This window comes from Klebsiella sp. S69 (assembly GCF_016516145.1).
GTDB classification, from domain to species: Bacteria; Pseudomonadota; Gammaproteobacteria; order Enterobacterales; family Enterobacteriaceae; genus Klebsiella; species Klebsiella oxytoca.
The window spans coordinates 57,672-173,014 of the sequence record NZ_JACVUU010000010.1 but is presented as its reverse complement, the minus strand read 5'-3'; the positions used below and the strand labels follow the sequence as shown (position 1 = coordinate 173,014).

Below are 115,343 nucleotides of genomic sequence, written 5' to 3'. Positions count from 1 at the left end.
CGAAGCGATCGCCGCAGGCCTTGGGGAGGGCGCATAAATGAGCAGACGTGTCGCAACGATTACTTTAAACCCGGCCTATGACCTGGTGGGTTTTACCCCGGAAATTGAACGCGGTGAGGTTAACCTTGTTCGCACGACCGGCTTGCACGCCGCAGGGAAGGGGATCAACGTTGCAAAAGTGCTGAAAGATCTCGGTATCGACGTCACCGTGGGCGGTTTTCTCGGTAAAGATAATCAGGATGGCTTTCAGCAACTGTTCAGTGAGCTGGGTATCGCTAACCGTTTTCAGGTCGTTCAGGGCCGTACCCGTATTAACGTCAAGCTGACAGAAAAAGATGGCGAAGTGACCGACTTCAACTTCTCCGGCTTTGAAGTCACGCCGGGTGACTGGGAGCGTTTTGTTAACGACTCCCTGAGCTGGCTGGGCCAGTTCGATATGGTCTGCGTGAGCGGCAGCTTACCTTCCGGCGTAAGTCCGGAAGCGTTCACCGACTGGATGACCCGCTTGCGCAGCCAGTGCCCGTGCATCATTTTTGACAGCAGCCGCGAAGCGCTGGTTGCCGGTCTTAAAGCGGCGCCGTGGCTGGTTAAACCTAACCGTCGTGAGCTGGAAATCTGGGCGGGTCGCAAGTTACCTGAAATGAAGGATGTGATTGAGGCCGCTCATGCGCTGCGCGAGCAGGGGATTGCCCACGTGGTGATCTCCCTTGGCGAAGAAGGCGCCCTGTGGGTTAACGCCTCCGGCGAGTGGATTGCCAAGCCGCCTTCAGTGGAAGTGGTTAGCACCGTTGGCGCGGGCGATTCAATGGTTGGCGGCCTCATTTACGGACTGCTGATGCGTGAGTCCAGCGAGCATACGCTGCGCCTGGCAACGGCCGTCGCCGCGCTGGCGGTGAGTCAGAGCAATGTCGGTATTACCGATCGTACCCAGTTGGCCGCAATGATGGCGCGCGTCGACTTACAACCCTTTAATTAACAGCAGGAGAGGCATAATGAAAACGCTGCTGATTATTGATGCCGGGCTCGGACAGGCCCGCGCCTATATGGCGAAGACCCTGTTAAGCACCGCGGCGCAAAAAGCGCAACTTGAACTGATTGATAACCCAAACGACGCTGAGCTGGCGATTGTGCTGGGCGCGACGCTGCCAACTGACAGCGCGCTGAACGGCAAAAAGGTTTATCTCGGCGATATTAATCGCGCCGTTGCTCACCCGGAACTATTCCTCGGGGAAGCCAGGAGCCATGCCACGCCATATGCCGCTCCGGCTGCTACAGCTTTACCGGCGGCAACTCATGGCCCGAAACGCATTGTGGCGGTCACTGCCTGCCCGACCGGCGTCGCGCACACCTTTATGGCGGCGGAAGCGATTGAAACCGAAGCCAAAAAACGCGGCTGGTGGGTGAAAGTTGAAACTCGCGGCTCCGTGGGTGCGGGTAATGCCATCACTCCTGAAGAGGTTGAGCAGGCGGATCTGGTGGTTGTCGCGGCTGATATCGAAGTGGATCTGGCGAAATTTGCCGGCAAGCCGATGTATCGCACCACTACCGGTCTGGCGCTGAAGAAAACCGCTCAGGAGCTGGATAAAGCCGTTGTTGAAGCGAAACCATATCAGCCTGCGGGTAAATCCCAGGCCGCGGCAGAAGGCAAAAAAGAGTCCGCGGGCGCCTATCGTCACCTGCTGACTGGCGTATCGTATATGTTGCCGATGGTGGTAGCGGGCGGCCTGTGTATCGCGCTCTCCTTCGCTTTTGGTATCAAAGCCTTTGAAGTAAAAGACACTCTGGCCGCCGCGCTGATGCAAATCGGCGGGGGATCAGCCTTCGCGCTGATGGTACCGGTACTGGCGGGCTTTATTGCCTTCTCCATCGCTGACCGCCCTGGCCTGACGCCAGGTCTTATCGGCGGTATGCTGGCGGTTAGCACCGGATCTGGCTTTATCGGCGGTATTATCGCCGGCTTCCTTGCTGGTTATGTGGCGAAAGCGATCAGTACCAGGCTGAAACTGCCGCAAAGTATGGAAGCGCTGAAACCGATCCTCATCATTCCGCTGGTTTCCAGCCTGATCGTGGGTCTGGCAATGATTTACCTGATTGGTAAACCCGTTGCCGGAATTCTCGAAGGCCTGACCCACTGGCTACAAACTATGGGGACGGCGAACGCGGTTCTGCTCGGTGCAATTCTCGGCGGTATGATGTGTACCGACATGGGCGGCCCGGTGAACAAAGCAGCTTACGCCTTTGGTGTTGGTCTTCTGAGTACCCAAACCTATGCCCCGATGGCGGCCATTATGGCGGCAGGTATGGTTCCACCGCTGGCGCTGGGTCTGGCGACGCTGATTGCGCGTAAAAAGTTTGACAAAGCGCAGCAGGAAGGCGGTAAAGCCGCACTGGTTCTCGGCCTGTGCTTTATCACCGAAGGAGCAATTCCTTTTGCCGCTCGCGATCCGATGCGCGTCCTGCCTTGCTGTATCGTTGGCGGCGCGGTGACCGGTGCGATGTCCATGTGGGTTGGCGCGAAACTGATGGCGCCGCACGGCGGTCTGTTCGTCCTGCTGATCCCTGGCGCGATTACCCCGGTGCTGGGATATCTGATGGCGATTGTGGTCGGTACGCTGGTCGCAGGCCTTTCCTACGCGGTGCTGAAACGTCCTGAAGTTCAGGTGGAAGAAAAAGTCGCCTGATCGACGATGTTACACGCAAAAGGGCAGAGTCTTCTCTGCCCTTTTTTTATGCCGTATCCGCCCTCTGCTTAACCCGCCATATGTGCTCTCCTTCGCATTTTTAAGCTGTTTAAAAACCATACTAGCCAAATTTTGTGATTCTCTTCATGTTCATATGAAATCCCTCTGGCGGACCCCTTTACTTTAAAACCAATCCGCTTAACATAAACATATGTTCACATTCAAACATGTGTTTAATGAGAGGGTGCTGAATGGGCGTATGATTATTTACTGATATTCAAACATTCCACTGCCAAAGCGTTTTTGTATGCTGGAGGGTATTTTTATGCCTGAAAATGATTACGTTGTAATTATTGGATCGGCAAATATGGATGTTGCTGGTTATTCCCATGTATCGTTGAACTATGCTGATTCTAACCCCGGAAAAATAAAATACACTCCCGGTGGAGTGGGGCGGAATATTGCGCAGAATATTGCTTTATTGAGTAAACCATCCTGGCTACTGTCGGTTGTCGGAGATGATTTCTATGGCCACTCCCTATTAAAACAAACGGCTCAGTCCGGCGTTCATGTCGATAAATGTCAGATCGTCCACGGCGAGGGGACATCGAGCTATTTATCGCTGCTCGATAATACCGGTGAAATGCTGGTGGCGATTAATGATATGAGTATCACCGAGCATATTACGCCAGCCTTTTTAAGCCAGCACCGGGATTTTATTCGCAGCGCTGCGGTCATCGTCGTTGACTGTAATATCAGCGAATCGGCGCTGGCCTGGTTGATGGAAAATAGCGGCCCGACACCCATTTTTGTTGACCCGGTCTCTGCCTGGAAGTGCGTGAAAATCAGCCAGCATCTGGGGCGTATCCACACTCTGAAACCGAACCGAATTGAAGCTGAAACGCTGAGCGGAATTGCGCTTTCCGGCACTGATGACGTCACGCGCGTTGCCGACTGGTTTCACCAGCGTGGCCTGCGGCGCCTGGTGCTGAGCATGGGGGGGGACGGGGTTTACTTCAGCGAGAAAGACGGCGAGCGCGGCTGGTCGGCGCCGTTAAAAACCCAGGTAGTCAACGTCACCGGCGCCGGTGACGCCATGATGGCCGGTTTGGCCTGCTGCTGGCTCGACGGCTGTTCATTTTCGCAAGCGGTGAAGTTTGCTCAGGGATGCTCTTCTCTGGCGCTCTCATCGGAATTCACCAATAACCCTGAATTATCTTACGCCAACGTAAAAAAGGTAGTGGAGAACGAACATGTCTGAATTAAATATTTCCTCTGAATTATTACAGGTTTCTGCGGAAGTTCAGCAGGCATTAAAGAATAACCAACCCATAGTCGCGCTGGAGTCGACTATTATTTCTCACGGAATGCCGTTTCCAGAAAATGCGCAGACCGCGCTGGAAGTCGAAGAAACGATTCGCCGTCAGGGAGCGGTTCCGGCAACAATTGCGATTATTCATGGCGTTATGAAAGTTGGCCTGAGCCGCGAAGAAATTGAATTGCTCGGTCGTGAAGGACATAACGTTACCAAAGTCAGTCGCCGTGATTTACCTTTCGTTGTCGCCGCAGGATTAAATGGCGCGACCACCGTGGCTTCTACCATGATTATTGCCGCCATGGCCGGGATAAAAGTCTTCGCGACCGGCGGTATTGGCGGTGTGCACCGCGGAGCAGAGCATACTTTTGATATTTCCGCCGATTTACAGGAGCTGGCCAATACCAATGTTACCGTAGTTTGTGCCGGCGCAAAATCTATTCTCGACCTTGGATTAACCACCGAATATTTAGAAACGTTTGGCGTTCCGCTTATTGGCTATCAAACTTCGGCGCTCCCGGCATTTTTCTGTCGAACCAGTCCGTTTGACGTCAGTATTCGCCTGAATAGCGCTAAAGAAATCGCTAAAGCGATGGCGGTGAAATGGCAGTCGGGCCTGAACGGGGGGATGGTGGTGGCGAACCCGATACCGGAACAGTTTGCGATGCCGGAAGCGAAAATCAACGCCGCCATCGACCAGGCGGTGAAGGAAGCGGAAGAGCAGGGTGTGGTGGGTAAGGAGAGTACGCCGTTCCTGCTGGCTCGCGTTGCGGAGCTGACCGGCGGGGATAGCCTGAAATCCAATATTCAGCTGGTCTTCAATAATGCCGTGCTGGCCTGCGAGATTGCCAAAGAGTATCAGCAGATCGCCTGACGACAGTAGCGGGCTGTTTGCGGTTGCCCGCCCCGATATCAAATATACCGAAAGCCTGGCCTGACGCCGGGTTTTCCTCCAGGTAAGGATATCATTATGGACATCATGAGAAGTCTTTTGGGGATGGTGGTATTGCTGGCCATCGCCTTTGCGCTGTCAGTAAATAAAAAACGCATCAGTATCAGAACCGTAGGGGCCGCGCTGCTGCTGCAGATCGTGATTGGCGGAGTGATGCTCTATTTCCCGCCGGGCAAGTGGCTGGTGGAACAGGCGGCGCTCGGGGTACATAAAGTCATGTCCTACAGCGACGCCGGAAGCGCGTTTATTTTTGGATCGCTTGTCGGTCCGAAAATGGATGTGCTGTTTGACGGCGCGGGTTTTATCTTCGCCTTCCGCGTGCTGCCCGCCATCATTTTTGTCACCGCGCTGATAAGCCTGCTTTACTACCTCGGCGTGATGGGGCTGCTGATCCGGATTCTCGGCGGTATCTTCCAGAAAGCGCTGAATATCAGCAAGATTGAGTCCTTTGTCGCCGTGACCACCATCTTTCTTGGCCAAAATGAGATCCCGGCGATCGTCAAACCCTTTATCGACCGTCTCAACCGCAATGAGCTGTTTACCGCCATTTGTAGCGGGATGGCGTCGATCGCCGGGTCGATGATGATCGGCTATGCCGGCATGGGCGTACCGATCGATTATCTGCTGGCTGCTTCACTGATGGCTATTCCCGGCGGGATTCTATTTGCTCGTATGCTGAGCCCGGCAACCGAAGCCTCCCGGGTCACTTTCGATAATCTCTCCTTCACCGAGACGCCGCCGAAAAGCATTATCGAGGCGGCAGCATCCGGGGCGATGACAGGGCTGAAAATTGCCGCCGGGGTGGCAACGGTGGTGATGGCGTTTGTGGCGATCATCGCGTTGCTGAACGGTATTATCGGCGGCATTGGCGGCTGGTTTGGCTACGGTCACGCCACGCTGGAGGGTATTTTCGGTTTCCTGCTCGCGCCTCTGGCGTGGATTATGGGCGTTGACTGGAGCGATGCGACGCTGGCGGGAAGCCTGATTGGCCAAAAGCTGGCGATAAACGAATTCGTCGCCTACCTCAACTTTTCGCCTTATCTGCAAACCGGCGGTACCCTGGACGTGAAAACCGTTGCGATTATCTCGTTTGCGCTGTGCGGTTTCGCCAACTTTGGCTCAATAGGTGTGGTTGTCGGGGCATTTTCGGCTATTTCACCGCAGCGCGCGCCGGAAATTGCTCAGCTTGGGCTGCGCGCTCTGGCGGCGGCCACGCTCTCTAACCTGATGAGCGCCACCATTGCCGGGTTCTTTATCGGTCTGGCATAAAACAGCGCGCGCACCGCGCCTGCGGTGCGCGATGCTATAGGCTGGGAAGTAAATTGAGCGCGTTATCAACGGATAAAGAAGGGTTGTTGATGCTGTCGCTGGCGCGGGTAATGGCGGTGCAGGCCATGGCGAAAGCGACGCTCTCTTTGAAATCGCTGCCGTCAAGATAGCTATAAAGCAGCCCGGCCATCAGCGCATCGTCGGCGCCAAAGCTGTCTATCGTGGTATGGCCCGGTAGCTTCATCTGAAAACGTTCACCGCCGGCTTCGCTACAGAAAACGGAATCGTCTTCCGAGCAAATTACCACGCGCCGCGTTCCCCTTTCGTGCAGCCAGGCTAACGCGCGATCGCGATCGGCCTCGTTTTCAATGGGTTCTCCCCAGAGGATCTGCAGTTCGCGCAGCGTCGGCTTGAGGGTATGGATCTTTCCCAGCCACGGGCGAATGCGGTGCGCTTTAAACTCCGACACGGTATCAACAAATACCGGAATAGCGTTGGCCAGCGTAAATACCCACTCCAGCAACGGCTCCGTTAAATTACAATCGACCAGGATGACGCCGGCATGGGTCAGCAGATCCCGATATTGATTCAGCAGCTGCGGGGTGAGCGACTGTAAGATATGCGTATCGTTAATCGCCAGCACCGTCTCTTCCTGCGGATTGGCGATGGAGAGATAGGTGGCGGTATTGTGACCGTGCAGGCGGATACAGCTTTGCACGTTAACCCCGGCTTGTCGGGTCTGCTCAAGCAACGTTTCGCCGTAAAAGTCGCTGCCGACGGCGGAAATCAGATGCACATCGCGGCCCAGCAGCGCCAGATTATGCGCGATGTTCCGCGCCACTCCGCCGGCGGAGCACTGGATATTGCCCGGGTTGGAGACCGGTTGGGGATAATGAATATCGGCAATGCCGCGGATATCCATATTCACCGCGCCCAGCGAGACGCAATACTCCTGCTCGGTAAGGATGTAGCCTTTGCCCTTGATAGCCCCCTTACGCGTGAGGTCCATAATATGCGCGGCTACGCGGGAGCGGCTAATCTGCAGAATATCGGCAATCTCATGCTGCTGAATCAGCGGATTGCGCCGCAAAATTTTGAGGATCTGCTTTTCCCTGTCGTTCATATCAGACCACGGCCTCTTCCGTCTGCTGCGCCCGCAGCCAGGCGATCTCTTCCGCCCAGATATCAGGATTGATCGTTTCCAGGATCAGCGGGATACCGTCAAAGCGGCTATCCTGCATTATCCAGCGGAAGGCATCGTGGCCGATATTGCCTTCACCCAGGCTGTGGTGGCGGTCAACGCGGCTGCCGAACGTGCTTTTCGCATCGTTCAGATGCATACCGCGCAGATACTGAAAACCGACAATCCGTTCAAAATCAGCGAAGGTTTTTTCACACTCTTCGGCGCTACGCAGGTCGTAGCCGGCGGCGAAGGCGTGGCAGGTATCAATGCACACGCCGACGCGCGATTTATCTTCCACGCCATCGATGATGGCTGCCAGATGTTCAAACTTAAACCCCAGGTTACTGCCCTGGCCGGCGGTGTTTTCAATGACCGCCGTCACGCCTTCGGTTTTGGCCAGCGCGATGTTAATGGACTCGGCAATGCGCGCCAGGCATTCGTCTTCTGGAATTTGCTGCAGATGACTACCCGGATGAAAATTGAGCAGCGTCAGGCCGAGCTGCTGGCAGCGGGAGAGTTCATCAATAAAGGCATCGCGGGATTTTTCCAGCGCGTCCGCAACCGGATGGCCGAGGTTAATCAGATAGCTGTCGTGCGGCAGAATTTGTCCCGGGCCGAAATGATGCTTCTCGCAGGCGGCTTTAAATTCAGCAATGGTGTCGTCGCTCAAAGGCGCGGCGCGCCACTGGCGCTGGTTTTTGGTGAAGAGGGCAAATGCGGTTGCGCCGATTTCGGCTGCGCGAATGGCGGCATTGGCTACACCGCCGGAGGCGCTGACGTGCGCTCCAATGTATTTCATAAAAAAACTCCAGTTAAGCCGCTGGGGGGAGGGTAATGATAGCGGCTTAGCCGGAGAGTTACATCATCCTTAATACAACCTGAGTATTGAGGAGACTCAGGCCATCAGACTGTGGATAGCAAGGTTAATCGCGCCGCCGCCGACAATCAGCCAGACAAAGAGCATCAGCGCCATCAGCAGCGGTTTAGCGCCGGCTTTTTTCAGCGCGCTGACGTGGGTGGTCAGGCCGAGGGCCGCCATCGCCATCGCCAGCAGCACGGTATCCAGGGTCACCAGCATATCAACTACCGCTTTCGGCAGCAGGTGGAAGGAGTTAAATACCGCCACCAGAATAAACAGGATCGCAAACCACGGAATGGTGATTTTGCTTTTCTCGCCGCCGTTTGCCGGGGCTAATTGCTTCACGCGAGCGGCAAGGAACAGCAGGAACGGAGCCAGCATCATCACGCGCAGCATTTTTGCAATCACCGCCGCGTTTTCCGCATCCGGACTTACGGCGTGGCCGGCGGCGACAACCTGGGCAACCTCATGCATCGTCGAACCCATATAGATGCCGTAGGCCTCCGGCGTAAACCAGTGCGCCAGGAAAGGATAAACCGCCGGGTACAGGAAGATAGCAATGGTACCGAAAATCACCACCGTGGCCACGGCGACCGTCACTTTGCTGGCCTCCGCTTTGACGACCGGTTCCGTCGCCAGGACCGCTGCCGCGCCGCAAATGCTGCTACCGGCGCCAATCAGCCAACTGGTATGTTTATCGAGGCCGAAAACCTTTTGCCCAAGAAAACAGGCGATAAAAAAGGTGCTGGAAAGCGTCAGTACATCAATCACGATACCGCTGACGCCAACGTCAGCAATCTGGGCGAACGTCAGGCGAAAGCCGTATAGAATGATGCCGAGGCGCAGCAGGTGCTGTTTGGCAAAGAGTACGCCGCCGTCGCAGGGCTGCCAGATTTTCGGGTAAACCGTGTTACCGATGACCATGCCGAACAAAATGGCCAACGTAAGGGCGCTGAAGCCCGCGCCAGCGATTGCCGGAAAACTACCGGCCCACAGCGCTGCGCCGGTGAGCAGGGCGGTCAGCGCCAGTCCAGGTGCAAAGTGCCGCAATGGGCGATGTTTAGTCGGTAAAGTGAGTGCTGTCATAACCTTCTCCTTTGTCTGGGAAAAGCATACGACGCGCTGGTTTAAATATAAAATTGATTATATATTTATAATTAATCGTAATAAGTGGTAAACGAGCGGTTTCGCGGTTTGAGCATGATGTGCATAAGCCTTAGCCGCGGATGCCGGGTCGTCTATAAAGGCAGGAAAAATCATGCATATCACGCTACGGCAGCTGGAAGTTTTTGCTGAAGTTCTGAAAAGCGGGTCGACGACCCAGGCCTCACAAATGCTGGCGCTGTCGCAGTCGGCGGTCAGCGCCGCGCTGACCGATCTTGAAGGGCAGTTGGGAGTGCAGCTGTTTGACCGCGTCGGGAAAAGGCTGGTGGTCAACGAACACGGCAGGCTGCTCTATCCGCGGGCGCTGGCGCTGCTGGAGCGGGCGCTGGAGATAGAGCAGCTGTTTCGCGGCGACAACGGCGCGATTCGCGTCTACGCCAGCAGCACCATCGGCAACTATATCTTGCCGGAGATCATTGCGCGCTATCGACGCGACCTGCCGGATTTACCGCTGGAGCTGAGTGTGGGCAATAGCCAGGACGTGATCAACGCGGTGGCCGATCTGCGGGTGGATATCGGGTTGATTGAAGGTCCCTGCCACGCGGCGGATATTATCGCCGAACCCTGGCTGGAAGATGAACTGGTGGTCTTTGCCGCGCCAGATTCACCGCTGCTGGAACGGGAGGTGACGCTGCAACGGCTGGCGGAGGCGCCGTGGATTCTACGCGAGCACGGCTCCGGGACCCGGGAAATTGTCGACTATTTATTATTATCGCATCTACCGGCATTTCATCTTGGAATGGAACTGGGTAATTCGGAAGCCATCAAGCACGCGGTGCGCCATGGTCTGGGCATTAGCTGCCTGTCGCGACGCGTGGTTGCGGAGCAGCTTGAAGTGGGATCGCTGGTGGCGCTGAAGATTCCACTGCCGCGCTTAATCCGCACCCTGTGGCGTATTCATCACCGCCAGAAGCATATTTCCAAGGCATTACAGCGTTTCCTGAGCTATTGCGAGATCGCAACCTGATACGCGAGGTTTTGCACCGGCGCCAGCCCGTGTTGAACGCAAATATCCGCTGTTTTCGCGTAATACCATGTTCCCCATGGATAAGGTTCCCAGCAGCGAATATAGCGGTCAGGGCTAAAAAGGGTGAAATGTAAAACCAGAATCAGCGTATTTGCGGTGAGCAGCAATAGCGGCGTCAGGTAAAGGCAAGACCTGACGATGGGGGTTGCAAAAGGTAGCGGCGCAGCCTGGGGGAAAAAGAGTTTTTTATTTCCCTCTATGCTCAATATCAGCAGCGCAGGCCCCAGGCAGACAAAGTTTGCTTTTAAAATATTCTGCGAACAGAAATCCGGCGCCCGTGGCAGCCTGAGTAGCGTGAAATAGTCGCCTGCCAGGTAAAGAGAGCACAAAGCAAGCAGAGGGCAAATCAGCGAAACGCCGACCCAGACCGGCCAGTCATACTGAGGCGGCGGTTGCACTTTGCGCATCAATTGCTCCCTCGCTCATCCGGCGATGGCCTGATAATGGTGTAGCCAAAATGCTGGCACCAGCGGCTATTCCTGACGTACATATACGTGGCCCCATGGCCGCCTTTGCTGATACACACGCCAAACTGTGGGCTTTTATAGTGCTCAATAGTGACGTATTGCAGGACATAAAGGCTGACAGACCACACCGGCCCCATCGCAATAAAGAACAAAAACAGGAGCGTGGCGTAGCGCTCGCCAGGCGTACCGCTGGCGGTGCAGGCGGCAATCAGCGCCATCAGCAGTGCCAGACCGAGAAAGAGGATGCCGGAGAAGAGCGAGTCGGCGCTGTCGACAATATAATCCGGACGGAAGTACCACTCTTCAATAATCTTGATGCTTTGATAGAAGCCAATGATAAAAAGAATGAAGCAAAAGCAAGCTGCGTAGACTCCCTCAGCGAGCGACATGGTGCGGCGTTTGCGCTTGTTCTTGCGTTTCATCGTCGGTTCCTTCCGTGGAATTTCGCGGAAGTTTGCCCGATATCCCTCTGGTTTGTGCATTTATTTGTGCTAATGGCGGATTTGTTCTTTACTAATAATCGGCAGTCGATCATGAAGCTCTCTTATAACTTTGCATTTGTATCGGATGGATCACAGACTCTCTGCTACAATCTCGCCTCGTTTTTTGGATGGATAGCATTTTCACATGGTTTCGGATACTAAAACCACAGAAGCGCCCGGTTTACGTCGTGAACTGAAGGCGCGCCACTTGACCATGATCGCTATTGGCGGTTCCATAGGTACAGGTCTTTTTGTTGCCTCTGGCGCAACGATTTCTCAGGCAGGCCCAGGCGGGGCGCTGCTCTCCTATATTCTCATCGGCCTGATGGTTTATTTCCTGATGACCAGCCTCGGCGAGCTGGCGGCGTTTATGCCGGTCTCCGGCTCTTTTGCTACCTATGGGCAAAATTACGTCGAGGAAGGTTTTGGCTTCGCGCTGGGCTGGAACTACTGGTACAACTGGGCGGTGACCATCGCCGTTGACCTCGTTGCCGCTCAGCTGGTGATGACCTACTGGTTCCCGGACGCGCCCGGCTGGATCTGGAGCGCGCTGTTCCTCGGGATCATGTTCCTGCTGAACTGGATTTCGGTAAAAGGCTTTGGCGAGGCGGAATACTGGTTTTCGCTGATCAAAGTCGCCACCGTCATTATCTTCATTATTGTCGGCGTGATGATGATCTTCGGCATCTTCAAAGGCGCACAGCCTGCGGGCTGGAGCAACTGGGTTGTCGACGATGCGCCGTTCGCGGGCGGCTTTGCGGCGATGATTGGCGTGGCGATGATTGTCGGCTTCTCATTTCAGGGAACCGAGCTTATCGGCATCGCGGCCGGCGAATCGGAAAACCCGGAGAAGAACATCCCGCGCGCGGTGCGTCAGGTGTTCTGGCGTATCCTGCTGTTCTATGTGTTCGCCATCCTGATCATCAGTCTGATTATTCCTTATACCGACCCGAGCCTGCTGCGTAACGACGTGAAAGATATTTCCGTCAGTCCGTTTACGCTGGTATTCCAGCACGCAGGGCTGTTGTCAGCGGCGGCGATTATGAACGCGGTTATTCTGACTGCAGTATTGTCGGCGGGTAACTCCGGGATGTATGCGTCCACCCGCATGCTCTATACCCTGGCCTGCGATGGCAAAGCGCCGCGTATTTTCTCTAAGCTGTCAAAAGGCGGCGTGCCGCGTAATGCGCTGTATGCCACCACGGTGATTGCTGCGCTGTGCTTCCTGAGCTCAATGTTCGGTAACCAGACCGTTTACCTGTGGCTGCTGAACACCTCGGGGATGACCGGCTTTATTGCCTGGCTGGGGATTGCCATCAGCCACTATCGCTTCCGTCGCGGCTACGTCATGCAGGGGAACGATCTGAATAACCTGCCGTACCGTTCAGGCTTCTTCCCGCTGGGGCCGATCTTCGCGTTCGTCCTGTGTCTGATCATTACCCTGGGGCAGAACTACGAAGCGTTCCTCAAAGACACCATCGACTGGGGCGGCGTTGCGGCAACCTATATCGGCATTCCGCTGTTCCTGGTCATCTGGTTTGGCTACAAGCTGGCGAAAGGAACGCGCTTTGTGCGCTACAGTGAAATGAAGTTCCCGGATCGCTTCAAAGGCTAAGGTTAGCTTGCTCGGTCAGCTAAAACCCTCTCAACGAGAGGGTTTTTTTATGTCTCCAGTTCTTACAAATTGATACAGATCTCCATAATTGTATTGATAATTGTAATCATTATCTTTATCATTTTCGCCAAATTCAGGATGAAGCCAATCCCCGTATCTTGCAGACACTCAAACTGACAAGGGGCGACCAGCCACATCTACTGTAAAAAATTGCGCGCACGCCGCCGTTAGAGCGGTATGCCGACAGTACCTGTGAGCAGCACCTTTTTTGTTTGTTTTGTTGTACACCTCATGGAGATATGGAATGTTCAGGCTAAACCCTTTTGTCCGGGCCGGATTATGCGCGTCCGTCGTATCCTTAGCGTTTCCGGCGCTGGCCGACGTTAATGAAGAAACGCTGGTCGTCACCGCTGCGGCAACTGAACAGAGCGTCAAAGATGCGCCCGCCAGTATTAGCGTTATCACCCAACAGGATCTGCAGCGTAGACCGGTACAAAACCTGAAGGATGTACTGCGGGAAGTGCCGGGCGTGCAGCTCACCAACGAAGGGGATAACCGCAAGGGGGTGAGTATTCGCGGCCTCAGCAGCGGCTATACGCTGATCCTCGTTGATGGCAAACGCGTTAACTCGCGCAACGCCGTTTTCCGCCACAATGATTTTGACCTTAACTGGATCCCGGTTGATGCCATTGAGCGTATCGAAGTCGTGCGCGGGCCGATGTCTTCCCTCTATGGTTCCGACGCCCTCGGCGGCGTAGTGAATATCATCACTAAAAAAGTCGGCCAGCAGTGGACCGGCACCCTCAGCGCGGACACCACCATTCAGGAACACCGCGATCGCGGCGATACGTACAATGGTCAGTTCTTTACCAGCGGCCCGCTGATTGACGGTGTGCTCGGAATGAAGGCCTACGGCAGCCTGGCAAAGCGCGCCAAGGACGATCAGCAGGCTTCCAGCAACGCAGCTGGCGAAACGCCGCGTATTGAAGGCTTCACCAGCCGCGACGGCAATGTCGAATTCGCCTGGACGCCCAATGATAATCAGGACATTACCGCAGGCTACGGTTTTGATCGCCAGGATCGTGATTCCGACTCTCTCGACCGCAACCGCCTTGAACGGCAGAACTACTCCCTGAGCCACAACGGCCGCTGGGATGTCGGCAATAGCGAGCTGAAATTCTACGGCGAGAAAGTGGATAATAAAAATCCCGGACAGGCCGGCACCATCACTTCTGAGAGTAACGCGGTGGATGGCAAATACGTTCTGCCGCTGGGAATGATTAACCAGCTGCTGACCTTCGGCGGCGAATGGCGCCACGATAAGTTGAAGGATCCGGTCAACCTGAGCAGCGGCGGTAAATCCACTTCCGCCAGCCAGTATGCGCTGTTCCTGGAAGATGAATGGCGGATAATCGAACCTCTGGCCTTAACCACCGGCATCCGTATGGACGATCACCAGACCTATGGCGATCACTGGAGCCCGCGTGCTTATCTGGTCTATAACGCTACCGATACCGTGACCGTGAAGGGCGGCTGGGCGACGGCATTTAAAGCGCCATCGCTGCTGCAGCTGAACCCGGACTGGACCACCAACTCCTGCCGCGGTTCGTGCAGCATTATCGGTAACCCGGATCTGAAGCCGGAAACCAGCGAAAGCTTCGAGCTGGGTTTGTACTATCGCGGCGAAGAGGGCTGGCTTGAAGGCGTGGAAGGAAGCGTCACCACCTTCCAGAACAACGTTGACGATATGATCGATATTCTGCGTACCTCCAGCGCCAGCGAAGCGCCGGGCTATCCGAACTTTGTCGGCTGGAAAACGGTGAACGGGAAACGCGTGCCGGTCTTCCGCTACTTCAACGTCAATAAGGCGCGAATCAAAGGGGTAGAAACGGAATTGAAAGTACCGTTTGGCGATGAATGGAAGCTGACGGTGAACTACACCTATAACGATGGTCGCGACCTGAGTAACGGCGGCGATAAACCGCTGCAGACGCTGCCGTTCCATACGGCTAACGGCACACTCGACTGGAAACCGCTGGATGACTGGTCCTTCTACGTCACCGCCAACTATACCGGCGAACAGCGTTCGGTCAGCACGACGGGCAAAACGCCCGGCGGCTACACCATGTTTGATATCGGCGCGGCCTGGAATGTCACCAAAAACGTCAAGCTGCGCTCCGGGGTGCTTAACGTCGGCGATAAGGATCTGAGCCGCGACGACTACAGCTATACAGAAGAAGGTCGCCGCTACTTTATGGCCGTCGATTACCGCTTCTAACCGGGGCGAATAATGGCACGAATACTGCCGCAATTATTTCTAATGTACCCTAAATAATTCGAGTTGCAGGAAGGCGGCGACGCAGGGAGTCCCCAGGAGCTTACTTAAGTAAGTGACTGGGGTGAGCGAGGAAAGCCAACGCACATGCAACTTGAAGTATGACGGGTATACACACGATGAGCAGACACCAGATCGGGACGTTGGGCGTTACCTTCATGGTTTGTTCTCCTTGCCTTTCGGCGGGTAAGAGACTAACCTGATGTTGTCTAAGCATGCAGATAGCCTCGTGGGTGATTACATTACCTTCGGGGCTTTCTTCTTTCTGCCTCAGCACAACGGTAAAACTCAATCCTGCCCTGAGGCGAAAGCCTCAAGCGCCGCCAAAAATCATACCCACCGACGACGGAAAATACACTATCTCTCTGTATATATTAGTTTTTATGACTATTGGATGCTGAGGCATTTTGCGTATCAATGCGCCGGGAAGGGGCTTCACGACGCATTGAAGGATCAGGAGAAGAGGTGCCGGGCATGGAAACGCAGGTGGTCCTCAATAAATGAGGCGATAAAGTAGTAGCTGTGATCGTACCCGGGCTGAATACGTAGTGTTAACGGCCAGCTTTTCTGACGCGCGGTTTCCGCCAGCACCGCCGGCTGCAGCTGTTCGGCGAGGAATGCATCGTTATCGCCCTGGTCAATCAAGGTTGGGATCGCATCTGACTCGCTGCTGGCCTGCATTAACGCGCAGCTGTCCCAGGCCTGCCAGTCTGCTTCATTCGCTCCCAGATAGGCGGTAAAGGCTTTTTTGCCCCAGGGAACCTGGGTCGGGTTAACGATAGGCGCAATGGCGGATACGCTGACGAAGCGGCCCGGATTTTTCAGCGCCATCACCAGCGCACCGTGGCCGCCCATGGAATGCCCGCTGATGGCGCAGCGATCGCTGAGCGTAAACTCGCGGGCAATCAGCTGCGGCAGCTCGTCGCGAAGGTAATCGTACATGCGGAAATGTGCTGACCACGGCGCCTGGGTGGCATTGAGATAAAAGCCCGCGCCTTTGCCCAGATCGTAAGCGCTATCGTCGGCAACGTTATCACCGCGCGGACTGGTGTCCGGCATCACCAGCGCAATGCCGAGCTCGGCGGCGACGCGCTGAGCGCCCGCTTTGGTGGTGAAGTTTTCATCGTTGCAGGTCAGGCCGGAGAGCCAGTAGACAACCGGCGGCGGCGCGTCTGCGGTCTCGGGGGGGAGAAAGATGCTGAAGGTCATTGCGCAGTTCAGCGTGGCGGAGTCGTGCCGCCAGCGTTGCTGCCGACCTTCAAAACAGCGGTGCTCTTCGAGCAGTTCCATGCAGGGCTCCTTAAGTGTCTCAGGCGTAATTTTCCATAATACAGATATTTCATGCGCTGGTGAGTAACTTTCACTTCCTCCTTTTCGGAACGTATTGCATCATTAATGCAACTTTTAACCAACATGCTGACGTTGTCGTAGCGCCGGAATCGCGCTATCGGCGGCGATTAAGTTGGTTGCGGCAAGGTGAGCAGGGCGTTGCGTGACGCATCGTAGTGCGCTGGTCTGGCAGCGTGGAACGAAAGGTGACGCCAATTTCAACAATTATCGATGCGGCTACTGGATTCTGTGCGTCACCTCACGCACAATGAATACAAACTTTGCCCTCAGAAGAGCAAAGAGCGCCACACCTGCAGGAGAATAAAAATGTCATCACTGAGTAAAGAAGCCATACTCGTTCATGAAGCGCTGGTCGCTCGTGGGCTGGAGACGCCGCTGCGTCCGCCAGTGCAAGAAATTGATAATGAAACTCGCAAGCGTCTGATCGCCGGACACATGACCGAGATTATGCAGCTGTTAAACCTTGATCTAAGTGATGACAGCCTGATGGAGACTCCGCATCGCATCGCCAAAATGTACGTCGATGAGATTTTCTCCGGCCTGGACTACGCCCGGTTCCCTAAAATCACCGTCATCGAAAACAAGATGCAGGTTGATGAAATGGTCACCGTGCGTGATATCACCCTGACCAGCACCTGCGAACACCACTTTGTTACGATTGATGGTAAAGCGACGGTGGCCTATATCCCGAAAGATTCGGTGATTGGTCTGTCTAAAATCAACCGTATCGTGCAGTTCTTCTCCCAGCGCCCGCAGGTGCAGGAGCGACTGACGCAGCAGATCCTTACCGCGCTGCAGACCCTGCTGGGAACCAGCAACGTCGCGGTTTCCATCGATGCGGTTCACTACTGCGTAAAAGCGCGCGGTATTCGCGATGCAACCAGCGCCACCACCACCACATCGCTGGGCGGCCTGTTTAAATCCAGCCAGAATACTCGCCAGGAGTTCCTGCGCGCCGTACGTCACCACAACTAAAACGGAGCAGGGTACATGGAGAGAAATGTCACGCTGGACTTCGTCCGCGGCGTCGCCATCCTCGGTATCCTGCTACTGAATATCAGCGCCTTCGGTTTACCGAAGGCCGCCTACCTTAACCCGGCGTGGTCCGGGAGCATCTCCGATAGCGACGCCTGGACCTGGGCGATTCTCGATCTGCTGGCGCAGGTCAAATTCCTGACTCTGTTCGCCCTGTTGTTTGGCGCCGGGCTTCAGCTTTTGCTGCCGCGCGGCAAGCGCTGGATCCAGTCGCGTCTGACGCTGCTGGCGCTGCTGGGCTTTATCCACGGTCTCTTTTTCTGGGACGGCGATATTTTGCTGGCCTATGCGCTGGTAGGACTGGTGGGCTGGCGGATGATACGCGATGCTCACGATGTTAAATCGCTATTTAATACCGGCGTGGTGCTGTATGTCATCGGCGTGGCGGTACTGCTATTGCTGGGATTAATCTCCGGCAATTCGCCTAATCGTTCGTGGGTGCCGGACGCGGCGAATTTACAGTACGAACAGTACTGGAAGCTGAAAGGCGGCTTTGAAGCGGTGAGTAATCGTGCGGATATGCTGTCGGATAACCTGCTGGCGCTGGGCGCGCAATACGGCTGGCAGCTGGCCGGGATGATGCTGATGGGGGCCGCGCTGATGCGCAGCGGCTGGCTGAAAGGGCAGTTCAGTCTTCGCCACTACCGGCGCACCGGCGCGCTGCTCATCGCTGGCGGTATGGCGGTTAATTTACCCTCTATTTTCGCCCAGTGGCATCTCGGTTGGGATCCTCGCTGGTGCGCATTTCTTCTACAGGCGCCGCGCGAGCTGGGCGCGCCGCTGCAGACTATCGGCTACGCGGCGCTGGCCTGGGGCTTCTGGCCGCAGCTGGCGAAATTTCGTCTGGTGGGGGCCATTGCCTGCGTCGGGCGCACGGCGTTGAGCAACTATCTGCTGCAAACCCTGATTTGCACCACTCTGTTTTACCGCTTCGGCCTGTTTATGAAGTACGACCGCCTACAGCTGCTGTCCTTCGTACCGGCCGTGTGGGCGATTAATCTTCTCTTTTCGTGGCTTTGGCTACGTCATTTTCGTCAGGGTCCCGTTGAGTGGCTATGGCGTCAATTAACCCTGCGTGCGTCGGGGACATCATTAAAAGATACATCCAGATAACGATCTGGATCACAATCATTAACAAAATGGATGTAACCGTTTCCATCCCTGTGACTTCACTCACGTAGCGTGCGGCGCGTCGCTGCCAGAATAGCCACCTTGCTGAACACAGGAGGTGAGTGTGACGTACTGCAATTCCCTAAAGGTCGGTGAGCATGATCACCATTCGTGATGTCGCCCGTCAGGCGGGGGTTTCCGTGGCTACGGTTTCGCGCGTGCTGAATAACAGCGCGCTGGTGAGCCCGGATACGCGAGAAGCGGTAATGAAGGCGGTAACGCTGCTGGGCTATCGGCCCAACGCCAACGCGCAGGCGCTGGCGACCCAGGTCAGCGATACCATCGGCGTGGTCGTGATGGACGTGTCGGACGCCTTTTTTGGCGCGCTGGTCAAAGCGGTAGATACCGTCGCCCAGCAGCATCAAAAATATGTGCTTATCGGCAATAGCTATCATGAAGCGGAAAAAGAGCGTAACGCCATTGAAGTACTGATTCGCCAGCGCTGTTCGGCGCTGATCGTTCACTCCAAAGCGTTGAGCGATGCGGAGCTGGGGGATTTTATGGAGCACATGCCGGGAATGGTGCTGATTAACCGCATCGTGCCGGGATACGCCCACCGCTGCGTCGGGCTGGATAACGTCAGCGGCGCGCTGATGGCGACCCGCATGCTGCTCAATCATGGCCACCAGCGCATCGGCTACCTCTCTTCTAATCACGGTATTGAAGATGATGATTTACGTCGGGAAGGGTGGAGCAGGGCGTTACATGAGCAAGGCATTATCGCTCCCGACGGCTGGATAGGCTCAGGTTCGCCGGATATGCAGGGCGGGGAAGCGGCGATGGTAGAGCTGCTGGGGCGTAACCTCGGCCTGACCGCGATCTTTGCCTATAACGACAGCATGGCGGCCGGGGCGCTAACGACGCTTAAAGATAACGGTATTGCCGTGCCGCAGCACCTTTCACTGATTGGTTTTGATGATATTCCCATTTCGCGCTACACCGACCCGCAGTTGACCACGGTGCGCTACCCGATCATGTCGATGGCAAAACTGGCGACAGAGCTGGCGCTGCAGGGGGCTGCCGGGAAGCTGGATCGCGAAGCCAGCCACTGCTTTATGCCGACGCTGGTGCGTCGACATTCGGTGGCGCAGAGGCAAATTGTGGGGCCGATCACTAACTAATTATCTGGCTGATGTAACCGCTTTCAATATGTGAGTGATTTCACAGTTTGTTAACATTAAGCTGACTATGATTGCTGCGTTTACAAGTCTGAACATACTATGTCACGGTGATTAATCACTTTTACAGCAGTAATCGGCGGTTAAACGATTAATTAAGCCGTTTTTCAGGAGCGTTACCCTACACGGAAGACAGAATTAAAGTCGTGAATGTCGCTGTGCGGTAACATCAATGTAACACTCGCCAGCCGTTTTCACTCCAAAGACCCTGCATAATAAAACCGGAGATTCCATGAATAAGAAGGTGTTAACCCTGTCTGCTGTAATGGCTAGCATGTTATTCGGCGCCGCCGCTCACGCCGCAGATACGCGTATCGGCGTGACGATTTATAAATACGACGACAACTTTATGTCGGTAGTGCGTAAGGCAATCGAAAAAGACGGTAAATCAGCGCCGGATGTTCAGCTGCTGATGAATGACTCGCAGAACGACCAGTCCAAACAGAACGATCAGATTGACGTCCTGCTGGCAAAAGGGGTGAAGGCGCTGGCGATTAACCTGGTTGACCCCGCAGCGGCGGGTACGGTAATCGATAAAGCCCGTGGCCAGAATGTGCCGGTGGTATTCTTTAACAAAGAACCTTCCCGCAAGGCGCTGGATAGCTACGATAAAGCATACTACGTCGGGACTGATTCAAAAGAGTCCGGCGTAATTCAGGGCGATCTGATTGCCAAGCACTGGAAAGCGAACCCGAACTGGGACCTGAATAAAGATGGCCAGATTCAGTTTGTCCTGCTGAAAGGTGAGCCGGGCCATCCGGATGCCGAAGCGCGCACCACCTACGTGATTAAAGAGCTGAATGATAAAGGGCTGAAAACCCAGCAGCTGGCGTTAGATACCGCCATGTGGGATACCGCGCAGGCGAAGGATAAGATGGATGCCTGGCTCTCCGGCCCGAACGCGAACAAAATTGAAGTCGTTATCGCCAATAACGACGCGATGGCCATGGGCGCGGTAGAAGCGCTGAAAGCGCACAATAAGAGCAGCATCCCGGTATTCGGCGTCGATGCTCTGCCTGAAGCCTTAGCGCTGGTGAAATCCGGCGCCATGGCGGGAACCGTACTGAACGATGCTAACAACCAGGCGAAAGCGACCTTCGATCTGGCGAAAAACCTCGCCGATGGTAAAGAACCGGCTGCCGGTACTAACTGGAAAATTGATAATAAGATTGTCCGCGTACCGTACGTGGGCGTTGATAAAGATAATCTGAGCGAGTTTATTGGTAAGTAACAGCTTAATAAGCCGCGGGCGTACGCGCTGTACGCCCGATTATTCCTGATACCGAATCCGTCCCGGCCCGTCGTTAATTCGACGGCTGGGGTATGCATGCACGCAGCCAGGTATAACTATGGTCAGCAATAATAGCGAACGGTCAGGCGAATATTTGTTGGAAATGACCAACATCAACAAATCGTTTCCTGGCGTCAAGGCTCTCGATAATGTGAACCTCAAGGTTCGTCCCCACTCTATTCATGCATTAATGGGGGAGAACGGTGCGGGCAAATCAACATTATTAAAATGCCTTTTTGGGATCTATCAAAAAGATTCCGGCAGTATTCTTTTTCAGGGACAAGAGATCGATTTCCATTCGGCAAAAGAGGCCCTGGAAAACGGTATTTCAATGGTTCATCAGGAATTAAACCTGGTATTGCAACGTTCGGTGATGGACAACATGTGGCTGGGGCGTTATCCCACCAAAGGTATGTTTGTCGATCAGGACAAAATGTATGGTGATACCAAAGCGATTTTTGACGAGCTGGATATTGATATCGACCCACGCGCTCGCGTCGGGACGCTATCGGTATCGCAAATGCAGATGATTGAAATTGCGAAGGCATTTTCCTATAACGCCAAAATTGTGATTATGGATGAGCCGACGTCTTCGTTAACCGAAAAAGAGGTCAATCATCTGTTTACCATTATCCGCAAGCTGAAAGAGCGCGGCTGCGGCATTGTCTACATTTCCCACAAAATGGAAGAGATCTTCCAGCTATGCGATGAAATTACCGTTCTGCGCGACGGCCAGTGGATCGCCACCCAGCCGCTGGAAGGGCTGGATATGGATAAGATTATCGCGATGATGGTGGGCCGTTCCCTCACTCAGCGCTTCCCGACCCGGGAAAATAAGCCGGGCGAGATAATTCTTGAGGTGCGTAATTTAACCTCGCTGCGTCAGCCGTCAATCCGCGATGTCTCGTTCGACCTGCACAAAGGCGAAATCCTCGGTATCGCCGGGCTGGTAGGGGCGAAACGTACCGATATCGTCGAGACGTTATTTGGTATTCGCGAGAAGTCTGGCGGGACAATCAAGCTGCACGGTAAGAAGATTAATAACCATAACGCCAATGAAGCCATCAACCATGGTTTTGCGCTGGTGACCGAAGAGCGTCGCTCGACGGGGATTTATGCGTATCTGGATATCGGTTTTAACTCGCTGATCTCCAATATTAAGAAGTACAAAAATAAGGTCGGCTTGCTGGATAATTCACGCATGAAAAGCGATACCCAATGGGTCATCGATTCAATGCGCGTGAAAACTCCGGGGCAGCATACGCAAATTGGTTCGTTATCCGGTGGTAACCAGCAAAAAGTGATTATTGGTCGCTGGCTATTAACTCAGCCGGAAATTCTGATGCTCGATGAACCGACGCGCGGCATTGACGTTGGCGCCAAGTTCGAAATTTATCAGCTGATCGCCGAACTGGCCAAAAAAGATAAAGGCATCATTATTATCTCCTCCGAGATGCCGGAGCTGCTGGGTATTACCGACCGTATTCTGGTGATGAGCAATGGTCTTGTTGCCGGAATTGTTGAGACTAAAACTACCACGCAAAACGAAATTCTCCGTCTTGCGTCGTTGCACCTTTAAGATCAGGGGCTTCTCATGAGTGCGTTAAATAAAAAGAGTTTTCTCACCTGGTTGAAAGAGGGTGGGATTTACGTCGTTCTTTTAGTATTGCTGGCCATCATTATTTTCCAGGACCCGACTTTCTTAAGTTTGCTGAATTTAAGTAATATTCTGACCCAGTCCTCGGTGCGTATTATCATCGCGCTCGGGGTTGCCGGACTTATCGTCACTCAGGGGACCGACCTTTCGGCCGGGCGTCAGGTCGGCCTGGCGGCGGTTATCGCCGCCACAATGCTACAGGCGGTGGACAACGCCAACAAAGTGTTCCCGGAAATGGCCACGATGCCGATTCCGCTGGTTATCCTGCTGGTTTGTGCGATCGGCGCGGTGATTGGGCTTATCAACGGTATTATTATTGCCTACCTGAACGTGACGCCATTTATCACCACCCTCGGTACGATGATCATCGTTTACGGTATTAACTCGCTGTATTACGACTTCGTTGGCGCGTCGCCGATTTCCGGCTTTGATAGTCACTTTTCGCAATTTGCCCAAGGGTTCGTAGCGCTGGGCTCGTTCCGTCTGTCGTATATCACCTTCTACGCGCTGATTGCCGTTTTCTTCGTGTGGATCCTGTGGAACAAGACCCGCTTTGGTAAAAACATCTTTGCTATCGGCGGCAACCCGGAAGCAGCGAAGGTCTCCGGGGTGAACGTTGCGCTGAATCTGCTGATGATTTACGCGCTCTCCGGCGTGTTCTACGCGTTCGGCGGGCTGCTGGAGGCCGGGCGCATCGGGTCGGCGACCAACAACCTCGGCTTTATGTATGAACTGGATGCGATTGCCGCGTGCGTGGTCGGCGGAGTCTCGTTCAGCGGCGGCGTCGGCACCGTGTTCGGCGTGGTGACCGGGGTGATTATCTTCACCGTCATTAACTACGGTCTGACCTATATCGGCGTCAACCCGTACTGGCAGTACATTATCAAAGGGGCCATTATTATTTTCGCCGTGGCGCTGGATTCACTGAAGTACGCGCGTAAGAAATAAGATTAGTGAATGAAGGCAGGCGTCAGTTCAGGCGTCTGCCTTTTGCTTTTTCGGAATGATAATTTGCCGCCTTCCTGCAACCTGAATCAGGTAGGGTATATATCCTCAGTATCCCGATATTCACTCGCGTAATCAGAAAAGTATTCCCGCTCGGTAAGACGCCAGTTTTCACGTTCGCTTATGGCGGCTTCACTTCTCTTTTTTCTGCAGATCCATCAGCTGCTGCGGCGTGACCGCCGGGTAGGACTGGGCGCCGTCCGGGACTTCCTGCAGCGCGGGGATCGGGATGAGCGGACCCAGGAATCGCGGTTCGCGTTTAAAAATATAGAGATCGGCCAGCGCGCCGAAACGAGCGCCAAACTCGCGCAGGCGCACGCTCCACATATCCTTCGGCGACGGCACCGCGTAGCACTGCGCCTGAATACCCATATGCAGGGCAATAAACAGCGCCCGCTCGCAGTGGAAGCGTTGGGTAATGATAATAAAATCATTCGTGTCGAAGACTTTACGGGTGCGAACAATCGAATCAAGGGTACGGAAACCCGCATAGTCCAGCACGATATCCGCCGGATCGACGCCAGCTTTAATTAAATCGCGGCGCATGGTCATCGGTTCGTTATAGCTCTGCAGCGCGTTATCGCCGCTGAGCAGCAGATAGTTCACCTTACCGCTGTTGTAGGCGTTCAGCGCGCCCTGAATTCGGTAGCGATAATATTGGTTGATGACGCCGGTACGATAGTACTTAGCGGTGCCGAGTACCACGCCGACCTGACGATAGGGCAGGTCCTGTAGCTCATCGTAGATATAAGGAGAGGTCTTCCAGCTCATCCAGCGGTCAAGCCCCAGCACGGTTAACAGCAGCAAGCCGAACAGGACTAACAGGCTGTATAACGCACGCTTTAACATGAACCGGGCTCAATAGTGGACGAGGGAAGCTTCAGGCTACTTTACCCGCCGGGCAAGCGCAAGAAACCGTCGTTTAATTGCGGGGATTTTCAACAATGCGGGCCGTTTGGCCCGCAGAATGTGACTAACCTAACAGGACGCGATCGATGTTATGACAGCCCAGCGCCTTCAGCGTCGCGGCGGTTGCGTCCCACTGGATGAGCGCCGCGTCGGCCTTCTCGGCAAGAACAGCGCGCTGGATATCCGGGTAATCGTAACCATTGAGGCTCAGCAGATTCAGCGCGCCCTGCAGCGGCGGCAGCGTCGGGTTATAGGCGGCGTTTTCTGCATAGCTACCGGTGAAAATAGTCCCGTCTTTCAGCTCCAGCGCGACGCCGGAGGGCGAATGGCTGTACGGCATATGGCAGCGGTTGGCTGCCTGAATCGCCGCCTGGGCCAGCGCATCGCCGCTGAGCGGGAAGCCGTGGTTCTGTTCATCCATCAGCAGGGTTTTGATATTCAGATCTTTCGGGCCGAAAGCGTCCGGTAAATAGTGTTGCAGCGAATGGGCTTCGCGGCCCGGAAGATGGATGCGCAGCGCCAGTCCGCTGTTCAGTTCGTTCATAAACTGACGACAGTGGCCGCAGGGGGTGTAGTTCACGGTAATCGCCAGCAGGGATTTTTCGCCGCGCAGCCAGGCATGGCTGATGGCGCTTTGCTCAGCGTGCACGGTCTGCTGCATGGTGGCGCCGAGGAATTCCATATTGCCGCCGAAGTACCAGGTACCGCTGATGCCGCGGGCAATGGCGCCGACGTTAAAGTGGGAGAGGTCGGTACGCGCACAGGCCGCCGCCAGCGGCAGCAGAGCAAAGGCCAGCGCGTCTTCGTCCAGCCCCGTCGCGCTTTGCAGCGCAGCGACCTGATCTGCATTGAGCAGGGCCGGAAAATGCGGGTCGGCCAGCATCGGGGCGATGGCCGCTTGCAGGTCCGCCGCCAGTTGGGGAAGAACAGCTTGAAAACGTGGGTGCATGGCGTTGCCTCATAACAATGTAATGGGAATCTAGTGTACGGGTGCTTATAGCCGACATATGTGATTAACATCTCATTGTTAATGTAATTCTATCTCGTTGCATTTTAAATTGTGATTCAAATCACAACTATCCGGCTATTGCCAGGATCAGCGGAAACAAAAACGGGGCAACCAGCGAGGTAATAATCCCGCAAAGTACCAGCGCCAGCGAACTGAACGCGCCCTCCTGATAGTCGAGTTCAGCGCAACGGGCGGTACCCAGTGCGTGTGAGGCGGTACCCATCGATAAGCCGCGCGAAGCTTTGGTACGAATGCGCATCACATTCAACAGCGTATGGCCGAAGACCGCGCCGAGAATGCCGACAAAAATAACGCATACCGCGCTGATCGCCGGAATGCCGCCAATGCTGCTGCTCACCGCCATCGCAATCGGGGTCGTGACCGATTTCGGCAGAATAGAGGCGGCAATCTGCGGCGTTGCGCCCATCAGTAAGGCAACGGTGGTACCGGTGACCATCGCCACCACGCTGCCGATAAAGCAGATAGTGATGATTGATTTCCAGCGAGCGCGGATTTGGTGTAGCTGCTCATATAAAGGAAAGGCCAGCGCAACCACCGCCGGCTGCAGCAGATCGTTAAGAATTTTGCTGCCCTGAAAATAGCGCTCGTAGGAGATGCCGGTGATCAACAAAAAGGGGATCAGCACCACCATGGCCACCAGTAACGGATTAAGCAGCGGAAACTTGAATCGCGCCGCCAGCATGCGGGCGAGGAAAAAGACGATAAGGGTTAGCGGCAGCGACCACCAGATTTCATGGATCATTTTTCACTTCCTTTTTGACCAACCACTTTGCGCTCGCCGTGAACCAGGTGTGAGCTCCAGCTGACTACTAAAAAAACCACCAGCGTGCTTATCGCGCAGGAAACCACTACCGGGCCAAACTGCGCACGGAGTAAATCCCAATACTGCATAACGCCCACGCCGATAGGCACAAACAGCAGCGCCATATAGCGAATCAGGATATTGCAGCCGGGGTTAACCCACTGCGGCGGCAGGATCTGCAGCGCCAGGAGAAAGAACAAAATCAGCATGCCAATAATACTGCCGGGAATGGCGATCGGCAGGAGTGAAGAGAGAAAAATGCCCGCATACAAGCAGGCGTAGATCAGCACGAAAGCGCGCACATACTGCCAGACAATAATCAGTGATTTACTCATGGTAATAACCCTTGATGAACCGCATTCATCATACAATTAAAGCCAAAAATGTGCTACCGATCACATCATGAATTCTACGCATACCTGCAATAGAGACGGGGAACAGCAAAACGGACGGCTATCAGTGTGTCGATTGCAGCGACAGACAGTGCAGAAATCGGCTCAACGCCAGCGACGGCGCTTCACTTATTCGCCAGAAAACCCCAACGCTACCTTTTTGTTCAATGCGCGGCAAATTAAGAATCGCCAGCTGGTGCTGGGCCGCATAGCGCTGCGCCAGGCGCAGTGAGAGTATCGACACCATATCGCTACTCTGTAACAGGTTGCTGGTGACGTTCATCGAGGCGGACTCAATGGTGTTCTCCGGCAGCATGACGCCGTTATCCACCAGCGCGTTGTCGATGCTCAGGCGAATCGGTGTGCCGGTGGGCCAGACAATCCAGCGCCACGGAGAGAGGTCAGCCCAGCTTAACTGCGATTTTTGCGCCAGAGGATGATCGGGGCGGGCGACAAAGCAGACCGGCTCGGTGTAGAGCACCCGGTAGCTCAGCGGCAGCTCCAGCGCCCGCCCGCCGACTCGCCCGACCACGACATCAATCACCCCGGCGAGCAGATCGTTAAGCAGCGGCGTCATGACTTTCTCTTCGATATTAAGATGCAGGGTCGGCATCTCTTTAAGCAGTTCGAGGATCGCCTGCGAAACGCAGTCGGTGGCCACCGGTGAACAGCCGATCATCAGACTCCCCACCTGTCCGCCCTGTTTGAAACGCTCGATTTCATACTGCGAACGCGACATATCGTTAATCAGCCGCTGGGCGTGTTGAAGCAGCAGCTTTCCGCCTTCTGTCGGGCGCAGGCCTTTGCTGTGACGTTCAAACAGGGGCATGCCGACTTCATCTTCAAACTGGCTCAGCCATTTGGAGAGCGCCGGCTGAGTAATATTCATCATTTTAGCCACTTGCGTGAGGTTGCCTTGTTCCCCCAGCGCGACCAGCATCTGTAAATGGTGCAGCTTCAGTTTCTGCGTCCAGCCTGCCATCAGCGATAACCTCCAGGTTATGTCTATGCCCGAAATACCATTGTACATTTCATTGCTTGGGTTACAAACTCGCAACATAAAAGAAATAAATACAACATCTTCCCCTACCTGCACTGAGGCATAACGATGACTCAACGACTCGAACTACAGAAACTGCTTAATGCCGCGCCGGTCGGCGCCCGGCAGTGGCGCGTGATTATCTGCTGTTTCCTGGTGGTCATGCTCGACGGTTTCGATACTGCGGCAATTGGTTTTATCGCCCCGGATATTCGTCACCACTGGCAATTAACCGCAGGCGATCTCGCGCCGTTATTTGGCGCAGGATTGCTGGGCTTAACCGCCGGGGCGCTGCTCTGCGGTCCGCTCTCCGACCGCTTTGGCCGTAAACGGGTCATCGAGTTCTGCGTCGCGCTATTCGGCCTGTTTAGCCTGCTTTCCGCGTTTTCCCCTGACCTGGAGACGCTGGTGATCCTGCGCTTCCTGACGGGGCTGGGATTGGGCGGCGCGATGCCTAACACCATTACGATGACTTCGGAATATCTGCCTGCCCGGCGGCGCGGAGCGCTGGTGACCCTGATGTTCTGTGGATTCACCCTCGGCTCGGCATTCGGCGGCGTGGTCAGCGCGCAGCTGGTGCCGCTGATTGGCTGGCCCGGTATCCTGGTGCTGGGGGGCGTGCTACCGCTGATGCTGGCGGCGGCGCTAATCCCGCTGCTTCCCGAATCTCCGCGCTGGCAGATCCGTCGTCAGCTGCCACAAGCGATGATTGCCAAAACCGTTGGCGCGATAACCGGCGAACGCTATACCGATACCCATTTCTGGCTTGATGAGCCTGCCGCCGGCGCGAAAGGCAGCATCCGCCAGCTATTTGCCGGGCGTCAGCTGCCCATCACCTTGATGTTGTGGGTCGTGTTCTTTATGAGCCTGCTGATTATCTATCTCCTCTCCAGCTGGATGCCGACGCTGCTTAACCATCGTGGAATTGATTTACAGCATGCTTCCTGGGTGACCGCGGCCTTCCAGATTGGCGGGACCTTTGGCGCACTGCTGCTCGGTGTGCTGATGGACCGTTTCAACCCTTTCCGGGTGCTGGCGCTGAGTTACGCCCTGGGGTCGGTCTGTATCGTCATGATTGGCCTGAGCGAGAACGGTCTGTGGCTCATGGCGCTGGCGATTTTCGGCACCGGTATCGGCATCAGCGGCTCGCAGGTGGGGCTGAATGCTCTGACCGCGACGCTGTATCCCACCCAAAGCCGCGCGACCGGCGTGAGCTGGTCAAACGCGATTGGCCGCTGCGGAGCCATTGTTGGTTCGCTCTCCGGCGGCGTGATGATGGCGATGAATTTCTCTTTTGACACCCTGTTTTTTGTTATCGCAGTACCGGCTGTGGTTAGCGCCGTGATGCTTGTCCTGCTGACGCTTGCCGTTCGCAACCCAACATCTGTACCTGCCGCGCTGCCTTCTGCGGGCATCGTGAATAAATAAGGAGAATGCTCATGTCCCAATCTTCCATGGAAATCAACAACGATCGTCAGAACTACTATCAGCATATTTCCGGGCAAAACCTGACGCCGCTTTGGGAATCGCTGCACCATCTGGTCCCGAAAACGCCGAACCCTACCTGTGCGCCGGCTTACTGGAACTATCAGGAGATTCGTCCGCTGCTGCTGAAAAGCGGCGAGCTGATTGGCGCGAAAGAGGCGATACGCCGCGTACTGGTGCTGGAGAACCCGGCGCTGCGCGGACAGTCATCGATTACTTCATCGCTGTATGCCGGTTTACAGCTGATCATGCCCGGAGAAGTGGCGCCGAGCCACCGTCATAACCAGTCGGCGCTGCGCTTTGTGGTTGAAGGTGAAGGGGCATTTACCGCCGTCGATGGCGAACGCACGCAAATGCGGGCCGGTGACTTTATTCTGACGCCGCAGTGGCGCTGGCACGACCACGGCAACCAGGGCAATGAGCCGGTTGTCTGGGTGGATGGCCTCGATCTGCCGCTGGTGAACTATCTGGGCTGTGGTTTCGCGGAAGACTATCCGGAGGATCAGCAGCCGGTGACCCGCAAAGAGGGGGATTATCTGCCGCGCTACGCCGCCAATATGCTGCCGCTGCGCCATCAGGTCGGTAACTCTTCGCCCATCTTTAACTATCGCTACGACCGCAGCCGCGAAGCGCTGCACGATCTGACGCGTATGGGGGATGCCGACGAGTGGGACGGCTATAAGATGCGTTACGTCAACCCGGTCACCGGTGGCTACCCGATGCCATCGATGGGCGCCTTTCTCCAGCTGCTGCCGAAAGGGTTTACCTCGCGAGCGGCAAAAACCACCGATAGCTCCATCTATCACGTGGTAGAGGGCAGCGGCCAGGTGACTATCGGCGAGCAGACATTTTCTTTCCAGGCAAAGGATATCTTCGTGGTGCCCACCTGGCACGCCGTCTCTTTTATCTCCGCCGAAGATACCGTGTTATTCAGCTTTTCGGACCGTCCCGTGCAGGAAGCGCTCGGCCTGTTCCGCGAAGCGCGTTATTAAAAAATACGAATAAGGACTCCATCATGACTCAATACGTTTTTGCTCCCCAGGCCCCAATTAGCGTTCCGGTTGTCGGCAGCGATGAGCAGTTTCCGGTACGCCGCGTTTACTGCGTGGGCCGCAACTACGCCGCTCACGCGCGTGAAATGGGCTTTGATCCGGATCGCGAACCACCGTTTTTCTTCTGCAAGCCTGCCGATGCGGTGGTGCCCGTCGCTGCGGGAGAGACGCTGAACCTGCCGTATCCCGCGCAAACCGACAACTATCACTATGAAATTGAGCTGGTGGTGGCGATTGGCAAACGGGGAAGCGATATCCCGCTGGAGCAGGCCCATGAGTATATCTGGGGCTATGCCACCGGTCTGGATATGACCCGCCGCGATCGCCAGATGGAGATGCGCCAGATGGGCCGTCCCTGGGAAATCGGCAAAGCCTTCGATCTCTCCGCGCCGATAGCGCCGCTGCACAAAGCAGATACGGTTGACGTCAACGAGGCGGGAATTTGGCTGCAGGTGAATGGGGAAGATCATCAGCGCAGCGATATTCGCCACCTGATCTGGTCGGTTAATGAAACTATCAGCTATCTTTCCGGCTTCTTTGAGCTGCAGCCCGGTGACCTGATTTTTACCGGGACTCCAGAAGGCGTTGGCGCGGTGGTGAAAGGCGATGTTATCACCGGCAACGTAGATGGACTGACGCCAATCGCCGTGCGCGTGGTGTGAGGTGAATGATGAAGCTGTACAGTTTTTTTAATAGCTCTGCCTCTTACCGCGTGCGCATCGCGCTGGCGCTGAAAGGCATCGACTACCAGAGCGTGGGCGTCAATATCCGCATCGGCCAGCAGAATGCGCTGGAGTACCGGCGGCTGAACCCGGTCGGCCTGGTGCCGACGCTCATTACCGACGAAGGTGAATCTCTCGGCCAGTCGCTGGCGATAGCGGACTGGCTGGATCGGCACTATCCGCAGCCGCTGCTGCTGCCTGAGGAAGACAGCGCGCGCATGCGGGTGCTGGAGATCGTATACGCCATCGCCTGCGATATTCATCCCATTAATAACATGCGCGTTTTACGCTACCTTGGCGACGAGCTTAAGGTGAGCGAAGAGGAGAAAAAACGCTGGTATGCGCACTGGATCCAGCAGGGGTTCAGCGCCGTTGAACAGCTATTGCGCCACGCGAAATCCGGCGATTTTTGCGTGGGCGATGCCCCCACCCTGGCGGACTGCTGTCTGGTGCCGCAGTGGGCCAACGCGCTGAGGATGGGCTGCGATCTCAGCCACTATCCACGCTGCCAGGCGGTTTATGACGCCTGTACCCGGCTGCCGGCGTTTATCGCCGCCGCGCCGGAAAACCAACAAGATAAGATCCCGGCTTAGGAGGCAACATGGCAAAAGTGATGCGAGCAATCATTGTCGGCGGCGGTATTGGCGGGGCAGCCACGGCGCTTTCGCTGGCGCGCCAGGGTATCAAGGTGATGCTGCTGGAAAAGGCGCATGAAATCGGCGAAATTGGCGCCGGGATCCAGCTTGGCCCAAACGCGTTCTCGGCGCTGGACAGCCTCGGCGTCGGCGAAGTCGCCCGTCAGCGGGCGGTCTTTACCGACCATATCACCATGATGGATGCGGTAAACGGCGAAGAGGTCGTGCACATTGAGACAGGACAGGCGTTCCGCGACCATTTTGGCGGGCCGTATGCGGTGATCCACCGGGTGGATATCCACGCCACCGTCTGGGAGGCGGCGCTGACCCATCCGGCCGTCGAGTATCGTACTTCGACGCAGGTAGTGGATATCCGCCAGACCGCCGATGACGTGACGGTGTTTGATGATAAAGGCAATAGCTGGACGGCGGATATTCTGATCGGCTGCGACGGCGGTAAATCGGTGGTGCGCCAAAGCCTGCTGGGCGATTCGCCGCGGGTAACCGGCCACGTGGTCTATCGCGCGGTCGTCGATGCCGCCGATATGCCGGACGATTTACGCATCAATGCGCCGGTGCTGTGGGCGGGTCCGCACTGCCACCTGGTGCATTATCCGCTGCGCGGCGGTAAGCAGTACAACCTGGTGGTGACCTTTCATAGTCGGCAGCAGGAAGAGTGGGGCGTGCGCGACGGCAGTAAAGAAGAGGTGCTCTCCTACTTTAAAGGTATCCACCCGCGTCCCCGGCAGATGCTCGATAAACCGACCTCCTGGCGCCGCTGGTCCACAGCCGATCGCGAGCCGGTAGAAAAATGGGGCAACGATCGTATTACGCTGGTCGGCGATGCCGCGCATCCGGTGGCGCAGTATATGGCGCAGGGGGCCTGTATGGCGCTGGAAGATGCGGTGACCCTGGGTAAAGCGCTGGCCCAGTGCGACGGCGACGCCGCCCGCGCTTTCGCGCTGTATGAATCGGTGCGTATTCCGCGTACCGCGCGGATCGTCTGGTCGACGCGTGAAATGGGGCGGGTCTATCACGCTGCCGGGGTTGAGCGCCAGGTGCGCAATCTGCTGTGGAAAGGCAAAACCCAGAGCGAGTTTTATCGCGGCATTGAGTGGCTGTACGGCTGGAAAGAGGATAACTGCCTGCAACCACGTTAAGCGGCCGTACATTTCCCGGCCCGCAGACAGAGGCGACCTTGTCGCCCGGCTAAGCGCAGCGCAAGCCGGGAAGCAGCAGCGCCGCCGGTAAAACCGATATTCACCCCTTTCAACCCGCATCCAGAGGCGCTACCATAGCGCCTCTTTTTTTCGGGCAATGATAAACAATATGCGTGTACTACTGGCGCCGATGGAAGGCGTGCTCGATTCGCTGGTGCGCGAGCTGCTGACCGAAGTCAATGATTACGATCTCTGCATCACCGAGTTCTTGCGCGTGGTGGATCAGCTCCTGCCGGTAAAATCGTTCTACAAACTGTGCCCGGAACTGCATAACAACAGCCTGACGCCCTCCGGCACCCGCGTGCGCGTGCAGCTGCTCGGGCAGTATCCGCAGTGGCTGGCGGAAAACGCCGCTCGCGCGGTCGAACTCGGTTCCTGGGGGGTTGACCTGAACTGCGGCTGCCCGTCAAAGCTGGTGAACGGCAGCGGCGGCGGGGCAACGCTGCTCAAAGATCCTGAGCTTATCTATCGCGGCGCGAAAGCGATGCGCGAGGCGGTTCCCGACGAACTACCGGTCACGGTAAAAGTTCGGCTTGGCTGGGACAGCGGCGAACGGCGATTTGAAATAGCCGATGCGGTCCAGCAGGCGGGGGCCAGCGAGCTGGTGGTTCACGGCCGCACCAAAGAGGATGGCTATAAAGCGGAGCGCATTGACTGGCAGGCTATTGGCGAAATCCGTCAGCGCCTGACTATCCCGGTGGTGGCCAACGGTGAAATCTGGGACTGGCAAAGCGCTCAGGATTGCCTGGCCGCGACTGGCTGCGACTCGGTAATGATTGGCCGCGGCGCGCTGAACGTGCCGAACTTAAGCCGGGTAATAAAATATAACGAACCGCGTATGCCCTGGCCCCAGGTCGTCGGGCTGCTGCAAAAATATACCCGTCTGGAAAAGCAGGGCGATACCGGCCTTTATCACGTCGCGCGTATCAAACAGTGGTTGAGCTATTTGCGTAAAGAATACCTCGAAGCTTCTGATCTGTTCAGCGCGGTGCGCACTCTACAGGATTCAACCAGTATTGCGCGCACGATTAACGACTGGCGTAGCTAAACTATCTGACCTGCATCACATTTTTTTGCTTGTCCCATTGAGATTACCCGGCGGACAGTGAAATACTCACTACCGATTGTTACTGCTCCGGCAGGCAAAACCTGATTTCCTGGCATCTGTCGGGGTCAGGTTTTTTTGTTTTTGGGGTTCATATGCAAATCGCCAAAGTACTTAATAATAATGTAGTGGTGGTTGTCGATGAGCAGCAGCGCGAACAGGTGGTCATGGGCCGAGGACTTGCCTTCCAAAAACGCGTTGGTGACTCTCTTGATGAAAGTAAAATTGAAAAAGTCTTCGCGCTGCAGAGCGATGAACTGATTGGTCGTTTAGGCGAATTACTCAGTCAGATACCGTTAGAAGTGATGACCACCTGCGATCGGATTATCGATCTGGCGCGCGGTCGTCTCGGTAAGTTACAGGACAGCTTGTACATTACCCTGACCGATCACTGCCACTTTGCGATCGAGCGGCAGAAGAAGGGCCTCGCCATTCGTAATGTGCTGCTGTGGGAAATAAAACGGCTGTATCCGAAGGAGTTTGAGTTAGGGCAGGAAGCGCGGGCGATTATCGCCAAACGGCTTGGCGTTGAACTGGCCGAAGATGAGGCGGGTTTTATTGCCCTGCATCTGGTGACGGCGCAGCTCAACAGCGAAATGCCGGAGGTGATGCACGTTACCCGGGTCATGCAGGAGATTCTGCAGCTGGTGAAATATCAGCTGACCCTTAACTACGACGAAGAGTCGCTGAGCTACCAGCGTTTCGTTACGCATCTTAAGTTTTTCGCCCAGCGTATGCTGACGCGAACGGTGGTCGAAGATGATGATGTGACGCTGCACAGCGCGGTAAAGGATAACTACCCAAAAGCGTGGAAGTGTGCGGAAACCGTCGCCCGGCACCTGCAAAAGAGCTACCAGCGGCCGCTGACGACGGAAGAAATTATGTTTCTCGCCATTCATATTGAACGGGTGAGAAAAGAGGGACGCTAAGCGCCGATCGGGCCTGGCGCCAGGCTCCCACTCTACAACTGGATTGTTACTGCATTATGCAGGCAAAACCTGAGCGCAACGCTTACACGGCGTTGTTCTCGGGTTTTTTTATTTTTAATACTCAGTTAACGATGCCTGCGGGCAGCGGAAGTAAGGAAAAACAGCATGGAATATAAAGCACTCGCGCAGGATATTCTTAGCCGGGTAGGCGGCAAAGAGAATATTGTGAGTCTGGTTCACTGCGCAACGCGGCTGCGTTTTAAGCTTAAAGATAGCAAGAAGGCGGATGCCGAAGGACTGAAGGCGAATCCTGGCGTCATCATGGTGGTGGAAAGCGGCGGCCAGTTTCAGGTGGTCATCGGTAACCACGTACATGATGTCTGGCTGGCGGTGCGCAGCGAAGCCGGCCTGACGGACGACAGTGAGCCGGTTGCGGTGAAGGGCGAAAAAGTGTCGATTATCGGCCAGATTATCGACGTGGTTTCCGGTATTTTTACCCCGTTTATCGGCGTCCTGGCGGCCTCGGGGATCCTCAAAGGACTGCTGGCGCTGGCTGTCGTTTGCGGCTGGTTAACGACGCAACAGGCGACCTATAAAATCTGGTTTGCCGCCAGCGATGCGCTGTTCTTCTTTTTCCCGTTATTTCTCGGCTACACCGCCGGCAAGAAATTTGGCGGTAACGCCTTTATTACGATGGTGATCGGCGGCGCGTTAACTCATCCGCTGATGATTCAATCTTTCGAAGCCAGTATGGCGCCTGACGCCGCGGCGGAATATTTCCTTGGCATTCCGGTGACCTTTATCAATTACAGCTCGTCGGTCATCCCGATTATCCTCGCCTCGTGGGTGAGCTGCTGGATTGAGCGGCGAAGCAACGCAATACTGCCCTCGTCGATGAAGAACTTCTTTACCCCGGCGATTTGCCTGGCCGTGGTTGTCCCGCTCACGTTTCTGATTATCGGCCCGGTTGCGACCTGGCTGAGCCAGCAGCTGGCCAATGGCTATCTGCTTATCTATCAGGTTGCGCCCTGGCTTGCCGGGGCGGCGATGGGCGCGCTGTGGCAGGTGTGCGTCATCTTCGGTTTACACTGGGGCCTGATACCGTTGATGATTAACAACCTTACCGTGCTTGGCCATGATTCGATGATGCCGATGCTGTTGCCGGCGGTAATGGGTCAGGTTGGCGCCGCGCTGGGGATTTTCCTGCGCACTCGCGATGCCCGGCAAAAAGTGCTGGCGGGCTCGGCGGTATCCGCCGGGATCTTCGGCGTGACCGAGCCGGCGATTTATGGGCTGAATTTGCCGCTCCGCCGTCCCTTTATCTTCGGCTGCGTCGCTGGCGCTATCGGCGGCGCGATTGTCGGCTTCAGCGACAGCCACGTTTATTCTTTCGGTTTCGGTAATATTTTCACCCTGGCGCAGATGATCCCGCCGCAGGGCATTGACGCCACGGTGTGGGGCGGCGCGCTGGGAACGATTAGCGCATTAATCATCGCCTGCGTGCTCACGTTAGTCGCCGGGCTGCCGCGCAGCGCCGCCGAACAGGCGGCCGTTGTCGTGGCCCCGGCCTCGGAAAACGATATTCTGGCGCCGATGACCGGCAGCGTGCTGGCGCTCGATCAGGTTCCAGATAGCACCTTCGCCAGCGGTTTACTTGGCCAGGGTGTGGCGATTATCCCTTCAGTAGGCAAAGTTATTGCGCCGTTCTCGGGGGAAGTCGCCTCGATTTTCCAGACGAAACATGCTATCGGCCTGCTGAGCGATAGCGGAATTGAACTGCTTATCCATGTGGGTATCGACACCGTCAAGCTCGATGGCGCGCCGTTCACCGCCCATGTTAAAGAGGGCGACAAAATTAAAGCGGGCGATCTGCTGCTGGAGTTTGACCGTCAGGCGATTCTGAACGCCGGTTACGATCTGGCGACGCCCATTATTATCAGCAACAGCGACGATTACCGTGCTCTCGACATTGTTTCCGCCAGCGCGGTGGATGCCGGTCAGCCGCTGTTGTCCGTAAGCCGTTAATCACAGGAGAGAGATGAATGAAGACATTCCCACAGGCGTTTTTATGGGGCGGCGCGACCGCGGCAAACCAGGTCGAAGGCGCTTATCTGGAAGAGGGGAAAGGATTAACCACTTCTGACGTCCAACCGCGCGGCGTATTTGGCGATGTGGTAGAACGCGTACCTGGCGATAGCGGCATAAAAGACGTCGCCATCGATTTCTATCATCGTTACCCGGAAGATATCAGCCTCTTTGCCGAAATGGGTTTTAACTGCCTGCGCGTATCGATTGCCTGGGCGCGTATTTTCCCTGAGGGCGACGAAACGCAGCCCAACGAAGCCGGACTGGCCTTTTACGACAAGTTGTTTGACGAAATGGCGAAGCATAATATCACTCCGCTGGTGACGCTGTCGCACTATGAGATGCCGTGGGCGCTGGTGAAAAACTACGGCGGCTGGGGCAATCGCAAAGTGATTGGCTTCTTCGAACGCTATGCCCGTACGGTGTTTGAGCGCTACAAGACGAAGGTCAAGCTGTGGCTGACCTTCAATGAAATCAATATGTCCCTGCACGCGCCGATGACCGGCGTTGGTCTGCCGGCTGACAGCAGCAAAGCGGACGTTTACCAGGCCATTCACCATCAGCTGGTGGCGAGCGCGCTGGCGGTTAAAGCCTGCCATGACATCGTGCCTGAGGGCAAAATCGGCAATATGCTGCTCGGCGGCCTGATGTATCCGCTGAGCTGCAAACCGGACGATATTTTTGAAACGCTGCAGCAGAACCGCAGCTGGCAGTTCTTTGGCGATGTCCAGTGCCGCGGCGCTTATCCGGGCTATATGCTGCGCTATTTCCGCGACAACGGCATTAGCCTTAAGATCACCGATGCCGATCGCGAAGCCCTGAAAGAGACCGTCGATTTTATCTCTTTTAGCTACTATATGACCGGCTGCGTGACCGCCGACGAAGAGCTGAACAAAAAATCGCGCGGCAATATTCTCAGCATGGTGCCAAACCCGCATCTGGCAAGTTCGGAGTGGGGCTGGCAGATTGACCCGCTCGGTCTGCGCACGCTGCTGAACGTGCTGTGGGATCGCTATCAGAAGCCGCTGTTTATCGTGGAAAACGGTCTCGGCGCGAAAGATAAAGTGGAAGCTGACGGCAGCATCAACGACGATTACCGGATCAGCTACCTTAACGACCATCTGGTGCAGGTTCGTGAGGCAATTGAGGACGGCGTTGAGGTGATGGGCTACACCAGCTGGGGACCTATCGATCTGGTGAGTGCTTCGAAAGCGGAGATGTCCAAACGCTATGGCTTTATCTACGTCGATCGCGATGATGAAGGCAACGGCACCCTGGCGCGCAGCCGCAAGAAGAGCTTCTGGTGGTATAAAGAGGTGATTGCCACTAACGGCGGCAGCTTAAAAGAGTAATGCCCTGAGCACGAAAGTAACATCATCCATATGGCCCGGATAACCTCCGGGCCATTTTGCGTATTACGCCGGCTTGCGCGCGCGCAGCAGAAAAATCATCGGCCGCTCTTTTTCTTCATCCAGCGCTGGCTGGGCGGCAATCAGCTCCGCCGTTGGCCCCCATTCATCCAGATGCTCGATGATAAAACCGGCGGCCACCAGCAGGTTTATCCAGGTGGACAGCTTGCGGTGCTGCTTCTTCACCCCGTCGGCAAACCAGTTGCTGATACGTTCGCCCTCCTGCTGGTAGTGGCTCACCGGCCAGCGCTTCTGTCCGTTCTCATCTTCCAGCCAGCCCTGCTGCGGCGGGGCGGTATAGATGGGATGCTCGGCGGAGAACAGCAGCGTACCGCCGGGCGTCAGCGCCTGGTAAACGGTAGCGAACAGCGGCGCCACGTCGGGCAGATAGTGTAGCGCCAGCGAGCTATAGACCAGCTCGCAGCTATTTGCGGGCAGGGTCAGGTTCTCCAGGTTTTCACAGCGGTAGCGGATACCTTCGCCGCGGGTCATTTCGCGGGCACGCTCCAGCATCCGGCTGGAGAGATCCAGTCCCTCGACCTGCGCGGCGCCCCGATCGCGGGCCCAGCGGCAAAACCAGCCGTAGCCGCAGCCAAGATCGACGACGCGTAAACCGGATAACGGCGGAAGCATTTGCTGTATGGTTGGCCACTCAGGCGCGCCTTCCAGTCCCTTAACTGAACGGTCGAGGGTGGCGTATCCGGCAAAAAAAGCGGGATCGTCATAGATGTTCTGACTCATTTTCACTCCATGAGAAGTTTATTTTTAGCCTGCTAATAGTTACGGCACACGCTTTACTAAACGGCTATGATGCAATTAGCTTAATATACCCGACCTTATTTAATCATCTGACCGATTTCATGAACCTGACTTTGAGCAAACGCGCGTTGGCTGGCCTGCCACTGGCCATCGCGCTGGCGGGCTGCGCGCCATCGCACGATATTGGCAATCCGCTCCAGCAGCAAACCCCGGCATCCCACGTATCAATGGAACTGCCCGCCGCCGTGAAAAACGGCTGGCCGCAAAGCAACTGGTGGCAGGATTATCATGACCCTCAGCTCAATAGCCTGATTCAGCGTGCCTTAGCCAATGCGCCGGACATGCAGATTGCCGGGCAGCGCATCAAACTGGCGGAAGCGCAGGCGCGGATGTCGCAATCCACCCTGGGACCGAATCTGGATTTTTCCGCCGATCTTGAACGGCAGAAAATGTCTTCCGAGGGGCTGATGGGACCGTTTGCCACCGATACCGATGGCAATACCGGGCCGTGGTACACCAACGGTACCTTCGGGCTGACCGCCGGATGGGACCTGGATCTGTGGGGTAAAAACCGCGCGCTGTTACAAGGGCGAATCGGTGAAGTCAAAGCCCAGGTCGCTGAAGAAGCCCAGACCCGTGAACTGCTGGCCAGCAGCGTCGCCCGCCTTTACTGGCAGTGGCAGACCGAGGCGGCCATTAAAAACGTGCTGACGCAGATGAAGCGCGAACAGAATAACGTCGTTACCGTGGATACTGCGCTGTATCAACGTGGGATCACCAACTCGGCCGAAGGGGCGGAGAACGACATTAACGTCAGTAAAACCGATCAGCAGCTTGCCGACGTTGCCGGCAGTATGAAAGAGATTGAAGCGCGGCTGATGGCGCTGACCAACAATCAGAGCCAGGCGCTGAATCTGCATCCGGCGGATTTGCCTGCCGTCAGCGCGCAAATGCCCAATGAGCTGGGCTATGAGCTGCTGGCGCGACGTCCTGATCTGCAGGTCGCCCACTGGTATATCGAAGCTTCCTTAAGCGAAATTGATGCCGCGAAAGCCGCGTTTTATCCGGATATCAACCTGATGGCCTTCCTGCAACAGGATGCTCTGCATCTCAGCGATCTGTTCCGCCACTCAGCCCAGCAGATGGGCGTCACTGCCGGGCTGACCCTGCCGATCTTTGATAGCGGCCGCCTGAACGCGAATCTGGATATCGCCAGCGCGCAAAATGGCCTGTCGATAGCGAAGTACAACAAAGCGGTGGTCGATGCGGTTAATCAGGTGGCGAAAACCGCCAGCCAGGTTGAGACGCTGATGGCGAAAAATCAGCAGCAGCAGCAGGTTGAAAAGGATGCTCAGCGGATGGTCGCTCTGGCGCAGGCGCGGATGAATGCCGGGATTATTTCCGGTTCGCGCGTCAGCCTGGCGAAGCTGCCCGCTTTGCAGGAGCGCATTACCGCTCTGCGTCTGCGCGGCCAGTGGCTTGATGCCAGCATCCAGCTAACCTCCGCGCTGGGCGGCGGGTATCATCAGGCGGCGAAGTAGTTCGGTTTCCCCGTCTTGCGCTGCGCTTAGCCGGGCTGCAGATCGCATGGTTTGTGGATCTGTCGCCCGGATAAGGTGTTGATGCCGCCATCCGGGCACTCTCATCACTCTTTCTTCTTTGCCTCGCGGCGCTTTAGCCACCAGTGCGCCGCAACCACCAGCACCACCGCCAGAATCAGCCAGATCCAGTGTTTCAAATGCGCGTCCAGATGGTGCAGCCACGGGCCTATCGCTTCGCCGCCGAGATAGCCGAGCGTGGTAAAAATTAACGCCCAGATAATCGCGCCGAGAATATTCAGCGGCAGAAACACCTTCGGCGGCAGTCGACTGGCGCCAATCAGCAGCGGGCCGATAACCCGGAAGCCGTACATAAAGCGGGTGCCGATGACAAACAGGTAGGGGCGACGCTGGATCATGCGCTGGGCTTTCTGGATCCGCTTCTTCTGCCGGGAAAACCGGCGCAGGATGCGTCCGCCAAAGCGTCTGCCGAGCAAATAAAGCAATTGATCGCCAATCATTCCCCCGAGGGCGACCGAGATAACCACCAGCCAGAACTTCAATAATCCCTGATGTGCCGCCACGCCGCCGAGCAGCGTGATGGTTTCGCCTTCCGCCATGCTGCCAATGACCAGCGCCGCGTAGCCGTACTGGGTAATCAGGTTATTGATATCCATATAAAGATAAACTCCATAAAACGTCAGTCCCTTAATCATACACCCTGATGATAAAAATGCCGGGGAAGCGCATTTTTCTTGCTGTACACAAAATAATCTACAAGGTGAATTATACTTGGATCAGTGCTGTACCACGCCGTGACAAGGGGGACGCTATGAACCATGTCTGGGGGCTCTTCTCGCATCCTAATCAAGAGATGAGCGTTATTAAAAGCGAAAACGAAACCGTTTCGCATCACTACACGCATCATGTGCTGGTTATGGCAGCGGTTCCGGTTATCTGCGCCTTTATCGGCACCACGCAGCTGGGCTGGAACTTCGGCGACGGCACGGTGATAAAACTGTCGCTGATGACCGGCCTGGCGCTGGCGGTGCTGTTTTATGCCGTGATGCTCGCCGGGGTCGCGGTGATGGGGCGGGTTATCTGGTGGATGGCACGAAGCTATCCGCAGCGGCCTTCCCTTAAACGCTGTATGGTTTTCGCCGGCTATGTCGCCACGCCGCTATTCCTGAGCGGGATCGTGGCGCTCTATCCGCTGGTGTGGCTGTGCGCGCTGGTGGGAACCGTCGCGCTGCTCTATACCGGCTATCTGCTGTATCTCGGGATCCCGACTTTCCTTGGCATCAATAAAGAAGAGGGGCTAAGTTTCGCCAGCTCGACCCTGGCGATTGGCGTGCTGGTGCTGGAAGTGCTGCTCGCCATCACCGTGATCCTCTGGGGCTACGGCTATCGACTCTTCTGATTAACTCATTGCCGGCATAAATAGTTTTTTATGTCGGCAATGCAGCATTTGTTCACGATTCTTATTAGCCAGCGCGCGTTCTGACAGGGTATGATGATTTTTGCCAGCGGTGTTATCCCCAGCGCCGCGGCGTACGTTCATAACGTGCAAAAATACTTTTCAGAATGTTCACGATGACCAAATTTCGAGTTTCTTTGCTCAGCCTGACGTTGCTGCTGGCTGTGCCTTTTGCGCCCCAGGCGATGGCTAAATCCCCCGCGGCGGTGTCCGCTTCCCAGCCGGATATTGCGTCCGGCAGCGCGATGATCGTCGACCTTGCCAGCAAAAAGATCATCTATGCCAGCCAGCCGGATCTGGTTCGTCCGATGGCGTCGATCACCAAGGTGATGACTGCGATGGTGGTGCTGGATGCCCATCTGCCGCTTGATGAGATGCTGACCGTTGATATCAGCCAGACGCCTGAAATGAAAGGGATCTATTCACGCGTTCGCCTGAACAGCCAAATCAGCCGCCGCAATATGCTGCTGCTGGCGCTCATGTCGTCGGAAAACCGCGCCGCCGCCAGCCTGGCGCACCATTATCCCGGCGGCTATAACGCCTTTATTCGCGCGATGAACGCCAAAGCGCAGGCGCTGGGAATGACCCGCACCCGTTACGTTGAGCCCACTGGCCTGTCGATTCATAACGTTTCCACCGCGCGCGATCTGACTAAGCTGCTGATCGCCAGCGAGCAGTATCCGCTGATTGGCCAGCTGAGCACCACGAAGGAAGATATGGCGACTTTCGCCCATCCCGCCTACACGCTGCCGTTCCGTAACACCAATCATCTGGTCTATCGTGATAACTGGAATATTCAGCTGACCAAAACCGGTTTTACTAATGCTGCGGGCCACTGCCTGATTATGCGTACGGTGATTAATCAGCGCCCGGTAGCGCTGGTGGTGATGGATGCTTTTGGCAAATATACCCACTTTGCCGATGCCAGCCGTCTGAGAACGTGGATTGAAACCGGGAAAGTGATGCCGGTTCCGGCTTCCGCGCTCAGCTATAAAAAACAGCGCGAAGCGCAGATGGCCGATGCGATGCTGAAAGGCGGCGCGCAGACCGCGCAGAACGATTAACCCCCATTTCCCCGGATTACGGCGTAAACGCCTTATCCGGGCTACAGAACCGCGCTGAACCGTAGCCCGGCTAAGCGCAGCGCGAGCCGGGGGATTTTCCCGGAGGCGGCGCTGGCGCGCCTGTCCGGGCTACCGCTTACCCGCGACCCCGAGGGGTTACTCCGGCAGCGTCCAGTCGCCATCGCCGAGCGGGCGCTGCATAATCAAGGTGTCGCGCCAGTCGCCCATCTTATAACCAACGCTGCGCAGCTGGCCCGCCACGCTAAAACCGAACTTTTTATGAATTGCAATCGACGCGGCGTTACTGTGGCCGTCGCCGATAATGGCCAACATCTGTCGCCACGGTCCCTGTTCGCATTTCTCTATTAACCGGGAGAGCAGCGCGCTGCCGATGCCGCGTCCGCCCATTCCCGCCTCCACGTAAATGGACTCTTCGAGAGTGTAGCGGTAGGCCGGGCGAGGGCGATAAAACGTGGCGTAGCAGTAGCCGACGATGGTTCCGCGCCACAGGGCAACCAGCCACGGCAGCCCGCTATCGCGCACGGTTTTAATACGCTTGCGCATCTCGTCGACGGTCGGCGGGATCTCTTCAAAAGAGGCGCGTCCATTGAGCACGTGCCAGACGTACAGCGCGGCGATGGCGTGGGCGTCATCGGGCAGCGCCTCGCGGATCTCTAAGTCAGCGTCGTGTAATTTATCCACTGCGGACATGTTGGGTTCCTTAAGCGGGTTTGCCGGAGAGGAGATTTCTCCGGCGTGCAGCGTAATACAGAAGCCCCGCGGCTGAACAGCCCCTCGTGGGGATTATTGCGGGTCGGTAGGGCTTGCCGCGTTATCCGGCGTTTCTCCCCAGTATTTTTGCTTGCTGGTTTTGCCGATCCCCGGGTTCATACTGTTGGTTGGATCGTTCTCACGATAGAAACGTTTTAAGCTTTCCGGCGCCTCATAGAGATGGCCGACGTTATGCTCGGCGGGATACTGAGCGCCGCGCTCCTTCAGCAGCACCAGCATTTTCTCCTTCAGTTCGTGGGCATCGACGCCTTTTTTCACGATGTAATCCTGATGGAAAACGTGACACATAAAGTGACCGTAATAGAGCTTATGCACCAGTTGGCTGTCAATATCAGCGGGAAGATGCTCAAACCATTCGGTATCGTTACGGCGCAGGGCGATATCCAGCGCCAGAATATCTTCCACCTCATCGGCGTGAACCGCTTGATAGCGGATCGCCGCACCCGCAGCGGCAAAGCGGTGCAGGAAGGCTTTGCTGCCTTCTTCCGCGGTGCAGACGAAGAAATCCCCTTCGGCATTCTGGAAATACTCTCCAAGCCATGCCTGGGCTTCTTCGATGCCATCGCCCGCCATTTTCAGCAGCAGATGGTGTTCATATTTATCGCGCCAGGTTTTCATTCGCTCCGGCAGGTGCGCCGGGAAGACGTGACCCAGCTTCTGCATAAAGCGGTCGGTGAAGTGCGGCTTAAACAGAGAGACTTTCTCCAGCATCGCGTCGGTGCGGCCCTTCATGGTAAAGAAGAACGGCATTTTATCGGTGCCGAGCTTGTCGATCATCAGGAAGGTATCTTTCCCGTACTGCTCGGCGATGTCGTAAATATCGCGGTGCATGTACTCGCCCGCAACCGGCAGATGGCTGAATTCGGCGAGAATATGGCGGCGAATTTCGGTCAGCACTTCCGGCTGGTTGGTGCCGATGTAGAACACCTGCTGGCGTTTTTCCGCCGGGAAAGTATCGAGGCGCACGGCGAACACCGCCAGCTTGCCGGCGCAACCCGAGGATTCAAACAGGCGGTCCGGGTCGGCGTTGTAGCGCGCCGGGGAATCGGCATTCACGTCGCGCACGCGGGTGACGTAATCATGATCGTGAGCGTGGCGGCCATCGTGGCGGACATCTTCATCTTTAACCCGCTCGTCGTCGAGGCGGCTGAGGATCTGCTCCGGCGTGGTGCCGAGGTCGATGCCGAGGTGGTTCACCAGCGTCAGCTTGCCGTTTTCATCAATTTGCGCGTACAGCGACATTTCGGTATACGCCGGGCCACGCTGTACCAGCGAGCCGCCGGAGTTGTTGCAGATCCCGCCGACCACCGATGCCCCGATGCAGGATGAGCCAATGACGGAGTGCGGTTCGCGACCCAGCGGCTTCAGCGCTTTTTCCAGCGAATAGAGCGTTGTGCCGGGATAAGCCAGTACCTGTTCGCCTTTATCCAGCAGGTGCAGTTTATCCAGGCGCAGGGTGCTGATAATGACGATGTCGCGATCGTAATCATTGCCGTTCGGCGTTGAGCCTTCGGTCAGGCCGGTATTTGCCGCCTGCATCAGAATGATTTTATCGGCGTTGACGCAGGCGTTCAGCACGCGCCACAGCTCCAGCAGCGTGCCGGGAAAGACCACCGCCAGCGCTTCCCCCTGGCCGGAGCGGAAGCCTTTGCGATAGCGCTGGGTTTTGGCCGGGTCGGTCAACAGATGGGAGGTGCCAACCAGGCGAGCGAGTTCAGCCAGAAAAGCGTTGTTATGAGTTGTTGCAGATGACATGTTCCACTCCTTGTGGCGGTACAAAATTATCAAAAATAAGAATAGCCCTTTGTATGACAATTTGATGCATCAATGTTTCGAAAAATCAGAGAACAACGCGCGCTTTCTTCAGGCGTCTCGTTTATGTTTATGGCAGACTTCGATTTTTGCTATCTTTTCGCCGATCTGGCCGACTGGAACAATGAGGGATAAAAATGAAATGGCTTTGTACTGTAGGCGTCGCTGTGAGCCTGGCGTTGCAACCCGCGCTGGCGGATGAATTGTTCGGCAATCATCCCTTAACGCCGCAGGCGCGGGATGCGTTTGTGACCGAACTGCTGACGAAAATGACGGTGGACGAAAAAATCGGTCAGCTGCGCTTGATTAGCGTAGGTCCGGATAACCCGAAAGAAGCCATCCGCGAAATGATAAAAGAGGGGCAGGTAGGGGCGATTTTTAACACCGTGACCCGCCATGATATCCGCGCTATGCAGGATCAGGTGATGGCGCTCAGCCGCCTGAATATCCCGCTGTTTTTCGCTTTTGACGTGCTGCACGGCCAGCGCACGGTATTTCCGATATCTCTTGGCCTGGCTTCCTCTTTCAACCTCGATGCGGTGAATACCGTCGGGCGGATTTCAGCTTACGAAGCGGCCGACGATGGCCTGAACATGACCTGGGCGCCGATGGTCGACGTCTCCCGCGACCCGCGCTGGGGCCGCGCCTCGGAAGGCTTTGGCGAAGACACTTATCTCACCACCATCATGGGGGAAGAGATGGTGAAATCCATGCAGGGCAAAAGCCCGGCGGACCGCTACTCGGTGATGACCAGCGTTAAGCACTTTGCCGCCTACGGCGCGGTCGAAGGCGGCAAAGAGTACAACACCGTCGATATGAGCCCGCAGCGCCTGTTTAACGACTATATGCCGCCGTATAAAGCGGGGCTGGACGCAGGCAGCGGCGCGGTAATGGTCGCGCTCAACTCGCTTAACGGTACTCCGGCAACCTCGGATTCCTGGCTGCTGAAGGACGTGCTGCGCGACCAGTGGGGCTTCAAAGGCATCACCGTGTCCGACCATGGGGCCATAAAGGAGTTGATCAAACACGGCGTGGCCGCGGACCCGGAAGACGCGGTGCGCGTGGCGCTGAAGTCCGGTATCAACATGAGCATGAGCGATGAATACTACAGTAAGTATCTGCCCGGGCTGGTGAAGTCCGGCAAGGTGACGATGGCGGAGCTCGATGATGCAACCCGCCACGTGCTGAACGTCAAATACGATATGGGGCTGTTTAACGATCCCTATAGCCACCTGGGGCCGAAAGATTCCGATCCGCAGGATACCAATGCCGAAAGCCGTCTGCATCGTAAAGAAGCGCGTGAAGTGGCGCGCGAAAGCCTGGTGCTGCTGAAAAACCGTCTCGACACGCTGCCGCTGAAAAAATCGGGCACTATCGCGGTAATCGGCGCGCTGGCCGACAGCAAGCGCGACATGATGGGCAGCTGGTCAGCGGCGGGCGTGGCCGATCAGTCGGTCACCGTGCTGGCCGGAATGCAAAAGGCGCTGGGCGATCAGGGCAAAATCATCTATGCCAAAGGCGCCAACGTCACTGATGATAAAGGTATCGTCGACTTCCTTAATCTGTACGAGAAAGCGGTGCAGGTTGATCCACGCTCGCCGCAGGAGATGATTGATGAAGCGGTGGCGGCGGCGAAGCAGTCCGACGTGGTGGTTGCCGTGGTGGGTGAAGCGCAGGGTATGGCGCATGAAGCCTCCAGTCGCACCGACATCACCCTGCCGCAGAGCCAGCGCGCCCTCATTAGCGCGCTGAAAGCGACCGGTAAACCGCTGGTGCTGGTGCTGATGAACGGCCGTCCGCTGGCGCTGGTGAAAGAGGATCAGCAGGCCGATGCGATACTCGAAACCTGGTTCGCCGGTACCGAAGGCGGCAACGCCATTGCCGACGTGCTGTTCGGCGACTACAACCCGTCGGGCAAACTGCCGATGTCCTTCCCGCGTTCGGTCGGGCAGATCCCAACCTACTACAGCCATCTCAATACCGGTCGCCCGTACAATGCAGATAAGCCGAACAAGTACACCTCGCGCTACTTTGACGAGGCCAACGGCCCGCTCTATCCCTTTGGCTACGGCCTGAGCTATACCACCTTTAGCGTTTCCGATGTGAAAATGTCGGCGCCGACCCTGCAGCGTGACGGTAGCGTAACCGCCAGCGTGCAGGTGACCAATACCGGCAAGCGTGAAGGGGCGACGGTGATTCAGCTTTATCTGCAGGACGTCACCGCTTCCCTGAGCCGGCCGGTGAAAATGCTGCGCGGCTTTAAGAAGGTGATCCTCAAGCCGGGTGAGACGCAAACCGTCAGCTTCCCGATTGACATTGAGGCGCTGAAGTTCTGGAACCAGCAGATGAAGTACGACGCCGAGCCGGGCAAATTCAACGTCTTTATCGGCGTCGATTCCGCCCGCGTGAAGCAGGGCGAGTTCGAACTGCTGTAATTGCGCTTTGTCGCCCGGGTAAGGCTGTGGCCGCCGCACGGGAACACGCATTCCTTATCCCAAAGGCCGATTTATCGGCCTTTTCTTTTTCCGCTCCGCCCCAAATGAACTACGCTTTTTGCTTAAGCTCCTGTTAATGGAGCGCAAATTAAAGAGGGACGCGAGAATGATAAAGGCAAGTATGTGGTCCGGCACGCTGGCGCTGGCGGCCCTGATAAGTCTGCCGTTGCAGGCGGCGGAGCCGGTTAAAGTCGGCTCAAAAATCGATACCGAAGGGGCGCTGCTCGGCAATATTATTTTGCAGGTGCTGGAAAGCCACGGAGTGAAAACCGTCAATAAAATCCAGCTCGGCACCACGCCGGTGGTGCGCGGAGCGATAACCGCTGGTGAACTGGATATCTATCCGGAATATACCGGTAACGGCGCCTTCTTCTTTAAAGCGGAGAACGACCCGGCGTGGAAAAACGCGCAGCAGGGCTACGAGAAAGTCAAAAAGCTGGACGCGGAAAAGAATAAGCTCGTGTGGCTTACTCCGGCTCCGGCCAACAACACCTGGACCATCGCCGTTCGTCAGGATTTGGCGGAAAAAAATAACCTCGCCTCGTTAAGCGACCTTGCCGGCTATCTGCAAAAGGGCGGTGACTTTAAGCTGGCCGCTTCGGCGGAATTTATTGAACGGCCGGATGCGCTGCCGGCATTTGAAAAAGCCTACGACTTTACGCTCAAACAGAACCAGCTGCTGTCGCTGGCGGGCGGCGATACGGCGGTCACCATTAAAGCGGCGGCGCAGCAGACCTCCGGCGTAAATGCGGCGATGGCCTACGGCACCGATGGCCCGGTCGCCGCGCTGGGCCTGCAAACCCTGAGCGACCCGAAGGGCGTGCAGCCAATTTACGCCCCGGCCCCGGTCGTGCGTGAAGCGGTGCTGAAAGAATACCCGCAGATAGCCGACTGGCTACAGCCGGTCTTTGCCAGCCTGGATGAAAAGACCCTGCAAAAGCTGAACGCCAGTATTGCGGTAGAGGGCCTGGATGCGAAGAAAGTCGCCGCCGACTATCTGCAACAAAAAGGGCTGCTGAAGTAGAGTTCGCGTGACGATTCGTTGCTGTAACCGCGTTGCGCTGCTGCTGGCATTATTACTGCTGCTGGCGATGGCGCTGCCGTTTATCAATTATGCGCCTAACCGGCTGTTATCCGGCGAGGGACGCTGGCTATGGCAGGTCTGGCCATGGCTGGCGGGCGTGCAGGCGGGGGCGGCGCTGTTCATCGCGCTGCTGTGCTGGCGGCCGGGGCGCTTCCCGCTGCTGGTCATCTTCCTGCTGGCGGATCTGCTGCTGCCTGCGCTGCTTTGGGGGGCCGGCGGGGCGGCGGTGCAGCTGGCGCAGAACGGTTCGTCGCTGGCCCGTACCTCGCCGGGCAGCGGCCTGTGGCTGGCGCTGGCGCTCTGTCTGCTTATCGCCAGCGATGCCGTTCGCCGTCTGACTTCCCGTGCCCTGTGGCGCTGGTTGCTCAATGCGCAAATCTGGCTGCTGCCCGCGCTGCTGCTGGGACTGGGGAGCCTCGATGAACTCTCTCTGCTGAAAGAGTATTTCAATCGCCGGGAAGTGTTTGACGATGCGCTGTCGCAGCATGTGACTCTGCTGCTCGGTACCCTGCTGCCGGGGCTGCTGATTGGGCTGCCCATTGGCGTTTGGCTCTGGCGCTTCCCTCGCTGGCAATCGCCGGTTTTTGCGGTTCTCAATGTGATTCAGACCGTTCCCTCCGTGGCGCTGTTCGGCCTGCTTATTGCGCCGCTGGCGGGGCTGGCGCGCCAGTTTCCTTCGCTTGCCCAGCTCGGCGTTTCCGGAACCGGCATTACGCCTGCGCTGATTGCGCTGGTGCTGTATGCGCTGTTGCCGCTGGTACGCGGGGTGACGGTCGGCCTGCAGCAGGTTCCGCGTGAAGCGCTGGAGAGCGCGGTGGCGATGGGGATGAGCGGCGGACAGCGGTTTCGTCAGGTACAGCTGCCGCTGGCATTGCCCGTATTGTTGCGCAGCCTGCGGGTGGTTAGCGTACAAACCGTCGGTATGGCGGTCGTCGCAGCGCTGATTGGCGCAGGCGGCTTTGGCGCGCTGGTTTTCCAGGGCCTACTCAGCAGCGCGCTGGATCTGGTGCTGCTTGGGGTGATCCCGACCATCGCGCTGGCGGTGGTGGTGGATGCGCTATTCGCGCTGTGGGGCGCATTACTCAAAGGAGAGGTCCGTGATTGAGTTCGACGGCGTCAATAAAGCCTTTGCCGGACAGCCTGCGGTGAAAAACCTCAATCTGCATCTGCGCGAGGGGGCATTTTCGGTGCTGATTGGCACCTCAGGTTCGGGGAAATCGACCACGCTGAAGATGATCAATCGCCTGGTGGAGCATGATAGCGGGACGATCCGTTTCGCCGGGCAGGATATCCGCCAGCAGCCGGTGCTCGAACTGCGCCGCAGAATGGGCTACGCCATCCAGTCCATCGGCCTGTTTCCCCACTGGACGGTGGCGCAAAACATTGCCACCGTTCCGCAGCTGCAAAAGTGGTCGCGGCAAAAAACGCAGGCGCGGGTTGATGAATTGATGGCCTTGCTGGGGCTCGAGCCGGTGCTGCGCGAACGTTATCCCCATCAGCTTTCCGGCGGCCAGCAGCAGCGCGTCGGCGTGGCGCGCGCGCTGGCGGCGAATCCGCAGGTGTTGCTCATGGACGAACCCTTTGGCGCGCTCGATCCGGTGACGCGGGAAGCTCTGCAACAGGAGATGATCCGCATTCATCGCCTGCTGGGACGCACGATTGTGCTGGTGACCCACGATATCGATGAGGCGCTGCGGCTGGCGGATCATCTGGTGTTGATGGACGGCGGCGAAGTAGTGCAGCAGGGCGAGCCGCTGCAGATGCTGCTGGAGCCAAAAAATACCTTTGTGCAGACCTTCTTTGGCCGCAGCGAACTGGGCGTGCGCCTGCTGTCGCTGCGCGGCGTGAGTGATTATCTGCGCCGCGATGAGCGCCTGGCGGGAGATGCGTTAAACGTGGCGATGACCCTGCGCGAGGCGCTATCGCAGTTTATTGCTCATCGCTGCGAGGTATTGCCGGTAGTGGATGAGCGGGGAGAGTCCTGCGGGACGTTGCATTTTGCCGACCTGCTGCGCGAGGAGGCCCGGCGTGAAGGTGCTACGTGATCCGCTGCTGTGGCTGAGCGCAATGTTTGTCGCGCTGCTGCTGGCGTTGTCCTACAGCGCGCCGCTATTCAGCGCGCTGTTTCCCGAGCTGCCGCGCCCGGTTTATCAGCAGGAGAGTTTTATTTCGCTGACCCTGGCGCACTGTTGGCTGGTGGCACTCTCCAGCCTCGCGGCTACGGTGGTGGGCGTCGGGGCAGGGATTGCGGTCACCCGGCCTTCCGGCCATGAGTTTCGCCCCCTGGTAGAGACGATCGCCGCGATGGGACAGACGTTTCCACCGGTTGCGGTGCTGGCGATTGCGGTTCCGGTGATGGGATTCGGCTGGCAGCCCGCGCTGATCGCGCTGGCGCTGTACGGCATATTGCCGGTTTTACAGGGTACGCTGGCGGGATTGGGGGCGGTACCGTCCGGCGTATTATCTATCGCTCAGGGGATGGGAATGACCGGCTGGCAGAGATTGATAAAGGTGGAGCTGCCGCTGGCGGCGCCGGTGATGCTCGCCGGCATTCGTACCTCGACCATCGTGAATATGGGGACGGCGACCATTGCGTCAACCGTCGGCGCGAATACGCTCGGCACGCCGATTGTTATCGGCCTGAGCGGATTTAATACCGCTTATGTCATTCAGGGGGCGCTGCTGGTGGCGCTGGCAGCAATTATCGTCGATCGCGGCTTTGAACGGCTGACCCGGCTAATCAGCCGACACCGCCGCGAACAATAAATGAATAGCCGGCCAGCATCACGCCGCCAATGCCGCTGATGGCCATAAATAAGAACAGAGTAATAACCGCAATTTTCGCTGGCTTCATAATAGGCTCCTGATGTTAACGCAAGGATTATACGGTGAAGCGCAGGTGTTAATGAAACATTAATTGCGGTTTAGCTACGACAGCCCCCCGGCTTGCGCTGCGCTTAGCCGGGCCACGGTTCATCACCGTCTGCGGGCCGGTAGCCCGGGCAAGGCGTTTACGCCGCAACCCGGGGAATGTGCCGTGATGTGGTATTGCTGGGGCTTCTTCCCGGCTTGCGCTGCGCTTAGCCGGGCTACCGGGCCACAGATTGCCGGTAACCCGTAGCCCGGACAGGCGCCTCAGGCGCCGCCTCCGGGAGACGTTGCGGTCGCGTGATTCAGCCAGATAATCTGGCCCTGCTGCTCCCATTGACGCATTTGATTCACCTGGGCGCTACAGGGCGCCTCTCCGCACCAGACCATTAGCGTACTGTCGGGGAAAAGCTCCGGTCGGATCTGGTTCAGCGAATGGGCGAGAATATCCACCCGCCAGCCCTGTTCGCTGGCTATCCAGCCCTCCAGCCATAGCCGGGTGATATCGTTCACATTCCAGCCCATAATCAGCGCATGGTCGCCGGGATATTTTGCCGTCGAGGACAGGCATCGGGCGATATGATTAATCAGAATGCCGTCCAGGATGCCCCGCATTGCCAGCAACGTTGGCTGCGGGCTGAGCAGGCGCTGGCGTAAGGGGTTGATCAGGTGCTTCACCAGGGTTTGCGCAGAGTCGGTGTGGTTGCGCTCCTTCAGCCACATCCGCAGGCGATGATAACTTCCGTTTTGCAGATAGCCGAGCAGCATCTCCTGCCGATCGCACCAGCCGTCGACCCTCTCCTGCTCATTATCCATCAGCAGCGTTTTCACTTTCCCGACCTGCACGCCGGAGTCAATCCAGCGTTTGATTTCGCGAATACGGTCTATCTCATATTCATTAAACAGGCGGTGGCCGCCGTCGGTACGCTGAGGTTTCAGTAATCCGTAGCGCCGCTGCCAGGCGCGTAACGTCACGGGATTGATATCGCAAAGCTGGGCAACTTCGCCAATTGTATAAAGCGCCATTTTCTCCTCCCGCTGTGTTCTCCTCTATTAACTGTAGAAGCTGTTTGCCGAAGCGGAGATTTTTGTCTGTTTTTTGTACAAAAACGGATCGTCGAGGCGCTAAGAAGTGTGATCCTGAACATGAATTATCATTTTCATGTATTGCTTCAAAGAAAGTTATACGCAAGCAGTGTATGTTACGCGCTTTCAAATGAAGTGTGGTCTGCGGGTATGTACGAGTTTGATCTGGTGTTGCTGCTGCTTCAGCAGATGTGCGTGTTTTTGGTCATCGCGTGGCTGATGAGCAAAACGCGTCTGTTCATCCCGTTAATGCAGGTCACCGTCCGTTTGCCGCATAAGCTCTTGTGCTACGTAACCTTCTCTATTTTCTGCATCCTCGGCACCTACTTTGGCCTGCATATCGAAGATTCGATCGCCAATACGCGAGCCATCGGCGCGGTGATGGGCGGCCTGCTAGGCGGGCCGGTGGTCGGCGGCCTGGTGGGACTGACCGGCGGCCTTCATCGCTACTCGCTGGGCGGCATGACCGCGCTGAGCTGTATGGTTTCCACCATCGTTGAAGGACTGCTCGGCGGGCTGGTGCACAGCATTCTGGTTAAACGCGGGCGACCGGATAAAGTCTTCAGCCCGCTCACGGCCGGTGCGATTACCTTTTTTGCTGAAATGGTGCAGATGTTGATCATTTTGCTGATCGCTCGCCCGTTCGAAGATGCCCTGCATCTGGTACAAAGCATCGCTGCCCCCATGATGGTGACTAATACCGTCGGGGCGGCGCTGTTTATGCGTATCCTGCTGGATAAGCGGGCGATGTTTGAAAAATATACCTCGGCTTTCTCGGCCACCGCGCTGAAGGTGGCGGCGTCGACGGAGGGGATCCTGCGCCAGGGGTTTAACGAAGAGAACAGCATGAAGGTCGCGCAGGTACTGATCCAGGAGCTGGATATCGGCGCGGTGGCGATCACCGATCGCGACAAGCTGCTGGCGTTTACCGGGATCGGTGACGATCACCATCTGCCCGGTAAGCCTATTTCTTCGCTCTATACCCAAAAGGCGATCGATACCGGCGAGGTGGTCTATGCCGACGGTAACGAGGTGCCCTACCGCTGCTCGATTCATCCTAACTGTAAGCTGGGCTCCACGCTGGTTATTCCGCTGCGCGGCGAGAATCAGCGGGTGATTGGCACGATAAAACTTTATGAAGCGAAAAACCGCCTGTTCAGCTCCATCAACCGCACGCTGGGGGAGGGGATTGCCCAGCTGTTATCCGCGCAGATCCTGGCCGGACAGTATGAGCGGCAAAAGGCGTTGCTAACGCAGTCGGAAATCAAGCTGCTGCACGCCCAGGTGAATCCGCACTTCCTGTTCAACGCGCTGAATACCCTGAAAGCGGTGATTCGCCGCGATAGCGACCAGGCGGGGCAACTGGTGCAGTATCTGTCGACCTTTTTCCGCAAAAACCTGAAACGGCCAGCGGAGATCGTGACCCTGGCGGATGAGATCGAACATGTAAACGCCTATTTGCAGATTGAGAAAGCGCGCTTTCAGGCCAACCTACAGATCCACATGCTGGTGCCGGAAGCGTTGGCCCAGCATCAACTGCCGGCTTTTACCCTACAGCCGATAGTCGAAAACGCCATTAAGCACGGGACTTCGCAGCACCTTGGGGTGGGGGAAATCACCATTCGCGCCAGCCAGTACCAGCGCTGGCTGCAGCTGGATATTGAAGATAACGCCGGGTTATATCAGGACAAACCCAGCGCCAGCGGACTGGGCATGAATCTGGTTGATCGCCGTCTGCGGGCGCGCTTCGGCGCCGATTGCGGGATCACCGTCACCTGCGAGCCGGAATGTTTTACCCGCGTCACGCTGAGACTGCCTCTGGAGGAAAACGCATGTTAAAAGTATTAATTGTCGACGACGAGCCGCTGGCGCGTGAAAACCTGCGTATTTTGCTGGAGACCCAGCCGGATATCGAGATTGTGGGCGAATGCGGAAATGCCGTAGAGGCGATTGGCGCGGTACATAAGCTGCACCCGGACGTGCTGTTTCTGGATATCCAGATGCCGCGTATCAGCGGCCTGGAGATGGTTGGCATGCTTGACCCGGAGCATCGGCCCTATATCGTCTTTCTCACCGCATTTGACGAGTACGCGGTGAAAGCCTTTGAAGAGCACGCGTTTGATTATTTGCTGAAGCCAATAGAGTCCGCCAGGCTGGAAAAAACGCTGGCTCGACTGCGCCAGGAGCGCAGCCTGCAGGATATGACCGCCCTCGACGATACCCAGCAGGCGCTAAAGTATATTCCCTGCACCGGCCACAGCCGCATCTGGCTACTGCAGATGGAAGACGTGGCCTTCGTCAGCAGCCGGATGAGCGGGATTTACGTGACCGACCGCGAAGGAAAGGAGGGTTTTACCGAGCTCACCTTACGCACCCTCGAGAGCCGAACGCCGCTGCTGCGCTGCCATCGCCAGTACCTGGTTAACATGTCCCATCTCAAGGAGATCCGCTTTGAGGAAAACGGCCAGGCGGAGCTGCTGATGCGAGCCGGGCAAACGGTGCCGGTGAGCCGCCGTTATCTGAAAAGCCTGAAAGAGGCGATTGGTCTGTAAAACGGCGGAATCGTGATAAACTGTGCGGCAGAATTTTTCATCATGAAGGCAATATGATCAGTAACGATATTCTCCGTAGCCTGCGCTACACCCTGAAAACCAATAACAGCGGCCTGGTACGTATTTTTGCGCTGGCGGATGCGCCGGTCAGCGCCGAACAGCTGGTACCCTGGCTGAAAAAAGAAGACGAAGAGGGGTTTGTGCGCTGCCCGGATGTCGTGCTGTCGAATTTTCTCAACGGCCTGATTTACGACAAACGCGGTAAAGATGCGTCGGCGCCGCCGCTGGCGGTCGAACGCCGGGTGAATAATAATATCGTGCTGAAAAAACTGCGTATTGCCTTTTCCCTGAAGACGGATGACATTCTCGCTATCCTCACTCAGCAGAAATTCCGCGTCTCGATGCCGGAAATCACCGCCATGATGCGCGCTCCGGAGCATAAAAACTTCCGCGAATGCGGCGACCAGTTTCTGCGCTACTTCCTGCGCGGGCTGACCGAGCGCGAACACGCGAAATCCTGATATGCCTCCCCGGCTTGCGGCGTTAACGCCAGAGCCGGGCTCCCCGAATGTACGGCCCTGTAGCCTGACCGGGGTAGCCCGGCTAAGCGTAGCGTAAGCCGGGAGTTCTCCGCGCCAGTCTGGGTTATTTCACTTCTTTAAAACCCTGTGATTTCAACATTTTTTCCGACTCGCTCAGCGAAATAAACTTTTGGGAACAGTCGGTAAAGCTGGCCCCGGGTAATTGACACAGCTCGCTGATTTTAGCCTGATTAAAGTCGATGGAGAGGTGTTCCTGCGCGGCGCTCTCTTTATAGTCGACGCTGTGGGTGACGCCTTTGATTTTGCTGTAGGCCACGCCGATAGGATCGATGATCTTGCGCGCCTGCTCTTCGTTACTCACCCCGAGTGATGTATAGGGAATAGTATTCTCCGCGTCCTGGCGGGTAACGACATCGTCTTTGTAGTGATAGGTGTAGGTCAGGTCTACGCCGTTTATCGTGTTGTGAAACGTCTTGACCTCATCTTTGTTGCTATCGCAGCCGACGAGCGCGGCCATCATTAACGTTGCGCCCAGAGCGGCGGTAATCCTGCGGTTAAATTTCATTATCATTCCTTGTTAATCAATCATCATCTCTAATTGTATACAGAGTTGGGCGATAGCGCTGAGCGTATCCTCGGAAGTCGCCGTTTCGCGCTCGGCCAACTGGTGGAGCAGGCGCGCGAGATGATTAAATCCGCCGTTGGTTAAATCGTCGCTCAGCGTCATCGCTTCGCGAAAAAGGCCCTTTTGCTGATAGCGCAGGCCGTTGCGCATAATCTGGATCAGCAGCGCCCGGGTGCGCTGCAACAGCGTCAGGGCCAGCGACCGCGGCGGCAGGATATCGCCGGCAGGCAGTGGCCCAACGGGAAGCGGTTCCGCGTTCAGCGCCCAGCTGCGGGTGCGAGTCATCATTACCAGCGGCTCCAGGCTAAGCTGCCCGTGGCTAAAGGTGACCATCCCGGACACCATCACTACCGGATCGTCCGCCTGGCTGAGCAGCGCCGCCATTCGCTCAACGGCATAGGGCGCGCTGGCGGCGGCGGGAAGGGACAGCTGCAAAACGTTGTCTTGCCCTTCGCCGCTGAGAACCTGCGCATCCAGCGTTTGCCGGGCGGCGTCCCATCCGACGGCAAGACAGGCATCCACCGGCAAAATAAACAGATTATCCACCTGATTAAGCGGACGCACCCACGCCGGAGGGCGCTGGCGCAGATACTCATGCAGCGCCGCAACCCCCGGCTGGCGCAGCGGCGCGCTGAGCAAAAGCCAGGCCTCTTCACTGAGCGGAACGTTGCTGCTCAGGCGGTGGCGCGCGCTCAGCAGCAGTTCGCCGCTGGCGTTGCGGCTCGCTGATTGAGTAATTATCTGCCCGCCCGCCAGCGCGCCGGCCTGGAAGCTAAACAGGCGGCGCTGCCACAGCGGGCTTTGCGCCCGTTCCGCCAGCGGCCAGCTGCGCGACAGATGCATAATGCTGCCGGTATCCGGGTCGCTAAACCAGATGCGTAAACCGTAGCGGTGATTATCCTGCCAGCTGCGCATTCCCAGGGAGATAAGTCGCAAATGATCGAGCTGCGCTTCGCCGGCGATACCCTGGCCCACCACGGTGCGCCACGGCAGGGGCGGCGTCTGGTCGGCATCGGCAAGCTGCGCCATTCTGTCGGCGCTCTCAAGGCGGGCGTTAAGTCCTGCCAGCTGGCTGAGAAGCTGTTCAGGATGGTAATGGCTGGCGCGCTGCTGAAGGGCCTCGACGCCTTCGCGAAGCTGAGCAAGTGCGCCGACGACCCAGCGCCAGTTTACCGTCTGCGCCGCGCGCTGTGCCCGGGTGAACGCCGCCTCGAAGCCAATAGGCGGCTGGCTGACGCCGCTTTGCCACAGCAGTTGGCTGAGCTGGCGGAGGCTTTGTCGACAGGCCTCGCCGTCAGGGGTATCAAAGGGCCCTCCGCGGGCGGCGGCCTTGCGGCTGCGCGTTTGCCAGACCAGGTGCGTAAAGCCAGGCTGCTGGGCTTCGGCATCGGTAAAAGCCTGAACCGCCAGCGCCACGTGTTCGCACAGCGAGCCGTCGACGCAGTCGCAGCGGGCAAAACGGATGCTGCTGCGGGAATAAAAACGCACATCGCTCATCGGCAGCTTTGCCGAAGGCGTTTCGTTAGGTCGGCAGAATAGCTCCACCGCGACGCCTTTATCCGCCAGCTGCTGCGCCCGCTTCAGAACGGACTCGGGGAGAGCGGCCAGCTCCGCTTGCCACAGTCCCGGATGCCAGCGTTCGCCGCTCTCCGGTTCCCCTTCGGGACGCTCATCACCGGTATTGGCGCGCTGGTAGCTGAGGATCAGCATCACGCGATGACGACACATGCCGCTGGCGCCGCAGGTACAGCTGGATTCTTTGAGCGCCTGGCCTTTTGCCAGCCGGGTGCGGGTGCCGTCGTGAAATACGGCGGTCAGGGTGCCGTCTTCATCCTGCGCAAGCTCGGGGATATTGCCGTTATCCAGCTCTTTCTGGCTGCGTTTTACGAATCCGGCGTTGCTTAGCGCCATGAGCGCCTGTGGGGTGAGTTCCAGTAATTCGGGGCGTAAAGGCATCATGATTGTAAATTCTCCGCCAGCCAGGAGGCCAGTTCGCCGGGCGTCATGGCGGCGATTTGCGCCCCGACGTTAACCAGCGCCTGGGCCATATCGTGGTCATAACAGGGGGATGCCGAACTGTCTAACGCCGCCAGCCCGAGGACTTTAGCGCCGCTTTGCACGCTCAGCTTGACCTGATTAATCAGTAGCGAGTTCGCCCCGCCTTCGAAAAAGTCGCTCACCAGCACGATGACGCTTTTTTGCGGTTGTTCAATCAGCTGTCGCGCATATTCAACGGCCTGGGCGATATTGGTCCCGCCGCCGAGCTGAACTTTCATCAGCAGCTCTACCGGGTCGGCAACGTCGTCCGTGAGATCCACCACGCTGGTATCAAACGCCACGAGGTGCGTACGAATGCCGGGCAGCTGCCATAAGCAGGCCGCCATAACCGCCGAATGGATAACGGAATCCACCATCGAACCGCTCTGATCGACCAGCAAAATCAGCTGCCATTTTTCGCTGTGGCGTTTAATACGGCTGATAAACTTAGGCGATTCAATGTACAGCTTGCTGCGCTGCGGGTCCCAGTGCTTGAGGTTGGCGCGCAGGGTATTTTTGAAGTCGAAGTTGCGCGCCAGCGGGATACGCGAGGGGCGGCGCCGATCGCGCGCGCCGGAAAAAGCCTGGCGCACCTCTGTCGCCAGCCGGGCCATAATTTGCTCTACCACCTGGCGCACCAGCTTGCGGGCGGCGTTCAGCACGTCTGGATTCATCAGATGTTTAGTATGCAGTACCGCTCGCAGCAGGCTTTCGGAAGGCTCGATACGTTCAAGCACTTCCAGATTGGTCACCACCTCATCGATGCCGTAGCGCAGTACCGCATCGCTCTCCAGCCGCTCGATAACCGGCTGCGGAAAAAGCGAGTGGATAGCGTTGATCCATTCCGGCGTCGTCAGGCTGGAATCCTCCAGTCCACCCTGGCGCTCGCCTCGCCGTAGTCGCTCCGGATCGCGGCCGTAGAGCCACTCCAGCGCATGGTCTACCTGACGGGCATGCTCATCGAGGCCGCCGAGGCTGTTTTCGGCGGCCTCGCCCAGAATCAGCCGCCAGCGCTGGAGCTCCTGGGTTGTCAGAATATCGGATAACCTGTTCATTAGCGTACTCCCCAATGGCGTAGCGCGGCCAGCGCCTGCTGTTCCAGCTGCTGATGATAGAGTAACTGCTCCGGCGAGCAGGCAACCGGCGCCTGTAGCGCAGAGGTCGGTAGCATGGACATGTGATAGTGATCGAGCACCTGGCGGGCCAGCTCGCCGCGTTCCCGAGGCGGCAGCCACGCCATCGCCGCCCGCAGATCCGGCAGCGCGAGAATAAACTCATCGTCCGCCAGCCGGGCGAGCAGCGCGCTGAATCCCGCGATAAAAGCGGGCTGACAGGCGAGCTGATGGCGCGCCAGCGCCAGCATACCGTGGACCGCTTCTCCCAGACGCTGCGGAGAGAGCTGCGTCAGCAGGGTCAGCGCTGCTTCAGCGGTTGCCGTGGGATGCTCAAGACGAATCAGCGCGCCGAGCGCCGCGCCGCGGTCGAGCGGTGCGGCATCTGCGGCGTGAATTCGCCGTTCAAGCAGCGCCAGGGCGGCGCTGAGCGAAACTCCCGGTAAAACGCTGCCGCTGTGGAGATCGCGCAGGATGTGGCACAGGGTGCGCCAGCTATGCAGATGGGCGTGAAACTGCTGCTCTTCGGCAACGCCGCTGGATTCGCAAAGCCACAGCGTCCGGTCAAGCGCCGCGCAAAGCGTGATTTCCAGCACCGCGGCGTTTTGCATACCGCTGCTCTCATCTTGCTGCCAGAGGGCGTAAAGCACCTCCAGCGCTGGCCCCATTTCGGCAAACTGGCTCTCTTCGGCAATCAGCTGCGCCAGCTGTTCCAGCATCTGCTGGCTGAAGGTAGAGAGCCCCGCCAGCGCGGCCTGATTCAGGCTGGCGGCTAGGCTTTTGATCCCCCCGGAGGCCAGAATAGCCGCTTCCAGCCGCTGGCGCGCGGCCTCCGCCAGGGAAGCGCCGTAGCGGGAGGCCTCGATCAGGACCGCGTGCTGCTCCAGGGTTGGAAACAGTCGCCAGCGCTCTTCGCCATCGCCGGAAAGCGTCACCGCGCTGCCCGTTTGCTGCTGGAAACCGGGAATGTCGAGGATGGCCAACCGGTGTAAGACCTGACTTTTTGCTAATCCCTCGGGCGTATAGCGATTGATGTTCAGGTTTGCCGGTACGGCGATCCCGACGCGCGCCAGCTCGCGATCGACGTCCTGCGGCAGCGGCGGCAGCGGCGTTCCCTGAGCGAGCTTGCCGAAACCGGCTCCCGCCAGCGCATCCACGATGGTCAGCAGAATCGGATCGGTTTGCGGATGAATCACGCCGCGATAGCTCCACGGTAGCGGGGCATTGAGCGCTTCTTTGATTAACGAGCCCGCCAGCGCGTCAAGCCAGTCGCAGCGCAGCGGCTGGGTATGGCCGCGTATCTGCGCCAGCGCCATTGCGCGCAGGTGGGCGGCAGCGAAATCGGCCGTTGAGGCGGGAAGGCGATGCTGGCGCAGGCGGGCAAGGAAAGTTTTCAGCAGCCGTTCCCCGGCCTGACGCAGGCCCAACTGCCAGCACCAATTTTGCCAGACCGGCGCCGGCATCCCGGAAAGATAGCCCGCCAGAACGTCCAGCCGCTTTTCGCTGTAGGGGGTGAGGTAGCAGCCGGTGACGGCGTCGGGCGTCGGTGGTGGCGGGGATTCAGGTTCCTGCGCTGGCGCCCGGCAATTCCGCCACAGGGCTGCCAGCGCCGGGGCGTGCCAGCCGCCGCAGACCACCACGACCGGGCCGTCATTTTGCTGCATGGCCCATGCCACCCAGCGGGCCATCCAGGCTTCCCGCTGCCGGCTGTTTTCCCCGCCGCTGCTATCGCCGCGCAGCTGGATAAAGTACGTTTTCAGCGCCTGCTCCAGACCGGCGCGCTGGGTTTCATCTTCGAACAGATGGTCCCACAGCGCGTCAGTATTCTCCATTCCGCTGGCGGCAAACAGGCGCTGCTGGTCATCGGCGCGGCGAGCGTCAGAGGCATCGCTGTCATCCTCTCTTTGCGCCCAGACCGGTAAATCGATAAAGCGAATATGCGCGCCCGTCGCCCGGGCGCTCAGCAGCGCCTGCCACTCGGGGGAGAATTCGGCAAACGGCGTCCAGGCACCGCGTCCCGCCGCGCCGCCCTCCTGAGACTGGCAGTAGCTGTAGATGGCGATGGGCAATTGATGAGGTAAAAACAGCTCATCCAGGCGCTGATTAAAGTCCACCGGCCCTTCAATCAGAACGTAGCGCGGACGCGTTTGTTCGATGCGTTCTTTTACCAGCCTGGCGCAGGCCGGGCTGTGGTGTCGAACGCCGATAATTAACGGCTGCTCTGGCATGCGTGTTCCCTCACGGCAGGCGGTGGCGGGCCTGATAATAGGCCTGCCAGTGGGCTTCTTTATGCGTACCGACGCGCTGCTCAAAATAGCGGCGCAGGCGGGCGCGGTCGTCCTCGTTATCTTTGACGATTGTACCGGCGATGCAGTCTACCAGGTCGGCGGGCTCTCCGGCGCGAGCGGCCAGAAACCAGGCACGTACGCCGACGGCGTGGGCGACGTTAACCGCTTCGGCGGTGGACATAATCGCGTTGAGAGTATCCATTGAGGTTTTCTTTCCGCCCTCGGCGCGCAGATCGCGGAAGGTCTGGACCAGCAGTTCCAGTACGGCATCGGGCACTTTATGCGGAATGCCGCTAAGCGCCAGCAGGCGCGCCGACGCGTTAGCCACCAGCTCCAGCTCCTGCTGAAAATCCATGATTGGAAAGACGGTTTCGAAGTCGAAGCGACGTTTAAGCGCCGCGCTCATTTCGTTGACCCCGCGATCGCGGGTATTGGCGGTCGCAATGATATTAAACCCGGCGCGGGCATAGAGCAGGCTATCCTCACCGCTCAGCTCCGGGATCGCCATTACCCGGTCGGAAAGCATCCCCAGCAGGCAGTCCTGAACCTCCAGCGGCGTGCGGGTTATCTCTTCGAAGCGGACGATTTTCCCGTCGCGCATGCCTTGATACAGCGGTGCGGGCACCAGCGCCTGGGTCGAGGGTCCCTGGTTGATCAACAGCGCATAGTTCCAGGCGTACTTGATTTGATCTTCGGTAATCGACGCGCCGCCCTGAATGGTGAGCCCGGCATCGCCGCAGACGGCGGTGGCCAGCAGCTCTGAGAGCAGCGATTTTGCCGTGCCCGGCTCACCGACCAGCATCAGGCCGCGTCCGGTCGCCAGCGTGACCAGCATCCGCTCGACGGCGGCGGGGCTGATAACCACTTTACGGCTGATGTCGCGAGCGCTATCGCCGAGGATAAACGCGCGCGCCGCAGGCAGGCTTAACTGCCAGCCGGGCGGGCAGGGGAAAGGGTCATTCTGTTGCAGCCGCGCGAGTTCATCGGCGTAGAGCACGGCGGCTGAGGGGCGCTGAAGATGTTTTTCCTGTTGTATCATCGTTTCTTCCTTAAAGAGACAGCGGTAATCGTTAGACCTTATTTATGCGCAGCAGATTGCGTGAGGTGCTTTATTTCTGAGCTTGATATATCGGATTATATTTAACGCAACATCTTCCTGCGTATCTTGTAGTTAAAAAGGCACATTAGGTTCGTGGGGCTAAAAAGCCAATATTCGACTCATGCGGTGAGTCGAATATTGTTGCTAATTGACTCACCTCGTTTGTCGCACTAGCGGGAAATAATCTCTATTGTGCTTAGCGCTTCGCTGAGATCCTGAGGATCGAGCCGGGAAAACGCAACGGGTTGTTCGCCGTAATAGAGCGTTATCGCGCCAAACTGCTGAGGAGCTTTAGCGTCTATGCTGTAGTGAACAAATCCCGGCGTGATTTCCAGTATCAGCCGATGCTGAGCAACATCGTAACAGAAATAGCTTTCGCTACCTTGCCACCAGCCCCGGCGGCGGATGCCCAGCAGCTGTCCGCAGGTGGTTGATTTGCCCTGCCAGCGCGTTAGCTTGCTGACTGAAGTTTCTTCCGGCAGCAGCAGAAGAGTATGGCGGGTCAGCTGACGGAACGGCGGCAATAGCTGGTAATCGGCAAAGAGTTGTTCAAACGCCGCCCGCGTCAGGTCGTCCATTTCCAGCGGATGAACGATGCCGAATAGTGTATCTTCCGGCAGCGTGATGGGCTCATCCTGGCCGTCGCAGAACTCTCCCTCGGCCGCGATGCGAAAAGCGGCGAGCAGGCGACGAGGCTCATTAGCGGCGTATACTCCCCATACCAGGCGGCGGGTCACATTGTGGGTCAGCGGGTGGTCGACGAACAGCGACTGAAACTCCGCGCGCGTCCAGCGCCGCGCCAGCCGCAGGGCATTTTCCAGATGCGGTAGCAGGCGTTTCGCCACGCGAGCGGCATCTTTTTTCAATCCTTTCAGCCGGAGCAGCGCTTCCGCGGCTTTTGTCTGGTCATCTTCGGCGCGCAGGCGCGGGAGGCTCTTTTGCCGCGCTCCCTGCTGGTCATAAATTACCGGCTGCAGATTTTCATCAAAGCGCACGCTAAAGCTGCGGGTACCGAAATCAAAGGTCAGCGCACCGGGGTTATCCAGCCCCAGCGTCGGCGTAAGCCGATCCTGCAGCTGCTCTTCGCTCAAATCGCGCGCTTCGGCAATCTCTTGCAGACAACGTTCCGCGCTCTCGCGCAGCGGGCGGGATTTTGCCCGTTGCGAAATATGGTCCAGCTGCAGCAGCGACATATCGCTGCCGATGCGGGTCAGAAGATGCAGGCCGCTGGCGGCGCGGGCAGATTTCCCTTCCTGCGGCCAGGCGAGAATAAGCTGGGTTAAATCACGCACCGTGCTTTCATCGCCAAAGATCCCCAGCGTCTGAAAAGCCCAGTTCTCTTTGCCGGGCGCACCGGCATTCTGCCAGGCTTTGAAGAGATCCCAGGCGAAAGCGGCCAGCGATTGGGGCTGACAGGCGGCTTTGACTAAATCCAGTCCGCAGTAAAAGTGGCCGCCCTGGGCGAAGCGCAGCATATCGCCGAGAATTTCCAGCGCATCGTCGGTCAGCGGCTGGTCGTTGCTGAGAAGCCGCGGCCTGCGCCAGAGCGCGGGCTGCCAGAAATCCGGCGCTTTCGGCGTGCGGGCCGGATAATTATCCAGAGGATCTTGCGTCAGCAGCTGCTCCAGCGCTGGCCATAGCCTCGGTTCGTGCCAGCGTTGCGCCACCGTTTGCAGTAGCGCGTGATGGCCTTCCTGATACAGCAGACGCAGGGCGTTAATGGCCGCTTCGCGGCTATCGCCTGCTTTATCGAACGCCAGCGGAATTAACGCGGCGGCGGCGTGTTCCGGCCATTGCAGTAGCCACTGGCGGGCGAGATGGCTCTGCGCCTGAAAGCGCCGCCAGACGCGGGCCACCGGCAGCGCCAGCTCCGTTGCGCCGAGATGCATCAGCAGCGGAAAGATCTCTTTTGGCCGATGCCGGAGCGCCAGCAGCAGGCCGGACAGGGCGTCAGTCCCGAGGATGCTCAACAGGTATTCAGCGCCGACAAATTTGAAATTTTCTTCATTAATGCGCTGCCAGAGGGTTACCGCCTGCTTGCGGGGGAGTTGCATAAGCAGATAAAGATTCCAGCACTCGTTGGGGTGATAGCTTTCTTCGAGATAGTCTCGCCAGGCTTTGAGAAGCGCTTCGTTATCACCGCTGTGCAGCGCTCTGATAGCGGCTTTATCCCAGCCTGTTTTAGTCCTGTATGCGCTGTGCCACGGCGACCCTAAATGCCCTTGCTGTCCATTCAAAGTATACTGATGAAAGAGATAATCCATATCCTGAAAGCCCAGTTCCTCTAATACCACCTCACCTTTGCGGCTAATGCGCTCATGTAGCGGCAGGTCGTTAAAGAAGCAGGCCGGTTTGCCGGCGGCCAGCGCCTCCCGCTCTCCAGGCTGCCAGTACTCCTGCGGCGCAAGCTTCAGCGGCGATAGCGCAAAACGCGGCGCGGCGGTTTTTTTCTTTTTACTGCGCCACGGCGGCGAGAGCAGAATTTCCGGCAGGCCGGGGTTATCGACGGCCACCGTGACGCCTGCGGGCAGCGCCTGTTGGAACGTCGCCAGAAGTTCCCGCGCCTGCGAGCTTAGCCAGGGACTAACCTGTTCGGCCAGCGGCGGATGCGTATTCAGCAGCGTCCGGAGCAGCATTCGCCAGCTTTCTTCGCGTTTCTTCTGCTGCTGCGGGAGCTTTTTGTCTTCAATTTCAGGATAGCCCGGACGCGCGGGCGGCTCCGGTAGCGCCAGCAGCTCTGCCAGCGCCGCCAGCGTCGAGGCGGGAAATTGTCTGGCATATTTTGCCACGCGCAGCTGGCTGGGCTTGTTTTTATCCGCCACCAGCAGCAGCAGGCGAATAACCTGCGGATGGTTGATTTGCGCCAGCAGGCTACCGCAATCGTCTTTGTGCGCGTAAATCGCCAGCCTGGCGACTGCCGCCAGCCCCTGTTCACGCAAAAGCGCGGCGCAAGCGGCATAGCCGTAGCGGTTTGCAAAATAGCCATCGCTGTCCTGGCGATCGGTAAAAATATCACTCGACCAGGTTTCCTCAAGCTTCGCCAGCACGGCGGGGTCGGTGGCGACGGCTTTAAGCCACTCTTTTGACGACCGCCAGGAGTTGTCAATGCAACGTCCGGCTATTTGATTGGCGATATCCGGCCTTTCCGGCAGCAGCAGGGCGATAAACGGCTGGCGATAAAACGGCGTTTCGACCAGGCCGGCAATAAGCTTTTCGGCGCAGCGTTGCCAGACGACCTCTTCCGCCAGCGACAGATGTTTGCGCAGACGTAGATCGAACTCGCTATAGGTTTCAGAGTGGAGGCCGTAAACATTCTCTTTCTCCGGATGACTGAACACCCATTTGCGCGGCGGGTATTTACTATGGCCCGCCGCGATATTCTGCCGGGCAATCACCACCTCGGTCGCGTACTCGACGCCGTGCAGCTGGACGATTTCATCCAAAAGCGCCGGGCTATCCTCTTCAGCCAGACGAGTCAGCACCGCCAGCGCGCGGGCGGGCATTGCCGCTCTGGCCTCGCCCACGCAGCGCATCGCCTGCGCAATCGCCTGTTGCCACTCAGCAGTACATTGTTCAGCCTCCCACGCGAGGGGCTGACTGCGGGAGGCAATATCGTTCGCCAGCTGTTGAAGTCGTTCCACTTTAACCAGCGGCACCGGCTCGCCCGGCCAGCGGCGATGGCTTAACGGCGTCTTACCTTTTTTAAAGGTCAGCTCCAGCTGCGCGTCATCCGCCAGCCAGGGTGGGGTTAGTGCGTTGTGCATAAACGTTCCTTGTTCTATTCAAATAGCCCTTCAATATCGTTGATCAGTTCGCTGAGGGCGACTTTATCCAGCTCCGAAAATCGAGCCTGCTGCGGAGCGTTGCCGCCCCAGCCGTACTGCCGGGCATTTCCGGCGTACAGCCAGACTTTGCTTAATAGCTGCTCGGTGCTGAGCTCATCCGGCAGCATGCCCACGGCGAAGCCTTCGTCGATTTCCATTACCAGCGCCCGCTGTCCCAGCGGTTTTAGCATCCAGCCGATCCAGCCAGCGTCCTGCGGCTCGCCGCGTAGCCAGCCTTTGTTCGCCAGCCCGATGACCCGGCCACTCGGGCACTTGCGTCCTGCCCAGCGCGTCAGTTCTGTAGTCGCTAGCTCGGCGGGCGTCAGGGTGTAGCAGTTGCGGTCGAGCTGACGGAACGGCGGCAGCAGTTCGTAATCGGCAAATAGCTGACCAAAAGCGGCGGCATCCTGCGGCGTCATTTCCAGCAGATGCGGAAGTCCGATACGAATGTCGCCGTCCGGCAGAGGGAAGAGATCGTCATCGGCATTGCTGTAGCTGTTGTCTTCCGCCACGCGGAAACAGGCCTGCAGGCGGTTGTCCTCACCGTATACGCCCCATACCAGGCGACGGGTGAGATGGCGTACCAGCGGATGGTTGACCAGGAACAGGCGGAAGTTCTCCGGCGTCCAGCGGCGGCGCTGGCACATGGCCGACTCCATCCGCGCGATTTGCTGGGCGGCAATCGTGCGGGCATCTTTTTTCAGGGCCTTGTAGCGATTGACAGCCTCGGCGGCGAGCGCGTTATCGTCGCTTTTATTCGGCTTCGGCAGATCTTTCAGACGGCTGCCGTTTTCATCCCGGACGTACGGCTTGAGCGCTTCATCAAAGCTCACGATAAAGCGCCGTGGGCCAAAATCGAGGGTGAGCTTACCATCCTCATTCAGACCCAGATCGGGCGCCAGGCGGTCTTCCAGTTCTTCCACGGTCAGCCCGCGGCTTTCAGCGATATCGCCGATTTTCTCTCTGGCGCGTTCCTGCAGGGCTTTGAATTTTAGCTTCTGGGCGATGCCGTTAAGCTGCATCAGGGCGATATCCGTGCCGATGGCGGCGAGAATATCTAATCCGACGGTGGCGCGCTTATGCTGAGATTCGCCGGGCCAGGCGCGGATCAGCGGCGTCAGGGCCCGGGCGGTATCATCGTTGCCGAAAATCCCGAGCGCGGTAAACGCCCAGCTCTCTTTCGATGGCGCTCCGGCGGTTTGCCAGGCGCTGAACAGATCCCAGGAAAAGGCGGCAAGTGATTCGGCAGTACAGAGATCTTTAACCTGCTGCAGGCCGGGATAAATCCCCTCCTCTGACGGGAAGCGCAGCATTTCGCCGAGCGCTTTTAAGGGGCCATCCGGCAGAGCCAGGCCATTTTCCCGCAGCAGCGGACGCGTCCACAGCGCAGGCTGGTAAAACGCGGGCAGCGGCGGAATTTTGGTCGGATGGTTATCCAGCGGATCGAGGGCGAGCAGGGCGCTAACGGCCTCCGTTACCGCCGGCTGATTGTAGCGCCGGGCGATCTCTTCAAGCAGCGGCTGATGGCCGTTATCCACCAGCATACGTATCGCCAGGCGCGCGCTGTCCTGCGCTTCGCCCGCTTTGCCGAGGGCGGCGGGCAGCAGGCCGGTAATCGCATGTTCAGGATAGGCCAGCAGCCATTCGCGCGCGCCTTCACGCAGCGATTTAAGTTTGTTAAAAGCGCGGGCGATGATGGGGGCCAGTTCGCTGGCGGCAAACCAGATCGCAACCGACAGGTTTTCCTGCGGATAGCGTGAGAAGGAGTGGATAAAGCCCGGCAAACCGGCGAGACGCAGGTGCGCCATCACAAAGTCTGCGCCGGTGTGGGGCTCCTGGCTGAGCGCGTTCCAGGCCTGTAGCGCCCGTCCGGCGGGCAGGGCGGCGAGCATGTACAGCTTCCACTCTTCCTGGCGATAGGTATGGGCATTCTTAAATTCCGCAATCAGCGCCGGATAATCCTGTCGTTGCCAGGCATCGATAGCGGCATCGGAGACATCTTCATAGCGATTTTGGCTCCGGTTCCAGCTGTGGAAACCTAAGCAGGACAGGAGCTCCTTTTCATCTTTTTCTTTGCCATTATCGAGCTGGCGGGCATACCAGCTACGCTGTTCGAGAAGCTGTTTGCTTGCCTCTTCCGTCAGCATACAGACCGGCTCTAATGGGAGCGGCGGCAGATTCAGCTGTGCAATGGGGGATTTTTTCTTTTTCGCCGCCCAGGGTGGGGTGACCAGCACCGGCGGGAGCATATCGTCGCGGGCGCACTCGGCCTGCTGGCTTAACTGCTGCTGGCAGGCTTCCAGTAGCGTCGCGGCCTGTGCAGAGATCCACGGCACAATTTCTCCGACCAGCCCCGGCTGCCCGCTGAGCAGGGTCATCAGCATAATGCGCCAGCGTTTCTCTTCTTTCTGCGTCAGCAGTTCAGCCAGCGCCGCCAGCGCGGCGTGCGGGAAGCGCGCGCTGGCCTGGCTCATCCGTTCGTGACAACGCTTACCCTGCTCGCTTGCGAGGATTAGCTGGCTCAGCGCCTGCGGATGGTTAATTTGGCTGACCAGCTTACCGCACAGATCGTCATGAACGTAGGGTGCGAAGCGGGCGATGCCGGCAACGCCCTGTTCGCGCATCACCGTCGCGTTCCAGACGCTGCCGTGGTAGTAGTCGTTAAACAGGTTCTCCGCCCGATAAGGCTCCAGCGCTTTGACGAGCTGCGGGTCGCGAACCACCACCTTCAGCCATTCCGCCGTTCTGATATTTTTATGCGCCAGCACCCGGCGGGTGATTTCGTGGACGATATCCGGGCGATCGGGCAGCAATAGCGCCACCAGCGGCTGCTGCCCGATGGGCATATCCGCCAGCGCGGCGATCAGTTTATTCACGCAGCGCTGCCAGAGCGGTTCATCGGCCTGAGCCAGATGCGCGCGCAGGCGCACGTCGAGCATCCCGGGCCCGCGCGCGCTGGTGGGTTCTGAAAGGAAGGTCACCTGCAGGGTCTGGTAATTGTAATCAAAAGCAATGTGCTGCAGGGCAATAAACGTCTCGACGGCGTATTCCAGTCCGTAGACGTAAACAATTTCGTCCATCAGGTCGGCATTGTCGCTGCTGCGCCAGCCGCGACGCGTGGCGAGGGCGAGCTGCACCGCCAGCGCAGCAGGGGAGAGCGGGCCATCGCTAAGGGCTTCGTTGATGGTTTGCTGCCAGTAGGCGGAACAGTCGGCATAGTCAAAGGTCACGGCTTTCCCGGACTGCTGGTGGATCTCTTTGCCGAGATTCATCAGTTCGCTATCTGCGGGCGCGGCGATCGGTTGACCGGGAAAGCGGCGTGAAGGGAGCACATCTTGCAGCAGCTCATCTGACAAAGCCAGTTCGACATCGTCCGCCAGCCACGGACGAGCTATATCTGCAGGCACGGTGGCGCATGCGGGCGGCGGCGCAGCTGGGGTAGATGCCGGTTCCTCCGGCAGGCTGGCTGCCGCAGACGGCGTGGTTTCGCCTTGCTCAACGTAGCCTTTGCGGGTTTTTTCATTGATCAGCTTCTGCCCGGCCTTACTGGCCGCTGCCGCGTCGGCAAAGGTTTTAATCTGCTTCTGGCCGCTGGTACCCACCTTCCCCCAGCTCAGATGCAGTTCGTTATCCTGCTGCTCAACCGCCCAGAACTTATGTGATTTTTCATCCTGATAAATAAACGTTTTCATGGTTAAATCCTTTTAATCGAATAGCGATTCGATATCGTTAATCAGTTCGCTGGCGGCTATCTTATCGAGTGAAGAGAAGGGATATATCATTTTTCTTTGCCCTGCTTTATACAGACGAATATGGCTTATTCCCTGGGTCTTGCTGACCATATCCACCGATAAACCTACCGTAAATCCCGGAAACACTTCGAGTTCTACGTAGCCACCATCAACGGGTTTATAGAAGGTATAGACCCCGCCGGCATCGCGAACTTCACCCCGTTGCCAGCCTTTACTGACCAGCCCGGCCACTCGTCCGCTGAGGGCTTTACGTCCCGCCCAACGCTGGAGGTCGAAAGTTTCGGATTCTGCCTGGCTAAAACGGTAGGCGTTGCGATCGAGCTGGCGGAACGGTGGTAGCAGTTCATAGTCGGCAAACAGCTGGCCGAAAGCGGCGGCGTCTTCCGCGGAGATTTCCAGCACGTGCGGAAGGCCGATTTGCCCCTCAGGCAGGTTGATTGGGTTATCTTGCGCGTCACTGTAGCTGTTATCTTCGGCGATGCGGAAGCAGGCCAGCAGGACGTTTTCCTGGCTATAGACTCCCCAGACCAGGCGGCGGGTGAGATGGCGCACCAGCGGATGGTCGACGAGGAACAGGCGGAACTGTTCGGCGGTCCAGCGGCGGCGCAGGCACATCGCTGATTCAAGCCGCATGATCTGCTGGCTGGCTACCGTGCGGACGTCTTTTTTCAACTGCCTGTAACGACTGACGGCCTCCGCAGCGCGCGGTTCATCGTCGCTTTTGCCGGGCTTCGGCAAATCTTTCAGGCGGCGACCGCTTTCATCGCGCACAAAGGGTTTCAGGGCTTCATCGAAGCCGAGGGTAAAGCGGCGGGGGCCGAAGTCGAGGGTGAGGGTACCGCTGTCATCCAGACCTAAATCTGGGGCGAGACGGTCTTCCAGTTCGGCAATGGTGAGTTCGCGCTTGTCGGCAATCTGTTTGATTTTTTCCCGCGCGGCTTCCTGAAGCGCCTTAAATTTTATCTTCAGTGCAATGCCATTCAGCTGCATCAGGGCGATATCGCTGCCGATGGCGGCAAGAATGTCCAGCCCGACGGTGGCGCGTTTATGCTGAGATTCCCCCGGCCAGGCGCGGATGAGCGGCGTAAGGCGGCGTACGGTGTCATCGTTGCCGAAAATACCCAGCGCGGTAAAACCCCAGTTATCTTTGGCGGAACCGCTGACGATTTCCCAGCTCTGAAACAGATCCCAGGCAAAATCGGCCAACGACCGTGGCGTACAGGCTTCCTGCACCTGAACGATGCCGGGGTAGAGCGTCTCCTCACGCGGGAAGGCAAGCATAGTGCAGAGATGGCGGATGGCATCATCGCTAAGCGCTTTTCCGTTGTGCAGTATCGGGCGATGCCAGACCTCTGGCGTACACCATTCGGGGAGTTTAGCAATTTTCAGCGGATAGTTATCGAGCGGGTCGGCGGCCAGCATTTCGCCCAGTGCTGTCATCACTTCTGGTTGGTCATAGCGTCGCGCGACCTGTTCCATCAGCGGCAGATGGCCGGAACTGACAAGAAAGCGCAGCGTCATCCGCGCATCGCCCTGCTCTTTACTCGATTTGCCCAGCGCCGCGGGTAGCAGGCCGGTAATAGCGTGCTCCGGGTAAGTGAGCAGCCAGCGTTCGGCGATATCGCGTAGGGATTTGAGCTGGCAGAAAGCGCGGGCCATCAGCGGAGCCGCTTCGCTAGCGGCGAACATTGCCGCCAGAGGAACGGCCTCTTTTGGGGCTATGCGGGCGTAACGCAGCAGGCCTGGCAGCGTCGGCAGGCCAAAGCGGTGAACCACTTCATCAATCCCGGTAAGATGCAGGTGCGTCATCGCGTTCCAGATAGAGAGCGCTTTCTCTTCTGGTAGTCTGGCCAGGATTGACATATGTAGCGTAATGTAGCTTTCGTAATCGTACTTTTGCCGGGTGTTAAGTAACGATTCGTAATCCTCTTTTTCCAGCAGAGAGATGGCCGTTTTGCTGACGCCCCATTTGCAGTCAAATCTTTCCGGAGCGGGGTTATCCCGGTCAAAATAGAAACTCTCGAAACCAAGATAGCGTAGGACTTCCGCCGTTGTAGGGACTTCCTCTTCCTGCAGCGGCTCAGGCTCAGGCCCCATTGATTCGAGCGGCAGCACTTGAAGCGTCAACGCCACAGCGGCAGTTTTTTTCTTTTTCGCCAGCCACGGTGGGGAGCGCAGAACCGGGGGCTGGTCGTCCGGGGAGGCGATTTCCTCCGTGGCGACCAGCTGCGGAAAGTGGTTGAACAGGAGCTGTTGTTGCTCCGCCGTCAGCCAGGGCCCCGCGCTTTCCTGCGCCTGCGGGTTGCCCAGAACGATCTGTTCCAGCAGGCGTAAATGTATCGCGTTTTTACCATTGACCAGCCCCTGAGTCAGCGCGTAAAGGGCGGCTTCCGGGTGTTTCTTTGCAAAAGAGTCCAGATGATCAGCGTCGCTGGCATTTTTATCCATCATAAGCAGCGTCATGGCCTGTGGGTGATTAACTTCAACTAACGCGCGCTTAATCCGGTATTCATGTATCAGAGGCGTTAGTCGTGATAGCCCCGCAAGGCTCTGTTCCCGCAGCAACGTCTCAATGCAACGCTCGCTCGTACGGTAGTGGGTGAATAGATTCAGTTGCCGGAATCTTGCCAGTTGTTGCACCGCCTGCGGATCGGTGGCGACGATATTCAACCACTCCAGCTCGGGGAAGTCGTTATCAGGCGCCAGTTCGAGCGCCAGCCGATTGGCGATTTCTGGCTTTTCCGGCAGCAGAAAGGCGACAAGCGGGCGGCGACGTGGGGCAATCGATGGCAGGGCGGCGATCAGTTTATCGGCACAGCGCTGCCAGGTGGTCGCATCGGCCTGCGACAGGTGTTTACGCAAATGCAAGTCGATTTTGCTAAAACCATGCTCAAAACGCAGGTCGGTAATATTGTGACTCAGGGTAATAGCAAATAACGGCGACGTTTGCGCTGACTGGCCATTTCGCAGAATCATTAAGAGTCGCTCATAACCATCCTCAATCGCCTTGTTTGTGACGGGATCGCTGTTTGTTTGATCGGTCATCTGAACTTGCTGTAAGGCAATGACTAAGTCGACTGCGTATTCCACCCCCCGTTGTTGAACGATACCGTCCAGCCAGACATCAATACGGATAGGATAATGGAGGACAAATCTTGCGAGAGTCAGAATGGTATCGGAGAGTAGCGATCCTTCTGACTGCTGCTGTTTGATTCGTCGCATTGCTTCCTGTAGTGCCTGCTGCCATTCCCGACGGCAAGCGCTCGCATCGAAATGTTGCAGACAGGTGAGAAAGAAAGGGGTCCAGTGCTCACTTTCTTTAAGCATTTCCCACAGCGTGCAGTCTTCATTAACCGGTTTGAGCGGTTCATCAGTAAAACGGCGATTACTGTAGGCATTGGTCTCGTAATCTGGATCGAGAATAATCGGTTCGTCATCCTTTAGCCACGGCGGGCTGCCAGCGCTGGCAGCAGTTTGCTGCGGAGCCGGCATGCTGGCCTCCGCCGCGCTATTTTCGACGTAACCTTTTTTAGCCTTCTCATTAATCAGCTTCTGCCCGGCCTTACTGGCCGCTGCCGCGTCGGCGAAGGTTTTAATCTGCTTCTGGCCGCTGGTACCCACCTTCCCCCAGCTCAGATGCAGTTCGTTATCCTGCTGCTCAACCGCCCAGAACTTATGTGATTTTTCATCCTGATAAATAAACGTTTTCATGACTAAGTCCTTTTAATCGAATAGCGATTCGATATCGTTGATAAGTTCGCTGGCGGCGATAGCGTCGAGCGTTGCGAAAGCAAAGGTCGGTTTGCCGTAGTCAATATCCCCTTTGGTAACGAATTTCACTGTCTCGAACGGGATGAGTTCGTCGTAGGTGGTTTCTCCATACAGCAGCGAAAAAGGTTCCACTTCCAGCACAATATCGCCGCTGGTGGCGGGTTTGAACATGCCGCAGATGCTGCCGCCATCTTCTATTCGCTGCCAGCCTTTGCGCTCCAGTCCGACGATGCGCCCGGCCTGGCACTGGCGTCCGCGCCAGCGCGTTAATTCTGTGGCCCGGTTTTCGCTTTCCGTCAGGCGATAGTGGTTGCGATCGAGCTGGCGGAACGGCGGCAGTAGTTCATAGTCGGCATACAGCTGGCCGAAGGCGGCGGCGTCTTCCGCGGAGATTTCCAGCACGTGCGGAAGGCCGATTTGCCCTTCAGGCAGGCTGAACAGGTTATCTTCTGCATCGCTGTAGCTGTTATCTTCGGCGACGCGGAAGCAGGCCAGCAGGACGTTTTCCTGGCTATAGACTCCCCAGATCAAGCGGCGGGTGAGATGGCGCACCAGCGGATGGTCGACGAGGAACAGGCGGAACTGTTCTGCGGTCCAGCGGCGGCGCAGGCACATGGCGGTTTCAAGGCGCATGATTTGCTGGGTGGCGACGGTGCGGGCGTCCTTTTTCAGCGATTTATAGCGATTGACCGCTGCGGCCGCCAGCGTTTCATCATCGCTTTTGTTGGGCTTTGGCAAGTCTTTCAGGCGGCGACCGCTTTCATCGCGCACAAAGGGTTTGAGGGTTTCATCGAAGCTGACTGTAAAGCGGCGGGGGCCGAAGTCGAGAACCAGAGTACCGTTGTCGTCCAGCCCGAGATCCGGGGCGAGGCGGTCTTCCAGCTCGGCAATGGTCAGTTCACGCTGTTCGGCAATTTGCTTGATTTTGTTCTGTGCATTCTCCTGTAGCGCCGCAAATTTGATTTTTTTCGCAATGCCGTTTAGCAACATCAAAGCGATGTCGCTGCCGATTTCTGCCAGAATATCCAACCCAAGCGCTGCGCGTTGATGTTGTGATTCTCCAGGCCAGGCACGGATGAGCGGCGTCAGCGCTCGCGCGGTATCGTCATTACCGAAAAAGGCTAATGTCGTGAAGGCCCAGTTCGCTTTTGAAGGGCCTCCGGCTTCAATCCAGGCGTTAAAAAGATCCCAGGCAAAGTTAGCCAGAGATGTTGGAGTGCAGATGCTTTTTACGGTATTCAGTCCGGTATAAAGTTTCACTTCGCGTGGGAAATTCAACATATCGCCGAGGTAACGCATGGCGTTATCCGGCAACGGCAACCCCGAGCTTTTGAGCTGTGGTCTGCGCCACAGTGCAAATTGATAAAATTCAGGCAAAGGCTGAATTTTCGTCGGGAAATCGTGAAAGTCTCCTGCGTCGAGAAAGGCTCCCAGTGCAGCGATAATCTCCGGTTGTTGATAGCGCTGTGCTATTTGGGTTATCAGAGAACGGTGATTATTTTCGGCCAGTAAACGCAAAGCTTGTTGAGCGTCGTCCCTGTCTTTGCACGCTTTTCCTAGCGCTGCGGGCAATAACCCGGCAATGGCATGTTCGGGATACTCAAGTAACCAGCTTCGGGCATCTTCGCGCAGCGTTTTTTTGCGGCTGAAGTTTTGTGCCATCGGCAGTGCCAAATCGGTTGTGCCGCAATAGGGGGTAAACGGCCACAGCGACTGGCGATCGTGTTTAAGATAACGGACAAATATCGGCAGGGCATCGATGCCAAAAATGGGTAAGATCCCCTCTTCGCCTTTGTGAGGTTCATCAGCCAGAGCATCCAGCAGGGCTAATGCTTGCTCGCGCGGCATCCAGGCCAGCAGATACAGCTTCCATTGCGAATACTGCTTACCCGTATACTGATGGAACTCATTTATCAAGGTGGCATAGTCTGCACATTGCAGGGCTGTGACGGCGCTTTGCGGAATGGGGACTTTTTGCGATGTGCCAGGGGTTAACTGTTGCCACTTTTCAAACCCCAGACGCCACAGAAAGTTTTGTTCCGGGGTGAATGGCTCCGTCACTTTTTCCCAATGATAGCTTTCAAATGGCGGCAGGTCCGCGTAACTGAATTGGCAGTGGTAATCACTGTAATCGTAGCCAGTTAGCTCTTCCGTTATTGCCGGCGTCAGGCTTAGCGTAGAAGTGACGGGGAGTATTGATAGTTTGAATACTGGTGATGTGCTTTTTTGATTTTGCTTTAGCCACGGCGGGGATACCAGTATTTCTGGTAGGGTCTCCGGGCTGGCATATTCTGCTGATGAGTCGCTATGCGGCCGCGTCGCGGTTAACGTTTCTGCGGCGTGTGCGTCAATCCATGGCAGAACTTGCTCTACCCGAGCTGGTTCAGCGCTGATGAGTACCGTTAGCGCTTTGCGCCAGATCGGATCTTCATAGCTCGTCAGCAGCGACGCATAAGCGGCAATGGCTGCATGAGGATATTTTTGACTGGCCTTACTTAAATATCCCAGACGCTTATTTTTGTTACCGGCACCAAGAATTAATATCTTAAGCGCATCCGGATGGTTCGTCTTAGCTAACCACTTAGTGAAATAGTCAGTAGCTTCAAGCTCAGGTAATTGGGTGCTTGCTTCCTTTTCGTCCAAATCGTTGACGAGTTGACTTACCCCGATCATGCCTTGGTTGGCTATCAATGTGGCAACATAGGGGAGAAAGTGAGAGTAAAGTGGAGGCAACGGATATTTTTCTAGCGTAATCAGTGCAGAAGGGGCATCGACGACCATTTTCAACCACGCCATTGCCGGAATCTCTTCTGCGGCGAAACGCAATGCTATCTCATTGGCGATATCCGGACGCTCTGGCAACATCAGTGCGACAAACGGCTGCATAGCGGGAGAAAGCTCAGGAATAGCAGCAATCAGTTTTTTGACACAGCGTAGCCACTCTTCCTCTGGCGCTAATGAAAGATGATGACACAAGCGCGGGAGCCAGTCGGGCAGATATTCTGTTTCGTTAACAGGAAGGTCGCTACATACGACAATTTTCTTAAGATCATCATCGTACTTGCATGCCACTTGTAGGGTATGACAGGCGATCTCAACCGTGGTTTCAAGCCCGTATTGCGTCACAAAGAGGTCGATTAAATCACCAGAATAATAGCCCATTTTCCCGAGAAGAGCCGCTTCGGAAAGCAGGCTTCCGGTGGATTGATTATGCTTAATCCGTTGGTGTAGCTCAGCGTAGGCCTGTTCCCAGGCCGGTGACGTGAAATGATAGTCGGATGGCCTGAATTCGGCTTTATCATTCCTGGTAATGCGTTGCCAAATCTGATTGCCGTCCGGTGTGGTATTAAACGGTCTGGAACGGTTACGGTGAGGGAAAGCAAACCAGCCGATCTCCTCCGTGAGCGGTATATGGGCATCATCAGCGAGCCAGGGTCGGTTATTAGATTGGCTAGCGACAGCCTGGGGCGGGCTTTTTTCCGCCGCGGTATTCTCTGCGTAGCCTTTTCTTGTCTTCTCACCAATCAGTTTCTGTTTGGCTTTTGCAGCAGTGGCGCTATCGGCAAAGGTTTTAATCTGGCTCTGGCCGCTGGTGCCGACCTTGCCCCAGCTCAGATGCAGCTCGTTATCTTGCTGTTTCACCGCCCAGAATTTATGTGATTTTTCGTCCTGATAAATAAAAGATTTCATTTTCTTCCCTGTGTTTTTATCCAGTTTGGGTTTGATGCTAGCAGTTATTACTAAGAACACAGAGGGGGAGGACGACAAGAATGCGATTTTCAGAATTTATAAAAAAAGCGCTGCCGGAGCAGCGCTGTATGCGGTATTACTTGACCTGCTGGCCTGGCTGAGCGCCGCTGTCCGGGCTTAACAGGAAGATATCTTTCCCGCCAGGGCCTGCGGCCATCACCATGCCTTCCGAGATGCCGAAGCGCATTTTACGCGGCGCCAGGTTGGCGACCATAACCGTCAGGCGGCCAATCAGCGCCTGCGGATCCGGGTAGGCGGAGCGGATGCCGGAGAAGACGTTGCGCTTCTCGCCGCCGAGATCCAGCGTCAGGCGCAGCAGCTTGTCGGAACCGTCCACGAACTCGGCGTTTTCAATCAGCGCGATGCGCATATCGACTTTGGCGAAATCGTCAAAGGTGATGGTGTCCTGAATCGGATCGTCCGCCAGCGGTCCGGTGACCGGCGCTGACAGCGCTTTCACTTCTTCTTTCGACGCTTCGACCAGCGCTTCCACCTGCTTCATTTCGATGCGGTTATACAGCGCTTTAAAGGCGTTAACCTTGTGACCGAGCAGCGGCTGCTGAATGGCCTCCCAGCTCAGTTCGCTGTTGAGGAACGCTTCGGCGCGGGCGGCCAGCTGCGGCAGAACCGGCTTGAGCCAGGTCATCAGCACGCGGAACATATTCAGGCCCATGGTGCAGATGGCCTGCAGATCGGCATCGCGGCCTTCCTGTTTGGCAACCACCCACGGCGCCTGCTCGTCAACGTAGCGGTTCGCCACGTCGGCCAGCGCCATGATTTCACGGATGGCTTTACCGAACTCGCGGCTATCCCACGCTTCGCCAATGCTTGCTGCGGCATCGGTGAAGGTTTTGTACAGCGCCGGATCGGCCAACTCGGCGGACAGCATGCCGTCGAAACGCTTATTGATAAAACCGGCGTTGCGCGAGGCGAGGTTCACCACTTTGTTGACGATATCGGCATTAACGCGCTGCACGAAATCTTCCAGGTTCAGATCGATATCATCGATACGCGAAGAGAGCTTGGCGGTGTAGTAGTAGCGCAGGCTGTCGGCGTCAAAGTGGTTCAGCCAGGTGCTGGCCTTAATAAAGGTTCCGCGCGACTTGGACATCTTCGCGCCGTTGACCGTCACGTAGCCGTGAACGAACAGATTGGTTGGTTTGCGGAAGTTGCTGCCCTCCAGCATGGCCGGCCAGAACAGGCTGTGGAAGTAAACGATGTCTTTACCGATAAAATGATACAGCTCGGCGGTGGAGTCTTTCTTCCAGTACTCATCGAAGCTGGCGGCGTCGCCGCGCTTGTCGCACAGGTTCTTAAAGGAACCCATGTAGCCGATCGGCGCGTCCAGCCAGACGTAGAAATATTTACCCGGCGCGTTCGGGATTTCAAAGCCGAAGTACGGCGCATCGCGGGAAATATCCCACTGCTGCAGGCCGGACTCAAACCACTCCTGCATTTTATTCGCTACCTGCTCCTGCAACGCGCCGCTGCGGGTCCACGCCTGCAGCATTTCGCTGAACGACGGCAGGTCGAAGAAGAAGTGTTCGGACTCGCGCATCACCGGCGTCGCGCCGGAGACGACCGATTTCGGTTCGATAAGCTCGGTTGGGCTGTAGGTCGCGCCGCATACTTCGCAGTTATCGCCGTATTGATCCGGTGATTTACACTTCGGACAGGTGCCTTTCACAAAACGGTCCGGCAGGAACATGCCTTTTTCCGGATCGTAGAGCTGGGAGATGGTGCGGTTTTTGATAAAACCGTTCTCTTTCAGACGCGTATAGATAAGCTCCGACAGCTCGCGGTTTTCGTCGCTGTGCGTGGAGTGATAGTTGTCGTAGCTGATGTCGAAGCCAGCAAAATCGGTCTGATGCTCCTGACTCATTTCGCCAATCATCTGTTCCGGGGTGATACCGAGCTGCTGCGCTTTCAGCATGATCGGGGTTCCGTGGGCGTCGTCGGCGCAGATGAAGTTGACTTCGTGGCCGCGCATTCGCTGGTAACGGACCCAGACATCAGCCTGGATGTGCTCCAGCATGTGGCCGAGGTGGATTGAGCCGTTTGCGTACGGCAGTGCGCACGTTACCAGTATTTTCTTCGCGACTTGAGTCATAGTGGGCATTACATCTTCTATTGTAAAAAGGGGGTTTGATGTTACCGCAAAGGCAATAATTTGGTAAGCCCAAAGCTTATGGTGGGGGAATTATTCCCTTTAAGGTAAACTTAACGCACAAGATTCAACTCACAATAACAAAGGAGTCGGGATGAGTTCGCAATCCCAGGCCAAATCCCCCGAACGTCTACGCGCGATGGTCGCCGGGACCCTGGCTAATTTCCAGCACCCAACCCTGAAACATAACCTCACTACGCTGAAGGCGCTGCATCACGTCGCCTGGCTGGACGAAACCGTGCATATTGAAATTCAGATGCCGTTCGTCTGGAACAGCGCCTTTGAAGCTCTGAAGGAGCAGTGCAGCGCCGAGCTGCTGCGCATTACCGGTGCCAAAGCTATCGACTGGAAGCTGACGCACAGCATCGCCACGCTTCAGCGGGTAAAAAATCAGCCCGGTATCAACGGCGTGAAAAATATTATCGCTATCAGCTCCGGTAAGGGCGGGGTGGGTAAATCATCGACCGCGGTCAACCTGGCGCTGGCGCTGGCGGCGGAAGGGGCGAAAGTCGGCATTCTGGATGCCGATATTTACGGCCCGTCGATTCCGACCATGCTCGGCGCGGAAGATCAGCGTCCGACCTCGCCAGATGGGACCCATATGGCGCCGATTATGAAGTTCGGTCTTGCCACCAACTCCATCGGTTATCTGGTGACCGACGATAACGCTATGGTGTGGCGCGGGCCGATGGCCAGCAAGGCGCTGATGCAGATGCTGCAGGAAACCCTGTGGCCGGATCTCGATTATTTGGTGCTGGATATGCCGCCGGGTACCGGTGATATTCAGCTGACGCTGGCGCAAAATATCCCGGTTACCGGCGCGGTAGTGGTGACCACGCCGCAGGATATTGCCCTGATCGACGCCAAAAAAGGCATCGTGATGTTTGAAAAAGTCGAGGTACCGGTGCTGGGTATCGTGGAAAACATGAGCATGCATATTTGCAGCAACTGCGGGCACCACGAGCCTATCTTCGGTACCGGCGGCGCGCAAAAGCTGGCGGAGAAATACCACACCCAGCTGCTGGGCCAGCTGCCGCTGCACATCACTCTGCGCGAAGACCTCGACAAAGGGACCCCGACGGTAGTGGCGCGTCCGGAAAGCGAGTTTACCGAGACCTATCGTCAGCTGGCAGACCGCGTCGCGGCGCAGCTGTACTGGCAGGGGGAAGTTATCCCCGGTGAGATCGCCTTCCGCGCGGTATAGTCCACTCACTATCCTGAACCGTGCGGCGCAAAGCGCCGTGCGGTTTTTTTACCTCCGCCGAACGCCGTTTTCTTTCGCTAAAATAATCACTGCGCGAATGATAGTGGTGTTAAATATTACTTATTTTTATTCACATTTGCTGATGTTGAGATTAATCAACAAAACATACTCTTAACATTGTTTTCCCTCCGCGCTTGTGCGAGCTTAATTAGCATAGCAGTGACCTATTTTAATTCGCCGAAAGGAATTTTATTTGGCTTTATTATTTGGCGGAATGTGGTAGTCATCAGTCATACGTCAATAAAAACGATGGAAGGAAAATATCGCCGTACTACATTTCCGGAGTGCATGATGAATAATATTGCTCTAATCGTTAAGTTGCGGGAACTTCTGGTCATCTTTATGCATTCGCGCACGCTGCCGGAGAAAGCCGCTGATGCGCTGCGTTATTGTCAGGAAAATATCCCGCTGGCTGACCTTCCGATTGGCGCTTATGGTGAATATTGTGAAATTTATGAACAGATAGTTTTTTTATCGGATGATAAAAGTCGCACTGCGCCGGATGATTTACTGCGCAGCGGCGGGGATCTGATACTCAGTATTTTAATGCTCTACGAACAGGTCGCTGCCTATATTGCCGTCGAGGAGTTTATGCACAAACAAAACCGCTTTAACGAATAGCGCTTTAGCAACGATAAAAGATATGCCAGCGGCAGAATTTGTCCGCTGGCGTTTCGTTTTTAGCGATGATAGAAAATTTCGCCATCGTAGATTTTGAGGATTTTCCCCTCGGTTTCGGTAATCAGGACGTAGCTCCCGCCCATGTAGGTCCAGCGCGTGCCGGCATCCGGCGCCGGCAGATTGCGCTGCTGCCACTGTTTGATATTGTATTCTGGCGTCAGGTACAGCGGCGGAACGGTATCGCCGATGTGGAATTGTTTAAAGTCTGCGGTCACCCCGTCCAGCTCATATTTCTGAATGCCGTCGCCGGTCGCCGCCCACGCTCCGCTGGTGCATGCCAACAGTACGCCCAGAAGCATCATTTTTGTTTTACGCATAGTTTCCTCATTATTATCCTGGACACTCAATCGCAGCCTCGTATGATTCCTGATACCTCAAGGAAATGGCAAGCGTTGGTTTCGTTAAAAGTGTAAGCAAACGGTGAGGCAACGATGTTTTTCGCCTGGTTGCGCCAGTTTTGAGAATAATCCGGGTTCGGGAGTGTCTATGTTAAGGCTGGAAGATCTGGCTCTGTTTGTCCGCGCTGCGGCGCTAAGCAGCTTCAGCGATGCGGCGCGAGAGGCCGGGCTGCAGCCGGCGCAGGTTAGTGCGGCGATCAAGCGTCTGGAAACGACGTTGAATATTCGTCTTTTTGCCCGTTCAACGCGGAGCCTGCGCCTGACGCCGGAAGGTGAGGCCTGGCTGCCCTACGCCACGCAGATGCTCGATACGCTGCACGCCGGGCTGCAAAAAATCCGCACGCCGGATGACGAAGTTCGCGGTACGTTACAAATTGCCGTGCCGTCCGATCTCGGGCGCAACCTGCTTCTGCGCGTTTTTCGCGGCTTTCGCCAGCGTCATCCTGCGCTGCGTCTGCGGATCCTGTTTTCCGATCATCGGACCGACGTGTTTAAAGATCCGGTGGACGTGGCCTTTCGCTACGGCGATAACGACGATGCTTCGTTTATCTCCCTGCCCGTCGCGCCCGATAACCGACGAGTGCTGGTGGCTTCGCCCGGCTGGATAGCTGAAAACGGCGAGCCGCAAACGCTGGAAGAGCTGGCGCGACATAATGCGCTCACCTACGTGCTGCGCGGCAGGGCGTTTGACCGCTGGCCGTTGAGCCGGGAAGGGAAAGTACACCACGTGCAGGTTTCCGGCACTATCGTGAGCGATGATGCGGAGGTGATTCGCCGCCTGGCGATTGCCGGTGAGGGGATTGCGTACAAATCTGAACTCGACGTCGGCGACGATATTCGTGCAGGGCGACTCCAGGTGCTGCTGCCGCACTACCAGGGCGACGTGGTGCCGCTGAATATGATTTGCCCGCACCGCAAACAGCTTTCGCCTGCGGTACGGCTGCTGTATGAGGCGGTGAAAGAGGCGTGCGAAGCGGTTAATTCCAGCGCGCTCTCTGCGGGCCGGTAGCCCGGATAAGGCGCGCCAGCGCCGCCTCCGGGAACGGTGTCGGGGTGAAGCATCGGCGTGGCTTTTCCCCGGTGGCGCTGCGCTGACCGGGCTACGAGTTCACAGCAATCTGCGGACAGGTAGCCCGGACAAGGCGCGTCAGCGCCGCCTCCGGGAGAACGATCGGCGCGAAGCTTAATGCTTCACCAGCGTGGCAAAGTAGTAGACCAGCGGAATCGCAAGGATCCACAGGCCGATGGGGATTTCCCGCCATTTGCCGGCGATAGTTTTGATCACGACATAAAACAGCAGCCCGCCGGCAATCCCGGTACCGAAGCTATTGGCAATCAGCGTAATCATCACCATCATCAGCACCGGCAGGCCGTCGGTGAAGTTTGCCAGATCCACTTTGCGCAGGCCGCTGAACATATTCAGGCCGATGAGGATCAGCGCAGGTGCGGTCGCCTCTTTCGGGATCATCAGCGCCACAGGCGTAAACAGCAGCATCAGGAGAAACATTACCGCCGCCGACAGCGCGGTTAACCCGGTTTTACCGCCGGCTTCCGCTGCCGCCGAGGATTCAATCAGCGCGGTCGCCGCCGGAATACCCAGCCAGGGACCTATAGCCGCAGCGATCGAGTCGACCATAAACGGGCGATTGATATGCGGCATATTGCCTTCTTCATCCAGCAGACCCGCTTCGCCGCCCACGGCCAGAGTGGTGCCCATCGTGGAAAAGAACTCTGAGGCGAAAAAGACGAACAGGAACGGCAGAAAGGCGATATTCAGCGCGCCCAGCATATCGATTTGCCCCAGCACCGGCGTCAGCGAATGCGGCATATCGATAAAACTGCCCGGGAGTCTGGTAACGCCCATCGGAATACCGACCAGGGTTGCAAAGAGAATCGCCCACAGAATCGAGCCGGGGATTTTTCTTGCCTGCAGGGCAATGGCCAGAAACAGCCCGCAGAGCGCAACCAGCGCCCCCGGCGAAAGGAAATCCCCGAGCATCAGGGCGTTGGTTTTGGCGTTAGCCAGCACCAGTCCGGCGTTACGGAAGCCCAATACCGCGACGAACAGCCCAATGGACGCCGTCAGACCGAGCTTGATCGACTGCGGTACCGAACGGGTTACCACTTCACGCAGGCCGAATTTGGTCAGCAGGAAAAACAGAATCCCCGACCAGCAGGCGATACCAAGCCCGATCTGCCAGCCAATGCCTTCGCTGCCCGCCAGCGTGACGCCGACCAGCACCGAACCGCCGATGCCCGGCCCGACGATAAACGGCAGGTTGGCATAAAACGCCATCAGCAGCGTGCCGCCGACGAACACCAGAATCGTGCCGGTGGTTGCCGCGCCTTTATCCATCCCGCCTACCGCCAGCAGGCCGGGGATAACCACCAGTAGATAGGCGGCGGCGAGAAAACCGGTGATGCCCGCGAGGCATTCGGTGCGCAGCGTGCTGCCGCGGGAATACAAGGCAAAACGGCGCTCCAGCCAGCTTCCCTGCGCGGATGAGTTAAGGGTATTGTCGGCCATGCTCAGGCTCCCTGATGTTTATTGTTGTGTTCTGTGTGTTCCGGGATTTCCCGGCAGTCTATCAGCGGCTCGACTATCTGGCGGGTGCTGCCGTCGGTCAAACCTAAATCTGTTAAATGCGGCCCGGCGTTACAGGCAAGGCAGGTACCCTCGATAGCCTTAAACACGCGATAGGGCGGCTCCCAGTCGGCGACTTCCGCGCTCAGGTCGCGAAGCTGGCGGAACTGTCTGGCCAGCTCCGGGGCGGGTAAGTCAGAAAGCATCCCGGCAATCGGCATCGCCACGTGGGCAAGGATTTTTCCCTGCTGCGACAGCGCCATGCCGCCGCCGGATTCGATCAGGCGGTTCGCCGCCAGCGCCATCTCGTCAGCATCGCGTCCTAGCACGACCAGGTTATGAGAATCGTGGGAGTAGCTGGTGGCGATGGCGCCGCGCAGTTCGCCCCAGCCTTCCAGCAGCGCAATTTGCGGCGTCGCCTGGTGACGACCGTGGCGGTGCTTAACCCAAATCAGGCTAAATCCTTCCGGGATTTGCACCCGGCCATCGCGGACCTGCACCTCAACTTCTCCCCACTGGGTAAAGCGCGCGCCGCGAATATGCCGCAGACGGGCGACGCCGTGGCGAATGGCGCCAACGCGGAGGATAAAATCGTCAGGGCTGAGCGGCGGCATCTGCAGGGTATCGCGCGGCGGGGTAACGCCCGCCGCCGACGGAATGGGTTGAAGCAGGGCGCCATCGCGGGCAATCAGCTTACCGGCGACGTAAACTTCCTGCGCGTTGAGTCGGGATAAAGAATCGAAAACCACCAGATCGGCGCGGCGTCCGGCAGCAATCAGCCCCAAATCGTTACGCTGCAGACGGATCGCCGCGTTTAAGGTGGCGAAGCGCAGGACGTCGGTAGCCGGCAGTCCGTGCTCAATCAGCAGGTTGAGCAGGGCGATAATGCCGCCTTTTTCCAGCAGCATATCCGGCGGCACATCGTCGGTGCAGACGGTGATTTGCGAGGAGAGATGCGGCAGCGTTTTCAGCGCGTTAACGATATCCGGCAGCAGGTAAGGGTGCGAGCCGCGAATTTCGATAGTCAGCCCGGCGCGCAGTTTTTCCAGCGCATCGTCCGCCGAGGTGAGCTCATGATCGGAGGTGACCCCGGCGGCAAGATAGGCTTGCAGATCCGCGCCGCTCAAACCGCGCGCGTGGCCTTCGATCAGCTTGCCGCTGTTCAACCCGGCCTGAACGATCTCCTGCATCCGCTCGCTGCCGTGCAGCACGCCGTGCATATCCATCACTTCAGCAACGCCGCAGACTTCCGGCCAGGCCAGCATGGTTTCCATCTCCGCGCCGGCGAAATCGGCGCCGGACATCTCCAGTCCCGGCGTCGACGGCACGCTGGAAGGCGCCGCAACCATCACCTGCAGCGGCAGATGGCGGCTGGCAGCGACCGCGTAGCGCACGCCTTCGACGCCCAGTACGTTGGCCAGCTCGTGCGGGTCCCAGAATACTGCCGTGGTGCCCTGAGCCAGCACGATTTCGGCATAGCGTTCAGGCGGCAGGTGAGAGCTTTCAAGGTGAACGTGCGTATCCATCAGCCCCGGCGACAGGAAACATCCCGCCAGCGAGCGGCGTTCGAGGGCATCGGAGCGGCTGCCGCGCGGATGCACGCTGGCGATCGTTTCACCGACGATCCCGACGTCGGCCTCGCGGATTTCTCCGGTGGCCATGTCGACTATCTGCGCGTCGGTTAATAATAAATCGAACGGGGATTCTCCGCGCGCGGCCTGGACGGCGCGGCGGCGGGTTTCAGCACTGCTGGACATAACAACTCCGGCACAAGGATAATGGGGATACTCTAGGGGCAGAGCAAACGTTTGCCCAGATGAATAAATTTATCGCCCGATAACTTCGGGTTATTCTGCATGCTCACCGTTGACGAAAACATGATGACCGAACCCTGGCAGCGGCTGCCCGCGCTCTCTCTCAAGCAGATTCAGTACTTTGTGACCCTGGCCCAGCTGCGTCACTTCACCGACACCGCTAACCGGCTGGCTATCAGCCAGCCGGCGCTAAGCAGCGCGCTGCGGCAAATCGAGACGGTGCTCGGCGGCAAGCTGGTCAACCGTACCGCCTCGGCGGTGACCTTAACCGAGCTGGGGGCGGCGATTTTGCCCCACGCCCGGCGAGTGTTGAGCGTGGCGCAGCTGGCTTTTCAGGATATGCAGCAGATAGTCGAAGCCGGCGGCGACGGAACGGTGCGTATTGGCTTAGTGCCTTCGGTGAGTTCGCTGCTGTTTCCGCTGCTGCCGCAAACGCTGGCCCAGGCGTTTCCGCGCCTGAGGGTGGAGTTTCACGATCAGACCAACGACGCCCTGTTCTGCGAGCTGCAGTCGGGAAAGATAGATTTTGCCGTTGGCGCAATAGACAGTTCGTTACCGCCTGAGCTGCAGGTTTATCCTCTGCGCGAAGATCCGTTTGTGGCGGTGCTGCACGGCGGCGATCCGCTGGCCGGGCAGCCGCATCTGCCGTGGAAGCTGCTCGCGGGGCGCGATATCGCGGTGTTTTCAAAGGGCAATATTCAGCGTCTGGTCGGCGCGCTGGCCGAGAGCCATCGCCTCACGCTGAATACGCGTTATCAGGTTGACTATATCGAGACGCTTTACGGCCTGGTGCGCTCGCGGCTGGCGGTGGCGATTCTGCCTGAGCTTTATACTACCCACCTTCAGGATCCGGCGTTAAAGGTGGCGCAGCTTCAGCAGCCTGCGCTGACGCGAACCGTGGCGCTGATGCGCGGACCGCAGCCTCTGCCGCCGCTGATCGAGGAATGTTTTGCACTATTACTGAGTTCGTTGCGGGAAGTGAATCTATAGCGGGCGTTGCTCTCTCTACGGCTTGTGGTGAAATGCGAGAGAGGTAACGAAATAGTTTTTGTACCCTTTAAAATCAAAGGGTTATGCCTCTTTAAAAAATTAATTTGTTGCAGAAATGTCAGTAGATTATTCCGTGCGAATAAAGTTGATATAAAACAATAGGATACATTTAGAGAGTTCCCCGCGCGAGCGGGGATAAACCGGGCGCGCCAGGCCCTGGAAAATCTCAGACAGAGAGTTCCCCGCGCGAGCGGGGATAGTCCTTCCCCATGCATGTTGGAACAAATCTTGCCGAGCCGGGCCAGCTTGCGTTGTCCGGCGACTTACCGTAACCTGCCCGCTGAGAACGTTTTTATCTCTCAATGACTCGGGGTGCCCTTCCTTGTGAAGGCTGAGAAAAACCCGTACCACCTGATCTGGATAATGCCAGCGTAGGGAAGTCAGAGACCGCAGGGTCGTCGCTTCTTCATCGCCTGGCGGGAGCAAACGATGTCTGACCTGCTGAACCCCGCGCATATTGCCCATCTGCGGCACCTTTTTCACCGCCATTCTCCCCTTGTTCACTGCATGACCAACGACGTGGTGCAGACCTTTACCGCCAACGTCCTGTTAGCGATTGGCGCATCGCCGGCGATGGTTATCGATCCGGACGAAGCCAGCCAGTTTGCCGCCATTGCCGATGCGCTGCTGATTAATGTCGGCACGCTGACCGTCGAGCGTGCGGAGGCGATGCGCGCGGCGGCGCGTAGCGCAACGCAGGCGGGCAAACCCTGGACGCTGGACCCGGTAGCGGTCGGCGCGCTGACCTTACGGACAGAATTTTGTCTGGAGCTGCTGGCGCTGCAGCCTGCCGCCGTTCGCGGTAATGCGTCGGAAATCATGGCGCTGGCCGGAATGAGCGGCGGCGGGCGCGGCGTCGATACGACCGATACCGCCGCCGCAGCGCTGCCCGCAGCCCAGGCGTTAGCCCGCCAGCTGAATACCGTGGTCGCGGTGACCGGGGAGGTTGATTACGTCACCGACGGCCAGCGCATTCGCATGGTCACCGGCGGCGATCCGCTGATGACCCGGGTGGTCGGCACCGGCTGCGCGCTGTCGGCGGTGGTTGCCGCCGCTGCGGCGATGCCCGGCGATCGGCTAGAGAACGTGGCCGCGGCCTGCGGTCTGATGAAGCTCGCGGGGGGGAAAGCGGCGCAGCAGGGCGGCCCCGGCAGCTTTACTCCCGCCTTCCTCGATGCGCTCTATGCGGGAGGCGATCTGTGAAACGAATTAATGCGCTAACCATCGCCGGCACCGACCCGAGCGGCGGTGCGGGGATCCAGGCGGATCTCAAAACCTTCTCCGCGCTGGGGGCATACGGCTGCTCGGTCATCACCGCGCTGGTGGCGCAAAACACCCTTGGCGTCCAGTCGGTTTATCGTATAGAGCCTGATTTTGTCGCCGCGCAGCTCGATTCCGTCTTCAGCGATGTGCGCATCGATACCACCAAAATCGGGATGCTGGCGGAAACTGATATCGTTGAAGCGGTGGCGGAACGGCTGGCGCGTTATCAGATTAAAAATGTGGTGCTGGATACGGTCATGTTGGCGAAAAGCGGCGATCCGCTGCTCTCGGCGTCGGCGGTGGAAACGCTGCGCCAGCGCCTGCTGCCGCAGGTCTCGCTGATCACTCCGAACCTGCCGGAAGCGGCGGCGCTGCTGGATGCGCCGCATGCCAGAACGGAACAGGAGATGCTGGAGCAGGGCAGAGCGCTGCTGGGCATGGGCTGCGGAGCGGTATTAATGAAAGGCGGCCATCTCGATGATGCGGAAAGCCCGGACTGGCTGTTTACCCGCGAAGAGGAGCGGCGTTTTACCGCGCCGAGAGTCCAGACTAAAAATACCCACGGTACCGGCTGTACGCTATCGGCGGCGCTGGCGGCCCTGCGTCCGCGTTACGAGGATTGGGGGCGAACCGTGGCGGAAGCCAAAGGCTGGCTGTCGGCGGCGCTGGCGCAGGCGGATTCGCTGGAAGTGGGACACGGCATCGGCCCGGTACACCATTTCCACGCCTGGTGGTAAACGGCAAGACAACGTGTCAGCAGACTATGCTGAAAAAATAGGCTCCCGGCTGGAAAATCTGCTGAGTCGGTACCAGGCTTAACCTGCCCAAAATAATTGGGTTGGGAAAATGCATGCCGGTTTCGACCGGCACTTACGGGAGATAGCTATGACTGATATTACGCAGTTGCTTGGCAAAGATGCCGACTCGCTTTTACAGCACCGCTGTATGACAATTCCAGCCGACCAGCTCTATTTGCCGGGGTCGGATTACGTCGATCGGGTGATGGTTGATAACAACCGTCCGCCGGCGGTGCTGCGTAATATGCAAACCCTGTATAACACCGGCCGCCTGGCGGGAACCGGCTATCTGTCGATCCTGCCGGTCGACCAGGGCGTAGAGCATTCTGCTGGCGCCTCTTTTGCCGCCAACCCGCTGTACTTTGATCCGAAAAATATCGTCGAACTGGCCATTGAGGCCGGTTGTAACTGCGTGGCCTCCACCTATGGCGTGCTGGCCTCGGTGTCGCGCCGCTATGCGCACCGCATCCCCTTCCTGGTCAAGCTGAACCATAACGAAACGCTGAGCTACCCGACCGAATACGATCAGACGCTGTACGCCAGCGTTGAGCAGGCGTTCAATATGGGGGCCGTGGCGGTCGGGGCGACGATCTATTTCGGTTCCGAACAGTCTCGTCGTCAAATCGAAGAAATCTCCGCTGCGTTTGAGCGCGCGCACGAACTGGGCCTGGTGACCGTGCTGTGGGCCTATCTGCGTAATTCGGCGTTTAAGAAAGATGGCGTCGACTACCACGTTTCCGCTGACTTAACCGGCCAGGCTAACCATCTGGCGGCGACCATCGGTGCGGATATCGTGAAGCAAAAAATGGCGGAAAATAACGGCGGCTATAAAGCGGTGAACTTCGGCTATACCGATGACCGGGTTTACAGCAAGCTCACCAGCGATAATCCGATCGACCTGGTGCGTTACCAGCTGGCGAACTGCTATATGGGCCGCGCCGGGCTGATTAACTCCGGCGGCGCGGCGGGCGGGGAAACCGATCTCTCCGACGCCGTGCGCACCGCGGTTATCAATAAGCGCGCGGGCGGCATGGGGCTGATTCTGGGCCGTAAGGCGTTTAAAAAATCGATGGCCGATGGCGTGAAGCTGATCAATGCCGTGCAGGATGTCTATCTGGACGGCAAAGTCACCATCGCTTAACAGGCTATATAACCCTTAAAGGCAACAGCGTCGTCTGCCTTCCCCGGCGGCGCTGCGCCTGGCCGGGCTACCGGCTCACCGCCGTCTGCGGCCCGGAGGCCCCATCGAGAGCAGGGGGCGGGTTCACAGCGATCTGCGGGCCGCTAGCCCGGACAGGCGCGTCAAGCGCCGCCTCCGGGTTCCTGCTTACTCGCGAATCAGCCGCGCCGTGTGCTGTAGCATTTTATACGCCTCATAGCGCCGCTGATGATCGGCGCTAAATTGTTCTACGCAGCGGTAGGTTTTATCCACCCGGGTAAACTGCTTCATCGCTTCTGGCAGGGAAGGTGCGATCTGGCCGGCCACCGCGCCAAGAATCGCCGAACCTAACAGCACCGGTTCACTGGATTCGGTACTCACCACGTTCACTCCGCAGGCATCTGCCAGCAGCTGGCGCACCAGCGGATGCTGACCGGCCCCGCCGCTGATGACGATATTCTCGCTGCGGATGCCGCACGCCTTCTGGGCGTCAATAATCTGCCGCAGACCGTAGCCGATGCCGCACAATCCGGCGACGTAGAGCGCCATCAGATTGTCCAGATCCCGCTCCATCCCCAGGCCGGCGATAATCGCTTTCGCCTGCGGATCGGCCAGCGGCGCCCGGTTACCTAAAAACTCAGGCACCACGTGCAGGCCGTCGGCAAGTTTGACCGCCGCTGACGGATTATCTACCTTCGCCAGCACGCTATCGGCAAGATAAACCGGTAGCGGGACGCCGCGCGCTTTGGCCAGCGACTTAGCTTCTGCGGCGGCGGGGTGGAAGCTTAGCAGCTGGTCGATGGCCGCTCCGGCCGCGCTCTGACCACCTTCACTCAGCCAGAACCCTGGCACCATCGCCGAGTAATACGGCCCCCAGACGCCGGGCACGAATACCGCTTCCTGAGTCGTGGTCATGGTGCAGGAAGAGGTACCGAAGACGTAGGCCATATTGTTAACCGCGCCGTTAAGCACGCCGACGGTGCCGATGCCGCCCGCGTGGGCGTCAATCATACCGACCGCTACCGGCGTACCGATCGGCAGCCCCATCTCCTCTGCCGCCGTGGCGCAAAGGCCGTCGCCGCAGGGGGTTCCCGGATCGACAATCCGCTGGCCGATGCGGACAAAATCTTCATCCGCCAGCTCTTCGAGGCCAATCTGGCGGAAGTAGCTGGCATCCCAGCGTTGTTCATGCGCCAGGTAGGTCCATTTACAGGTCACAGTACAGACTGAGCGGGCTAAATCGCCGGTCGAGCGCCAGGTGAGATAATCGGCGAGGTCGAAGAAGTGGCGCGCCTGCTGATAAATGTGCGGACGGTTCTCCTTCAGCCAGAGAATTTTCGGCGTTTCCATCTCCGGCGAGATTTTGCCGCCAACGTACTGCAGCACCGCGTGGCCCGTAGCGTTAATCTTTTCCGCCTGGCCGGTGGCGCGATGATCCATCCAGACAATAATGTTACGGTCCGCATCTTCCGAAGGCCCGACCGCCAGCGGCGCGTCGTTATCGCCAATCACTACCAGCGAGCAGGTGGCATCGAAGCCGATCCCGGCAATCGACGATGGAGGGACCCCGGCGCTGGCCACCGCCGTTTTAATGCAGTAGCACACCGCCTGCCAGATCTCGCGGCTTGACTGTTCGACCACGCTTCCGGCGCTGCGAAACAGGGTAATTTTCCGGGTTGCGTGGGCGAGAAGTTCGCCACGCAGGTCGAATACGCCGGCGCGAACGCTGCCTGAGCCAACATCGACGCCAATAATATGTTGCGTATCGCTTTGCATAATATCCTCTCACACAGTCTGGTTGAACGGTCAGAGATCCACGCTGTTCGGCAGGATCACAATGTCGCGTACGGTGACGTTTTTCGACCGCGTCACCATAAACAGCACCGACTCGGCCACTTCAATCGGTTGCATCAGGCTGCCGTTGGCCAGCGCTTCGTCCATTTTGGCTTTCGGCCAGTCATCCAGCAGGGCGGTGACTACCGGGCCCGGCAGCACGGCGCCGACGCGCACGCCGTACTGTGAAACCTGGCGACGGGTGGTATGAACAAACGCCTGGACAGCAAATTTCGACGCGGTATAGATAGGCTCCCAGATCACCGGCACCACGCCCGCGATAGAGCTGGTGAAGATAATGTCCCCGGACTTTTGCGCGATAAGATGCGGCAGGACGCTACGCACGCAGCGGAAGGCGGCGTTGGTATTGAGATGCAGCACGCGATCCCAGACGTCCGGATCGCCCTCGGCCACCGGCCCGCCGATATAAGCTCCGGCGTTGGCGTGGAAAATATCAAGACGCCCGGTGAGCTGCAAAATTCCCTGCAGAAGGTTATCAACCTGATCCGCCTGCATCAGGTCAACCTGCAGGGCGAAGGCGTTTTCACCGAGTTCGGCAACAAGTTTGTTGAGCTTTTCCCCTTCACGGTCGATAAGCACCACTTTTGCGCCGGCGCCCAGCAGGGTTCTGGCGCATTCGAGGCCAATACCGGACGCCGCGCCGGTAATGGCGGCGACTTTACCGCTAAGGGAAGTATTCATAGAGGAGACAGAGTGGTTCATTTTATAATCCTTTACAGAGTCTGGTTGGCACTGTCGAGCGCGAGGGCATCGCGTTCGACGTTAGAGACGAAAACTTGTTAAGGTATTGAATATGAGCGTCATTTCTGCAGGTTTTCTGGAATATTAATGCTGAATGCGTTAATACTTCGGAAAGTAAAATGGAAGCTCAATCGATGAAGCTTATGTTGCGCTAGCTTCATCGATTGAGCAAGTGGGGAAATTAACAGCGAAATGATTTTGTGACGCAAGTTGGGAAAATGAAGAAAATCACGATTTACGACCTGGCGGAACTTTCCGGCGTTTCGGCGAGTGCGGTGAGTGCTATCCTCAACGGCAACTGGAAAAAGCGCCGCATCAGCGCAAAGCTTGCCGAAAAGGTGACGAGGATTGCCGAGGAGCAGGGCTACGCGATTAACCGCCAGGCCAGCATGCTGCGCAGCAAAAAATCGCGCGTCATCGGCATGATTATCCCCAAATACGATAACCGCTATTTCGGTTCGGTCGCCGAACGCTTTGAGGAGATGGCTCGCGAACGGGGCCTGCTGCCGATTATCACCTGTACGCGCCGAAGCCCCGAGCTGGAGCTCGAAGCGGTGAAAGCGATGCTCTCCTGGCAGGTTGACTGGGTGGTGGCGACCGGGGCGACCAATCCGGATAAAATTTCCGCTCTATGCCAGCAGGCGGGCGTGCCAACGGTCAATCTCGATCTACCGGGGACTATCGCACCGTCGGTGATTTCGGATAACTACGGCGGCGCGAAAGCGCTGACCCATAAGATCCTGGCGAATAGCGCTCGCCGCCGGGGAGAGATGGCGCCGCTGACGTTCATTGGCGGGCGCAGCAGCGACCATAACACCAGCGAACGTTTACGCGGCTTCCACGACGCGCATCGCGAGCAGGGGCTGAGCGTGCCGCAGGCGAACATTCTGGCTCCCGGCTATTCGAAAGGCAAAGTCGAAGCCTGCCTGCAGGAGCGGTTTGGCACCGCGAAGGTTCCGTTGCAGGGAATATTTGTCAACTCAACGATATCGCTGGAGGGGGTCGTACGTTGGTTGTCGCAGGCAGGACTCACCGGCAGCGAGCAGCCGCCGATGGGCTGCTTCGACTGGGACCCGTTTGTCTATCTGCTGGGGCACGATATCGACATGGTGCAGCAGGACGTGCCGGCGATGCTGGAAGCGGTGTTTACGATTATCGACTCCGGCGATGCCGGCCAGCAGCGGATTGAAATTCCGCCGCTACTGATGAGCAGCAGCTGAGTCGCTATCTGGCTGTTTGACCTTAGCGCGTCAGCAGCCAGCGGGCGGTGTGCTCGTCGGTCACCAGACCGTTGATCCAGCCGCCTTTAAGCGCCGCCAGAATCGCCGGGCGTTTGTACTCGCCGCATGCCACCGCGATGCGCGGACACTGATTCTGGCGGATATCGTAGCTGGTGATCATTCTGTTGATTTCGCTATCCACCACTCCGCCTTCGGCATCGATAAAGCGCCCCATAATCTCGCCGATACCGCCTTGCGCCGTCACTTCATCCATCTGGGCCTGATTGATAAAGCCGTCTTTAAAAATAGGGCTTTGGGTGCCTAATGGCCCAATGCCGACAAAAATAACGTCCGCCTGGCGGGCGACGGCGGAGACGCTGCGGAATAGCCGGCTGGTACACCACATGTCGTACTCTTCCTGCGTCTGCGCGTAGCGCGGCGCGGGCCACTGATAGTACTTCGCCTTAATTTTGCTGGTCAGCAGCAGCGGGACATCATCGTAATAGTTGCACTGACCGTCGGCGTCCATGGCGCTGATCAGCGCGACGCAGCGGGTATTCTGGCTGTCGAAATCGATACGCTGCAGCGCTTTTTTCAGGGTCAGGCCGGAACCCAGACCGATGATTTTCTCTTTATCGTCCTGCAGGTAGCGGGCCATCAGCTGATAGCAACCAAAGGAGACGCTATCGAGGGTGCTTTCTTCACTAAAGGCAGGCACGATATTGCACTCGATAAGCCGGTACTTTTCCTGCAGTAACAGCGCATAATCGAGGCAGTTGGCCACCGGATGATGCAGCCCGATCGACACAATCCCTTCTTCTTTCGCGGCGGCGATCAGCCGCTGTACCACCGGCCTCGACGTGCCAAGCTGGCTGGCGATCTCGCTCTGGTTCTGCCCGGCAATGTAGTACATCCATGCGGCGCGGACCTTTTGATCCAACCGAATATCATCTTCTTTGCTCATGGTTTCCTGCCCTAAGTTTCTGGCCGCGGCGATAATTTCGCCCGGCGAATAACCGCATTCTCGCCGTGGTTGGTAAAACTGGCAAGCTTTTGCTCTTTTCTGGTCAATTGTAATTTTAATGGGTAATTGTTCTTTTGTGATCCGTGGCTCTTATTTTGGTCAAATGATCATTTACAGTGACGCCATCAACTCAAGGAGAGCAGAACATGAACAATCAATTCACATGGCTTCACATTGGTCTGGGTTCTTTTCATCGCGCCCATCAGGCGTGGTATCTGCATCGTCTGATTGCTTCCGGAGATAAGCGCTGGCACATTGCGGCGGGGAATATCCGTAACGACGCCGAGCAGGTGGTCCAGGCGCTGGCAGCTCAGGGTGGGCGCTACGTGCTGGAAACCGTCAGCCCTGAAGGGGAACGTGAATATGAAGAGATCACCTCAATTCAGAAACTGCTGCCATGGCAGGCCGGGCTCAAGCCGCTGATTAACGAAGGGGCAAACCCGCAGACCAAAGTTATCGCCTTCACCGTGACGGAAGGCGGCTACTACCTGAATACCCGCCATAAGCTGGAAACCAGCAACCCCGACTTGCAGGCCGATCTGGCAGGGGAGTGCAAAACGATTTACGGCACTATCGCGCGGATCCTGGAAAAGCGTATGGCGGACAACGCCGGGCCGCTGACTCTGCTGAACTGCGATAACGTGCGCCATAATGGCGAGCGCTTCCACGACGGCATGGTTGAGTTCCTGCAGCTAACCGGCAAGCAGGCGGTGATTGACTGGATGGCCGCCAACACGACCTGCCCGAACACCATGGTCGACCGTATCACTCCGCGTCCGGCGGCAGACCTGCCCGCGCGCGTCAAAGCGCAAACCGGCATTGACGATAGCGCGCCGGTGATGGGTGAGACCTTCATCCAGTGGGTGGTGGAAAACCATTTCCGCGATGAGCGCCCGAATCTGGAAGCGGTTGGCGTGGAGATGGTTGCATCGGTTATTCCTTATGAAGAGGCGAAAATTCGCATTCTGAACTCGTCGCATAGCTGCATTGCGTGGGCGGGGACGTTAATCGGCCAGCAGTATATTCATGAAAGTACGCTAACGGATTTCATCTACGCCATTGCCGACCGCTACGTTACGGAAGATGTGATCCCCTGCCTTGGCGATAACGGCATTGATTTACCAACCTATCGCGACGTGGTGCTTAAGCGCTTTACCAACCCGTATATCCAGGACACGAACCAGCGCGTTGCCGCCGACGGTTTCTCGAAAATTCCGGCGATGATCGCCCCAACCCTGCAGGAGTGCTACCAGCGCGGAGCCCGCCCGGAAGCGACCGCGATGCTGCCCGCGCTCTTCTTCGTCTTTATGGAACAGTGGCATAAGGGAAGTCTGCCGTATGAATACCAGGACGGCATTCTTGACGCGCAGGCGGTGCATCAGATGTTCGAAGCCAGCGATCCGCTGGCGCTGTATGCCCGCGATAAAGCGCTGTTTGGCGAACTCGCTGAAAACGCCGATTTCCTCGCGCTGATGCGCGAAAAAGTCGCGGCAGTTTATACGCTGATTAACTAAGAGGTGGCTATGTATCTGGGTATCGATCTCGGCACATCGGAAGTGAAAGCGCTGGTCATTGATGAGAACAATGAGGTTATTGCCAGCCATAGCGCGCCGCTGAGCATTCAGCGGCCTCACCCGCACTGGTCAGAACAGTCGCCGCAGTCATGGTGGGAGGCGACAGAGTATCTGATGACCACGCTGCGGGAAAAATGCGCCCAGCACTGGCCAGCCATTAAGGCCATTGGCCTTTCCGGGCAGATGCACGGCGCGGTCCTGCTGGATGTCGGCGGGGAGGTCATTCGCCCGGCAATCCTGTGGAACGACACCCGCTGCGCCGCGGAGTGTGCGGAGCTGGAGGAGATGGCGCCGGAGCTGCATCAGGTGGCGGGAAACCTGGCGATGCCCGGCTTTACCGCACCGAAGCTGCTGTGGGTGCGCCGTCATGAGCCGGAACACTTTCAGTGCACCGCCACGGTACTGCTGCCGAAAGATTATCTGCGCTACCGAATGACCGGGAAGAAAGTCTCCGATATGTCCGACGCCGCCGGGACGCTGTGGCTGGACGTGGCGAAGCGCGACTGGTCCGACTCGCTGCTGGATAAATGCGGCCTGTCGCGCAGCCAGATGCCGACGCTGGTCGAAGGCTGCGAGGTTTCCGCGACCCTTGACCCGCAGGTGGCTGAACGCTGGGGGCTGAATGCCTCGGTAGCGGTTGCCGGCGGCGGTGGCGATAACGCGGTCAGCGCCATCGGCGTCGGGGCGGTTTCACCAGGGGATGCGTTTATTTCGCTCGGTACCTCCGGCGTGCTGTTTGTGGTAACCGACGCCTATCGTCCGGCTCCGCAGTCGGCGGTCCATGCGTTTTGTCACGTTCTGCCGAATCTGTGGCATCAGATGAGCGTGATGCTCAGCGCCGCCAGCTGTTTGCAGTGGTTCTGCCGCCTGACCGGCACCACGGAAGTGGCGCTGCTGGAGGAGATTGCCGAGCTTAGCGAAGAGGAGAAGGCCCATGCGCCGTTCTTCTTACCCTATCTCTCCGGCGAACGTACGCCGCACAACGATCCTGACGCGCGCGGCATGTTCTGGGGCATGACCCACTCCAGCCTGCGCGCCCAGCTCGGCTATGCGGTGCTGGAAGGGGTGAGCTTTGGGATCAACGACGGTCTGCAGGTGTTGAAAGAGAGCGGTACGCAGATCGAACAATGTTCGCTGGTTGGCGGCGGCGCCCGCAGCCCGTTCTGGGCGCAGCTGTTGGCCGATATCCTCGATATGCCGGTGGCGACCCACAAAGGCGGAGAGACCGGCGGCGCGCTGGGTGCGGCGCGGCTGGCCTGTCTGGCGGCGGGCAAACCGATTACCACGGTATGTGAAAAACCGGAGATCTGGCAGACCTGGCATGCGGACCCGGTACGCCATCAAACCCTGATGCGGCGCTATGCGCAGTTTAAGGCCCTGTATTTAAACGATCTGAACTATCGGCAGCATTAATTTTTATCACCATAACCGCTCCGGCGATCTGACCGGAGCGGCCTCCTGTACCCTAAAAACGAGGTCATTATGTCCATCAATAATAAACAGTGGCTCGGTTTACCCCTGAACCTGCTCTGGGGATACATCGCCATTGCCGTGTTTATGACCGGCGACGGTTTTGAACTGGCATTCCTGTCGCACTACATTAAAGAGCTCGGGTTCTCCCCGGCGCAGGCATCGTTCGCCTTTACCCTCTACGGCCTGGCCGCTGCACTGTCGGCATGGATCTCCGGCGTGGTGGCGGAAATCATCACGCCGCTGAAGACCATGATGATTGGCTTTGTGCTATGGTGCGTGTTCCACGTGCTGTTCCTGGTCTTCGGTCTCGGTCATGCCAACTATGCGCTGATCTTAATTTTCTACGGCATCCGCGGCTTCGCGTATCCGCTGTTCCTTTACTCGTTTATCGTCGCCATTATCCACAACGTGAAAAGCGATAACGCCAGCTCGGCGATCGGCTGGTTCTGGGCGGTCTATTCCATCGGCATCGGCGTATTCGGCAGCTATATTCCGAGCTTTACCATCCCGCATATCGGCGAGCTGGGGACATTGTGGCTGGCGCTCGCTTTCTGCGTCACCGGCGGCATCATTGCGCTGGCTTCCCTGCGCCATATTAAAACGCCGCACCATATGCAGAACCTGACCACCCGCGAGAAGTTTGCCGAACTGGGCCGCGCGGCGACGCTGCTCTATACCAACCGCAATATTCTGCTGTCGAGCATGGTGCGAATTATCAATACGCTCTCGCTGTTCGGCTTTGCGGTGATTATGCCGATGATGTTCGTCGATGAGCTGGGCTTCACCACCTCAGAATGGCTGCAGGTGTGGGCGGTCTTCTTCTTTACCACCATTTTCTCTAACGTGCTGTGGGGCATTCTGGGCGAAAAACTGGGCTGGATGAAGGTGGTGCGCTGGTTCGGCTGCATCGGTATGGCGGTCTCCAGCCTGGCGTTTTATTACATTCCGCAGCACTTCGGACATAACTTCGCGATGGCGCTGCTTCCGGCTATCGCCCTGGGGATCTTTGTCGCCGCGTTTGTTCCGCTGGCGGCGGTTTTCCCGGCGCTGGAGCCGAAGCACAAAGGCGCGGCCATTTCGGTCTACAACCTGTCTGCGGGGATGTCGAACTTTCTCGCACCGGCTATTGCGGTGATTTTGCTGCCGTTCTTCAGCACCATCGGAGTGGTGATCGCCTATACCGCGCTGTACGTGGCGGCCTTTTTCCTCTGTGCGTTTATCCGCGTCGAGCAGCCGGGATTTTCCCACAAGGAAGCGCCGGCCAGCGAGCAGGTGGAGTTCTCTTAAGGTGATGCGGCTGGCATGCCAGGCATGCCAGCCTTAATGAGGTGAATGATGAGTATTCAGGCAGTGATTTTTGACATGGATGGCGTGATTATTGATTCCGAAAGCCTGTGGCGGCAGGCGCAAATCGACGCCCTCGCGCAGTGGGGGGCAACGGCGAGCGTCGAGGAGTGCGAAACGCTGACCAAAGGCAAACGCCTCGACGAAATTGCCCGCACCTGGTGCCGCCATTGCCAGCTTGAGCTTGTTCCGCAGCGGCTTGAAGCCGCGATATTGCAGCGTATTACCGGCCTGATCGCCGCCGAAGGCGAGCCGATGCGCGGGGTGCATGAGGCGTTACGCTATTTTCGCCATGCCGGTTATAAAATTGCGCTCGCGACCTCCTCGTCCCGGCAGGTTATCGCCGCCGTGCTGAACAAGCTCTCGCTCTGGCACTATTTTGATGTGATTTGCAGCGCGGATGATGAAGCGCAGGGCAAGCCGCATCCGGCGGTTTATCTGACGACGTTGGATAAGCTTAATCTCGACGCCAGCCGTTGCCTGGTGATCGAAGACAGCTTCAATGGCTTTAGCGCGGCCCGGGCGGCGGGGATTGCCACGATAGTGATTGCCGAAGATAGCCAGCACGCGCGTTTTCAGGCCGCCGCTGGCCGCTACCGGGCGCTGCCTGAACTGCTGGAAGCCCTCACCGCCGAGCCAGAGGCGGTCGCATAACTCACGCTTTCGTGAGCGCAGAAAATCCCGGGATGTACACGGTCGGTCACTCTCTCTTCTGCGCTCACGCCCTTTTTTCTCCATGCCGATCCGCCTCACATTTCACTCATCTTTTGTGAAAACAGTCACGTCTTGTTGTGCCAATGCCCAAATTTATTGCCTTGCTTAGCGGTGTTTGTCCGAGGCACTGCTACGTAATTGTGCTTAGATTAGATATTGAAACGTATTTTCAATAATGTGAAACCACTTTGCCGATTTGCTTCTATCGATCGGATTTGGCCGTGATAAGGATTGAGCATGAAAATTGAATCTGTGAATGTCACCGTTTTCCAGTATCCCACACGTCGGGTTTCCGACAGCGCCGGGCACTCCCATCCAGGGGCTGAAAGCATGGCCAAAATGGCGATGCTGACCATCACCGCTGATGATGGGGCGCAGGGTTTTTCGTTTGCGCCTCCGGAAGTCGTGCGCCCGTTCGTGGTGAATACTTTTTTCCGCAAAGTGCTGGTGGGGCAGGACCCGTTTAACCGCGAGCGTATCTGGCAGGATCTTAACCACTGGCAGCGCGGTAGTGCACATCAGCTAACGGAGCGCGCGCTGTCGTTTATTGAACAGGCGCTGTGGGACCTGATAGGCCGCAGCCTTAAGATGCCGGTTTACAAGCTGCTCGGCGGCTATCGCGACACCGTCCCGGCTTACGGCAGCACGATGTGCGGCGACGATCTGCCGGGTGGACTGTCGACTCCGGAGGAGTATGCCGCCTTTGCCGAAAAGCTGGTCGCCCGCGGCTACAAGGCCATCAAGCTGCACACCTGGATGCCGCCAATCTCTTTTGCGCCCAATCCCAAAATGGATATTAAAGCCTGCGCGGCGGTGCGCGAAGCGGTAGGGCCGGATATTGACCTGATGATTGACGGCTATCACTGGTACAGCCGCGCCGAGGCGCTGTGGATCGGCAAAGAGCTGGAAAAACTCAATTTCGCCTGGTTTGAGGAGCCGATGGAGGAGGATTCGATGTCCTCCTACGCGTGGCTGGCGGGAAACCTGTCGATCCCCATCGTCGGGCCGGAGAGCTTCGGCGGCAAGCACCACATGCGCGCCGAATGGGTGAAAGCCGGAGCCTGCGACATTCTGCGCGCCGGCGCTAACGGCGTGGGCGGTATTACCCCGACCATGAAGGTCGCGGCGCTGGCGGAATCTTTCGGCATGGATTGCGAAGTCCACGGCAACGGCGCGGCAAGCCTGGCGGTGGTCGGCGCGATCCGCAACTGCCGCTGGTACGAGCGCGGCTTGCTGCATCCGTTCCTCGACTACGATGAACCGGCGGCTTATCTCAATAGCATTGTTGACCCGATGGATGACCAGGGATTTGTGCATTTGTCACAACGTCCGGGCCTCGGCGAAGACATTAATTTTGCGTATATCGAAGCCAATACCGTTAGCCACGACTGATTCAAAAAAATAAATGCCCGATGGCGCTGCGCTTATCGGGTCTGCGGCCCGGTAGGCCGGATAAGGCGAAAATGCCGTCATCCGGCAACATGTACCCTACAGTACAGGCAAACAGAGATATGAAAAAAACCTCCCTACTGGCAGCGTGCTTATTCACGCTCGCCGTGTCGATGGGAAGCGGGGCGGCGGTGGCGAAAACGCCGCCCGATCAGCTCATCATCGGCATGAATATGAATAACCTGCTCACCCTTGACCCGGCGGCGATGACCGGTAACGAAGTGGTGGGAATCGTGGTCAACCTCTACGATTCGCTGGTGGAGCTTGACCCTGAACAGCTCACCAACGTTAAGCCCGCGCTGGCGAAATCCTGGGATATCAGCCCCGACGGCAAAACCCTGACCTTTCATCTGCGCGACGACGTTAAGTTTCACTCAGGCAACCCGCTGACCGCCGCTGACGTGGTGTGGTCAATGCGGCGTATCCTGCACCTCAACCTGGCTCAGGCCTCGGTATGGAAATCCTATGGCTTCAGTAAGAAAAATATCGATAGCCAGGTCAGCGCGCCGGACCGCTTCACGGTGCAAATCGAGTTACCCAAAGATAACGATCCGCAGCTGGTGATTTACTCGCTGGCGGCGCTGGGCAACCTCGGGGTGCTGGACAGTAAAACGGTGCAAAACCACCAGCAGGATAACGACTGGGGTAACCGCTGGCTGACCACCCATGAAGCCGGTTCCGGGCCGTTTACGCTGGAAACCTGGCAGGCAAAAGATGTGCTGCGCATGAAGCGCAATCCTGACTACTGGCGCGGCGAGGCGAAAATGAGCCGCGTGGTGCTGCGCCATTTCCAGGAGTCGCAAACCCTGCGTCTGATGATCGAAAAAGGCGACCTCGATATTGCCAACAATATGGCGGTTTCCGATATTAACGCCCTGCGCAGCGACCCGCAGCTGACCGTCGATGCGGTACAGCGCGGCACCATGTACTACGTGGCGATGAGCATGAAAGAGGCGCACTTCGCCCAACCGAAAGTGCGCGAAGCGGTGCGCTATCTGATTGATTACCAGGGTATCAATAAAGCGCTGATGCCGGGCTACGGCGTGCTGCACCAGCGACCGATTAAGGCGGGCATGCCGTCTACGCTGCCTGACCCTGGCTATAAGCTGGACGTGGCGCGGGCGAAAAAGCTGCTGGCGGAAGCGGGTTATCCCAACGGCTTTGATACCACGCTGCGGGTCCTCTCCGATCAGCCATTTCTTAACATCGCTATCGCCGTGCAGTCGACGCTGATGCAGGCGGGGATTAACGCCAAAATCATCACCGGCACCGGTAACCAGATCTACGGCGCGATGCGCGAGCGTAAATTTGACCTGCTGGTAGGACGCGGCGGCAGCGGAATGGAGCCGCATCCGCACTCCAGCCTGCGCGCGCTGGTCTATAACCCGGATAACAGCGATGAGGCGCGTCTGACCAACTTTCAGGGCTGGCGTACCGGTTTTTACGACCCGCAGCTCAATACGATGATTGACCAGGCCCTGCTGGAACGCGATCCGCAAAAACAGGTGGCTGACTACCAGGCCATCCAGGCGCGCTACGACCAGCTGGTTCCGGCTTTAATTCCGCTTTCGCAGATGGTCGATTCCGTGGTGGTGCGCAACGAGGTACGAGAGTATCGGCCGCACCCCTCCGCCACCACTTTTCTGCGTGACGTCTATAAAGTCCGCGAAGGAGAGAAAGGATGAGTACCGCAATCCTTACGCCCGGCTCACGCGGCCGGCGCTTATCCAAACGGCTGCTGCAGGTGGTGATTACGCTGTTCGGCCTGCTGCTGCTGACCTTTACCATTGGCCGCGTCATGCCTATCGACCCGGTGCTGGCGATCGTCGGTCCGGATGCTGACCAGAGTACCTATCAGCAGGTTTACCAGCAGCTGGGGTTTGATAAATCGCTGACCACCCAGTTTGGCATCTATTTCGTCAACCTGCTGCACGGCGATCTGGGCAATGCGCTGCTGACCGGGAAACCGGTGGTGGACGATATTATCCGCGTCTTCCCGGCCACCATGGAGCTGGCGACGATGGCGATTCTCGTCGGCGCGGGTCTCGGAATTCCGCTGGGCGTGCTGGCGGCGGCGCGGCGCAATAGCGTCTCCGATTATGTGGTACGCATTATCAGCCTGGCGGGCTACTCGACGCCGATTTTCTGGGTCGGAATGATGGGGCTGCTGGTGTTCTATGCCTGGCTCGGCTGGGTGGGCGGCGCCGGGCGGGTAGACCTCGGTCTGGACGGCATTGTGCCGCGCCGTACCGGCCTGATGACCGTTGATGCGCTGCTGGCAGGAAACGGACAGGTGTTCTGGAACGCCATTAATCATCTGATTCTTCCCGCCTCGCTGCTGGGTTTTCACTCGCTGGCTTATATCAGCCGTATGACCCGCAGCTTTATGCTGGCCCAGCTGTCGCAGGAGTTCATTATTACCGCGAGGGTGAAAGGGCTGACCGAGCGTCAGGTCATCTGGAACCATGCGTTTCGTAACATCCTCGTGCAGCTGCTGACGGTGGTGGCGCTGGCCTACGGCGCGCTGCTGGAAGGCGCGGTGCTGATTGAAACCGTCTTCTCATGGCCGGGTTTCGGCTCCTATCTTACCGGTAGCCTGCTGCTGGGCGATATGAATGCGGTGATGGGCTGCGTGCTGCTGGTGGGGGTGATCTTCGTGATGCTCAACCTGCTCTCCGACATGCTGTATCAATTCTTTGACCCGAGGACAAAATCATGACCGTTTCTCTGGATTCGCCGCTTTCGGGCGGTGCGGGCGAAGGCCGTCAGCGGCTGCAACGCGCGGCGGCGCGGGCCGTCGGGTTTATCGGCAAAATGGCGCGCAACCCGCTAACGGCCATCGGCGGAGGAATTATCTTTCTGCTGCTGGTGGTGGCGATTTTCGCGCCGCTGATTGCGCCTTATAACCCGCTGGTGCAGGACCTGAACAGCGCGCTGGTCGCGCCGAATGCGCAGCACTGGTTCGGCACCGATGAGTTTGGCCGGGATATCTTTAGTCGCCTGGTGTACGGCTCGCGCATCACGCTCTATATCGTGCTGCTGGTCTCGGTGACCGTCGGTCCGCTCGGGCTGCTGCTGGGCGTCAGCGCCGGCTATTTCGGCGGTAAAGTCGATATGGTGCTGATGCGCGTCACCGATATTTTCATCTCCTTCCCGAGTCTGGTTCTGGCGCTGGCGTTTGTCGCCGCCTTAGGGCCGGGGCTGGAGCATGTGGTTATCGCCATCACGCTTACCGCCTGGCCGCCGATAGCCCGTCTGGCGCGCGCCGAAACGCTCTCTCTGCGCCAGGCCGATTTTATCTCCGCCGTGCGTCTGCAGGGCGCTTCATCGTCCCGCGTCCTCTGGCGCCATATCGTGCCGCTGTGTCTGCCCTCGGTCATTATCCGTATCACCATGAATATGGCCGGGATCATTCTGACCGCGGCCGGTCTCGGCTTTCTCGGGCTCGGCGCGCAGCCGCCGGAGCCGGAGTGGGGAGCGATGATCTCCAGCGGGCGCACTTATATGATGGAGTGCTGGTGGGTCGTAACAATTCCGGGGCTGGCGATTCTGATCAACAGCTTAGCGTTCAACTTCTTAGGAGATGGCCTACGTGACATCCTCGATCCCCGCAGTGAATAATGCTCCGCTGCTCGACGTGCGCGATCTGTGCGTCGACTTTGTTAACGGCAGCGCGGTGACCCATGCCGTGCGCGGCGTCTCCTTCCAGCTGGGGCGCGAAAAGCTGGCGATTGTCGGCGAGTCCGGTTCGGGTAAGTCCACCGTTGGGCGCGCGCTGCTGCAGCTGCATCCGAAAAAGGCCCGCGTCAGCGCCAGCCGGATGCAGTTTGCCGACCTCGATCTGCAGCATCTTAGCGAAGCGCAAATGCGCGGCGTACGCGGCAAACGTATCTCTATGATTATGCAGGACCCGAAATATTCGCTTAATCCGGTGGTCTGCGTGGGTAAGCAAATCGCCGAGGCCTGGCTTACTCATCATCCCGGGCGCAAAGATGAGGCGAAAGCCAGGGCGCTGGAGATGCTGGAGGTGGTGCGTATTCGCCAGCCGGAGCGCGTTTATCAGCTTTATCCGCATGAAATATCCGGCGGACAGGGGCAGCGCATCATGATCGCCATGATGCTGATTACCGACCCGGAGCTGATCATTGCCGATGAGCCGACCTCCGCGCTGGATGTGTCGGTGCGCCTGCAGGTGCTGGGCCTGCTGGATGACCTGGTTCAGTCGCGCGGGCTGGGGCTGATTTTTATCAGCCACGATATCAACCTGGTGCGCAGCTTCTGCGACCGCGTACTGGTGATGTACGCCGGACGGGTAGTGGAGTCCATCGCTGCTAAAGATCTCGATAACGCCCGTCATCCCTATACTCAGGGATTGATTAACTCGCTGCCGGATATGCAGCATCGTCGCCCGATACTGCCGGTGCTGCAGCGTCAGGCCAGCTGGTTAACGGAATAAGGAGCGGATGATGATTGAAGTTCAACATCTCAACCTCGCGTTTGGCGAGGGGGATAAGCGTAACCAGGTGCTGTATGACGTCAGTTTCCACGTTAAGCCCGGCGAGATCTACGGTCTGGTAGGCGAGTCCGGTTCCGGTAAAACGACGGTGCTCAAATGCCTGGCGAGGCTGTTTACCCACTGGCAGGGGGAGCTGGCCATCGATGGTCAGCGCTTAGGGCATGAAATCAGCCGCAGGCGCTGCCGTCAGGTGCAGATGGTATTTCAGGACCCCTATGGATCGCTGCATCCTCGTCACACCATTGGCGATATCCTCGAAGAGCCGCTGCAGATCCATCGTATCAACGACCGCGACCGGCGGATCAATGCGCTGCTGGACAAAGTTGGCCTCAACCGCGCCTTTCGCGAGCGCTATCCGCATCAGCTCTCCGGCGGGCAGCGGCAGCGCGTGGCGATAGCCAGAGCGCTGATTCTTGAGCCTCAGGTACTGCTGCTGGATGAGCCGACGTCGGCGCTGGATGTGTCGGTGCAGGCGGAGATCCTCAATCTGCTGGCAGAATTGCAGCAGGAGGCTAAGCTCACTTACCTGATGGTTACTCACGATCTCGGGGTTATTGCCCATTTATGCCAGACCGTGGCGGTGATGCAGTACGGGAAGATCCTTGAAACCCTGACGGTCGATGCGCTGGTCAGCGGCGAGGCGCGGACGGCCTATACGAAGATGCTGGTCAACGCCAGTCGGCAATATACGCGCGAAATGGCGCGCGAGGTGGCGGCATACTAAGCTTTATGGCGCATTTGTCACGCGGGAAATGCGCCCATTTTATAGATAAAACTTTGAAACGATATGTAGTTATAGTTATAAATATCGTCTATTAATGTAAATGTGGTATTTAGATCTAAAATGAAAGTATCTGTTGTGTGAATGCATCTTTTGCAAATTATAACTTGTATTTATTATTTTTTTTGAAATAAATAGCCAGTTTCAATTCGAAGTACAAAATATTCCGTTCTGTAAATTCATTTAAACCTTGCTAATAACAAGGAAAAACTGCGTATTACGCCTCCAGATCTGCTGAGTAATAGAGTAAACTCGCCTGCGAATAATCTTAAGATGTCATCAACGTCATGGCGGATTACCCTATTTATAGTAGGGTACCCCCTGCCGCTCATCCACGTGATTACTATTCTCAGAGAACAGGATGGAAAAAATATATACGATTAATGGAAGAATTGCCTTTTTTCCTCAGCGTAGCGCTCTAATACTTATTGCTGACGAGACGAAAACGGTTTCCTTAAATATGCCGGCCAGCCGCTGTTTATTACTGCTTATTCAGCATGATGGCAATACTGTTGCCCGCGAAACCTTTTTTGAGGAAGTGTGGATAAAGCATGGCGCCCAGGTAACCAGCAACGGTTTTTACCAGAATATTTCCCTGTTACGTCGGGCATTTAAGGAGCTGGGGGTAGACGAGGATATTATTATTACGGTGCCGAGGGTAGGCGTCAGGCTGGATGCAACATTAACGGTTACGGAATCTCAGCCGCGCGATGTAGAGAAGGCACCGACGGCGGAGGAGCCACAAGCGCCCGTTGACGAGTCTGTTCATAAGGAGGTCGCAGCTGCGAGTTTGCCCGAAAAAAAGCGGTTAAGGCCGCGACGCTCTCTTTTGTGGGGGCTTGCGGCGCTGCTGAGTTGTCTGGTTTGTGGATTTGTTGCGTGGCAAACAGAATTCGAATCTTATTTGCAAAGTTATTCGCCCATAATTGCTAAATTTTCGCAACAATGTCACTTCTTTGCCAATAATGACGTAGTTGACCATGTTCGTCATGTCAATTTTATCAAGCGCAGTAAATTTGAATGCGAAGAATATCCATGGATTTATTTGACGCTTTATCCCGGGCAAGCGCGGGTGTCGGTGATTCGCTGTCGTCAGCCATTTAGTCAATGGCGTGATAATCAATGCCTCACCAAATATTACATTAAGGAGGTAGTCAATGCGCCGGCGTGAAATTAAATGGTTAATCGCTATCGTATTTATCGGAGTATTAAGCGGTATGACGATAAAATCCTGGCAATACTGGCAGCGCAATCATTTCCAGTGCAGCGGTGAGATGCGGCTATTAAACTCAGGTTATCAGGGCGATATTTCATTACGCTTCGTATTTGATAGCACCCGTGGGCTGGTGATTGTCCGGGGAGAGATTACGCCGCCGCAGGGTGAATCGTTTACCATCAACCAGAACATCTGGTTTAGCTTTACCCGCGACGGCCAGCACTACTTCCTGCGATCGGAAACCGTCTCTGCCAGCATCGGCGAAACCGAGCAGGAGAAGCATATTAACAACATCCTGCCCAAGTTTTTCCTGCAGCCGCAGGTGCCGTTTTACCTTAATATTCAGCGGCTCAATCAACGAACCCGGCTGCTGTATACCAGCCGGGCGCCGTCTTTGCTTTGCGAAACCTGATCAACGTAGCAGCGGACAGTCGGGAGGAAGCCGGCAGCGTAGCGCGGCCGGTAAAAGCTCCATGCGGAAGGTTTTACCGGTCAGCGGTTCGCCGTCGAGGTTAAACGTCATCTCATGAGGGGCAGTTATCTCAAACCACGATGAGACGCCGTCGATGATATTCGGCGAGGTTTGCGGATTTGCCAGGGTGCTGAACAGCGCAGGGATCAGCTCTTCGCCGGTGAAAATGCGCAGATGCAGCAGGCCGTCGTTGATTAATGCTTCCGGGCACAGCTGCTGGCCGCCGCCGGCCTGACGCCCGTTGCCGATGCCGATGACCAGCGCATCGCCATGCCAGTGAAAGTTCTCGCCGCGGATTTCGCAGCGGTCCGGCTTGAGCGTATCCATGCGCATCAGGCCGTGGATCAAATACGAGACGCCGCCGAGCGCGGCCTTGAGTTTCTCCGGGGTTTCGGTCGTAATGCGGGTGCCGAAACCGCCGGTGGCCATATTAATAAAACCGGTCTTATCGTTAACTCGCGCAATATCTATCGCCACTTCGCGGCCAACGATGGCCAGCTTCAGCGCGCTGGCCAGATCCTGCGGGATGCCGACGCTGGTGGCGAAGTCGTTCGCCGTGCCCAGCGGCAAAATCCCCAGCGCCATTTTACCGTCGCGCTCGACCAGCGCCGTCGCCACCTCATTGATGGTGCCATCACCGCCGCCGGCAATCACCGTTTCGACATTCAGCTGCAGAGCTTCATCGACAAAGCGAACGGCATCGCCTTTTTCCCAGGTGACGCGGACGTGAATATCGATTCCTTCGTCGCGTAACAGTTTAACCGCCTCGCGTAGCTGCGGTTCATTGGCGCCTTTGCCATTCAGAATCAGTAAGCTGGCTGGAAACGTGGACATTATCAGGGGACCTTTATTGCTCAGTAATGCATAAAGTGTACCGCATGAAGAAAGCGAAGGCGGGGGGAGAGATAAAAAATAAGCCCGCGTAAGGGAGATTACGCAGGCTAAGGAGGTGGTTCCTGGTACAGCTAGCATTTATGGGTTATGTTTTTCAGCGAAATGGATGATATCTGCTTTGAACGAAACGGTATGTGATCCGTTTCTAATATCTTTACATCGTGAAAAAATAACCCAAATTAACTAGTTACTGTGCGGGTTTCGGGTTGTCTGACCAGTAAAGTTGCGCATCAGCAGAGCATATTGCAGCACCATATCTTCCGGGACAGGCAACCATACTGTGTGCCCGTCGCCCGGCGCTACCGACACTCGCTCGCCTTTGCCGTTTTCCATATGTTCGAGAGTAAAGTTGACGTTGCCCTGCGGGGTCATCAGCTCAAGGCTATCGCCGACGGAAAATTTATTTTTCACCGCCACCGCCGCCAGCTGGCCGTTGCGCTCGCCGGTAAATTCGCCGACGAACTGCTGGCGTTCGGAAACAGAGTAGCCGTGCTCATAGTTCTGGTAGTCATCGTGCGTATGGCGACGCAGAAAACCTTCGGTATAGCCGCGATGCGCGAGGTTTTCCAGGGTATCCAGCAGGGAAGTATCGAACGGTTTGCCTGCGGCGGCGTCGTCAATGGCCTTGCGGTAGACCTGAGCGGTACGGGCACAATAGTAATGTGATTTCGTGCGGCCTTCGATTTTCAGCGAATGAACGCCCATCTGGGTCAGCCGCTCGACGTGAGCGATAGCGCGCAGATCTTTCGAGTTCATGATATAGGTGCCGTGTTCGTCTTCAAACGCGGTCATGTATTCGCCCGGACGTTTGGCCTCTTCAATCATAAACACCTGGTCAGTCGGCGCGCCGATGCCCAGCGTCGGCTCGACGTTCTGCACCGGGATCGGTTCGTGCTTATGCACGATATTACCGACGTCGTCTTCTTTACCTTCCTGCACTTTGTACTCCCAGCGGCAGGCGTTGGTGCAGGTGCCCTGGTTCGGATCGCGTTTGTTGATATAGCCCGAGAGCAGGCAGCGGCCAGAGTAGGCCATGCACAGCGCGCCGTGAACGAAGATTTCAATTTCCATCTCCGGCACCTGGCTGCGAATTTCGGCGATTTCATCCAGCGACAGCTCGCGGGAGAGAATGACGCGGGTCAGCCCCATTTGCTGCCAGAACTTGACCGTCGCCCAGTTCACGGCGTTGGCCTGCACCGACAGATGAATATCCATGTCGGGAAAATGTTCGCGCACCAGCATAATTAAGCCCGGATCGGACATGATCAGCGCATCCGGCCCCATTTCCACCACCGGCTTCAGATCGCGAATAAACGTTTTCAGCTTGGCGTTATGCGGGGCAATGTTAACCACCACATAGAATTTTTTACCCAACGCGTGGGCTTCGTTAATGCCGAGCTGCAGATTTTCGTGATTGAATTCGTTGTTACGCACGCGCAGGGAGTAGCGGGGTTGGCCCGCATAAACGGCATCTGCGCCATAGGCGAAAGCGTAACGCATATTTTTCAGCGTTCCCGCCGGGGAAAGGAGTTCCGGTTTAAACATGATTTTCTCGTTCTGATGACAGGTCAGATTCGCCGCACCCGGTGCGGCGAGTTGGGGAGTGCCCCCACATTAAGGGCGGGCATTGTAGCGCTGTGGGGCAGGGGAGTAAACCACCTTACACCATGGAGTTGACCTGCCCCGGCAGCTCGGAATCCGGGATGCGTGAGGTGTACCAGGCAAAGCGCCAGCGTTTCCAGAAAGAATCGAAATGGAGAGCATCCAGATCCATGAATAATTCATGTTCAGGGGACAAGGTGATGAAAAAATGCGCCCAGCGCGCGCTCTGTTTCATATTATAAAGCGCTTTATCCCGTTTGTTACCGTACAGCTGCGACAGCGCCACCATGGCCTCCGGCGAACCTTTATTTGCCGCTTCCTGCACCTGTTGCAAATGTGAGTGCGCCAGCGCTAAATCTTTTACGCCGGCGATATTAAGCAGAAAGAGTTCCCAGGCCCGCTTATCGCCATAGCGGGAGGCCAGATAGAGATTATCGAGAAGGTTTTTTTCGTAAGCGGCGCGCTTTTCCGCCGGCGGAGCCTGGTTGATCAGACGTTCGCTGCAGTTGGCCATGCGGAAATGGATCTCCTGCAGGTCCTGTTCATAGCCGTCATCGCCGCCGTTGGCGATCAAGCGATATTTATTATCTGCGTCGCGCTGCGCGACGTGCTGGCGTAAAATCTCGGCCGCTTGCTGGCAGTAACCGAAGGCGATGGCGGGATCGTACGGCAACAAGCCTCCGTTATCTCTGGCATTAGATTCCACCCCGAGCTGATTAAGCGCGCTGGGGATGTTTCTCCGGGCGCCAAGGTGGGCCAGAGGCAGGAGATATTCGGGGTAACCGAGCCAGCGAAAATCTTTTATCGCCGCCCGCCAGTTATGGTCGTATTCAATGTCGGCGACGCTATCGAGCCAGACGGCGCCCTGCGCTTCATCTTTTTCAAAGCCAAATAACCCCGCGTACTGGAAGTAGCCGCGATAGATTTTCGGCACGCCGTATTCGGTTTGTTGCGCATTCTGGCAGATGAAATTGTAAATCCACTCGCTGTCCGGGAAATCGCGCAGCGCAAACTTTAACGCCCACGCGGTGTAGTAATTGTTGAGCTTCACTTTTTCCATGACCGAACGCTGCAGGGTGAGCCAGAGCGCGTCTTTATCGTCTAAATCGCTATAGCAGAGCAGCAGCCACTCCAGCGCATGGTGGCGAGACTGCGCCATGTGCGCCCGCCGGGCAATCTCTTCGGCTTTGGCGATAATATGCTCCCGCTCGGTCGGTGAATCCACTTCATTGATACGCAGATCGCGATGGTCATCCCACCAGATTAAAAGTTCCAGATGCTCCCGCTCGGCGGCGGTAAGATGATCGCATACCGTTGATGCCAGAAGTTCGCGGATCTCCTGATGCGATCCTCCCCAGCGCGGCATACGAAACGGAATATACTCATCCAGCGCGTAAAATGCCGTCGGGAAAATCGCCAGACAAACGGCGAGCCAGTAGCGTTGCCCGGCGTCGCCATCGCACGCAGGCAGTACCTGCGGACGCGGAAGATTCGGGCATACCGCGTCGGCAAACGACAGGCCGGAATGGGCCATCAGCGCCTCCACTTCCTGCGGTGAGCGGCGGTGATATTCAGCCAGTTCCTGCATCAGCGGTCGTCCCGCAACCTCAGCGCCGGCAAGGAACTCAGCCAGCCAGTCGGGCTGGCCGAAGACCTTAGAGTTAGTGCTGGTCAGGGACGCCGCCATCCACTGGCGTGGTTCGAGGTCGATGGCGTAGAGAGCGGCAATGACCATCCGCTCATTGCAGGCGCTGGCGCAGATCCACATGGCGCGGGTGGTATCCTGCGCCCAGCCGTAGCTGCGATAGAGCCACGCGCGGTGGTTCCAGTACTGGGCCTCAGCAAGCCAGGCATAGCTGGAGCGCGGGCGGGCGCGCTGCCAGTTTTTGATCAGCGCTAACCCAGCAGGCCCGGCCTCGACCAGCGCATCCATATCGTAAAAATGGTTGCACATCTGCGTCCAGGCGAGGAAGTAACGTTTTTCCGCCTCGCGGCTGGTCAGGCTTTCCGCCAGCGCCCGGCTATAGCGCGCCTCGAGCTCGTCATAACATCCTTCGCGCAACAGGCCGGGAAGATCCGCGATAGACCACTCGCGCTGTCCGTCATTGAGGGGATT

90 protein-coding genes, 1 pseudogene and 1 riboswitch (2 of these 92 cut by a window edge) are annotated in these 115,343 nt (G+C 57.3%); of the genes and pseudogenes, 55 read left to right on the top strand and 36 right to left on the bottom strand.

The genetic code is table 11. From position 1 onward, the window contains the following. The 6 genes from fruB to IAE27_RS12000 all read left to right on the top strand — a co-directional run. A protein-coding gene (fruB, locus tag IAE27_RS12025) for a fused PTS fructose transporter subunit IIA/HPr protein (protein ID WP_032728557.1) crosses the window boundary here: on the top strand, positions 1 to 37 show its 3' portion. Its footprint begins 1,094 nt before the window's first position; the window shows 37 of its 1,131 coding nt (coding positions 1,095–1,131); its start codon lies off the left edge, out of view; its stop codon occupies positions 35 to 37. After that, positions 38 to 976, top strand: a complete 939-nt coding sequence (fruK, locus tag IAE27_RS12020) for a 1-phosphofructokinase (protein WP_004103928.1) — start codon at positions 38 to 40, stop codon at positions 974 to 976. A 16-nt stretch (positions 977 to 992) separates the two neighbouring features. Continuing rightward, positions 993 to 2,681 (top strand): PTS fructose transporter subunit IIBC, encoded by a 1,689-nt coding sequence (fruA, locus tag IAE27_RS12015; protein WP_070555998.1) that lies wholly within the window; start codon positions 993 to 995, stop codon positions 2,679 to 2,681. 325 nt (positions 2,682 to 3,006) lie between these two features. Next, positions 3,007 to 3,942 carry a pseudouridine kinase gene (locus tag IAE27_RS12010; RefSeq protein ID WP_064396462.1) on the top strand — a complete coding sequence of 312 codons (936 nt, stop codon included), beginning with the start codon at positions 3,007 to 3,009 and terminating at the stop codon, positions 3,940 to 3,942. After that, positions 3,935 to 4,870 (top strand): pseudouridine-5'-phosphate glycosidase, encoded by a 936-nt coding sequence (locus IAE27_RS12005; RefSeq protein WP_004103922.1) that lies wholly within the window; start codon positions 3,935 to 3,937, stop codon positions 4,868 to 4,870. Before IAE27_RS12010 ends, IAE27_RS12005 begins: the two co-directional genes overlap by 8 nt. A gap of 96 nt (positions 4,871 to 4,966) precedes the next feature. Continuing rightward, positions 4,967 to 6,217, top strand: a complete 1,251-nt coding sequence (locus IAE27_RS12000) for a NupC/NupG family nucleoside CNT transporter (protein WP_004103919.1) — start codon at positions 4,967 to 4,969, stop codon at positions 6,215 to 6,217. Positions 6,218 to 6,251: 34 nt separating this feature from the next. On the opposite strand, the gene IAE27_RS11995 is transcribed toward IAE27_RS12000, so the two are convergent. From IAE27_RS11995 to IAE27_RS11985, 3 genes are all read right to left on the bottom strand, one after another. Next, entirely contained in the window at positions 6,252 to 7,340 is a 1,089-nt protein-coding gene (locus IAE27_RS11995; protein WP_004103916.1) for a sugar kinase, read from the bottom strand. A 1-nt stretch (position 7,341) separates the two neighbouring features. Continuing rightward, positions 7,342 to 8,199, bottom strand: coding sequence for a deoxyribonuclease IV (nfo, locus tag IAE27_RS11990; protein WP_004103914.1), 858 nt, complete (start codon positions 8,197 to 8,199; stop codon positions 7,342 to 7,344). Positions 8,200 to 8,295: 96 nt separating this feature from the next. After that, complete coding sequence (locus IAE27_RS11985) at positions 8,296 to 9,345, bottom strand: YeiH family protein (RefSeq protein ID WP_004103912.1); 1,050 nt, start codon at positions 9,343 to 9,345, stop codon at positions 8,296 to 8,298. 172 nt (positions 9,346 to 9,517) lie between these two features. On the opposite strand from IAE27_RS11985, the gene yieE reads away from it, so the two are divergent. Then, complete coding sequence (gene yieE / locus IAE27_RS11980; protein WP_154022254.1) at positions 9,518 to 10,390, top strand: DNA-binding transcriptional regulator YeiE; 873 nt, start codon at positions 9,518 to 9,520, stop codon at positions 10,388 to 10,390. Here yieE and IAE27_RS11975 read toward each other — a convergent pair. Next, the gene (locus IAE27_RS11975) at positions 10,369 to 10,857 is read right to left on the bottom strand and encodes a hypothetical protein (RefSeq protein WP_016809573.1); all 489 of its coding nucleotides are present in this window, start codon (positions 10,855 to 10,857) and stop codon (positions 10,369 to 10,371) included. The two genes, yieE and IAE27_RS11975, sit on opposite strands and share 22 nt — an antisense overlap. Beyond that, positions 10,857 to 11,339 carry a hypothetical protein gene (locus IAE27_RS11970; RefSeq protein WP_047720863.1) on the bottom strand — a complete coding sequence of 161 codons (483 nt, stop codon included), beginning with the start codon at positions 11,337 to 11,339 and terminating at the stop codon, positions 10,857 to 10,859. The genes IAE27_RS11975 and IAE27_RS11970 overlap by 1 nt, the downstream gene beginning before the upstream one ends. A 205-nt stretch (positions 11,340 to 11,544) precedes the next feature. On the opposite strand from IAE27_RS11970, the gene IAE27_RS11965 reads away from it, so the two are divergent. After that, complete coding sequence (locus IAE27_RS11965; RefSeq protein ID WP_004103903.1) at positions 11,545 to 13,014, top strand: amino acid permease; 1,470 nt, start codon at positions 11,545 to 11,547, stop codon at positions 13,012 to 13,014. Between the two features lie 304 nt (positions 13,015 to 13,318). Then, positions 13,319 to 15,292 carry a catecholate siderophore receptor CirA gene (gene cirA, locus IAE27_RS11960; protein ID WP_004114107.1) on the top strand — a complete coding sequence of 658 codons (1,974 nt, stop codon included), beginning with the start codon at positions 13,319 to 13,321 and terminating at the stop codon, positions 15,290 to 15,292. Between the two features lie 510 nt (positions 15,293 to 15,802). On the opposite strand, the gene fghA is transcribed toward cirA, so the two are convergent. Continuing rightward, positions 15,803 to 16,639, bottom strand: a complete 837-nt coding sequence (gene fghA / locus IAE27_RS11955) for an S-formylglutathione hydrolase (protein WP_200092469.1) — start codon at positions 16,637 to 16,639, stop codon at positions 15,803 to 15,805. Between the two features lie 366 nt (positions 16,640 to 17,005). On the opposite strand from fghA, the gene folE reads away from it, so the two are divergent. The 6 genes from folE to mglC all read left to right on the top strand — a co-directional run bounded on the left by folE (position 17,006) and on the right by mglC (position 23,978). Next, on the top strand, positions 17,006 to 17,674 hold the full coding sequence (folE, locus tag IAE27_RS11950) for a GTP cyclohydrolase I FolE (RefSeq protein ID WP_004103895.1): 669 nt from the start codon (positions 17,006 to 17,008) through the stop codon (positions 17,672 to 17,674). Between the two features lie 15 nt (positions 17,675 to 17,689). Further along, complete coding sequence (yeiB, locus tag IAE27_RS11945; RefSeq protein WP_004103893.1) at positions 17,690 to 18,847, top strand: DUF418 domain-containing protein YeiB; 1,158 nt, start codon at positions 17,690 to 17,692, stop codon at positions 18,845 to 18,847. A gap of 155 nt (positions 18,848 to 19,002) precedes the next feature. Next, on the top strand, positions 19,003 to 20,025 hold the full coding sequence (gene galS / locus IAE27_RS11940; protein ID WP_004103891.1) for an HTH-type transcriptional regulator GalS: 1,023 nt from the start codon (positions 19,003 to 19,005) through the stop codon (positions 20,023 to 20,025). Positions 20,026 to 20,314: 289 nt separating this feature from the next. Beyond that, positions 20,315 to 21,313: a galactose/glucose ABC transporter substrate-binding protein MglB gene (mglB, locus tag IAE27_RS11935; protein WP_004103888.1), complete on the top strand. Its 999-nt coding sequence runs from the start codon at positions 20,315 to 20,317 to the stop codon at positions 21,311 to 21,313. A 118-nt stretch (positions 21,314 to 21,431) separates the two neighbouring features. Further along, positions 21,432 to 22,952 (top strand): galactose/methyl galactoside ABC transporter ATP-binding protein MglA, encoded by a 1,521-nt coding sequence (gene mglA / locus IAE27_RS11930; RefSeq protein WP_004103886.1) that lies wholly within the window; start codon positions 21,432 to 21,434, stop codon positions 22,950 to 22,952. Positions 22,953 to 22,967: 15 nt separating this feature from the next. Beyond that, the gene (mglC, locus tag IAE27_RS11925) at positions 22,968 to 23,978 is read left to right on the top strand and encodes a galactose/methyl galactoside ABC transporter permease MglC (protein WP_004103885.1); all 1,011 of its coding nucleotides are present in this window, start codon (positions 22,968 to 22,970) and stop codon (positions 23,976 to 23,978) included. A gap of 189 nt (positions 23,979 to 24,167) precedes the next feature. Here mglC and sanA read toward each other — a convergent pair whose 3' ends face one another. The 5 genes from sanA to IAE27_RS11900 form a co-directional block, all read right to left on the bottom strand. Next, on the bottom strand, positions 24,168 to 24,884 hold the full coding sequence (gene sanA, locus IAE27_RS11920; protein WP_004103884.1) for an outer membrane permeability protein SanA: 717 nt from the start codon (positions 24,882 to 24,884) through the stop codon (positions 24,168 to 24,170). A gap of 124 nt (positions 24,885 to 25,008) precedes the next feature. Beyond that, complete coding sequence (gene cdd, locus IAE27_RS11915) at positions 25,009 to 25,893, bottom strand: cytidine deaminase (RefSeq protein ID WP_004103882.1); 885 nt, start codon at positions 25,891 to 25,893, stop codon at positions 25,009 to 25,011. A 127-nt stretch (positions 25,894 to 26,020) separates the two neighbouring features. After that, positions 26,021 to 26,716, bottom strand: a complete 696-nt coding sequence (locus tag IAE27_RS11910; RefSeq protein ID WP_004103877.1) for a CidB/LrgB family autolysis modulator — start codon at positions 26,714 to 26,716, stop codon at positions 26,021 to 26,023. Further along, a complete protein-coding gene (locus IAE27_RS11905; protein WP_004103875.1) occupies positions 26,713 to 27,111 on the bottom strand; it encodes a CidA/LrgA family protein in 399 nt (132 codons plus the stop codon). The genes IAE27_RS11910 and IAE27_RS11905 overlap by 4 nt, the downstream gene beginning before the upstream one ends. A gap of 121 nt (positions 27,112 to 27,232) precedes the next feature. Beyond that, positions 27,233 to 28,150, bottom strand: coding sequence for a LysR substrate-binding domain-containing protein (locus IAE27_RS11900; RefSeq protein WP_154022251.1), 918 nt, complete (start codon positions 28,148 to 28,150; stop codon positions 27,233 to 27,235). A gap of 126 nt (positions 28,151 to 28,276) precedes the next feature. Between IAE27_RS11900 and IAE27_RS11895 the strand changes: the two genes are divergently transcribed. From IAE27_RS11895 to IAE27_RS11855, 9 genes and pseudogenes are all read left to right on the top strand, one after another. Further along, positions 28,277 to 29,635 carry an MFS transporter gene (locus tag IAE27_RS11895; RefSeq protein ID WP_004103871.1) on the top strand — a complete coding sequence of 453 codons (1,359 nt, stop codon included), beginning with the start codon at positions 28,277 to 28,279 and terminating at the stop codon, positions 29,633 to 29,635. A gap of 11 nt (positions 29,636 to 29,646) precedes the next feature. Continuing rightward, positions 29,647 to 30,684: a gentisate 1,2-dioxygenase gene (gene gtdA, locus IAE27_RS11890; RefSeq protein WP_200092467.1), complete on the top strand. Its 1,038-nt coding sequence runs from the start codon at positions 29,647 to 29,649 to the stop codon at positions 30,682 to 30,684. A 23-nt stretch (positions 30,685 to 30,707) separates the two neighbouring features. Further along, entirely contained in the window at positions 30,708 to 31,406 is a 699-nt protein-coding gene (locus tag IAE27_RS11885) for a fumarylacetoacetate hydrolase family protein (protein ID WP_016809258.1), read from the top strand. A gap of 8 nt (positions 31,407 to 31,414) precedes the next feature. Further along, positions 31,415 to 32,059, top strand: a complete 645-nt coding sequence (gene maiA / locus IAE27_RS11880) for a maleylacetoacetate isomerase (protein ID WP_016809257.1) — start codon at positions 31,415 to 31,417, stop codon at positions 32,057 to 32,059. An 8-nt stretch (positions 32,060 to 32,067) separates the two neighbouring features. Next, positions 32,068 to 33,261, top strand: a complete 1,194-nt coding sequence (locus IAE27_RS11875) for a 3-hydroxybenzoate 6-monooxygenase (protein WP_004103863.1) — start codon at positions 32,068 to 32,070, stop codon at positions 33,259 to 33,261. Between the two features lie 169 nt (positions 33,262 to 33,430). Next, positions 33,431 to 34,369 (top strand): tRNA dihydrouridine(16) synthase DusC, encoded by a 939-nt coding sequence (dusC, locus tag IAE27_RS11870; protein ID WP_004114085.1) that lies wholly within the window; start codon positions 33,431 to 33,433, stop codon positions 34,367 to 34,369. Positions 34,370 to 34,521: 152 nt separating this feature from the next. Then, a complete protein-coding gene (bglG, locus tag IAE27_RS11865; protein WP_004103859.1) occupies positions 34,522 to 35,355 on the top strand; it encodes a transcriptional antiterminator BglG in 834 nt (277 codons plus the stop codon). A 53-nt stretch (positions 35,356 to 35,408) separates the two neighbouring features. Beyond that, positions 35,409 to 37,380: pseudogene (gene bglF / locus IAE27_RS11860) on the top strand (PTS beta-glucoside transporter subunit IIABC). 17 nt (positions 37,381 to 37,397) lie between these two features. Next, a complete protein-coding gene (locus tag IAE27_RS11855; RefSeq protein WP_154022250.1) occupies positions 37,398 to 38,792 on the top strand; it encodes a glycoside hydrolase family 1 protein in 1,395 nt (464 codons plus the stop codon). A gap of 63 nt (positions 38,793 to 38,855) precedes the next feature. On the opposite strand, the gene IAE27_RS11850 is transcribed toward IAE27_RS11855, so the two are convergent. Beyond that, positions 38,856 to 39,590, bottom strand: a complete 735-nt coding sequence (locus tag IAE27_RS11850) for a class I SAM-dependent methyltransferase (RefSeq protein WP_154022249.1) — start codon at positions 39,588 to 39,590, stop codon at positions 38,856 to 38,858. Between the two features lie 119 nt (positions 39,591 to 39,709). Here IAE27_RS11850 and mdtQ point away from each other — a divergent pair, with 119 nt between their 5' ends. Next, positions 39,710 to 41,149 (top strand): multidrug resistance outer membrane protein MdtQ, encoded by a 1,440-nt coding sequence (gene mdtQ / locus IAE27_RS11845; protein WP_142447411.1) that lies wholly within the window; start codon positions 39,710 to 39,712, stop codon positions 41,147 to 41,149. A 104-nt stretch (positions 41,150 to 41,253) separates the two neighbouring features. Here mdtQ and IAE27_RS11840 read toward each other — a convergent pair whose 3' ends face one another. Next, the gene (locus IAE27_RS11840) at positions 41,254 to 41,823 is read right to left on the bottom strand and encodes a DedA family protein (protein ID WP_004103851.1); all 570 of its coding nucleotides are present in this window, start codon (positions 41,821 to 41,823) and stop codon (positions 41,254 to 41,256) included. 155 nt (positions 41,824 to 41,978) lie between these two features. Between IAE27_RS11840 and IAE27_RS11835 the strand changes: the two genes are divergently transcribed. Both IAE27_RS11835 and pbpG read left to right on the top strand, forming a co-directional pair. Next, complete coding sequence (locus IAE27_RS11835; RefSeq protein ID WP_004103850.1) at positions 41,979 to 42,566, top strand: Yip1 family protein; 588 nt, start codon at positions 41,979 to 41,981, stop codon at positions 42,564 to 42,566. 173 nt (positions 42,567 to 42,739) lie between these two features. Continuing rightward, positions 42,740 to 43,687, top strand: coding sequence for a D-alanyl-D-alanine endopeptidase (gene pbpG / locus IAE27_RS11830; protein WP_004103849.1), 948 nt, complete (start codon positions 42,740 to 42,742; stop codon positions 43,685 to 43,687). A gap of 156 nt (positions 43,688 to 43,843) precedes the next feature. On the opposite strand, the gene IAE27_RS11825 is transcribed toward pbpG, so the two are convergent. Continuing rightward, complete coding sequence (locus IAE27_RS11825; RefSeq protein WP_004103848.1) at positions 43,844 to 44,398, bottom strand: GNAT family N-acetyltransferase; 555 nt, start codon at positions 44,396 to 44,398, stop codon at positions 43,844 to 43,846. Between the two features lie 93 nt (positions 44,399 to 44,491). Beyond that, positions 44,492 to 46,234 carry a D-lactate dehydrogenase gene (gene dld / locus IAE27_RS11820; protein WP_154022247.1) on the bottom strand — a complete coding sequence of 581 codons (1,743 nt, stop codon included), beginning with the start codon at positions 46,232 to 46,234 and terminating at the stop codon, positions 44,492 to 44,494. A gap of 194 nt (positions 46,235 to 46,428) precedes the next feature. Between dld and bglX the strand changes: the two genes are divergently transcribed. The 5 genes from bglX to IAE27_RS11795 all read left to right on the top strand — a co-directional run bounded on the left by bglX (position 46,429) and on the right by IAE27_RS11795 (position 52,636). After that, on the top strand, positions 46,429 to 48,726 hold the full coding sequence (gene bglX, locus IAE27_RS11815; protein ID WP_200092465.1) for a beta-glucosidase BglX: 2,298 nt from the start codon (positions 46,429 to 46,431) through the stop codon (positions 48,724 to 48,726). Between the two features lie 166 nt (positions 48,727 to 48,892). Then, a complete protein-coding gene (locus IAE27_RS11810) occupies positions 48,893 to 49,810 on the top strand; it encodes an ABC transporter substrate-binding protein (RefSeq protein ID WP_004114076.1) in 918 nt (305 codons plus the stop codon). A gap of 7 nt (positions 49,811 to 49,817) precedes the next feature. Beyond that, the gene (locus IAE27_RS11805) at positions 49,818 to 50,975 is read left to right on the top strand and encodes an ABC transporter permease (RefSeq protein WP_004103843.1); all 1,158 of its coding nucleotides are present in this window, start codon (positions 49,818 to 49,820) and stop codon (positions 50,973 to 50,975) included. Further along, a complete protein-coding gene (locus IAE27_RS11800) occupies positions 50,968 to 51,915 on the top strand; it encodes an ABC transporter ATP-binding protein (protein ID WP_023321327.1) in 948 nt (315 codons plus the stop codon). The genes IAE27_RS11805 and IAE27_RS11800 overlap by 8 nt, the downstream gene beginning before the upstream one ends. Further along, complete coding sequence (locus IAE27_RS11795; RefSeq protein ID WP_200092463.1) at positions 51,899 to 52,636, top strand: ABC transporter permease; 738 nt, start codon at positions 51,899 to 51,901, stop codon at positions 52,634 to 52,636. Before IAE27_RS11800 ends, IAE27_RS11795 begins: the two co-directional genes overlap by 17 nt. Here IAE27_RS11795 and IAE27_RS11790 read toward each other — a convergent pair. Together IAE27_RS11790 and IAE27_RS11785 are read right to left on the bottom strand one after the other, a co-directional pair. After that, a complete protein-coding gene (locus tag IAE27_RS11790) occupies positions 52,611 to 52,724 on the bottom strand; it encodes a protein YohO (protein ID WP_004103838.1) in 114 nt (37 codons plus the stop codon). The two genes, IAE27_RS11795 and IAE27_RS11790, sit on opposite strands and share 26 nt — an antisense overlap. Before the next feature lie 281 nt (positions 52,725 to 53,005). Then, positions 53,006 to 53,764, bottom strand: a complete 759-nt coding sequence (locus IAE27_RS11785; protein ID WP_064396299.1) for a MerR family transcriptional regulator — start codon at positions 53,762 to 53,764, stop codon at positions 53,006 to 53,008. A 210-nt stretch (positions 53,765 to 53,974) separates the two neighbouring features. Between IAE27_RS11785 and IAE27_RS11780 the strand changes: the two genes are divergently transcribed. The 3 genes from IAE27_RS11780 to IAE27_RS11770 are packed head-to-tail and all read left to right on the top strand — an operon-like array spanning position 53,975 to position 56,897. Next, positions 53,975 to 55,663: a sensor histidine kinase gene (locus IAE27_RS11780; protein WP_004103831.1), complete on the top strand. Its 1,689-nt coding sequence runs from the start codon at positions 53,975 to 53,977 to the stop codon at positions 55,661 to 55,663. Continuing rightward, positions 55,657 to 56,376, top strand: coding sequence for a two-component system response regulator BtsR (gene btsR, locus IAE27_RS11775; RefSeq protein ID WP_004103829.1), 720 nt, complete (start codon positions 55,657 to 55,659; stop codon positions 56,374 to 56,376). Before IAE27_RS11780 ends, btsR begins: the two co-directional genes overlap by 7 nt. Positions 56,377 to 56,429: 53 nt before the next feature. Next, positions 56,430 to 56,897 carry a DUF1456 family protein gene (locus tag IAE27_RS11770; RefSeq protein ID WP_004103827.1) on the top strand — a complete coding sequence of 156 codons (468 nt, stop codon included), beginning with the start codon at positions 56,430 to 56,432 and terminating at the stop codon, positions 56,895 to 56,897. A 124-nt stretch (positions 56,898 to 57,021) separates the two neighbouring features. On the opposite strand, the gene IAE27_RS11765 is transcribed toward IAE27_RS11770, so the two are convergent. The 10 genes from IAE27_RS11765 to metG form a co-directional block, all read right to left on the bottom strand. Further along, positions 57,022 to 57,483: a YehR family lipoprotein gene (locus IAE27_RS11765; RefSeq protein ID WP_070556023.1), complete on the bottom strand. Its 462-nt coding sequence runs from the start codon at positions 57,481 to 57,483 to the stop codon at positions 57,022 to 57,024. A gap of 12 nt (positions 57,484 to 57,495) precedes the next feature. Beyond that, on the bottom strand, positions 57,496 to 59,502 hold the full coding sequence (locus IAE27_RS11760) for an SWIM zinc finger family protein (protein WP_200092461.1): 2,007 nt from the start codon (positions 59,500 to 59,502) through the stop codon (positions 57,496 to 57,498). After that, positions 59,499 to 60,635 carry a vWA domain-containing protein gene (locus IAE27_RS11755; protein ID WP_070556028.1) on the bottom strand — a complete coding sequence of 379 codons (1,137 nt, stop codon included), beginning with the start codon at positions 60,633 to 60,635 and terminating at the stop codon, positions 59,499 to 59,501. The genes IAE27_RS11760 and IAE27_RS11755 overlap by 4 nt, the downstream gene beginning before the upstream one ends. Further along, positions 60,635 to 62,920 (bottom strand): DUF5682 family protein, encoded by a 2,286-nt coding sequence (locus IAE27_RS11750; protein WP_196550176.1) that lies wholly within the window; start codon positions 62,918 to 62,920, stop codon positions 60,635 to 60,637. The genes IAE27_RS11755 and IAE27_RS11750 overlap by 1 nt, the downstream gene beginning before the upstream one ends. A 10-nt stretch (positions 62,921 to 62,930) precedes the next feature. Then, a complete protein-coding gene (locus IAE27_RS11745) occupies positions 62,931 to 64,019 on the bottom strand; it encodes an ATP-binding protein (protein ID WP_200092459.1) in 1,089 nt (362 codons plus the stop codon). 230 nt (positions 64,020 to 64,249) lie between these two features. Continuing rightward, positions 64,250 to 67,843, bottom strand: a complete 3,594-nt coding sequence (locus IAE27_RS11740; protein ID WP_200092457.1) for a DUF4132 domain-containing protein — start codon at positions 67,841 to 67,843, stop codon at positions 64,250 to 64,252. A 14-nt stretch (positions 67,844 to 67,857) separates the two neighbouring features. Then, entirely contained in the window at positions 67,858 to 71,595 is a 3,738-nt protein-coding gene (locus IAE27_RS11735) for a DUF4132 domain-containing protein (protein WP_200092455.1), read from the bottom strand. A 12-nt stretch (positions 71,596 to 71,607) separates the two neighbouring features. After that, entirely contained in the window at positions 71,608 to 75,366 is a 3,759-nt protein-coding gene (locus IAE27_RS11730; protein WP_200092452.1) for a DUF4132 domain-containing protein, read from the bottom strand. Positions 75,367 to 75,378: 12 nt separating this feature from the next. Beyond that, positions 75,379 to 79,116 carry a WGR and DUF4132 domain-containing protein gene (locus tag IAE27_RS11725; RefSeq protein ID WP_200092473.1) on the bottom strand — a complete coding sequence of 1,246 codons (3,738 nt, stop codon included), beginning with the start codon at positions 79,114 to 79,116 and terminating at the stop codon, positions 75,379 to 75,381. A gap of 136 nt (positions 79,117 to 79,252) precedes the next feature. After that, a complete protein-coding gene (gene metG / locus IAE27_RS11720) occupies positions 79,253 to 81,286 on the bottom strand; it encodes a methionine--tRNA ligase (RefSeq protein ID WP_016809243.1) in 2,034 nt (677 codons plus the stop codon). A gap of 151 nt (positions 81,287 to 81,437) precedes the next feature. On the opposite strand from metG, the gene apbC reads away from it, so the two are divergent. Then, entirely contained in the window at positions 81,438 to 82,547 is a 1,110-nt protein-coding gene (gene apbC, locus IAE27_RS11715; RefSeq protein ID WP_004103811.1) for an iron-sulfur cluster carrier protein ApbC, read from the top strand. A gap of 351 nt (positions 82,548 to 82,898) precedes the next feature. Further along, positions 82,899 to 83,228, top strand: a complete 330-nt coding sequence (locus IAE27_RS11710) for a hypothetical protein (protein WP_004114049.1) — start codon at positions 82,899 to 82,901, stop codon at positions 83,226 to 83,228. Between the two features lie 59 nt (positions 83,229 to 83,287). Here the strand turns inward: IAE27_RS11710 and IAE27_RS11705 are convergent, their stop codons facing one another. Further along, entirely contained in the window at positions 83,288 to 83,605 is a 318-nt protein-coding gene (locus tag IAE27_RS11705; RefSeq protein ID WP_004103807.1) for an RcnB family protein, read from the bottom strand. A 169-nt stretch (positions 83,606 to 83,774) separates the two neighbouring features. Here IAE27_RS11705 and IAE27_RS11700 point away from each other — a divergent pair, with 169 nt between their 5' ends. Further along, positions 83,775 to 84,695 carry a LysR family transcriptional regulator gene (locus IAE27_RS11700; RefSeq protein WP_004103805.1) on the top strand — a complete coding sequence of 307 codons (921 nt, stop codon included), beginning with the start codon at positions 83,775 to 83,777 and terminating at the stop codon, positions 84,693 to 84,695. Between the two features lie 174 nt (positions 84,696 to 84,869). On the opposite strand, the gene IAE27_RS11695 is transcribed toward IAE27_RS11700, so the two are convergent. After that, positions 84,870 to 86,213, bottom strand: coding sequence for an NCS2 family permease (locus tag IAE27_RS11695; RefSeq protein ID WP_004103803.1), 1,344 nt, complete (start codon positions 86,211 to 86,213; stop codon positions 84,870 to 84,872). A gap of 2 nt (positions 86,214 to 86,215) precedes the next feature. Next, a complete protein-coding gene (locus IAE27_RS11690) occupies positions 86,216 to 88,027 on the bottom strand; it encodes an adenine deaminase (RefSeq protein WP_070556040.1) in 1,812 nt (603 codons plus the stop codon). A 120-nt stretch (positions 88,028 to 88,147) separates the two neighbouring features. Between IAE27_RS11690 and IAE27_RS11685 the strand changes: the two genes are divergently transcribed. From IAE27_RS11685 to fbaB, 4 genes are all read left to right on the top strand, one after another. Next, the gene (locus tag IAE27_RS11685) at positions 88,148 to 89,074 is read left to right on the top strand and encodes a LysR family transcriptional regulator (RefSeq protein WP_162556179.1); all 927 of its coding nucleotides are present in this window, start codon (positions 88,148 to 88,150) and stop codon (positions 89,072 to 89,074) included. 358 nt (positions 89,075 to 89,432) lie between these two features. Then, positions 89,433 to 89,529: riboswitch (TPP riboswitch) on the top strand. A gap of 34 nt (positions 89,530 to 89,563) precedes the next feature. Further along, complete coding sequence (gene thiM / locus IAE27_RS11680; protein ID WP_024274477.1) at positions 89,564 to 90,337, top strand: hydroxyethylthiazole kinase; 774 nt, start codon at positions 89,564 to 89,566, stop codon at positions 90,335 to 90,337. Then, positions 90,334 to 91,134, top strand: a complete 801-nt coding sequence (gene thiD, locus IAE27_RS11675; protein WP_016809241.1) for a bifunctional hydroxymethylpyrimidine kinase/phosphomethylpyrimidine kinase — start codon at positions 90,334 to 90,336, stop codon at positions 91,132 to 91,134. The genes thiM and thiD overlap by 4 nt, the downstream gene beginning before the upstream one ends. A gap of 148 nt (positions 91,135 to 91,282) precedes the next feature. Further along, positions 91,283 to 92,335, top strand: coding sequence for a class I fructose-bisphosphate aldolase (fbaB, locus tag IAE27_RS11670; protein WP_154022239.1), 1,053 nt, complete (start codon positions 91,283 to 91,285; stop codon positions 92,333 to 92,335). Between the two features lie 186 nt (positions 92,336 to 92,521). On the opposite strand, the gene IAE27_RS11665 is transcribed toward fbaB, so the two are convergent. Both IAE27_RS11665 and IAE27_RS11660 read right to left on the bottom strand, forming a co-directional pair. Next, entirely contained in the window at positions 92,522 to 94,129 is a 1,608-nt protein-coding gene (locus IAE27_RS11665; protein ID WP_154022238.1) for an FGGY-family carbohydrate kinase, read from the bottom strand. Between the two features lie 30 nt (positions 94,130 to 94,159). Further along, positions 94,160 to 94,909 carry an SDR family oxidoreductase gene (locus IAE27_RS11660; protein ID WP_004114038.1) on the bottom strand — a complete coding sequence of 250 codons (750 nt, stop codon included), beginning with the start codon at positions 94,907 to 94,909 and terminating at the stop codon, positions 94,160 to 94,162. Between the two features lie 257 nt (positions 94,910 to 95,166). Here IAE27_RS11660 and IAE27_RS11655 point away from each other — a divergent pair, with 257 nt between their 5' ends. Further along, complete coding sequence (locus IAE27_RS11655) at positions 95,167 to 96,168, top strand: substrate-binding domain-containing protein (RefSeq protein ID WP_004114036.1); 1,002 nt, start codon at positions 95,167 to 95,169, stop codon at positions 96,166 to 96,168. A gap of 22 nt (positions 96,169 to 96,190) precedes the next feature. On the opposite strand, the gene IAE27_RS11650 is transcribed toward IAE27_RS11655, so the two are convergent. Beyond that, positions 96,191 to 97,132 carry a sugar-binding transcriptional regulator gene (locus IAE27_RS11650; RefSeq protein ID WP_004103788.1) on the bottom strand — a complete coding sequence of 314 codons (942 nt, stop codon included), beginning with the start codon at positions 97,130 to 97,132 and terminating at the stop codon, positions 96,191 to 96,193. A gap of 206 nt (positions 97,133 to 97,338) precedes the next feature. Between IAE27_RS11650 and dalD the strand changes: the two genes are divergently transcribed. From dalD to IAE27_RS11590, 12 genes are all read left to right on the top strand, one after another. Further along, on the top strand, positions 97,339 to 98,706 hold the full coding sequence (dalD, locus tag IAE27_RS11645; RefSeq protein ID WP_049128618.1) for a D-arabinitol 4-dehydrogenase: 1,368 nt from the start codon (positions 97,339 to 97,341) through the stop codon (positions 98,704 to 98,706). 9 nt (positions 98,707 to 98,715) lie between these two features. Beyond that, a complete protein-coding gene (gene xylB, locus IAE27_RS11640) occupies positions 98,716 to 100,179 on the top strand; it encodes a xylulokinase (protein WP_154022237.1) in 1,464 nt (487 codons plus the stop codon). A 69-nt stretch (positions 100,180 to 100,248) separates the two neighbouring features. Continuing rightward, positions 100,249 to 101,526: a D-arabinitol transporter gene (gene dalT, locus IAE27_RS11635; protein ID WP_004103784.1), complete on the top strand. Its 1,278-nt coding sequence runs from the start codon at positions 100,249 to 100,251 to the stop codon at positions 101,524 to 101,526. Between the two features lie 48 nt (positions 101,527 to 101,574). Then, a complete protein-coding gene (gene hxpB, locus IAE27_RS11630; RefSeq protein WP_032728518.1) occupies positions 101,575 to 102,237 on the top strand; it encodes a hexitol phosphatase HxpB in 663 nt (220 codons plus the stop codon). A gap of 297 nt (positions 102,238 to 102,534) precedes the next feature. Further along, complete coding sequence (locus IAE27_RS11625) at positions 102,535 to 103,689, top strand: mandelate racemase family protein (protein ID WP_004114023.1); 1,155 nt, start codon at positions 102,535 to 102,537, stop codon at positions 103,687 to 103,689. Positions 103,690 to 103,808: 119 nt separating this feature from the next. Next, positions 103,809 to 105,431, top strand: coding sequence for an ABC transporter substrate-binding protein (locus tag IAE27_RS11620; protein WP_115239397.1), 1,623 nt, complete (start codon positions 103,809 to 103,811; stop codon positions 105,429 to 105,431). After that, positions 105,428 to 106,465, top strand: coding sequence for an ABC transporter permease (locus IAE27_RS11615; protein ID WP_017899356.1), 1,038 nt, complete (start codon positions 105,428 to 105,430; stop codon positions 106,463 to 106,465). The genes IAE27_RS11620 and IAE27_RS11615 overlap by 4 nt, the downstream gene beginning before the upstream one ends. After that, positions 106,462 to 107,367, top strand: coding sequence for an ABC transporter permease (locus IAE27_RS11610; RefSeq protein ID WP_004103766.1), 906 nt, complete (start codon positions 106,462 to 106,464; stop codon positions 107,365 to 107,367). The genes IAE27_RS11615 and IAE27_RS11610 overlap by 4 nt, the downstream gene beginning before the upstream one ends. Then, complete coding sequence (locus IAE27_RS11605) at positions 107,339 to 108,202, top strand: ABC transporter ATP-binding protein (RefSeq protein WP_004103764.1); 864 nt, start codon at positions 107,339 to 107,341, stop codon at positions 108,200 to 108,202. Before IAE27_RS11610 ends, IAE27_RS11605 begins: the two co-directional genes overlap by 29 nt. A gap of 10 nt (positions 108,203 to 108,212) precedes the next feature. Continuing rightward, complete coding sequence (locus tag IAE27_RS11600) at positions 108,213 to 108,986, top strand: ABC transporter ATP-binding protein (RefSeq protein ID WP_154022241.1); 774 nt, start codon at positions 108,213 to 108,215, stop codon at positions 108,984 to 108,986. 418 nt (positions 108,987 to 109,404) lie between these two features. Further along, complete coding sequence (locus tag IAE27_RS11595; protein ID WP_154022235.1) at positions 109,405 to 110,214, top strand: winged helix-turn-helix domain-containing protein; 810 nt, start codon at positions 109,405 to 109,407, stop codon at positions 110,212 to 110,214. Next, positions 110,201 to 110,671 (top strand): hypothetical protein, encoded by a 471-nt coding sequence (locus tag IAE27_RS11590; protein WP_004103758.1) that lies wholly within the window; start codon positions 110,201 to 110,203, stop codon positions 110,669 to 110,671. The genes IAE27_RS11595 and IAE27_RS11590 overlap by 14 nt, the downstream gene beginning before the upstream one ends. Here IAE27_RS11590 and yegS read toward each other — a convergent pair whose 3' ends face one another. The 3 genes from yegS to IAE27_RS11575 all read right to left on the bottom strand — a co-directional run. Beyond that, entirely contained in the window at positions 110,672 to 111,565 is an 894-nt protein-coding gene (gene yegS, locus IAE27_RS11585; protein ID WP_004103756.1) for a lipid kinase YegS, read from the bottom strand. A gap of 243 nt (positions 111,566 to 111,808) precedes the next feature. Beyond that, positions 111,809 to 113,170, bottom strand: coding sequence for a tRNA 5-hydroxyuridine modification protein YegQ (yegQ, locus tag IAE27_RS11580; RefSeq protein ID WP_154022234.1), 1,362 nt, complete (start codon positions 113,168 to 113,170; stop codon positions 111,809 to 111,811). Positions 113,171 to 113,285: 115 nt separating this feature from the next. Beyond that, positions 113,286 to 115,343 carry the 3' portion of a DUF4034 domain-containing protein gene (locus tag IAE27_RS11575; protein ID WP_200092448.1) on the bottom strand. It continues 54 nt past the right edge of the window, so the window shows 2,058 of its 2,112 coding nt (coding positions 55–2,112); the start codon falls outside the window, past its right edge; its stop codon occupies positions 113,286 to 113,288.

Excerpts from the sequence above, each read along its gene's own strand:
- IAE27_RS11825 (WP_004103848.1), bottom strand. The coding sequence starts at position 44,398 with ATGTCCGCAGTGGATAAATTACACGACGCTGACTTAGAGATCCGCGAG.
- fruA (WP_070555998.1), top strand. The coding sequence starts at position 993 with ATGAAAACGCTGCTGATTATTGATGCCGGGCTCGGACAGGCCCGCGCC.
- xylB (WP_154022237.1), top strand. The coding sequence starts at position 98,716 with ATGTATCTGGGTATCGATCTCGGCACATCGGAAGTGAAAGCGCTGGTC.
- apbC (WP_004103811.1), top strand. The coding sequence starts at position 81,438 with ATGAGTTCGCAATCCCAGGCCAAATCCCCCGAACGTCTACGCGCGATG.
- yeiB (WP_004103893.1), top strand. The coding sequence starts at position 17,690 with ATGGAGAGAAATGTCACGCTGGACTTCGTCCGCGGCGTCGCCATCCTC.
- IAE27_RS11650 (WP_004103788.1), bottom strand. The coding sequence starts at position 97,132 with ATGAGCAAAGAAGATGATATTCGGTTGGATCAAAAGGTCCGCGCCGCA.
- IAE27_RS11770 (WP_004103827.1), top strand. The coding sequence starts at position 56,430 with ATGATCAGTAACGATATTCTCCGTAGCCTGCGCTACACCCTGAAAACC.
- sanA (WP_004103884.1), bottom strand. The coding sequence starts at position 24,884 with ATGTTAAAGCGTGCGTTATACAGCCTGTTAGTCCTGTTCGGCTTGCTG.
- cirA (WP_004114107.1), top strand. The coding sequence starts at position 13,319 with ATGTTCAGGCTAAACCCTTTTGTCCGGGCCGGATTATGCGCGTCCGTC.
- pbpG (WP_004103849.1), top strand. The coding sequence starts at position 42,740 with ATGACCAAATTTCGAGTTTCTTTGCTCAGCCTGACGTTGCTGCTGGCT.
- gtdA (WP_200092467.1), top strand. The coding sequence starts at position 29,647 with ATGTCCCAATCTTCCATGGAAATCAACAACGATCGTCAGAACTACTAT.
- IAE27_RS12010 (WP_064396462.1), top strand. The coding sequence starts at position 3,007 with ATGCCTGAAAATGATTACGTTGTAATTATTGGATCGGCAAATATGGAT.
- mglA (WP_004103886.1), top strand. The coding sequence starts at position 21,432 with ATGGTCAGCAATAATAGCGAACGGTCAGGCGAATATTTGTTGGAAATG.
- IAE27_RS11765 (WP_070556023.1), bottom strand. The coding sequence starts at position 57,483 with ATGAAATTTAACCGCAGGATTACCGCCGCTCTGGGCGCAACGTTAATG.
- hxpB (WP_032728518.1), top strand. The coding sequence starts at position 101,575 with ATGAGTATTCAGGCAGTGATTTTTGACATGGATGGCGTGATTATTGAT.
- mglB (WP_004103888.1), top strand. The coding sequence starts at position 20,315 with ATGAATAAGAAGGTGTTAACCCTGTCTGCTGTAATGGCTAGCATGTTA.
- IAE27_RS11730 (WP_200092452.1), bottom strand. The coding sequence starts at position 75,366 with ATGAAAACGTTTATTTATCAGGATGAAAAATCACATAAGTTCTGGGCG.
- IAE27_RS11790 (WP_004103838.1), bottom strand. The coding sequence starts at position 52,724 with ATGAAGCCAGCGAAAATTGCGGTTATTACTCTGTTCTTATTTATGGCC.
- fghA (WP_200092469.1), bottom strand. The coding sequence starts at position 16,639 with ATGGAACTGCTCGAAGAGCACCGCTGTTTTGAAGGTCGGCAGCAACGC.
- IAE27_RS11600 (WP_154022241.1), top strand. The coding sequence starts at position 108,213 with ATGATTGAAGTTCAACATCTCAACCTCGCGTTTGGCGAGGGGGATAAG.
- IAE27_RS11970 (WP_047720863.1), bottom strand. The coding sequence starts at position 11,339 with ATGAAACGCAAGAACAAGCGCAAACGCCGCACCATGTCGCTCGCTGAG.
- IAE27_RS11745 (WP_200092459.1), bottom strand. The coding sequence starts at position 64,019 with ATGATACAACAGGAAAAACATCTTCAGCGCCCCTCAGCCGCCGTGCTC.
- IAE27_RS11810 (WP_004114076.1), top strand. The coding sequence starts at position 48,893 with ATGATAAAGGCAAGTATGTGGTCCGGCACGCTGGCGCTGGCGGCCCTG.
- fbaB (WP_154022239.1), top strand. The coding sequence starts at position 91,283 with ATGACTGATATTACGCAGTTGCTTGGCAAAGATGCCGACTCGCTTTTA.
- IAE27_RS11785 (WP_064396299.1), bottom strand. The coding sequence starts at position 53,764 with ATGGCGCTTTATACAATTGGCGAAGTTGCCCAGCTTTGCGATATCAAT.
- nfo (WP_004103914.1), bottom strand. The coding sequence starts at position 8,199 with ATGAAATACATTGGAGCGCACGTCAGCGCCTCCGGCGGTGTAGCCAAT.
- bglG (WP_004103859.1), top strand. The coding sequence starts at position 34,522 with ATGCAAATCGCCAAAGTACTTAATAATAATGTAGTGGTGGTTGTCGAT.
- IAE27_RS11855 (WP_154022250.1), top strand. The coding sequence starts at position 37,398 with ATGAAGACATTCCCACAGGCGTTTTTATGGGGCGGCGCGACCGCGGCA.
- IAE27_RS12000 (WP_004103919.1), top strand. The coding sequence starts at position 4,967 with ATGGACATCATGAGAAGTCTTTTGGGGATGGTGGTATTGCTGGCCATC.
- IAE27_RS11965 (WP_004103903.1), top strand. The coding sequence starts at position 11,545 with ATGGTTTCGGATACTAAAACCACAGAAGCGCCCGGTTTACGTCGTGAA.
- maiA (WP_016809257.1), top strand. The coding sequence starts at position 31,415 with ATGAAGCTGTACAGTTTTTTTAATAGCTCTGCCTCTTACCGCGTGCGC.
- IAE27_RS11760 (WP_200092461.1), bottom strand. The coding sequence starts at position 59,502 with ATGATGCCTTTACGCCCCGAATTACTGGAACTCACCCCACAGGCGCTC.
- IAE27_RS11885 (WP_016809258.1), top strand. The coding sequence starts at position 30,708 with ATGACTCAATACGTTTTTGCTCCCCAGGCCCCAATTAGCGTTCCGGTT.
- IAE27_RS11735 (WP_200092455.1), bottom strand. The coding sequence starts at position 71,595 with ATGAAAACGTTTATTTATCAGGATGAAAAATCACATAAGTTCTGGGCG.
- bglX (WP_200092465.1), top strand. The coding sequence starts at position 46,429 with ATGAAATGGCTTTGTACTGTAGGCGTCGCTGTGAGCCTGGCGTTGCAA.
- IAE27_RS11750 (WP_196550176.1), bottom strand. The coding sequence starts at position 62,920 with ATGCCAGAGCAGCCGTTAATTATCGGCGTTCGACACCACAGCCCGGCC.
- IAE27_RS11590 (WP_004103758.1), top strand. The coding sequence starts at position 110,201 with ATGCGCCGGCGTGAAATTAAATGGTTAATCGCTATCGTATTTATCGGA.
- IAE27_RS11625 (WP_004114023.1), top strand. The coding sequence starts at position 102,535 with ATGAAAATTGAATCTGTGAATGTCACCGTTTTCCAGTATCCCACACGT.
- mglC (WP_004103885.1), top strand. The coding sequence starts at position 22,968 with ATGAGTGCGTTAAATAAAAAGAGTTTTCTCACCTGGTTGAAAGAGGGT.
- IAE27_RS11840 (WP_004103851.1), bottom strand. The coding sequence starts at position 41,823 with ATGGATATCAATAACCTGATTACCCAGTACGGCTACGCGGCGCTGGTC.
- IAE27_RS11660 (WP_004114038.1), bottom strand. The coding sequence starts at position 94,909 with ATGAACCACTCTGTCTCCTCTATGAATACTTCCCTTAGCGGTAAAGTC.
- IAE27_RS11710 (WP_004114049.1), top strand. The coding sequence starts at position 82,899 with ATGAATAATATTGCTCTAATCGTTAAGTTGCGGGAACTTCTGGTCATC.
- IAE27_RS11665 (WP_154022238.1), bottom strand. The coding sequence starts at position 94,129 with ATGCAAAGCGATACGCAACATATTATTGGCGTCGATGTTGGCTCAGGC.
- IAE27_RS11905 (WP_004103875.1), bottom strand. The coding sequence starts at position 27,111 with ATGAGTAAATCACTGATTATTGTCTGGCAGTATGTGCGCGCTTTCGTG.
- dalD (WP_049128618.1), top strand. The coding sequence starts at position 97,339 with ATGAACAATCAATTCACATGGCTTCACATTGGTCTGGGTTCTTTTCAT.
- thiM (WP_024274477.1), top strand. The coding sequence starts at position 89,564 with ATGTCTGACCTGCTGAACCCCGCGCATATTGCCCATCTGCGGCACCTT.
- dalT (WP_004103784.1), top strand. The coding sequence starts at position 100,249 with ATGTCCATCAATAATAAACAGTGGCTCGGTTTACCCCTGAACCTGCTC.
- IAE27_RS11910 (WP_004103877.1), bottom strand. The coding sequence starts at position 26,716 with ATGATCCATGAAATCTGGTGGTCGCTGCCGCTAACCCTTATCGTCTTT.
- IAE27_RS11700 (WP_004103805.1), top strand. The coding sequence starts at position 83,775 with ATGTTAAGGCTGGAAGATCTGGCTCTGTTTGTCCGCGCTGCGGCGCTA.
- IAE27_RS11725 (WP_200092473.1), bottom strand. The coding sequence starts at position 79,116 with ATGAAATCTTTTATTTATCAGGACGAAAAATCACATAAATTCTGGGCG.
- IAE27_RS11900 (WP_154022251.1), bottom strand. The coding sequence starts at position 28,150 with ATGGCAGGCTGGACGCAGAAACTGAAGCTGCACCATTTACAGATGCTG.
- IAE27_RS12005 (WP_004103922.1), top strand. The coding sequence starts at position 3,935 with ATGTCTGAATTAAATATTTCCTCTGAATTATTACAGGTTTCTGCGGAA.
- IAE27_RS11780 (WP_004103831.1), top strand. The coding sequence starts at position 53,975 with ATGTACGAGTTTGATCTGGTGTTGCTGCTGCTTCAGCAGATGTGCGTG.
- IAE27_RS11690 (WP_070556040.1), bottom strand. The coding sequence starts at position 88,027 with ATGTCCAGCAGTGCTGAAACCCGCCGCCGCGCCGTCCAGGCCGCGCGC.
- IAE27_RS11895 (WP_004103871.1), top strand. The coding sequence starts at position 28,277 with ATGACTCAACGACTCGAACTACAGAAACTGCTTAATGCCGCGCCGGTC.
- IAE27_RS11615 (WP_017899356.1), top strand. The coding sequence starts at position 105,428 with ATGAGTACCGCAATCCTTACGCCCGGCTCACGCGGCCGGCGCTTATCC.
- IAE27_RS11975 (WP_016809573.1), bottom strand. The coding sequence starts at position 10,857 with ATGCGCAAAGTGCAACCGCCGCCTCAGTATGACTGGCCGGTCTGGGTC.
- IAE27_RS11610 (WP_004103766.1), top strand. The coding sequence starts at position 106,462 with ATGACCGTTTCTCTGGATTCGCCGCTTTCGGGCGGTGCGGGCGAAGGC.
- yegQ (WP_154022234.1), bottom strand. The coding sequence starts at position 113,170 with ATGTTTAAACCGGAACTCCTTTCCCCGGCGGGAACGCTGAAAAATATG.
- IAE27_RS11695 (WP_004103803.1), bottom strand. The coding sequence starts at position 86,213 with ATGGCCGACAATACCCTTAACTCATCCGCGCAGGGAAGCTGGCTGGAG.
- dusC (WP_004114085.1), top strand. The coding sequence starts at position 33,431 with ATGCGTGTACTACTGGCGCCGATGGAAGGCGTGCTCGATTCGCTGGTG.
- IAE27_RS11705 (WP_004103807.1), bottom strand. The coding sequence starts at position 83,605 with ATGCGTAAAACAAAAATGATGCTTCTGGGCGTACTGTTGGCATGCACC.
- IAE27_RS11995 (WP_004103916.1), bottom strand. The coding sequence starts at position 7,340 with ATGAACGACAGGGAAAAGCAGATCCTCAAAATTTTGCGGCGCAATCCG.
- dld (WP_154022247.1), bottom strand. The coding sequence starts at position 46,234 with ATGTCATCTGCAACAACTCATAACAACGCTTTTCTGGCTGAACTCGCT.
- cdd (WP_004103882.1), bottom strand. The coding sequence starts at position 25,893 with ATGCACCCACGTTTTCAAGCTGTTCTTCCCCAACTGGCGGCGGACCTG.
- btsR (WP_004103829.1), top strand. The coding sequence starts at position 55,657 with ATGTTAAAAGTATTAATTGTCGACGACGAGCCGCTGGCGCGTGAAAAC.
- IAE27_RS11655 (WP_004114036.1), top strand. The coding sequence starts at position 95,167 with ATGAAGAAAATCACGATTTACGACCTGGCGGAACTTTCCGGCGTTTCG.
- IAE27_RS11685 (WP_162556179.1), top strand. The coding sequence starts at position 88,148 with ATGATGACCGAACCCTGGCAGCGGCTGCCCGCGCTCTCTCTCAAGCAG.
- metG (WP_016809243.1), bottom strand. The coding sequence starts at position 81,286 with ATGACTCAAGTCGCGAAGAAAATACTGGTAACGTGCGCACTGCCGTAC.
- mdtQ (WP_142447411.1), top strand. The coding sequence starts at position 39,710 with ATGAACCTGACTTTGAGCAAACGCGCGTTGGCTGGCCTGCCACTGGCC.
- IAE27_RS11850 (WP_154022249.1), bottom strand. The coding sequence starts at position 39,590 with ATGAGTCAGAACATCTATGACGATCCCGCTTTTTTTGCCGGATACGCC.
- yieE (WP_154022254.1), top strand. The coding sequence starts at position 9,518 with ATGCATATCACGCTACGGCAGCTGGAAGTTTTTGCTGAAGTTCTGAAA.
- fruK (WP_004103928.1), top strand. The coding sequence starts at position 38 with ATGAGCAGACGTGTCGCAACGATTACTTTAAACCCGGCCTATGACCTG.
- galS (WP_004103891.1), top strand. The coding sequence starts at position 19,003 with ATGATCACCATTCGTGATGTCGCCCGTCAGGCGGGGGTTTCCGTGGCT.
- IAE27_RS11595 (WP_154022235.1), top strand. The coding sequence starts at position 109,405 with ATGGAAAAAATATATACGATTAATGGAAGAATTGCCTTTTTTCCTCAG.
- folE (WP_004103895.1), top strand. The coding sequence starts at position 17,006 with ATGTCATCACTGAGTAAAGAAGCCATACTCGTTCATGAAGCGCTGGTC.
- IAE27_RS11620 (WP_115239397.1), top strand. The coding sequence starts at position 103,809 with ATGAAAAAAACCTCCCTACTGGCAGCGTGCTTATTCACGCTCGCCGTG.
- IAE27_RS11835 (WP_004103850.1), top strand. The coding sequence starts at position 41,979 with ATGAACCATGTCTGGGGGCTCTTCTCGCATCCTAATCAAGAGATGAGC.
- yegS (WP_004103756.1), bottom strand. The coding sequence starts at position 111,565 with ATGTCCACGTTTCCAGCCAGCTTACTGATTCTGAATGGCAAAGGCGCC.
- IAE27_RS11740 (WP_200092457.1), bottom strand. The coding sequence starts at position 67,843 with ATGCACAACGCACTAACCCCACCCTGGCTGGCGGATGACGCGCAGCTG.
- IAE27_RS11875 (WP_004103863.1), top strand. The coding sequence starts at position 32,068 with ATGGCAAAAGTGATGCGAGCAATCATTGTCGGCGGCGGTATTGGCGGG.
- IAE27_RS11985 (WP_004103912.1), bottom strand. The coding sequence starts at position 9,345 with ATGACAGCACTCACTTTACCGACTAAACATCGCCCATTGCGGCACTTT.
- IAE27_RS11755 (WP_070556028.1), bottom strand. The coding sequence starts at position 60,635 with ATGAACAGGTTATCCGATATTCTGACAACCCAGGAGCTCCAGCGCTGG.